The organism is Nocardia callitridis, assembly GCF_039543305.1.
In the GTDB taxonomy this organism is placed as follows: Bacteria; Actinomycetota; Actinomycetes; order Mycobacteriales; family Mycobacteriaceae; genus Nocardia; species Nocardia callitridis.
Window position 1 is genome coordinate 759,698 of sequence record NZ_BAABJM010000002.1, and the last position, 115,343, is coordinate 875,040.

At 66.8% G+C, this 115,343-nt stretch carries 105 protein-coding genes, 1 pseudogene and 1 riboswitch (1 of these 107 cut by a window edge); of the genes and pseudogenes, 46 read left to right on the plus strand and 60 right to left on the minus strand.

Features of this window, described 5'->3' with window-relative positions; all coding sequences use genetic code 11:
- Positions 1 to 164: 164 nt before the first annotated feature.
- Both ABEA50_RS12275 and ABEA50_RS12280 read right to left on the minus strand, forming a co-directional pair.
- Positions 165 to 359, minus strand: a complete 195-nt coding sequence (locus ABEA50_RS12275) for a VOC family protein (RefSeq protein ID WP_345495420.1) — start codon at positions 357 to 359, stop codon at positions 165 to 167.
- Positions 360 to 840: 481 nt separating this feature from the next.
- Complete coding sequence (locus ABEA50_RS12280; RefSeq protein WP_345495421.1) at positions 841 to 1,998, minus strand: thiolase family protein; 1,158 nt, start codon at positions 1,996 to 1,998, stop codon at positions 841 to 843.
- A 206-nt stretch (positions 1,999 to 2,204) separates the two neighbouring features.
- Here ABEA50_RS12280 and ABEA50_RS12285 point away from each other — a divergent pair, with 206 nt between their 5' ends.
- The 3 genes from ABEA50_RS12285 (at position 2,205) to ABEA50_RS12295 (ending at position 5,063) form a co-directional block, all read left to right on the plus strand.
- A complete protein-coding gene (locus ABEA50_RS12285; protein WP_345495422.1) occupies positions 2,205 to 2,966 on the plus strand; it encodes an SDR family NAD(P)-dependent oxidoreductase in 762 nt (253 codons plus the stop codon).
- Positions 2,963 to 3,706 (plus strand): SDR family NAD(P)-dependent oxidoreductase, encoded by a 744-nt coding sequence (locus tag ABEA50_RS12290; RefSeq protein ID WP_345495423.1) that lies wholly within the window; start codon positions 2,963 to 2,965, stop codon positions 3,704 to 3,706. Before ABEA50_RS12285 ends, ABEA50_RS12290 begins: the two co-directional genes overlap by 4 nt.
- A 439-nt stretch (positions 3,707 to 4,145) precedes the next feature.
- The gene (locus tag ABEA50_RS12295) at positions 4,146 to 5,063 is read left to right on the plus strand and encodes an SAM-dependent methyltransferase (RefSeq protein WP_345495424.1); all 918 of its coding nucleotides are present in this window, start codon (positions 4,146 to 4,148) and stop codon (positions 5,061 to 5,063) included.
- Here the strand turns inward: ABEA50_RS12295 and ABEA50_RS12300 are convergent.
- Positions 5,060 to 5,707, minus strand: coding sequence for a TetR/AcrR family transcriptional regulator (locus ABEA50_RS12300; RefSeq protein WP_345495425.1), 648 nt, complete (start codon positions 5,705 to 5,707; stop codon positions 5,060 to 5,062). The genes ABEA50_RS12295 and ABEA50_RS12300 overlap by 4 nt on opposite strands.
- Before the next feature lie 130 nt (positions 5,708 to 5,837).
- Here ABEA50_RS12300 and ABEA50_RS12305 point away from each other — a divergent pair, with 130 nt between their 5' ends.
- The 3 genes from ABEA50_RS12305 to ABEA50_RS12315 all read left to right on the plus strand — a co-directional run bounded on the left by ABEA50_RS12305 (position 5,838) and on the right by ABEA50_RS12315 (position 7,051).
- Positions 5,838 to 6,152, plus strand: a complete 315-nt coding sequence (locus tag ABEA50_RS12305; RefSeq protein WP_345495426.1) for a DUF1330 domain-containing protein — start codon at positions 5,838 to 5,840, stop codon at positions 6,150 to 6,152.
- A gap of 100 nt (positions 6,153 to 6,252) precedes the next feature.
- Entirely contained in the window at positions 6,253 to 6,741 is a 489-nt protein-coding gene (locus ABEA50_RS12310; protein ID WP_345495427.1) for an SRPBCC domain-containing protein, read from the plus strand.
- Entirely contained in the window at positions 6,722 to 7,051 is a 330-nt protein-coding gene (locus tag ABEA50_RS12315; RefSeq protein WP_345495428.1) for an ArsR/SmtB family transcription factor, read from the plus strand. The genes ABEA50_RS12310 and ABEA50_RS12315 overlap by 20 nt, the downstream gene beginning before the upstream one ends.
- A 104-nt stretch (positions 7,052 to 7,155) precedes the next feature.
- Here the strand turns inward: ABEA50_RS12315 and ABEA50_RS12320 are convergent, their stop codons facing one another.
- From ABEA50_RS12320 to ABEA50_RS12335, 4 genes are read right to left on the minus strand one after another with little or no spacing between them, the layout of a single operon-like run.
- Entirely contained in the window at positions 7,156 to 7,920 is a 765-nt protein-coding gene (locus tag ABEA50_RS12320; protein ID WP_345495429.1) for an enoyl-CoA hydratase/isomerase family protein, read from the minus strand.
- Position 7,921: 1 nt separating this feature from the next.
- Complete coding sequence (locus ABEA50_RS12325; protein ID WP_345495430.1) at positions 7,922 to 9,010, minus strand: acyl-CoA dehydrogenase family protein; 1,089 nt, start codon at positions 9,008 to 9,010, stop codon at positions 7,922 to 7,924.
- Complete coding sequence (locus tag ABEA50_RS12330) at positions 8,997 to 9,902, minus strand: acyl-CoA dehydrogenase family protein (protein ID WP_345495432.1); 906 nt, start codon at positions 9,900 to 9,902, stop codon at positions 8,997 to 8,999. Before ABEA50_RS12330 ends, ABEA50_RS12325 begins: the two co-directional genes overlap by 14 nt.
- On the minus strand, positions 9,880 to 11,286 hold the full coding sequence (locus tag ABEA50_RS12335; protein ID WP_345495433.1) for a class I adenylate-forming enzyme family protein: 1,407 nt from the start codon (positions 11,284 to 11,286) through the stop codon (positions 9,880 to 9,882). The genes ABEA50_RS12330 and ABEA50_RS12335 overlap by 23 nt, the downstream gene beginning before the upstream one ends.
- A 133-nt stretch (positions 11,287 to 11,419) precedes the next feature.
- Between ABEA50_RS12335 and ABEA50_RS12340 the strand changes: the two genes are divergently transcribed.
- Positions 11,420 to 11,770 (plus strand): 2Fe-2S iron-sulfur cluster-binding protein, encoded by a 351-nt coding sequence (locus ABEA50_RS12340; protein WP_345495434.1) that lies wholly within the window; start codon positions 11,420 to 11,422, stop codon positions 11,768 to 11,770.
- A gap of 223 nt (positions 11,771 to 11,993) precedes the next feature.
- Complete coding sequence (locus ABEA50_RS12345) at positions 11,994 to 12,134, plus strand: hypothetical protein (protein WP_345495435.1); 141 nt, start codon at positions 11,994 to 11,996, stop codon at positions 12,132 to 12,134.
- Positions 12,135 to 12,382: 248 nt separating this feature from the next.
- Here ABEA50_RS12345 and ABEA50_RS12350 read toward each other — a convergent pair whose 3' ends face one another.
- Positions 12,383 to 13,354, minus strand: a complete 972-nt coding sequence (locus ABEA50_RS12350; RefSeq protein WP_345496537.1) for an LLM class F420-dependent oxidoreductase — start codon at positions 13,352 to 13,354, stop codon at positions 12,383 to 12,385.
- A 161-nt stretch (positions 13,355 to 13,515) separates the two neighbouring features.
- On the opposite strand from ABEA50_RS12350, the gene ABEA50_RS12355 reads away from it, so the two are divergent.
- Both ABEA50_RS12355 and ABEA50_RS12360 read left to right on the plus strand, forming a co-directional pair.
- Positions 13,516 to 14,343, plus strand: coding sequence for an SDR family oxidoreductase (locus ABEA50_RS12355; protein ID WP_345495436.1), 828 nt, complete (start codon positions 13,516 to 13,518; stop codon positions 14,341 to 14,343).
- Positions 14,344 to 14,370: 27 nt separating this feature from the next.
- Positions 14,371 to 14,607 (plus strand): hypothetical protein, encoded by a 237-nt coding sequence (locus ABEA50_RS12360; protein WP_345495437.1) that lies wholly within the window; start codon positions 14,371 to 14,373, stop codon positions 14,605 to 14,607.
- Between the two features lie 193 nt (positions 14,608 to 14,800).
- On the opposite strand, the gene ABEA50_RS12365 is transcribed toward ABEA50_RS12360, so the two are convergent.
- From ABEA50_RS12365 to dpgA, 10 genes are all read right to left on the minus strand, one after another.
- Positions 14,801 to 15,355 (minus strand): helix-turn-helix domain-containing protein, encoded by a 555-nt coding sequence (locus ABEA50_RS12365; protein WP_345495439.1) that lies wholly within the window; start codon positions 15,353 to 15,355, stop codon positions 14,801 to 14,803.
- Between the two features lie 173 nt (positions 15,356 to 15,528).
- Complete coding sequence (locus tag ABEA50_RS12370) at positions 15,529 to 16,107, minus strand: C40 family peptidase (RefSeq protein ID WP_425577592.1); 579 nt, start codon at positions 16,105 to 16,107, stop codon at positions 15,529 to 15,531.
- Between the two features lie 266 nt (positions 16,108 to 16,373).
- The gene (locus ABEA50_RS12375) at positions 16,374 to 16,838 is read right to left on the minus strand and encodes a MarR family winged helix-turn-helix transcriptional regulator (protein ID WP_345495440.1); all 465 of its coding nucleotides are present in this window, start codon (positions 16,836 to 16,838) and stop codon (positions 16,374 to 16,376) included.
- Positions 16,839 to 17,455: 617 nt separating this feature from the next.
- The gene (locus ABEA50_RS12380; protein WP_425577644.1) at positions 17,456 to 18,007 is read right to left on the minus strand and encodes a cytochrome b; all 552 of its coding nucleotides are present in this window, start codon (positions 18,005 to 18,007) and stop codon (positions 17,456 to 17,458) included.
- An 8-nt stretch (positions 18,008 to 18,015) separates the two neighbouring features.
- A complete protein-coding gene (locus tag ABEA50_RS12385) occupies positions 18,016 to 19,092 on the minus strand; it encodes a catalase family peroxidase (RefSeq protein ID WP_345495442.1) in 1,077 nt (358 codons plus the stop codon).
- 93 nt (positions 19,093 to 19,185) lie between these two features.
- Complete coding sequence (locus ABEA50_RS12390; RefSeq protein ID WP_345495443.1) at positions 19,186 to 21,024, minus strand: thiamine pyrophosphate-binding protein; 1,839 nt, start codon at positions 21,022 to 21,024, stop codon at positions 19,186 to 19,188.
- 43 nt (positions 21,025 to 21,067) lie between these two features.
- Positions 21,068 to 21,874: an enoyl-CoA-hydratase DpgD gene (gene dpgD / locus ABEA50_RS12395; RefSeq protein WP_345495444.1), complete on the minus strand. Its 807-nt coding sequence runs from the start codon at positions 21,872 to 21,874 to the stop codon at positions 21,068 to 21,070.
- Positions 21,871 to 23,256, minus strand: a complete 1,386-nt coding sequence (gene dpgC, locus ABEA50_RS12400; RefSeq protein ID WP_345495445.1) for a (3,5-dihydroxyphenyl)acetyl-CoA 1,2-dioxygenase DpgC — start codon at positions 23,254 to 23,256, stop codon at positions 21,871 to 21,873. The genes dpgD and dpgC overlap by 4 nt, the downstream gene beginning before the upstream one ends.
- Positions 23,253 to 23,981: an enoyl-CoA-hydratase DpgB gene (gene dpgB, locus ABEA50_RS12405; RefSeq protein ID WP_345495446.1), complete on the minus strand. Its 729-nt coding sequence runs from the start codon at positions 23,979 to 23,981 to the stop codon at positions 23,253 to 23,255. The genes dpgC and dpgB overlap by 4 nt, the downstream gene beginning before the upstream one ends.
- A 71-nt stretch (positions 23,982 to 24,052) precedes the next feature.
- Complete coding sequence (dpgA, locus tag ABEA50_RS12410; RefSeq protein WP_345495447.1) at positions 24,053 to 25,180, minus strand: 3,5-dihydroxyphenylacetyl-CoA synthase DpgA; 1,128 nt, start codon at positions 25,178 to 25,180, stop codon at positions 24,053 to 24,055.
- A 596-nt stretch (positions 25,181 to 25,776) separates the two neighbouring features.
- Here dpgA and ABEA50_RS12415 point away from each other — a divergent pair.
- The 3 genes from ABEA50_RS12415 (at position 25,777) to ABEA50_RS12425 (ending at position 28,542) form a co-directional block, all read left to right on the plus strand.
- Positions 25,777 to 26,169 carry a hypothetical protein gene (locus tag ABEA50_RS12415; protein ID WP_345495448.1) on the plus strand — a complete coding sequence of 131 codons (393 nt, stop codon included), beginning with the start codon at positions 25,777 to 25,779 and terminating at the stop codon, positions 26,167 to 26,169.
- 117 nt (positions 26,170 to 26,286) lie between these two features.
- Positions 26,287 to 26,400, plus strand: a riboswitch (TPP riboswitch).
- Positions 26,397 to 27,764, plus strand: coding sequence for a purine-cytosine permease family protein (locus tag ABEA50_RS12420; RefSeq protein WP_345495449.1), 1,368 nt, complete (start codon positions 26,397 to 26,399; stop codon positions 27,762 to 27,764). Its footprint overlaps the riboswitch before it by 4 nt.
- A 64-nt stretch (positions 27,765 to 27,828) precedes the next feature.
- Positions 27,829 to 28,542, plus strand: a complete 714-nt coding sequence (locus tag ABEA50_RS12425) for an endonuclease/exonuclease/phosphatase family protein (RefSeq protein WP_345495450.1) — start codon at positions 27,829 to 27,831, stop codon at positions 28,540 to 28,542.
- Positions 28,543 to 28,621: 79 nt separating this feature from the next.
- Here the strand turns inward: ABEA50_RS12425 and ABEA50_RS12430 are convergent, their stop codons facing one another.
- The 9 genes from ABEA50_RS12430 to ABEA50_RS12470 all read right to left on the minus strand — a co-directional run bounded on the left by ABEA50_RS12430 (position 28,622) and on the right by ABEA50_RS12470 (position 38,420).
- A complete protein-coding gene (locus tag ABEA50_RS12430) occupies positions 28,622 to 30,148 on the minus strand; it encodes a UDP-N-acetylmuramoyl-L-alanyl-D-glutamate--2,6-diaminopimelate ligase (protein ID WP_345495452.1) in 1,527 nt (508 codons plus the stop codon).
- Positions 30,149 to 30,253: 105 nt separating this feature from the next.
- Positions 30,254 to 31,438, minus strand: a complete 1,185-nt coding sequence (fahA, locus tag ABEA50_RS12435; RefSeq protein WP_345495453.1) for a fumarylacetoacetase — start codon at positions 31,436 to 31,438, stop codon at positions 30,254 to 30,256.
- A complete protein-coding gene (locus tag ABEA50_RS12440; RefSeq protein WP_345495454.1) occupies positions 31,435 to 32,307 on the minus strand; it encodes a hypothetical protein in 873 nt (290 codons plus the stop codon). The genes fahA and ABEA50_RS12440 overlap by 4 nt, the downstream gene beginning before the upstream one ends.
- Entirely contained in the window at positions 32,304 to 33,500 is a 1,197-nt protein-coding gene (locus ABEA50_RS12445) for a homogentisate 1,2-dioxygenase (protein ID WP_345495455.1), read from the minus strand. Before ABEA50_RS12445 ends, ABEA50_RS12440 begins: the two co-directional genes overlap by 4 nt.
- A 54-nt stretch (positions 33,501 to 33,554) precedes the next feature.
- On the minus strand, positions 33,555 to 34,877 hold the full coding sequence (locus tag ABEA50_RS12450) for an MFS transporter (protein ID WP_345495457.1): 1,323 nt from the start codon (positions 34,875 to 34,877) through the stop codon (positions 33,555 to 33,557).
- A 1-nt stretch (position 34,878) separates the two neighbouring features.
- The gene (locus ABEA50_RS12455; RefSeq protein WP_425577593.1) at positions 34,879 to 36,315 is read right to left on the minus strand and encodes an FAD-dependent oxidoreductase; all 1,437 of its coding nucleotides are present in this window, start codon (positions 36,313 to 36,315) and stop codon (positions 34,879 to 34,881) included.
- A complete protein-coding gene (locus ABEA50_RS12460) occupies positions 36,315 to 37,094 on the minus strand; it encodes an SDR family NAD(P)-dependent oxidoreductase (protein ID WP_345495459.1) in 780 nt (259 codons plus the stop codon). Before ABEA50_RS12460 ends, ABEA50_RS12455 begins: the two co-directional genes overlap by 1 nt.
- Positions 37,087 to 37,923, minus strand: a complete 837-nt coding sequence (locus tag ABEA50_RS12465) for an SDR family NAD(P)-dependent oxidoreductase (RefSeq protein WP_345495460.1) — start codon at positions 37,921 to 37,923, stop codon at positions 37,087 to 37,089. Before ABEA50_RS12465 ends, ABEA50_RS12460 begins: the two co-directional genes overlap by 8 nt.
- A 56-nt stretch (positions 37,924 to 37,979) precedes the next feature.
- Positions 37,980 to 38,420 (minus strand): nuclear transport factor 2 family protein, encoded by a 441-nt coding sequence (locus tag ABEA50_RS12470; RefSeq protein WP_345495461.1) that lies wholly within the window; start codon positions 38,418 to 38,420, stop codon positions 37,980 to 37,982.
- A 130-nt stretch (positions 38,421 to 38,550) separates the two neighbouring features.
- On the opposite strand from ABEA50_RS12470, the gene ABEA50_RS12475 reads away from it, so the two are divergent.
- A complete protein-coding gene (locus tag ABEA50_RS12475; protein ID WP_345495462.1) occupies positions 38,551 to 39,273 on the plus strand; it encodes an IclR family transcriptional regulator in 723 nt (240 codons plus the stop codon).
- A 128-nt stretch (positions 39,274 to 39,401) separates the two neighbouring features.
- Here the strand turns inward: ABEA50_RS12475 and ABEA50_RS12480 are convergent, their stop codons facing one another.
- The 7 genes from ABEA50_RS12480 to ABEA50_RS12510 all read right to left on the minus strand — a co-directional run bounded on the left by ABEA50_RS12480 (position 39,402) and on the right by ABEA50_RS12510 (position 47,218).
- On the minus strand, positions 39,402 to 40,409 hold the full coding sequence (locus tag ABEA50_RS12480) for an aldo/keto reductase (RefSeq protein ID WP_345495463.1): 1,008 nt from the start codon (positions 40,407 to 40,409) through the stop codon (positions 39,402 to 39,404).
- Positions 40,410 to 40,575: 166 nt separating this feature from the next.
- On the minus strand, positions 40,576 to 41,505 hold the full coding sequence (locus ABEA50_RS12485; RefSeq protein ID WP_345495464.1) for a TauD/TfdA dioxygenase family protein: 930 nt from the start codon (positions 41,503 to 41,505) through the stop codon (positions 40,576 to 40,578).
- A 69-nt stretch (positions 41,506 to 41,574) separates the two neighbouring features.
- Entirely contained in the window at positions 41,575 to 43,251 is a 1,677-nt protein-coding gene (locus ABEA50_RS12490; protein ID WP_345495465.1) for an ABC transporter ATP-binding protein, read from the minus strand.
- A gap of 1 nt (position 43,252) precedes the next feature.
- Positions 43,253 to 44,134 (minus strand): ABC transporter permease, encoded by an 882-nt coding sequence (locus ABEA50_RS12495; protein WP_345495466.1) that lies wholly within the window; start codon positions 44,132 to 44,134, stop codon positions 43,253 to 43,255.
- On the minus strand, positions 44,131 to 45,081 hold the full coding sequence (locus tag ABEA50_RS12500; RefSeq protein WP_345495467.1) for an ABC transporter permease: 951 nt from the start codon (positions 45,079 to 45,081) through the stop codon (positions 44,131 to 44,133). Before ABEA50_RS12500 ends, ABEA50_RS12495 begins: the two co-directional genes overlap by 4 nt.
- Before the next feature lie 61 nt (positions 45,082 to 45,142).
- A complete protein-coding gene (locus tag ABEA50_RS12505; RefSeq protein WP_345495468.1) occupies positions 45,143 to 46,786 on the minus strand; it encodes an ABC transporter substrate-binding protein in 1,644 nt (547 codons plus the stop codon).
- A gap of 192 nt (positions 46,787 to 46,978) precedes the next feature.
- Complete coding sequence (locus ABEA50_RS12510) at positions 46,979 to 47,218, minus strand: hypothetical protein (RefSeq protein ID WP_345495469.1); 240 nt, start codon at positions 47,216 to 47,218, stop codon at positions 46,979 to 46,981.
- 363 nt (positions 47,219 to 47,581) lie between these two features.
- Here ABEA50_RS12510 and ABEA50_RS12515 point away from each other — a divergent pair, with 363 nt between their 5' ends.
- From ABEA50_RS12515 to ABEA50_RS30935, 4 genes and pseudogenes are all read left to right on the plus strand, one after another.
- Positions 47,582 to 47,911, plus strand: coding sequence for a hypothetical protein (locus ABEA50_RS12515; RefSeq protein ID WP_345495470.1), 330 nt, complete (start codon positions 47,582 to 47,584; stop codon positions 47,909 to 47,911).
- Between the two features lie 84 nt (positions 47,912 to 47,995).
- Positions 47,996 to 48,937 carry a DUF3048 domain-containing protein gene (locus ABEA50_RS12520; RefSeq protein ID WP_345495471.1) on the plus strand — a complete coding sequence of 314 codons (942 nt, stop codon included), beginning with the start codon at positions 47,996 to 47,998 and terminating at the stop codon, positions 48,935 to 48,937.
- A 270-nt stretch (positions 48,938 to 49,207) separates the two neighbouring features.
- Positions 49,208 to 49,465 (plus strand): hypothetical protein, encoded by a 258-nt coding sequence (locus ABEA50_RS30930; RefSeq protein WP_425577594.1) that lies wholly within the window; start codon positions 49,208 to 49,210, stop codon positions 49,463 to 49,465.
- A gap of 341 nt (positions 49,466 to 49,806) precedes the next feature.
- Positions 49,807 to 50,331: pseudogene (locus tag ABEA50_RS30935) on the plus strand (transposase); the annotation flags it as partial.
- Between the two features lie 79 nt (positions 50,332 to 50,410).
- Here the strand turns inward: ABEA50_RS30935 and ABEA50_RS12530 are convergent.
- Positions 50,411 to 51,895 (minus strand): HNH endonuclease signature motif containing protein, encoded by a 1,485-nt coding sequence (locus ABEA50_RS12530; protein WP_345495472.1) that lies wholly within the window; start codon positions 51,893 to 51,895, stop codon positions 50,411 to 50,413.
- A 466-nt stretch (positions 51,896 to 52,361) separates the two neighbouring features.
- On the opposite strand from ABEA50_RS12530, the gene ABEA50_RS12535 reads away from it, so the two are divergent.
- Positions 52,362 to 52,724, plus strand: coding sequence for a YybH family protein (locus ABEA50_RS12535; protein WP_345495473.1), 363 nt, complete (start codon positions 52,362 to 52,364; stop codon positions 52,722 to 52,724).
- 97 nt (positions 52,725 to 52,821) lie between these two features.
- A complete protein-coding gene (locus tag ABEA50_RS12540) occupies positions 52,822 to 53,619 on the plus strand; it encodes an SDR family NAD(P)-dependent oxidoreductase (RefSeq protein ID WP_345495474.1) in 798 nt (265 codons plus the stop codon).
- On the opposite strand, the gene ABEA50_RS30940 is transcribed toward ABEA50_RS12540, so the two are convergent.
- The gene (locus ABEA50_RS30940; RefSeq protein WP_425577595.1) at positions 53,613 to 54,080 is read right to left on the minus strand and encodes a helix-turn-helix domain-containing protein; all 468 of its coding nucleotides are present in this window, start codon (positions 54,078 to 54,080) and stop codon (positions 53,613 to 53,615) included. The genes ABEA50_RS12540 and ABEA50_RS30940 overlap by 7 nt on opposite strands.
- Between ABEA50_RS30940 and ABEA50_RS12545 the strand changes: the two genes are divergently transcribed.
- Positions 53,977 to 54,474, plus strand: a complete 498-nt coding sequence (locus ABEA50_RS12545) for a DUF5753 domain-containing protein (protein ID WP_425577596.1) — start codon at positions 53,977 to 53,979, stop codon at positions 54,472 to 54,474. The genes ABEA50_RS30940 and ABEA50_RS12545 overlap by 104 nt on opposite strands.
- Before the next feature lie 7 nt (positions 54,475 to 54,481).
- Here the strand turns inward: ABEA50_RS12545 and ABEA50_RS12550 are convergent, their stop codons facing one another.
- Positions 54,482 to 55,114, minus strand: a complete 633-nt coding sequence (locus ABEA50_RS12550; RefSeq protein WP_345495476.1) for a TetR/AcrR family transcriptional regulator — start codon at positions 55,112 to 55,114, stop codon at positions 54,482 to 54,484.
- Between the two features lie 146 nt (positions 55,115 to 55,260).
- Between ABEA50_RS12550 and ABEA50_RS12555 the strand changes: the two genes are divergently transcribed.
- Positions 55,261 to 56,202, plus strand: a complete 942-nt coding sequence (locus ABEA50_RS12555; protein WP_345495477.1) for a metal-dependent hydrolase — start codon at positions 55,261 to 55,263, stop codon at positions 56,200 to 56,202.
- Positions 56,199 to 57,353 (plus strand): DUF7802 domain-containing protein, encoded by a 1,155-nt coding sequence (locus tag ABEA50_RS12560; protein WP_345495478.1) that lies wholly within the window; start codon positions 56,199 to 56,201, stop codon positions 57,351 to 57,353. The genes ABEA50_RS12555 and ABEA50_RS12560 overlap by 4 nt, the downstream gene beginning before the upstream one ends.
- On the opposite strand, the gene ABEA50_RS30945 is transcribed toward ABEA50_RS12560, so the two are convergent.
- Positions 57,280 to 58,008: an SDR family oxidoreductase gene (locus ABEA50_RS30945; protein WP_425577597.1), complete on the minus strand. Its 729-nt coding sequence runs from the start codon at positions 58,006 to 58,008 to the stop codon at positions 57,280 to 57,282. The genes ABEA50_RS12560 and ABEA50_RS30945 overlap by 74 nt on opposite strands.
- 352 nt (positions 58,009 to 58,360) lie before the next feature.
- A complete protein-coding gene (locus ABEA50_RS12565; RefSeq protein WP_345495479.1) occupies positions 58,361 to 58,774 on the minus strand; it encodes a MerR family transcriptional regulator in 414 nt (137 codons plus the stop codon).
- A 77-nt stretch (positions 58,775 to 58,851) separates the two neighbouring features.
- Between ABEA50_RS12565 and ABEA50_RS12570 the strand changes: the two genes are divergently transcribed.
- Complete coding sequence (locus tag ABEA50_RS12570; RefSeq protein WP_345495480.1) at positions 58,852 to 59,832, plus strand: oxidoreductase; 981 nt, start codon at positions 58,852 to 58,854, stop codon at positions 59,830 to 59,832.
- Between the two features lie 137 nt (positions 59,833 to 59,969).
- On the opposite strand, the gene ABEA50_RS12575 is transcribed toward ABEA50_RS12570, so the two are convergent.
- On the minus strand, positions 59,970 to 60,416 hold the full coding sequence (locus tag ABEA50_RS12575; RefSeq protein ID WP_345495481.1) for an SgcJ/EcaC family oxidoreductase: 447 nt from the start codon (positions 60,414 to 60,416) through the stop codon (positions 59,970 to 59,972).
- Positions 60,417 to 60,495: 79 nt separating this feature from the next.
- A complete protein-coding gene (locus tag ABEA50_RS12580; RefSeq protein WP_425577645.1) occupies positions 60,496 to 61,185 on the minus strand; it encodes a GntR family transcriptional regulator in 690 nt (229 codons plus the stop codon).
- A gap of 158 nt (positions 61,186 to 61,343) precedes the next feature.
- On the opposite strand from ABEA50_RS12580, the gene ABEA50_RS12585 reads away from it, so the two are divergent.
- From ABEA50_RS12585 to ABEA50_RS12610, 6 genes are all read left to right on the plus strand, one after another.
- Positions 61,344 to 62,471, plus strand: a complete 1,128-nt coding sequence (locus ABEA50_RS12585; RefSeq protein ID WP_345495483.1) for a TIGR03364 family FAD-dependent oxidoreductase — start codon at positions 61,344 to 61,346, stop codon at positions 62,469 to 62,471.
- Positions 62,472 to 62,479: 8 nt separating this feature from the next.
- Positions 62,480 to 63,169 (plus strand): phosphonatase-like hydrolase, encoded by a 690-nt coding sequence (locus tag ABEA50_RS12590; RefSeq protein WP_425577598.1) that lies wholly within the window; start codon positions 62,480 to 62,482, stop codon positions 63,167 to 63,169.
- A gap of 43 nt (positions 63,170 to 63,212) precedes the next feature.
- On the plus strand, positions 63,213 to 64,277 hold the full coding sequence (locus ABEA50_RS12595; RefSeq protein ID WP_425577599.1) for a 2-aminoethylphosphonate ABC transporter substrate-binding protein: 1,065 nt from the start codon (positions 63,213 to 63,215) through the stop codon (positions 64,275 to 64,277).
- A 35-nt stretch (positions 64,278 to 64,312) separates the two neighbouring features.
- A complete protein-coding gene (locus tag ABEA50_RS12600) occupies positions 64,313 to 65,536 on the plus strand; it encodes an ABC transporter ATP-binding protein (protein WP_345495484.1) in 1,224 nt (407 codons plus the stop codon).
- A 112-nt stretch (positions 65,537 to 65,648) separates the two neighbouring features.
- A complete protein-coding gene (locus ABEA50_RS12605) occupies positions 65,649 to 66,545 on the plus strand; it encodes a 2-aminoethylphosphonate ABC transporter permease subunit (RefSeq protein WP_345495485.1) in 897 nt (298 codons plus the stop codon).
- Positions 66,546 to 66,547: 2 nt separating this feature from the next.
- Positions 66,548 to 67,348 (plus strand): ABC transporter permease, encoded by an 801-nt coding sequence (locus ABEA50_RS12610; protein WP_345495487.1) that lies wholly within the window; start codon positions 66,548 to 66,550, stop codon positions 67,346 to 67,348.
- A gap of 221 nt (positions 67,349 to 67,569) precedes the next feature.
- Here the strand turns inward: ABEA50_RS12610 and ABEA50_RS12615 are convergent, their stop codons facing one another.
- On the minus strand, positions 67,570 to 68,277 hold the full coding sequence (locus tag ABEA50_RS12615) for a GntR family transcriptional regulator (protein ID WP_345495488.1): 708 nt from the start codon (positions 68,275 to 68,277) through the stop codon (positions 67,570 to 67,572).
- 217 nt (positions 68,278 to 68,494) lie between these two features.
- Here ABEA50_RS12615 and ABEA50_RS12620 point away from each other — a divergent pair, with 217 nt between their 5' ends.
- The 6 genes from ABEA50_RS12620 to ABEA50_RS12645 all read left to right on the plus strand — a co-directional run bounded on the left by ABEA50_RS12620 (position 68,495) and on the right by ABEA50_RS12645 (position 74,874).
- Positions 68,495 to 69,895 carry an LLM class flavin-dependent oxidoreductase gene (locus ABEA50_RS12620; RefSeq protein ID WP_345495489.1) on the plus strand — a complete coding sequence of 467 codons (1,401 nt, stop codon included), beginning with the start codon at positions 68,495 to 68,497 and terminating at the stop codon, positions 69,893 to 69,895.
- Between the two features lie 52 nt (positions 69,896 to 69,947).
- Complete coding sequence (locus ABEA50_RS12625) at positions 69,948 to 71,132, plus strand: CaiB/BaiF CoA transferase family protein (protein ID WP_345496541.1); 1,185 nt, start codon at positions 69,948 to 69,950, stop codon at positions 71,130 to 71,132.
- Between the two features lie 297 nt (positions 71,133 to 71,429).
- Entirely contained in the window at positions 71,430 to 72,353 is a 924-nt protein-coding gene (locus tag ABEA50_RS12630; RefSeq protein WP_345495490.1) for an HpcH/HpaI aldolase/citrate lyase family protein, read from the plus strand.
- Between the two features lie 164 nt (positions 72,354 to 72,517).
- The gene (locus tag ABEA50_RS12635) at positions 72,518 to 72,871 is read left to right on the plus strand and encodes a cupin domain-containing protein (protein WP_345495491.1); all 354 of its coding nucleotides are present in this window, start codon (positions 72,518 to 72,520) and stop codon (positions 72,869 to 72,871) included.
- 36 nt (positions 72,872 to 72,907) lie between these two features.
- Complete coding sequence (locus tag ABEA50_RS12640) at positions 72,908 to 73,759, plus strand: NADPH-dependent oxidoreductase (RefSeq protein ID WP_425577600.1); 852 nt, start codon at positions 72,908 to 72,910, stop codon at positions 73,757 to 73,759.
- A gap of 47 nt (positions 73,760 to 73,806) precedes the next feature.
- A complete protein-coding gene (locus ABEA50_RS12645) occupies positions 73,807 to 74,874 on the plus strand; it encodes an LLM class flavin-dependent oxidoreductase (RefSeq protein ID WP_425577646.1) in 1,068 nt (355 codons plus the stop codon).
- A 277-nt stretch (positions 74,875 to 75,151) separates the two neighbouring features.
- Here ABEA50_RS12645 and ABEA50_RS12650 read toward each other — a convergent pair whose 3' ends face one another.
- Positions 75,152 to 75,457 (minus strand): hypothetical protein, encoded by a 306-nt coding sequence (locus tag ABEA50_RS12650; RefSeq protein WP_345495494.1) that lies wholly within the window; start codon positions 75,455 to 75,457, stop codon positions 75,152 to 75,154.
- A gap of 248 nt (positions 75,458 to 75,705) precedes the next feature.
- Here ABEA50_RS12650 and ABEA50_RS12655 point away from each other — a divergent pair, with 248 nt between their 5' ends.
- Together ABEA50_RS12655 and ABEA50_RS12660 are read left to right on the plus strand one after the other, a co-directional pair.
- Complete coding sequence (locus ABEA50_RS12655) at positions 75,706 to 76,692, plus strand: glycosyltransferase family 9 protein (RefSeq protein ID WP_345495495.1); 987 nt, start codon at positions 75,706 to 75,708, stop codon at positions 76,690 to 76,692.
- A 257-nt stretch (positions 76,693 to 76,949) separates the two neighbouring features.
- On the plus strand, positions 76,950 to 78,020 hold the full coding sequence (locus ABEA50_RS12660) for a hypothetical protein (protein WP_345495496.1): 1,071 nt from the start codon (positions 76,950 to 76,952) through the stop codon (positions 78,018 to 78,020).
- Positions 78,021 to 78,081: 61 nt separating this feature from the next.
- Here the strand turns inward: ABEA50_RS12660 and ABEA50_RS12665 are convergent, their stop codons facing one another.
- Entirely contained in the window at positions 78,082 to 78,408 is a 327-nt protein-coding gene (locus tag ABEA50_RS12665) for a hypothetical protein (protein ID WP_345495498.1), read from the minus strand.
- Between the two features lie 314 nt (positions 78,409 to 78,722).
- Between ABEA50_RS12665 and ABEA50_RS12670 the strand changes: the two genes are divergently transcribed.
- Positions 78,723 to 79,061 carry an RNA polymerase-binding protein RbpA gene (locus ABEA50_RS12670; protein ID WP_345495499.1) on the plus strand — a complete coding sequence of 113 codons (339 nt, stop codon included), beginning with the start codon at positions 78,723 to 78,725 and terminating at the stop codon, positions 79,059 to 79,061.
- Positions 79,062 to 79,172: 111 nt separating this feature from the next.
- Here ABEA50_RS12670 and ABEA50_RS12675 read toward each other — a convergent pair whose 3' ends face one another.
- The 8 genes from ABEA50_RS12675 to ABEA50_RS12710 all read right to left on the minus strand — a co-directional run bounded on the left by ABEA50_RS12675 (position 79,173) and on the right by ABEA50_RS12710 (position 101,918).
- Complete coding sequence (locus ABEA50_RS12675; protein ID WP_345496542.1) at positions 79,173 to 79,955, minus strand: ABC transporter permease; 783 nt, start codon at positions 79,953 to 79,955, stop codon at positions 79,173 to 79,175.
- A gap of 89 nt (positions 79,956 to 80,044) precedes the next feature.
- Positions 80,045 to 81,040, minus strand: coding sequence for an ATP-binding cassette domain-containing protein (locus ABEA50_RS12680; RefSeq protein WP_345495501.1), 996 nt, complete (start codon positions 81,038 to 81,040; stop codon positions 80,045 to 80,047).
- The gene (locus ABEA50_RS12685) at positions 81,037 to 94,722 is read right to left on the minus strand and encodes an amino acid adenylation domain-containing protein (protein ID WP_345495502.1); all 13,686 of its coding nucleotides are present in this window, start codon (positions 94,720 to 94,722) and stop codon (positions 81,037 to 81,039) included. The genes ABEA50_RS12680 and ABEA50_RS12685 overlap by 4 nt, the downstream gene beginning before the upstream one ends.
- A gap of 382 nt (positions 94,723 to 95,104) precedes the next feature.
- A complete protein-coding gene (lnt, locus tag ABEA50_RS12690) occupies positions 95,105 to 96,901 on the minus strand; it encodes an apolipoprotein N-acyltransferase (RefSeq protein WP_425577601.1) in 1,797 nt (598 codons plus the stop codon).
- A 501-nt stretch (positions 96,902 to 97,402) separates the two neighbouring features.
- Positions 97,403 to 99,001: an amidohydrolase gene (locus ABEA50_RS12695; RefSeq protein WP_345495503.1), complete on the minus strand. Its 1,599-nt coding sequence runs from the start codon at positions 98,999 to 99,001 to the stop codon at positions 97,403 to 97,405.
- 376 nt (positions 99,002 to 99,377) lie between these two features.
- Positions 99,378 to 99,860, minus strand: coding sequence for an FxsA family protein (locus tag ABEA50_RS12700; protein WP_345495504.1), 483 nt, complete (start codon positions 99,858 to 99,860; stop codon positions 99,378 to 99,380).
- 102 nt (positions 99,861 to 99,962) lie between these two features.
- Positions 99,963 to 100,622, minus strand: coding sequence for a response regulator transcription factor (locus ABEA50_RS12705; protein WP_345495505.1), 660 nt, complete (start codon positions 100,620 to 100,622; stop codon positions 99,963 to 99,965).
- 87 nt (positions 100,623 to 100,709) lie between these two features.
- Positions 100,710 to 101,918 carry a sensor histidine kinase gene (locus ABEA50_RS12710; protein WP_345495506.1) on the minus strand — a complete coding sequence of 403 codons (1,209 nt, stop codon included), beginning with the start codon at positions 101,916 to 101,918 and terminating at the stop codon, positions 100,710 to 100,712.
- A 67-nt stretch (positions 101,919 to 101,985) separates the two neighbouring features.
- On the opposite strand from ABEA50_RS12710, the gene ABEA50_RS12715 reads away from it, so the two are divergent.
- Positions 101,986 to 102,753, plus strand: coding sequence for a TSUP family transporter (locus ABEA50_RS12715; RefSeq protein WP_345495508.1), 768 nt, complete (start codon positions 101,986 to 101,988; stop codon positions 102,751 to 102,753).
- A 342-nt stretch (positions 102,754 to 103,095) separates the two neighbouring features.
- Here ABEA50_RS12715 and ABEA50_RS12720 read toward each other — a convergent pair whose 3' ends face one another.
- Positions 103,096 to 103,743: a TetR/AcrR family transcriptional regulator gene (locus tag ABEA50_RS12720; protein WP_345495509.1), complete on the minus strand. Its 648-nt coding sequence runs from the start codon at positions 103,741 to 103,743 to the stop codon at positions 103,096 to 103,098.
- Positions 103,744 to 104,380: 637 nt separating this feature from the next.
- Positions 104,381 to 104,581, minus strand: coding sequence for a hypothetical protein (locus ABEA50_RS12725; RefSeq protein ID WP_345495510.1), 201 nt, complete (start codon positions 104,579 to 104,581; stop codon positions 104,381 to 104,383).
- 82 nt (positions 104,582 to 104,663) lie between these two features.
- Here ABEA50_RS12725 and ABEA50_RS12730 point away from each other — a divergent pair, with 82 nt between their 5' ends.
- Positions 104,664 to 105,215: a YaeQ family protein gene (locus ABEA50_RS12730; protein ID WP_345495511.1), complete on the plus strand. Its 552-nt coding sequence runs from the start codon at positions 104,664 to 104,666 to the stop codon at positions 105,213 to 105,215.
- Here the strand turns inward: ABEA50_RS12730 and ABEA50_RS12735 are convergent.
- Positions 105,212 to 105,397, minus strand: coding sequence for a YegP family protein (locus ABEA50_RS12735; protein ID WP_345495512.1), 186 nt, complete (start codon positions 105,395 to 105,397; stop codon positions 105,212 to 105,214). The two genes, ABEA50_RS12730 and ABEA50_RS12735, sit on opposite strands and share 4 nt — an antisense overlap.
- A 442-nt stretch (positions 105,398 to 105,839) precedes the next feature.
- Between ABEA50_RS12735 and ABEA50_RS12740 the strand changes: the two genes are divergently transcribed.
- Positions 105,840 to 107,369, plus strand: coding sequence for a TldD/PmbA family protein (locus ABEA50_RS12740; RefSeq protein ID WP_345495513.1), 1,530 nt, complete (start codon positions 105,840 to 105,842; stop codon positions 107,367 to 107,369).
- An 8-nt stretch (positions 107,370 to 107,377) separates the two neighbouring features.
- Positions 107,378 to 108,757: a metallopeptidase TldD-related protein gene (locus tag ABEA50_RS12745; protein WP_345496544.1), complete on the plus strand. Its 1,380-nt coding sequence runs from the start codon at positions 107,378 to 107,380 to the stop codon at positions 108,755 to 108,757.
- A 395-nt stretch (positions 108,758 to 109,152) separates the two neighbouring features.
- On the opposite strand, the gene ABEA50_RS12750 is transcribed toward ABEA50_RS12745, so the two are convergent.
- A complete protein-coding gene (locus ABEA50_RS12750; protein WP_345495514.1) occupies positions 109,153 to 109,539 on the minus strand; it encodes a PPOX class F420-dependent oxidoreductase in 387 nt (128 codons plus the stop codon).
- A 121-nt stretch (positions 109,540 to 109,660) separates the two neighbouring features.
- On the minus strand, positions 109,661 to 110,425 hold the full coding sequence (gene map / locus ABEA50_RS12755) for a type I methionyl aminopeptidase (protein WP_345495515.1): 765 nt from the start codon (positions 110,423 to 110,425) through the stop codon (positions 109,661 to 109,663).
- A 109-nt stretch (positions 110,426 to 110,534) separates the two neighbouring features.
- Between map and ABEA50_RS12760 the strand changes: the two genes are divergently transcribed.
- Positions 110,535 to 110,798, plus strand: a complete 264-nt coding sequence (locus ABEA50_RS12760; protein ID WP_345495516.1) for a helix-turn-helix transcriptional regulator — start codon at positions 110,535 to 110,537, stop codon at positions 110,796 to 110,798.
- A 274-nt stretch (positions 110,799 to 111,072) separates the two neighbouring features.
- Here ABEA50_RS12760 and ABEA50_RS12765 read toward each other — a convergent pair whose 3' ends face one another.
- On the minus strand, positions 111,073 to 111,462 hold the full coding sequence (locus ABEA50_RS12765) for a PPOX class F420-dependent oxidoreductase (protein ID WP_345495517.1): 390 nt from the start codon (positions 111,460 to 111,462) through the stop codon (positions 111,073 to 111,075).
- Positions 111,463 to 111,892: 430 nt separating this feature from the next.
- Here ABEA50_RS12765 and ABEA50_RS12770 point away from each other — a divergent pair, with 430 nt between their 5' ends.
- Together ABEA50_RS12770 and ABEA50_RS12775 are read left to right on the plus strand one after the other, a co-directional pair.
- The gene (locus tag ABEA50_RS12770) at positions 111,893 to 113,347 is read left to right on the plus strand and encodes a catalase (protein WP_345495519.1); all 1,455 of its coding nucleotides are present in this window, start codon (positions 111,893 to 111,895) and stop codon (positions 113,345 to 113,347) included.
- 289 nt (positions 113,348 to 113,636) lie between these two features.
- Entirely contained in the window at positions 113,637 to 113,918 is a 282-nt protein-coding gene (locus ABEA50_RS12775; RefSeq protein ID WP_345495520.1) for a hypothetical protein, read from the plus strand.
- A gap of 224 nt (positions 113,919 to 114,142) precedes the next feature.
- On the opposite strand, the gene ABEA50_RS12780 is transcribed toward ABEA50_RS12775, so the two are convergent.
- Complete coding sequence (locus tag ABEA50_RS12780; protein ID WP_345495522.1) at positions 114,143 to 114,328, minus strand: hypothetical protein; 186 nt, start codon at positions 114,326 to 114,328, stop codon at positions 114,143 to 114,145.
- A 190-nt stretch (positions 114,329 to 114,518) separates the two neighbouring features.
- Positions 114,519 to 115,343 carry the end of a cobaltochelatase subunit CobN gene (gene cobN / locus ABEA50_RS12785; protein WP_345495523.1) on the minus strand. The gene runs 2,754 nt beyond the window's last position, so the window shows 825 of its 3,579 coding nt (coding positions 2,755-3,579); the start codon falls outside the window, past its right edge; the stop codon is at positions 114,519 to 114,521.

The window sequence follows — 115,343 nt, forward strand, 5'->3', positions numbered from 1 at the left end:
CAACCCGTCAGCGAATCAACCCGTCAGCGAATCAACCCGTCAGCGAATCAACCCGTCAGCGAATCAACCCGTCAGCGAATCAACCCGTCAGCGAATCAACCCGTCAGCGAATCAACCCGTCAGCGAATCAACCCGTCAGCGAATCGAGGCCGTTGCGCCGCAAGTCATATGGCCGATGCCCGCACGGTGGCGAGGCAGAAGAGGTGGCCCGCCGGGTCGAGGAGCACGCGGAAACGCTCTCCGCCCGGCTGGAAATCCGGAACGACGGCACCGAAGCCGGCGAGGAGTCGCTGCGTCTCGTCCAGGTCTTCTACGGTGAAGTCGAGAGGGACGCGCCGTGCGGTAGCGGGTACGGCCACGGCGGCGGTTGGTGATCGGCGACCCGCTGGAAGTCAAGACGTACCCCACCCTCCCCGGTGAGCACGACGAGATCTTCATGCGAGGAGAACAGCCTTCCGCCGAGGACGCTCGGTAGAAGTGAGCGAGTTCCACGGGGTCAGGACAATCGATGGTGACCGCGAAAGGCGGCCGAGCACGACCACATCGAGAGTGTACGACAGCCGCGGCGGATCGAGCGCGGCAATGATCCTGCCGAAGTCGCACCGCCGAACGTACCGATACGCAGCCGTTCGAGGTGAGCGCGCCGACGAAAGACCACACAACGGCGAACTCGCGTGCGCGACAAGGGGCGCCGGGACCGGGCCCACCCGGCATGGTCGGCGGCAGCACGATGCCGACCATGGGTACCCGCCTCGCGCCCGGCCCCGACTCGACCACCGAGCGGCCGTCCGCCTCGCGTACCGACAGCGATGCTCGGTGGCAGTCTCTCGGCAGCCGCGCTCAGGGCGCGGGAACCTCGATCACGGTGGCCGAGCCCATGCCGCCGCCCGCGCACATGGCGGCGACGCCGATACCGCCTCCGCGCCTGCGTAATTCATGCACCAGGCTCACCAGCATCCGCGCACCGCTCGCGGCCACCGGGTGGCCGAGCGAGCAGCCGCTGCCGCTCACGTTCACCCGGTCGGCATCGATGCCGAGCAACCGGATGGTGGCCACGCACATCGCGGCGAACGCCTCGTTGATCTCGAACAGATCCACGTCGTTGAGCGACATCCCCGCGCGCGCGAGAGCTTTCGGGATGGCCTCGACGGGAGCCAGACCGGTGTAGGCGGGGTCGACGCCGACCGATGCCCAGGATTTCACGGTCGCCAGGTCGGGTAAACCGAGCCGGTCGGCGGCGAAACGGTCACTGGCGACGGCCAATACGGCCGCGGCGTCGTTGGCGCCGGAGGCATTGCCCGCCGTGATGCTGAACCCCTCGATCTCCGGGTGCAGTGGCGTGAGCTTGGCCAATTTCTCCATGCTCGTGTCGCGGCGCGGGTGCTCGTCCACGGCGAACAGGCCGTGCGGGGTCTCGATCGGGAGGACCTCATCGGCGAACCGTCCCTCATCGATCGCCGCGATCGCGTTGCGGTGCGAGCGCAACGCCCACGCGTCCATCTCTTCGCGACTCACCCCCGCTTTTACCGCCGCGTTCCAGCCGACCGTGATCGACATGTCCATATTCGGCGCCTCGGGGGAATCGGGGTGCGTCGGCGAAACCCACGGGTCGACCCACTCGCCCTCGACGCGGAATCGGCTCTTCGGCGAGGTGGACGCGGAGTTCACGCCGCCCGCGATGACCAACTCGTCCATGCCAGCACGCACGCTCGCCGCCGCGCTCTGTACGGCGGACATTCCGGCGGCGCAATGCCGGTTATTGGCAAGGCCGGGAACCGAGGTGAGGCCCGCGGTGACGGCCGCATGCCGCGCGATCACACCGCCGCCGTACATGCCCTCACCGAGGATCACGTCGTCGATCTGGGCCGAGCCGAGGCCGCGCGCGGCGGCCGAGACCACATGGTCGGCGAGGTCGAAGGCGGTGGTGTCGCGCAGGGTGCCTTTCCTCGCGGTGCCGATCGGCGTGCGTAGGGCGGACACGATGACTGCTTCAGGCATGATTTTGCTCCAATTCGGCGATCGTGGTGCGGCACAGTGGATTAGCGATGCCCGGCGGACGATTCGGTCGGTGCCGCGCACGCGTTACCGCGCGGTCGCGTGCCGCGATCACCGGTCGGCTCCGCGGTCTCGACAGCCACGCTGATACCTCATGAGAATGCTATTCTCTCAGAAAGAGAGTGATCGTCGCAAGAGAGGGCATTGTTATGCAGCTGAGTGGAAGTTCCGCGATTGTCGTCGGCGGGGCGGGTGGCCTCGGCGAGGCGACCGTCCGCAGGCTTCATGGTGCGGGCGCGAAGGTCGTGGTCGCCGATCTAGCCGACGACAAGGGCAAGGAACTCGAGACCGAACTCGGCGTTCGTTACGTCCGCACCGATGCCACCAGCGAGGATTCGGTCAACGCCGCGATCGCGGAGGCGGAATCGCTGGGGCCGCTCCGCGTTTCGGTCGACACGCACGGCGGACCCGCGAGCGGCGGACGGGTCGTCGGCAAAGACGGCTCCCCGCTGGATCTGGCCGGGTTCCGCACCACGATCGACGTCTACCTCACCGGCGTGTTCAACGTACTGCGCCTGACCGCGGCCGCCATGGCGAAGCAGGAGCCGATCGAGGGAGCACGCGGCGTCATCGTCAGCACCGCCTCCATCGCCGCCTACGAAGGTCAGATCGGACAGCTGCCGTACGCGGCGGCCAAGGGTGGCGTGGTGAGCATGACGCTCGTCGCGGCGCGCGACCTCTCGCCGCTGGGTATCCGGGTCGTCACCATCGCGCCCGGCACATTTCTCACCCCCGCCTACGGCAAGGCCGGTGACCAACTGGAGGCGTACTGGGGACCGCAGATCCCGCATCCCAAGCGCATGGGCCGCTCCCCCGAATACGCGGCACTCGTCGAGCACATCGTCGAGAACGACTACCTCAACGGCGAGGTGATCCGCCTCGACGGCGCCTTGCGCTTCCCACCCAAGTGACCGCACCACTCGCGGGCAAGGTCGCCTTCGTCGCCGGTGCCAGTCGTGGCATCGGCGCGGCGATCGCCGTCGCACTCGCCGAGGCGGGCGCGGCGGTCGCGGTGGCCGCGCGCAGCACGAGCGAGGGCAAGGTGCCCGGCACGATCCATTCGGTCGCCGCCGCGATCACCGCCGACGGCGGTATCGCGCGGGCGGTCAATTGTGATGTCACGAGCGAGAATTCGGTCCGTGCGGCGGTGGAGACTACCGTCGCCGAATTCGGCGGTATCGACGTCGCGATCGCCAACGCGGGGGTGCTGTGGCTCGGCCCGGTCGAGACAACACCGCTGAAACGGTGGCAGCTCTGCCTGGATGTGAACCTCACCGGCGTGTTCCTGGTGACCCGCGCGGTGATCCCGCATCTGCGCACCCGTGGCGGCGGCGCACTGATGGCGGTGACCACCAGCGGCGTCGGCATGACCGATCGCGGCGCCAACGCCTACTGGGTCTCCAAGGCTGCCGTCGAGCGCCTCTATCTGGGTCTGGCAGCGGATCTCGCCGACGACCACATCGCCGTCAACTGCCTCGCCCCCAGCGGCGTCGTGCTCACCGAAGGCTGGCAAGTAGCGGGCGATGCCCGCGCCATCCCCGCCGACATGGTCGAAGCCCCGGAAGTGATGGGCCGGGCAGCCGTAGCGCTGGCCACTCACCACTCGATCACCGGCACCGTGCAGCGCTCGCAGTCGCTGCTACTCGCGTAGCCGGTCCAACAGCTACGCAGTGGATCACCTGCGCCGGTTCGCGCGAACGGCACACACTGCCTCGGCCCTCGAATGGTTGTCGGCGACACGACCCCACCAGTCCGGGCCGTGGTCAGCGCCCGCCTCCCCGACGACCTGCCCGACCGACGGCAGCTGGCATGGCCACAGGAGGGCCGACACCGCCTCGAATGCCTCGAAAAGCGCTCGAGATGGGCAGCGCGAACGAGCGTGGCGTCGCGGGTGAGCGTGACCGGACCTGGAAACCCGCACGCGTCGCAGCGGTGGCTACACCCGGTTTCGGAAGCCCGTACCGGACTGAAACCTGTTGTCGCGGCGGGCGCCTTGCGGTCGAGCTCACCCTTCCTCCGAACAGTTCGTCGGGCGTGTCGGGTCTCGCCGAGAACGGTCGGGCGGCTTCGCGGTCGGTACCGTGGTGATCATGCGCACCGACGGAGATTCTTGGGACATCACCACCAGCGTCGGATCGACAGCCATGTTCGTGGCGGCCGCCCGCGCGCTCGGTTCCCGCAGGCCCGATCCGCTCGCGGTCGACCCGCTCGCCGACGTGTTCCTGCGTGCGGCGGGGCCGGAATGGTCGGCGCTCATCGACGCCGACCCCGATCGCACCCGCGAGCACCCGTTGCGCAGCGCCGATTTCGGGGAAGGGTTCATCACCTTCCAGTGCGCGCGCACCCGCTACTTCGACGACTACTTCGCCGAGGCGGCGCGGGCAGGGGTCAGGCAGGTGGTGATCCTGGCCGCGGGCCTGGACTCGCGCGCCTACCGACTGCCGTGGCCCGACGACACCGTCGTCTACGAGCTGGACCGCCCGCAGGTGCTCGAATTCAAGAACGCCGTGCTGTCGGAACACGGTGGCGTTCCGGTCGCCGAACGACGCGCGGTAGCGGCGGATCTGCGGGAGGACTGGTCGACAGCGTTGCGGGACAAGGGGTTCGACCCCACCGCCGCCTCCGCGTGGTTATTGGAGGGGCTGCTGCTGTACTTGCCCGCCTCGGCACAGGACCAGCTGTTCGCCACCATCGACACCCTCGCCGCGCCGGGCAGCCGCATCGCCATCGAACAACTCGCCGCGCTCCCCGAGGAAACCTATGACGCCATCAAGAGCTCGCCGAGCGATGGCGACGAGGACAGCTCCGCCGCCGAGTGGGCGCACATGATCTACAACGAGCCGCACAGCGAAGCCGCACAGTGGTTCGCCGAGCGCGGCTGGCAGTCCACCCGCACCGAATTGCCGGAGTATCTGCGCGCGTGCGGCAGGGCAGTCCCCTCCTCGGCCACCGATGGCGGGTTCACCTTGGATCAGATCAGCCTGGTCACTGCCGTGCGTCCGACCTAGGAACGACCGAAGGCCTGCAGGAAGGTGTGAACCGCCGCGTCGGTCACCTCGTGCAGCTCGGCGTCGGCGACCCGGCGCGTGCCGAGCTGGGATCGGATCTCCAACGGCGCGGTGAACAAGGCGGTGAACTGCTCGGCAGCCCTGGACGGGTCGTCGATGGCCAGGCGGCCCGCGAGTGACAGCCGCGCGAGGCGGTCGGCCAGTGCGTCGTTGACTCGATCCATCGCGCGCCCACGGATCAGGTCGAGCAGGTCGGGAAACCGCGTGATCTCCGCGTACATCAGCCGACGCACCGCCCACGAGCGGTCGTCGCAATAACACTGCCCCAGCCGAAAGGCGACCGCCAGCAGCACCTCCCGCACTTCGCCGGTATCGCGCGCGAGCTGCTCCACCGCCTCGAGGTTCTTGGCCACGGCACGATCCGCGTCACGGGCGAATACCGCACGAAACAGCGTTTCCTTGTCGCCGAAGTGGTTGTAGACCGTCCGCTTCGCCACGCCGGCCTCTATCGCGATGGTGTCGACCACCGCCAGTGCGTACCCCTCGCGCGCGAACACCGTGAACGCCGCGTCCAGGATCGCTTCCCGCTTATCGATCCGACCACGTGCGGTGGAATTCTCCGGGTGGGCTTTCGCTTCGGCCATTCTTGGGAGTCTACCCAGGGCTTTCCTATGCACCCGCGGGTGCAGCTTCTTACCCACAAGAGTGCGCAAATCTCACTGGGTTGTTATTGTGCACTGGTAAGTGCATTTTACTGACCTTGAAGGAGTTCCCATGCCCGCATACCTGATCGTCGACGCCGCGGACATCGTCACCGACACCGGCGAAACCGACCAGCGCGCAGACGAATATCGCGTGCTCGCACAGCAATCGATCCGCCAGTTCGGCGGTCGCTACCTCGTTATGGGCGCGTCACCCGTCGCACTGTCGGGCGAATGGCCCGCCGAACGCGTAGTCACCGTCGTCGAATTCCCAGACCGCGCCACCCTCGACCGCTGGCACGCCTCCCCGGAATACACCGACGCCGCACAGATCAGAAAGACCTCGATCGACGCCCGCATCCTGCTCGCCGACGGCATCGACGACTGAGCCCGAATCGCGAAACCATTGCCGCGCCCAGCCGCACGACACCGCCGCACCCACACATGCCTTACTGGAAATATTTCCCGAATGGCATACAATTGGCGGTATGGCAGATTTCGGCAGCTTCGGCATGACAGAGAACGGACGGTGGGCCGTCCGGTTCGAGCGCGTATTCGCTCACCCTCGAACGAAGGTATGGCGCTCGCTCACCGAAACCGACCAGCTCCGACACTGGTTCGTCGACATACTCGACTACGACCGCACGCGATTCTCGATCGAGCCGGGAGCTCAGCTGGTGTTCGTCGCGAAAACCGGCGGCGACCCCACGTTCGGGGAAGTCCGAGCGGTCGACCCACCGCGGCTGCTGGAGTACAGCTGGGGCGAAGAGATCCTGCGCTGGGAACTCGATGACCTCGGTGCCGAATCCTGTCGACTCACCTTCGTGAACGAGTTCCCCGACCGCGATTCGGCGCCGGGCCTCGGCGCCGGCTGGCACGTGGGCCTGGATCGACTCCACCAGCACCTCACCGGAACAGCGCACCCCCAGTCGACCTGGGACCAGTTGACCGAGCACTATGCCCAAGCCTTCGGATAAACCCGACCTCTTCGCCGTCCTCGCCGAACCGAGCCGTCGCAAGATTCTCGACCTGCTCCGCGAACACGAACGCTCGGTCGGCGAGCTCGTGGGACCACTGGACCTCGAGCAACCCACCATCTCGAAACACCTTCGCCTACTCCGGGAAGCAGGGCTGGTCGAAGTACGCGCCGACGCCCGCCGCCGGATCTACCGCCTGCACGCCGAACCCCTTGCCGACCTGGACAACTGGCTCGCCCCCTACCGGAGCGCCTGGGCCACCCGCTTCGACGCCTTGGAACGGCAGCTGGATTCCACACCCGACCCGTGACCGTGCAGCACGTCCATCCCGCTGCCCCGGAGGCGCGTGGCTCAGCACCGAATGCCTTCTGCCGGAATACCTCTCAGTGCCAGAGCAGCGCACGCACCTGGCCTCTACTTCGGCGCCGTCAACTGCGCGATGTTCTTGCGGAAATCCTCCGTTTGGAACGACTGATCCTCGGCGGTCAAGGCGAAATCCAGCGTCGCGAGGACCGCGTGTTCGAGTTGGAGGTTGAGGACGCGTTTCGTACTTTCCACGGCCTGTTGCGGGAGTTCGAGGATCTTCTTCGCGCAGGCGATCGCCTCGGTCAACGGGTCGGCGACGATGTGGTTGACCAGGCCCATCTCCCTTGCCCTTTCGGCGGTGATGCGTGCGCCGGTCAGGGCGTATTCCTTGGCCAACAACAGGCTGGTGTGCAGCGGCCAGGTGAGTGGGCCTCCGTCGGCGGCGACCAGACCCACTCGGACGTGCGGGTCGGCGAGGTAGGCGTGCTCGGCGATGTAGACGATGTCGCTCAATGCCAGCAGGCTGCAGCCCAGTCCGACGGCGGGGCCGTTGACGGCGGTGACCACCGGCACCCGGCAGCGCGCCAAACCCAACACGATGTCGCGGCCGTGCGCGATGGTCTTGGCGCGCAACGCCGCGTCGTTCGCCAACGTGGCGAGGTACTCGAAATCACCGCCCGCCGAGAAGGCTTTGCCACTGCCGGTGAGTACCGCCGCGCGGGCCGTCGGGTCCGCGCTCAATCGCGGCCACAGGGTGGCCAGGCCGGTGTGCAGTGCGTCGTCGACGGCGTTGAGGGCTTCGGGTCGATTCAGGGTGATAATCCGTAGCGCACCCTCGGCACGAACATCGATTTCCGCTGGCATGTCATACATTTCAGGCTCCCAATCCGAGAATCCGGGCGGCGATGATGTTCTTCTGAATCTGCGAGGTCCCACCCATCACGCTCTGTGCGCGGCTGTAGAGATAGGAACCGAGCGATTCGGGGTCCTTGGCACCGCCGACGGCGAGGGCGGCGTGTCCGACGGCCTGGTCGACCCAGGTCATGAGGAGCTTGTCCACCGAACCTTCCGGGCCGTGTGAGACCCCATCGAGCTGTTCGGACAGCCGACGCCGCACGTGCAGCCGCAGCATCTCGGTCTGCACGGTGGCCATGGCCAGTTCGGCCGGGATTCGATCACCCGCGCGAGCGGTCAAGTCCCGCACCAATTTCCCGTAGCGGGCCGAATAGCCGAGGGTGGACGGCTCACGTTCGTGGCCAATGACCGTCATCGCCAGCGCCCATCCGGTCCCCGCTTCGCCGACCAGCTGGTCGGCGGGTACGGTCGCGCCGTCGAAGTGCACCTGACCGAATTCGGTCGTCACGCCGTTCATCATGCGCAGCGGTTCCTGCCGGATACCCGGCTGATGCATCGAGATGACGAACGCCGAGAGTCCGCGATGCCGCGGCGCGTCGGGGTCGGTGCGCGCGAGCAAAAGGCACCAGTCGGCGACATCGGAGTAGCTCGTCCAGATCTTGTGTCCGTCAATGACATACGAGTCACCGACCCGGGTCGCGGTGGTACGCAACGCGGCAAGATCAGACCCGGCTTCGGGCTCGCTGAAACCCTGGCACCAGCGTTCGGTGCCGTTGATCATGCCGGGCAGAAACCGTTGGCGCAGTGCCTCATCGGCGTGCCTGCCGAGCCCGTGGATCAGATATCCGAGACTGGGGCGCGGCGGCGCACCGGCCAGTGCCAGCTCCTCGTCCAGGATCACGTCGTAGACCGGAGCGAGCGCCTGACCACCGTATTCACGCGGCCACGACAACCCGAAAAACCCGCCCTCGTACAGCGCGCGATGCCACTCGCCTTGCCGCGTCCAATAGTCGTCACCGGATGTGGGGTACGTACTGGCGCGTTCGGTCAGCCACGCGCGCAGACTGGCACGAAATCGCGCCTCCTCCGGCGAATCACGAAAGTCCACTGTCGATCTCCTCCAAGCGCACGGGGAACAATTCGGTCGAGCCGAGCGCGCGCCGCAGATACACGTGCGCCAAGCAGTCCCAGGTATTGCCGATGCCGCCGTGCACCTGCACCCCGGTCTCGCACACGGTGCGCGCGGCGTTCGCGCAATAGATCTTGGCGATGCGCGCGGCGCGCACCGCGGCCTCGGGATCGAGCTCGTCGACCGCCCACCCCGCGTGCCGCAGGACGCTCACCGATCCTTCGATCAGCGCCAGTGCCTCGGCGAGCAGATGCGCGACCGCCTGGTGCGAGCCGATCGTCTTGCCGTACTGCGCACGGACTTTCGCGTAATCGCAGGCGAGTGCGTGTGCGCCGCGCGCGACGCCGACCAGGTCGGCGCACGTGGCGACCAGGGCGAGCGCGTACCAGCGACGCACACGTTCCCTCGGCAATTGGTCGAGCAGTTCCTTGGGTCCGGTGATCTCGGCTTCGGTCCTGGTCAGGTCCACTCCCCCGACGGTGTCGCCGACCATCGCCGACGTCAGCTGCCGTTCGGTGAGGGCCACGGCCCTCGCACATCCGGTGGCATCTATGGCACGACCGTCCACCGCGATCGTCCACCCCGCGGTCTCCGGCGGAAGATGATCGCGCAGATCGTCGGCGAGCACCGGGCCGAGGAACGGCACATCGACCAGCCCGCGCCCGAACTCCTCGGCGACGACGGCGACCTCGACCCCCGACGCGCCGTCGGAGCGCAGTTCCCGCCACCCGGTCGACTCCACCGCACGCATCAACCGACCGATCCGCGCGAGATCCGCGAGGTCGGCCACCGAACCCGGCCCGAGATCGTCGGCCAGCTTCGCGGCGGCGTCGCGCAGTTGTCGTTGTTCATTCGTCAGACGGACGTCCATGACGCTCCTCCAATATTCGACGCAGCGCCTTACCCGAGGGCAGGCGGGGAATCTCCGGCACGAACACCACCCGGCGCGGCCGCTTGTAACCGGCCAATCTGGCGCCGACCAACTCGATGAGTTCTTCGGCGGATACCGGCTTTTCGGCCGCGACGGCCGCGATGATCGCCTCACCGTCGGCGGTATCGGCGACACCGAAGACCGCGCAGTCCGCGACCGAGGGGTGTCCGTGCAGGACGGCCTCGATCTCGGCCGGCGCGACCTGGAAGCCGCGAACCTTGATCATCTCCTTGGATCGGTCGGTGATCCGTATCCACCCGTCGGCATCGATCCTGCCGACGTCACCGGTGCGGAACCAGCCGTCGACGAACGCGTCCTCGGTCGCCTTCTCCGGCAGATAGCCCGCCATCACCGATTCCGCGCGGGCCTGGATCTCGCCGAGTTCTCCCGCCGCGACCGGTGTGCCGTTCTCGAGCGAGACCACCCGGAGCCGTACCCCCTCGACGGCGCGACCGACACTGTCCAGCCGTGCTGTCCCGTCGACGGGATTGCAGGCGATGACAGGCAATTCGCTGGCACCGTAGGCGGGTGCCCAGCCGACGCCGGTGCGCCGCGTGACCTCTTCGGCGACGCTCGGGGTCACCGGCGTCGCACCCCACATGATGTAGCGCAGTGAGGAAAGATCGTAGGACTCCAGCACGGGATGAGCGGCCATGGCGAGCGCGATCGGCGCGACCGCCATCTCGATGGTGATGCGGTCGGTCGCGATGTGACTGAGCATTCGGTCGAGATCGAATCGGCGGTGCAGCCGCGCCCACGCCCCCACTTCGAGCGCGGTGACGATATTGAGTACGCCGAGAATATGCGAGGGCGGCGTGACGATCTGGATGCGGTCACGCTCGGTCATGTCCAGCGCTTCGCGCCAATGCCGTACCGCGGCGGCGAAGGAGCCGTGCGTGTGGCGCACCGCCTTGGGTAAACCGGTGGTGCCGGAGCTGAAGACCAACACGGCGTCGGCCGCCGCGTCGACGGCGACGGGAGGAATCGACGCGTCCGGCACCGGCTCGTCCAGGTGCAGCATCGGACGCAGCGCGGCCAGTACCGGATGATCGCCGATGGCGTGCTGCGGCTCGGTGACCGTGAGCGCGTGCGCGACCTCGTCGTGCTTGTAGGCGGGGCTCAGCAGCACCACCGCGGCGCCGAGGCGCCAGATCGCCAGCAGCGCGAACACGAACTCCGGCCGGTTGGACGACATCAGCGCAACCCGATGCCCCACGCGCACACCGCGTTCGGCCAACGCCGCGGCCAAGCTGTCGGTCTTGGATTCCAGTTCGTGCCTGGTGTAGCGCTGATCCTCGAAGGTCAGTATCACCGGTTCGTTCATATCGTGTCCTCGCCGGTGATCCGTCCCGCCTCCGGGGTTCGTTTTCTGTATGGCAACATTGAGAGTACTCCATCCGGCTGACGAGAATAGTATTCTCGTCTAGACAGAATCATAATCCCAAAGGAGGCACTTCATGGCGAGTTCCCCGTTGTCCCAGCGCGTGACGGACGAGTCGGCGCCCGAGGAGCCCGCCGCACCGAGCGGACAGCTCGAAGGCACGGTGACGGTAATCCTTGGCAACAAGCGCATTTCGGTGCCGAGACACGTGAACGAGACCCTGTTGGAAAGCGCACGCCGCGGTGGATTGGCACCGCCGTTCTCCTGCGAGGCGGGTAACTGCGGCACCTGCATGGCCAAGCTGGTGAAAGGCACCGCGCGCATGCGGGTCAATGACGCGCTCGACGAGGACGACATCGAGGACGGCTACATCCTCACCTGCCAGGGCGTGCCGGACAGCGAGTCGGTGACGGTCCGGTACGAATGAGAACGCACAGGGCGTAGCACGCGCCGGCGCCCCACCCTACGAGGTCCGACAGACGACACGATCAATGACCACACGTCGTCGGTCACCGACAGATTGTCCGATCGAGACAGTAGCCAATCGCTTTCGACGTACCTCCCCGATCGCGCGGCACCCCAACTCTTTCGAGCACCACCGTCACTGCGTCCGCCTCCCGGGGCGATGCGGTGACACAGACGAGCTACCCGTGTGTGACACGGCAGGCGAGCACGCACAGCAACTCGTCGGTCACCACAACGACGCCGCCCACCCTGTCGCCCAGATCACCCCACCGCACGCGGCAAGAGCACGGCCGTGGCGCTGGACACAGGATTCGCCGCCGCGCTGACCAGCCTTCACGTGCCCCCTCCGATCGTCGCCCGAAGACCGGGTCGAGTCCATAGCGAGGCGTCCTCACACACGCGCGCCCTGACCACACACACCAGATCGCCTGCGGCCGAACACCTGAGGAGACGACCGCAAGCCAAGCGCCACCGCGGGCGACCGGCGACAGATGCGCGCGACAGTGTCCCGTCGGAGCGAGCGGCGATCAACCCCGATGACCAACGCGATCAAAACCAACCGGGTACACCGCACTCAGCGAGCAGCGGGTTGCCGTAACTCCGCGGCGATCTCGGCTAGAACAGTCCTGGTTCGGTGCTTGGACGCGATCAACTCTTCCCGGTTGTCGCCGATCGGCAGCAGCCGCACCGAGAGATCGGTGGCACCCGCCTCGGCGAAGCGGCGGAACCTGGCGAGGATGGCGTCCTCGTCCCCGGCCGCGCAGAGATCGCCGATGTCGCGGGCATCGCCGTAGTCCAGCAGACGCTGATAGTTCGGTGACACCTCCGCCTCGCCGAGGATCCGGTTGGCCCGACTCCGTGCCGCATCGACTTCCGAAGGCGCACAGAGGCATACGGGAATTCCCGCGACGATCCTCGGCGACTTACGACCGGCATTCTCGGCCGCTTTCGTAATCCGAGGGACCACATGGTCGGCGACCGCGCGCTCGTCGGCCATCCACAGCACAGTGCCGTCGGCGCGCTCCCCCGCGATCGACAGCATCACCGGCCCCAGGGCGGCCAGCAGCACCGGAATGGTTTGGGGTGCGCCGAGGTCGATCGGATTGTGCACGCTGAACGTGGAGTTCTCGACATCCACGGGGCCGGGACCGGCCAGGGCGACATCGAGAACGTCCAGGTAGTCGCGGGTCAGCCCGGCGGGACGTTCGTAGGGCAACCCCAGCATGTCGCGCACGATCCAGTGGTGCGAAGGACCGAGCCCGAGCGCGAGGCGACCGTCCGCCGCGGCATTCGCCGACAGCGCCTGCCTGGCGAGTGCGACCGGATGTTGCGCCTGCAACGGCACCACCGCGGTGCCCAGTTCGATTCGGCTGGTGTGCATCCCCATCAGCGCGATGGTCACCAAGGCATCGAAATCGGTGGGGATCTGCGGCACCCACGCGGTGTCCAGATCCGCCTCCTCCGCCCACGCGATGTCATCGAGCATCCGGCTCACCTTGCGCGCGGAGTCGCCGCGCTCCGGTCCGATCATCACACCGATCCGCACGATTTCCTCCAGGTCTCGCAGCACTTTCCCCGTCGATGAATACGTTACTTGCGAAAAATGAGAATGCCAATACCATCAGAGTTGGAACATATTCTCATCAGCAGCGGCGCCACACCGGGCACTCGCCAGCGCGGGCGGTCGCAGGGTAAGGAACGACGTCCATGCCAAGTCAGCACGCGCTCACCGGCCGCACCCTCATCGTTTCCGGCGCAAGCAGGGGCATCGGCCTTGCCATCGCACGCGCCGCCGCCACACACGGCGCGAACGTCGTCTTGCTGGCGAAGACCAGCCAGCCACACCCCCGCCTGCCCGGCACCGTGCATACCGCCGCGGCCGAGATCGAGGCCGAAGGCGGCGCCGCCCTGGCTATCGTCGGCGACGTGCGCGCCGAGGCCGACGTGCAACGCGCCGTCGACGCGGCCGTCGACCGGTTCGGCGGCATCGATATCTGCGTGAACAACGCCAGTGCGATCGCCGTCGAACCGACGGAGTCGCTGTCGGCCAAGAAATTCGACCTGATGCACCAGGTCAACGCCCGCGGCACCTTCCTGCTCACCAAGGCGTGCCTGCCGCACCTGCGCGCGGCATCCGACGCACACGTCCTCACCGTGTCGCCACCGGTGAATCTCGATCCGCGCTGGCTGGGCGCCCACCCCGCCTACACGCTGTCGAAATACGCCATGACATTGCTGTCGCTGGGCTGGGCGGCGGAATTCGCCGACGCGGATATCGCGGTGAACTGCCTGTGGCCGCAGACTTACATCGCCACCAGTGCGGTCGCCAACATGGCCGAGGGCACCTCGCTGCTGGAGACCGCGCGCAGCCCCGCCATCATGGCCGACGCCGCCATCGAAATCCTCTCGCGCCCAGCGAAATACGCCACCGGACAAACCTATATCGACGCCGCCGTGCTCACCGAAGCCGGGGTCGACGACCTTGCGCGCTACGGCGGCGGACCACACCCCACCCCAGATCTCTTCCTCGACTGAATCGTCGAACCCCGCCCGGAGAACACCATGAACAGAGCAGTCACCATCACCGTCACCGACATGCTTGACTATTTCGGCAAGTGCCCACGCTGCGGGTACCCCGCCACCGCCTCGAAGACCGTGCGACATCTCGGCAGAATCAACGTGGTGATCGAAGTGGTAGCCACATGCGGCCTGCCCTGTGGCTGGAGCGGCCAAGTCCCCGAAACCACCATGACGGGGCAACCCAGCGTCGGCGGCCACGGTCACACCGCCAGTCCGTGACCGGACCACCCGCGCGACGCATCCGCCGAGGTCACCGCGCAGACTCCGTCGCATTCGTATCACCTGGGACGAGCGAGACGGTGCGGCGTGTTATCGAGATCCGGGACGGCCAGGTGGTCAACCAGCGCACCGTGTCCAGGGGCGCGCGGCGCTCACCCCTACGCGGTGATCTGAGCCAGGGCGGGGGAAGACACTACGCACCCAATCCGTTCCACAACACGCGCCACACGCGTTCAGCCAAGACCGGCCGCACCGCCTCGTCGGTCTTGGCCAGGACGGCCGCGAGCATCGCCACGGCGAGTACCACATCGGTGGGGTCGACCCATGAGCCGAGGGCGCCGCGGCGGTGCGCGTCCTCGAGTTTGCTCGCCAGCAGGCTGGTCAGCCGCTCGCTGACGGCGGTGAGCCTGGCGTCGCCCGTCCTCGGGTCCAGGGTGGCGATGAAGGCGGCCGAGGTGGTGATCTGCGCGACGATCAGCGCGAGTACCGCTTCGAGCGTGGAATCCGCGCGCGCGGCAAGATCTTCGACCTCGACGATATTGTCCTCGAATACCGCGAGCACGATGGACTCGCGGGTCGGGAAGTGTCGGTAGAGACTGCCTTGGCCAACGGCGGCGGCGCGCGCGATCGAACTGAGTGGCGCGTCCAACCCGTTCTCGGCGAACACTTCTCGGGCGGCGGCGATCAGCGCAGCTCGATTACCGGCTGCGGCTTTCGGACCCCGATTAGCTCGCCGCGCCTCCGTCACGGTTTCCAGCCTACGCACTCCCCCAGCGCAGTCCGGATAGCCGACCTCCGAAAACGGTGGGGTCGTCATTCGAGAGCCGACCATCCGCGTCCACAGTCGAATACGGCCCGTCAGCACGGCGTCGACGGCGTGCTGACGGGCCGATTCCGGCTAGGGATCGCGTGGCATGCTGGTCAGTACCGTCGCGCACCGGCGAAGGGCATCGATGAAATCGGCGACACCTCGACACCTTTGCCATAGTCCGACGCGTGGATGACATTTCCGTCGCCCGCGTACAACCCGGAGTGGCTACCGCCGTAGAAGGCGACGACATCACCCGGCTGCAGATCCTCGCGGGAGGTGGGCGTTCCCTCGGACAGTTGCGCCTGGCTCGTGCGTGGCAGCTCTTCCCCGACCTGCCGGTAGGACCACTGCACCAGGCCCGAACAATCGAAGGTATCCGGCCCCGCGGCGCCCATGCTGTAGGCGGAACCGATCTTGCCGCGGGCCACATCGACCGCCCGCTGTCCCAACGTCCCCATCGGCATCACGTAATGCGGTTCCCGTGCGCCGGAGGACCCGGTAGGGAGGGGGATATCATCCCCGATCTCGATCGTCCCGATGCCGGGAAACGACACTTGTTGCGCGCTTGCCGGTCCGGCGACCATTGCGGTCGCACCCATTGCCGCCGCCGCGATGGCGCCGACCGAAATTACTCGTGCGACTGTGCCCTGCTTGCCTCGATCAGGTCGAACGTCGGCGCTGAACGCCATGATTCGGTCCTCCGATCATCGTCGGCAGGCCCGGTACGAGCACCTCTCGTCATAGCGTGACTCCACCAAGCCTCGAATGAAATTCCGAAACACCACGGTGTTGTCGACCAAGCGGATCCAGGTGGCCATAATTCGGCAGATTCACAGCCGGGCGAAATGTGACACACCACGCTACGATAACGAAACAATAACTACCCTATTTCCCCCGATCACAAGGATATTTCCGCTACGCCTCTTCGGCCACTGGCGGGCGGGGACGCGAGAAACTACACCTCTTCCGAACGCAGCGCCGCGACCAACAGGCCGAGACCGCGCAGCGCGGCCTCCGCGTCGTCGGCCGCGCCCAGCCTGCTGAGAAGTCGCTGCTCCACCGCGCGGAGATCGGCCGCGGTCGAACGCATCACCCGGCGACCCGGCGCGGTGATCTCCACCGCGCGGCGCCGTCGATCCACTTTGCCGCCCACCCGTTCGGCGTATCCGGCGGCTTCCAGCTCGTCGACGACCCGAACAATTTTGCTTTTGTCCAAATCGAGTTCGCCCGCGAGTTCCAGCTGGCTATCGGCGGGATGATCCGCCAATCGCACCAACACCTCGTACCCCCAGAGCGACAATCCATTACCCCGCATCACCGGCAGCTCGAGCGCACCGAGCCCCCGGCACAGACGCAGCGCCAACCAATGCAGGTCGGATCGCTGATCGGCCATCGGCACACCCGACCGATTCGTTGACATATAGTTACTTTCTGAGATCATCTCGTACCGACACCGTGAACAAGACCACTTGGTATCGATTATAGATATCTCACGCCGCCGTATCGATTCGGGGAAACCGCCGGATCAACGGCCAAACCGAGGAAAATCAGCCTGCGCCAACATGTCTCACGGATCGCCCGATCCCCCGGGCGCACAATGTAACCGGGTATTCTACTTAAATCATTGCCGCACAATATCTTTCGACAAAGGAAAACGATTATCTTGCCACCGGACTCCCGGGAGACCGCACGTCGACCGACGCGACCACATTCGCATTCGTGACCGAGACAGGCACCCACTGCCGTCCACCCGGCCCGCACCGCACCGGTGTCATGACGCAAGCGCACCGCGTGCGTAAGCGCGTCCGGAACGCCCAAACCATCGGCAGCGCTACCACGCCGAACCGCACGGCACCGACGCGGCAGCCATTGATATCTTCCCGGCGCGCAGGCCCAGACACACCCGTCCAGTAGATAAACATCCAGTAGATGAACTCGCGCGCCACCCACGATGGTGTCGACGTCCGAGTCCGGCCCACGCGCGGCAGGGCCGGACTCGGACGTCGACGCGGATGACGGCCGCCGCCGACCGACGCGCTACCCGCGCGAGCGACCGACAGTCATCCGACGTAGCAGTCCGTCGCGCAACAACAACGCGTGGAACAACACCGCACAGATGTGTGCGAGGAACGCCGCGAGCAGCAGGTAGGCGAGCACGCTGTGCACCGTGCGCAGTGTCGCGTAGAGATCCGCATCGGTCGGCACGATCGCGGGAACGCGGAAACCACCCGCGATGCGGATCGGCACACCCGAGGCCGACACCAGCAGCCACCCGATCACCGGCTGCGCCAGGAACAGGGCGTACATGAGGATCTCGGACCCCGTGGCGACCAACCGCTCCGGTCGGCTCAGCGAATCCAACTGCGGCGGCGGTCGATGCAGCAGCCGATTGCCGATCCTGATCACCGCGAGCACGAGAATCACGAGGCCGAGCGTCTTGTGCACGGTGAGCAACAGGTTGTAATCACCGAGATAGCCCACCATCGCGCCGCCGACGAAGATCATCGCGATAATCGCCACCGCCATCAGCCAGTGCAGTATGCGCGCGGCGACACCGAAGGTGCCTGGATCGATCGTCTGTTCACGCAAGGTCGTCGTCATCGCACATCCTCCACTCGCAGAGCCGCGGGGGCCCGCTGTTCGCCCGCACGTCGACGGTAGGACTCGGTGTAGACCGCCGATCGCGCCTGCAACAGCGGGTCGTCCGAGGGCGCGATCCCCCTGGGCAGCACCAACGGATCGAAATTCACGTCCTGCACATTGCCGACGTCCTCGGTGCGCACCTCATCGATCACCACCGTGCCCACGTGCACGCGTGGACGCTCCTGCGGCCAGCGCTGCGTCGCGTTGTCGGTCGGGTCCGTGCCCGCCACGCCGACCACCAGGATGAGCTTCCAGCGCAGCGGACCCCCTCGGACGTCGCTGATCAGCGCGTCGAAAAGCTTGTTCGGGCCCTCGTCCTTCGGTGGTGTCGGCTGGGGAGCATCCGGTTCCAGCTGCCAGCGCACCGGCACGGTGTCGCCCGCCGCATTGGTGAATTCGAAGGCGTTGAGCCCATAGAACGTCGAATCGCGGAAGCTCGGCGCGTGCGGCCCCTGCTCGATCATGCCGAGCGCGGCGGCGGTCTCGGGATGCGTGGCCAGATGCGCCTTCATGCGCTCGGGATCAGGCTGCCCGGTCGCCGGGTCGGGCGCGAAGGCCAGTGTCCTGGTGTAGAAGTCGTCGGGGGTGGCATCGAGGAACACCGGGGTGTTGATCATCGCGGTGCGCCACTCCTCGCCGCCGGGCAGCAGGAACCGCAGCCCCAGACCGCGCGGGGCGGTGAGGTCGTCGGGCATGTGCGCGTTCCCGCCAGCCAGCGAGAAGCGCCCTTCCACCCGGTAGGTGCCGGTGCCGAACACCGAGGCGCTCGACAGCTCCGCCCCGTGACCCGTGCTCTCGAAATACCCGGCCACCGCGACACCCTTGGCATGGTTGCGACGGCGACCGTGGAAGTCGCCGCCCGCCGCCTCCTGCAATCGGTCGGCCACCCTGCGTGCGGTCAATCGCCAAGGGCCAAGCGCATTCTCGCTGAACAAGAACCCCCCGACGCCGACCGCGCCGACCGCTGCGATCGCCGCCGCACCGAGCAGCGTGCGGCGATCGAACGACAAGCTCGGTTTACTCTCGGTCATCCATTCTTCCCCTTCGTGTTTTCGCGCAGGCGCCGACCGATGCCGGTGCCTCGGCGGCCGGGCACGCAACGAACCCGACCGAAGTCCCCACCGTCACGGTGGCCCCATCGCGGTCAGTCGCTGGATCAGATCCCTGTCGACCCCCGGCTTCTCGGCGAGCAAGACGTCGACCATCGGCGCGGCGGGCGCCGAGGACGGATCGATCTTGATGTCGATGACATACGGCTGGCCGCCCGCGATCACCTCGAACCCACGGGCGATCGCCGTACGCAACTCGCGACCGTCCGCGACCACCTCGCCCTCGATGCCGAAGGTCGCGGCGATGGCCGCGAAATCCTGTGCTGGCTGACCGAGGCGCAGATACCAGGGCTCGTTGGCGGGGTGCCAGTCGTACAGGTCCTCGATCGCCCCCAGTCCCGTCATCAGCGTCTTGTACTCGTGGTTGTTCAACACCAGATACAGCACGGGCAGGTCGTATTTCCTTGTGGTCCACCAGGAATTGGTGTGGAAAAGTGCCGATCCGTCGCCGACGATATTCACCACGAGCCGTTGCGAACCGAGCGCCAACGAGATGCCGATCGAGGCGGGCAGGGAAAAACCGAGCGCACCGCCCGAGGTGCAGAAGTACGCGTCGGGTGCGTCGTAATGGATCGCCTGCTGCACCGCGGCGAGAATCGCGAAGTCCTCGTTGATCACCGTGATCGGCTTGTCCAGCGTGCGCTGCACGTCCGCGATCGCCAACGGCACCTCGTAGTCGGGAATCTTCGTCGGACGCTCGGAAGCGAGGAAGTACTCCGAGGACGCCGTGAACGCCGCCGTCCGCGCCGACGACAGCTGCTGGATCGTGCCGTTGCGCGCACCGGCCGCCGGTCCGTCGAAGTCCGGGTGCCGGGCGATCTCGTCGGTGAGCGCGGGCAGTGTCCTTTTGATGTCGCCTAGTACAGCGACCTGCGCGTAATGGTTCTTGCCGATCTCCCACGGGTCGTTGTGCAAGACCACCTGGGTGAGATGGGCGGGCAGGACCGGTCCGTTCTCCCACCGAAAAACCAGGACCTGTGCCTGCGAATCCACGCCGATGAGGAAGATCGTGTCGAAGTCGCCGAGCTGCATGTGAATCCCCTCCTGGGTCGGCAGCAGCTCGCCCTGCCAGTGCGGCAGGTCGTTCGGGTAATCCATTCGGCTCGCCTGATTGGTCGAGTAGACCGCCGAGCCGAGCAGATCGGCCAATCGTTGGATCTCCGGCCAGGCGTCGACCTCCCCCACGCCGTCACCGAGCAACAACACCGGACGCTCGGCGCGCGCGAGTTCGGCAGCGGCCGCGGCGATTCCGTCGGGATCACCGGTCGAGGCATGGGCGATCCTGGTGATGCGCGCGGGTTCTTGGCGAACCGGCGTCTCCATCAGGAAGTTCCACGGCACCGAGACGAAGACCGGCCGAAACGGCGGAACCAGCAACTCCTTGAGCGCACGCTGCATGACCAGCGGGATCTCGTCGACGCTGCGGATCTCGTGCGACCACTTCGTGTACTGATCGACGGTGCGCACGAGGTCGGAGGCCAAGATCGGCTCCTGGACCAGCAACTCGCTGTGTTGCTGCCCGCACAGCACGATGAGCGGGATATTGGAGCGGTAGGCGTTGAACAGGTTGCCGATGATGTTCGCGGTCCCCGGCGTGATGTGCACGATCGCGGCACCCGGCCGCCCCGACATTCGCGCGTAGCCCATCGCCGCGCCGAGCGCGATGTTCTCGTGCAAGCACGGCACATAGGAAACGCCGTATTCCTCGACGGTCGTCCCGTCGATCAACGGAATCTCGTGGGTGCCTGGCACCCCGAACGCGTACTCGATCCCCGCTTCCCGCAGATAGTCGAGGATGATGTCGCGTCCGAGCTTCTTTTCGTGCTGTCCGTGCATGATCTGCTCTGATCTCAATTCTGTTGTTTCTCTTCTACTTCCATCGCCGCGAGCAATCTCGTCAGCGGCCCTGCCATTGCGGCGGGCGCTTTTCGACGAAGGCGCGGGGACCTTCCTCGGAGTCGGACGAGTCCATCCTGATCGTCTCCCAGTGGTAGCGCGCCCCGAACGCCTCGGCGATCGGCAGTTCGGCCGCGGCCACCTCCTTGATGGCACGCACCGACAGCGGGGCGCAGCGCAGGATGTCCTCGACCCACCCTGCGACGCAGGCGGCGAGCTCCTCGGCCGCGACCACCTCGTTCACCAGACCCAGTTCGGCGGCACGCGCGGCCGACATCCGACGACCGGTCAGCAGATACCCCATTGCCACGCGGTGGGGCGCCTGGCGCGGCAGCCGGAAAACCCCGCCGGCACCGGGGATCAGACCGAGCCTCGCCTCGGTGAGACCGAACTCGGACGCGTCGGAGGCGACGATGATGTCGCACGCCAGCGCGAGCTCGAAACCACCGCCGAGGGCGTAACCGTCGACCTCCGCGATGATCGGCTTCGGAAAATCGAAGCGTTCGGTGAGCCGGGGGTAGCCGGGCTTGCCCGCACTGCCGAACGAGGAGCGTGCCGTCCCCTCGTCGATCCGTCCTGTGAGCTCCTTCAGATCTTGACCGACCGAGAACGCCCGTCCCCCCTTGCCGCTCAGCACGACCACCCAGATGTCGTCATCGGCCGCGATGTCGTCCCAGATCGCGGCCAGTTCGGTGTGCATGCGCAGGTTCATCGCGTTGAGCACCTGCGGCCGGTCCATGCGTACCGTCGCGACACGTCCGCGCTTGCGGTACTCGACCGTGCGCAACGCCGTCACCGACGCGGTCATCGCCCAGCACCCGCGGTGAAGCGACTCACCTTCGTCAGCACGTCGGTGCCGTAGAACCGTCCCGCCTGGTGCAACGCGAACTCCGACAGGTAGCGGCGGAACACGTCCTGTGGTTCCTCCCCGCTCACCAGCATGTGCTTGTTCGCTACGACGGCGGGAGCGGCGAGCCGCTCGGCCGCCCGCGCGATCTCCTCGTCCATCGCATCGGGCTCGACCACCGTGTCGAAAACCAGACGCGCCCCAGGGTCGGTTGCCTGAATCCTGCTGCCCCACAGGATCACTTCGCGCGAGAGCCGATGATCGGTCGCGCGCCCGAGCCGAAGGTTCGCCGCACCCGGCACAATGCCCTCCTGCGCGGCGGGCAGGCTGAAATAGCTGTCGGCCGCGGCGATCACGCGATCGAAGACCAGCAGCAATTGCGCGCCACCGCCGATCGCGAACGCGTCGACGGCCGCGATCCACGGCTTGGTCGTCGGGAGCGCGGTGGCGTCATCGTCGGGAGCGGGCAGGCCGCGCAGGATCTTCGCGATATATCCGGCTTCTCGGCCGAGGATGAAATCGACGAACGAGATCTTGCCCTCGTGCAGGTGCGCCAGATTGATGCCCGCGCTGAACACGCGTCGCCCTCGGTAGTTGCGGTGGTCCATGATTCCGCCGCGCACCACACCGACCCGCGACGCCGGGTCGAGCAGGACCAGGTCCACGGCCGTCTCCATGTCGGCGACGTGCTGGTTGTCCTCGGCATTGAGACAGTGACCGTTGGTGATCGTCAGGGTGGCGGTGTCGCCGGAGCGAGTCAGCGCCACCGCGGGCAGCGTCACCGATCCGGTGGCCTCGTACTGTGCGCGAAATTGCCGCGCACGCGCGGTGGGGGCGCGCATCGAATCCAAGAGATGGTTGCCCGCCACCGCGTCACCGAATACGGCGTGGAAGAAAATCCCCTGATCGATTTCCCACCCTTCCTTCTCCGCTTGCGCGACTCCGGTCTCGGCGGCGAACGCGGCCGGTTCCGGCAGCAGGCCGGGGAACAATGCCGTTGCGGCGGCGGCGAGTTCGCTCAGTCGCGGTCGAGCCGTCAGGTTGTCGGTGGCGGCGCGATACACCTCGTCGACGTGAGCGCGCAGAAATCGGCGGCGCAGCACCCGGATCGCGCGATGCGACTCGGTCGCACGCGCGGACTCGGTGTCGCCGCGTCCGCGCACCGGGCCGAGGGTGCGCAGCAGCTCCGCGTGCTCGGCGGCCGCCGCGCGCAACTCCGCGCGGTCGGCGGCCAGGTCGTTCGCTGGCCCGCGATCGCCCGAGAACCGGTGCTCGTCGGGAGTGCTCTGCTCGTTCGACGAGCGCTGCTTGCGCGAAACGCCCTGTGCGGCAGCCGAGGTCACGACGCCGTCCGCTCGCGACGCAATGCCCGGTCCGAGGCGGCGAGGTGTGCGCCGAGCGCGTCCTCGAATCGAGTGGTGACCGCGTCGAGCAGCAGCCTGCGCCGGATGGCCAGCTCGGATCCGACCGCCGAACCGAACACCGCGATACCTTCCTCGATCGCCGCGGCTTCGGCGCCGTCGGCGATCACCGCGTCGACGAGTCCGCGTTCGCGCGCGGCCGCCGCGGAGATCGCGCGGCCGTGCATGACGAGATCGCGCGCCTTGGCGACACCGATCTGTCCCGCGAGTCGGTGCAAGCCCATCGCGGGCCACACACCCTGTTCGGTGGCGGCGAAGCCGAATGTGGAGTCCGCGCGCAGCACCCGATAGTCGGCGACGAGCAACAGTTCCGCGGCCGGACCGTAGGCATCGCCCTGCACCACGGCGATGATCGGGACCGGGGCCTGTTCGAGCCTGCGCAGGCTGTTCTCCCACTTGCCGACGTCGCCGACCGCGACGTCGCCGGGCCACCGGAAATGCTGGTGGGCGCCGGCGATGTAGAGGACCACACAGTGCGGCGGATCGGCGGGAGCGTCCTCGGCGCGCTGCGCCACCGCGGCGACGGAGGCGATGAGGTCGGGGCCCAGCGGTGTGTCGGCGGCGATCACCGCCGCGATGATATGGCGACCGGAGCCGTTGAATTCGGATTCGGCGTCGTGTGGGTCGATGGATAATCCAGCGGTCATTAGCTCGCCTTCAATGGTTGAGAAAGTCTGTGGTGTGGAATGGAATTCGTGTCGCCAGGAATTAACGGCGCTCACCGAAAGCGCAGCAGCGCGGTCTCTATCTGCGAGCCGGGTCCCATGGTCATGAAGACGGCGTAATCGCCCGGCCGCACGATCCGCTCAGCCAACAAACGGCGATAGGAGAAAAGGAACGAACCACTCGATAGATTTCCGTAATCCCGCATCACGCTGACGGTATGGCGTAAATCGTGCGCGGTGAGACCGAGATTGATCTTCACCGCGTCGATCACCTTCTTGCCACCGGAGTGCACGATCCAGTGCGCGATGTCCTTGCGCCGCAGGCCCTGTTCGATGAGCAACCGGTCGACGACGATCTCCACGTGCGCGCCGACCTCGTAGGGCACTTCCTTGTCCAGATAGAAGCTGAACTTGCCCGCGTCCTCGTCCCAGTCGTAGCGCATCGCGTCCACAGCCTTGGTGATCATGTAACTGCGTTGCGACAGCAGTTCCGGCAGCGGCGCGGCGGCGGCGCCATCGGTCCGCGCATCGTCGGGACCCGGTTCGTCGGCACCGTCTGTGCACACCGCCAGCGCGGCGGCGCCGTCGCCGAACAGGCTGTTCACCACCGCCGTTCGCATGGTGCCGTCGAAAACATATGCCGCCGAACAGGATTCCGAGCAGGCCAGGATCGCCAGTTCGCCGGGATGCGCGGCCGACCAGCTCGCCACGGCATTGAGACCGTTGAGCCCCGCGTTGCACCCCATCCCCACGACGTCCAACCGTGCTGTGTGCGGGGACATTCCGAGTTCGTTGATCAACAAGGCACTGAAGCCCGGTGTGAGGAATCCGGTAGTCGTGACCGCGACGAGGTAACCGATATCGCGCGGCGCGCGACCGAGTTCGGCCAGGCACTTCCTGATCGCTTCGGCGCCGGTTCGTATCCCGTGCTGCCGATGCTTGGCCAGGAGTTCTCCCTGCGACTCGATCCGATAGTCGCCGTTGCCGTCTCGCGGCGGCAAGGTGAGAAAACGTGTTTCGATTCCACCGTTCAGGAATACCCCGCGAATCTTGGGGTCTTCGATTTTCAGCAGGTCGATGACTTCCCGTTGCGAATAGCGTGTTTCCGGATTCGCGGTCGCCACACCCAGCAGTGCAGGGTGCGACGTTGTCGAATCACCCAGAACCGCGGCACTGTTCATTTCCGACCATGGTGCATGGACCGGACGTTCATCGAGCGTGCTCATCGCACAACCCCGTACGCTTCGTGCACCGACACCCCACACAGCACGAAATAGCCGATCGAATCATGGTTCGACATGAGTTCCCCTGAAATCGCTGACATGAATGTTAACGACACTTCATCGATACCGCTAACCGAGCCCCCGAGCAGACTTCCGACTCGCGACCAACGTTAGCAGCACCCCCGAACCCTCGCAAGGGCGAATAACCTACCGGACGCTCGACTCGATACGCATGATACGGCCGAACGTTATTGCACCCCAATTGATTACGGATATCGCTAACCGCCACGACACACCAACGCCCCGACTTCCATGGGCATACGACAGTGTTCACTTCCCCGAAACCTGTTGTCCAAGAGCAGCTACAAGACCACACCAGCGGGCTCATCGACCCGCACCCGCCGCACACAGCAGAAGAGGTCGCGCCGGTCGATCCACGGCCGGGTCGAGGCGTTCGTCGAACCTCCGGAACCCGACTGCCTTACGCTTCTGCCGCACCACCGACGAGTTCTACCGCCCGGCGAGCGGGCGGAGATAGGCGAGAACAACACACGATGCACGACTACCTCAACCACCTCCAGACCGACCAGACCGCACCGGTGCGAGGCAACGGCTTCGCCGCGGCGAACGCCCGCAGCAATGCCGACATGATCATCACCGGCCTGATCTGGTGCATACCCGCCGCGCTGGCCATGATCTCGCTGTTCCTCATGTCGTGGTTCCTGATGGCCGCCAGCGCGTGCACGGCGAAGAACACCACCTGTGCGGCCGACCCGACGATCGGACTGTGGGTGATGACCCTCGGCGGCATCGTCTCGTTCGTGATCGGCACAGCGATGTCGTTCGGCGCGGCACGGCGCGGGCGCCCGATGTTTCCCGGCGCGATCGTCGGCACGGTCCTGGTCCTGGCCACCTGGCTCGCGGGGGCGTTCTTGATGACGACCTGACGACAATCATTCCAGCACAGGCAAACTCGTCTCCACCGTCATCCATTTCCGATAATCGGCCCAGGTCCGGATAGGTGGCGCCTCGGCCGAATCAAGCGTGCGAGTAGCATCCGACGAGAGAAACCTCGCGGGAGTCCGGGCACGGCCGGGCTGAGAGGGCGAAAACACGTTTGGCCGACCGCATGAACCTGTCCGGGTAATTCCGGCGTAGGGAGAGCGGTAGGACGATGACGACGACAGACGATTCCACCTCGAAAGAAGCGCCACTCACCCTCGACCAACCCGCACCACGGGTGCTGTCGTTCTGGGATCAGAGCGCGTTCTGGGCGAATCTGGGCGTCAGCCTGTTCGCCTTCTCCGGTGCCTACACTGTGCTTGCCCCGAACAACGAAGGTGCACCGGGCATCTCGATCGCCGCGGGCATCGTCGCGATGATCGTCGGCACAGCGGTCGGCGGGCTCATGCTCGGCCTCGCCGCGGTACCCGGCGCGCGCACAGGACAACCCGCGATGGTGCTGTTGCGCGGACTGTTCGGCGCGCGACTGAGTTATCTGCCGACGGTCCTCAATATCGCGCAATTGATCGGTTGGGGCACTTTCGAATTGGTGGTCATCGGCGACGCGGCCGAGGAGCTGTTCCACGGCGGCCCGCACTGGCTCTACGTGATCGCGGCCGGGGTGATCACCACGGTCCTCACGATCTGGCCGCTGGGTTCGGTACGCATCCTGCGCCGGTTCGTCACCGTCGGCGTCGTCGCCGCGCTGCTCTGGTTCTACGTCCAATTCTTCCGCGCCGGACTCCCCGATCTCACCACCAACCCCGGGCCCGAGGGCAACGGCCCGTTCGGCGTCGACTGGGGTCTGTTCTGGATCGCGACCGACGCCGCACTCGCCGTCTCCGTGTCGTGGGTCCCTGTCGCCGCCGACTACACCCGCCATTCACGCAGTACCGCAACGGCATTCACCGCCGCGGGCGGCGCATACGGACTCACCCAGGTGATCGGTTATGTCCTCGGCCTGTTCGCACTCGCCCTCGCCACCGGCGGTGGCGGGCAGTACGGACCGTTCCTACATGTCACACTCGGTGCGCTGTTCTTCTTCATCTTCGTGATCCGCGAGGCCGACCAGTCCTTCGCCAACGTGTACTCCACCGCGGTCTCCATCCAGAACCTGGCGCCACGCGTCGACCGACGGCTGCTCTCGATCGGACTCGGGGTGCTCATCACGGTGGTGGCGTTGGGCCTGAACATGGAGAACTACTTCGGGTTCCTCGGGTTGATCGGCTCGGTGTTCGTCCCGCTGCTCGGCGTGCTTGTCGCGGACTTCTTCCTGCGCGCGAAGGGCCGATGGAACACCGGCGCCGACGCACCGTCGCGGTGGGGCATGGTCGGCGCCTGGTTGATCGGCCTGGTGGTGTATCAGCTGATCAATCCCGGCGATGCGGGCGTGTGGACCGATTTCTGGGTGCGCGCGCAGGGCTGGGCACACTTCACGGTGCAACCGTGGATGAGCGCGTCACTCCTGTCGTTCCTCGCCGCCGCGGTGGTCGCCGCCACCATCGGCCGCCTCGTCCCGACCCGGGACACACAGAGATGAGACCGACCTCGCATTCCGGACGGCGCCCGACGGCGCCACGGCGTCGTCGCCTACCATCGCGTTCGTGATCACGGTGGCGACCTGGAATGTCTTGCACCGCACCCATGCCGATAACTGGTATGAGGATGTGGCGCAACGCTGGCCGGACGAGCAGGCGCGCACCGCCGCGATCACCGAGCGGATCGCACAGCGCACCGAGCGGGTGATCGCCCTGCAGGAAGTCAGCGGAGACCAGCTCGTGAGCCTGCGACGCGCACCGCTGGGCCGCAGGATGCACACGCTGCGCTACCCCAGGGTGCCGACGCCGCGCCGAGTCGCCAGCTCGTTGCGCGAACCCGACGAATACCTCGTGCTCCTGGTGGACGGACTGAGCAGGGAAATCGCCGCCGAACCCTTCGCACACGATCCAGGCAAGGGCGCGCTCGCCGTGGTCACCGGCGAATTGGTCGTCATCGCCACCCACCTCACCGGCGACCGAAGGCGCGCACGACAATTCACCCGCCTCGCCGAACTGGCCGCGATCGAACCCGACATGCCGACCGTGCTGCTGGGCGACTTCAACATCGACCGCCCCACCGTCGCCGCCAACCTCGGTGACCGCTTCACGGTCGCGGAGCTACCGCACGACGCCGTGCAGACCCGCCCCCGCGATTCGGGTTCCAAATCGCGCTACATCGACCACGTGGTGGCGCGCGGCGCCAAAGTGAGCGACGCCGAAGTCGACGACATGGGCGGCATCTCCGACCACAACCTGGTCCACGCCACGATCACCCTGTAAGCCCCGCGCCGGCCGTGCGGTGCGCGCCGCGCAGGTCATGTTTCACCGATCGATCGGTCGCGGCGCCGTCGGTGCGCGGTCACCGGTCGCCCAGCAGGATCGAATGTTCCAGTGCGTTCCGCAATTCGACGCGGTCGTCGAACGCACGGGTGACGGCGCCGAAGGTTTGTATCGGGTCGTGGCCGCGCCCGGCGACCACCAGCACGTCGCCGGGGCCGGTGAGTGCGACGGCCGTGGCGAACGCCGCGGCACGGTCGGGCTCGACGACGATGGCCGCGTGGTCGGCGGAGCGTGCTCCCAGGACGATGTCGCCGCGAAGTTCGTCGGCGTCGTCGGAGAACGGGCTCTCATCGGTGACGACGACGATGTCGGCCAAGGTGCCCGCCGTGGCGCCCAGTGGCTGACGCTTGCTCGGGTCGCGTTCGCCGGTAGCGCCGAGGACGACGACGATCTTGCCGTCGGTCAACGACCGCAGGTAGCGAAACTGGCGGTGCTGACCGGCCGTGTTGTGCATGTAGTCGACGAAGGCCAGGAAGGGCTGTCCCGCGTCGATCCGTTGCATCCGGCCGGGCACGGAGGTCAACTCGCTCATTCCGGCGACCGCCGAGTCGAGGTCGACACCCGCCAGCGCGAGCGCGGCGATGGCACCGAGTGCATTGTCGACCTGGTGTGCGCCCAACAGCCGCAACCGCACGGTCGCGCCCCGCTCGTCGCCGTGGTGGAGGACGAACGAGGTGCCGTGTTCGTCGGCCGTGATGTGCTCGGCGTAGAAGTCAGCGGCGGTGGAGGTGGTCGAGAAGGTGCGGTGCGGAATATCCAGTTCGGCGCCGAGGCGCTTGCCGTGGTCGTCATCGATATTCAGCACGGCGGCGGCGCTGCGTTCGGCCGCGAACAGCCGCGCCTTCGCCGCGTAGTAATTCTCGAGGTCACTGTGGAAGTCCAAATGATCGGGGCCGAGGTTGGTGAAAACGCTGACGCGGAACCGGATTCCGTCCACCCGATGCAGGGCAAGCGCATGACTCGACACTTCGAGCGCCGCCGCCGAGGCCCCCTGCGCGCGCAGGCTCGCGAGGGTGCGTTGCAGGTCGCTGGCCTCCGGTGTCGTCCGCACAGCCGGGTGCTCGCCCTGCGGCCCACCGACGCTGACCCCGCTGATCAGCCCGTGTTCGGTGCCCGCGCCGCGCAGTCCCGCGCTCAGCAGATAGGCGGTGCTCGTTTTGCCGTTGGTCCCCGTGACGCCGAAGACATCGAGGTGGCGAGAAGGTTCGCCGTAGATCCACGCGGCCAGCGGGCCGAGTATTCGGCGCGGGCCGTCGACGACGAACGTCGGTAGCGGAGGACACGGCCGGTCACTGACCGCGGCGACGGCGCCGCGAGCGGCCGCCTCATCGGCGAACGCCGCGCCGTGCTGATTCGCACCGGGCAGCGCCGCGTAGATCTCTCCCGCGGCGACCCGACGCGAATCCTGACTGATCCCCGTGATGACCGTCTTCGACTCGTTCGCGTCGGCGGGTACGCACTGCACCCCCAGCCGCACGGCCACGTCGTTCAGGGCGAACCCGCTACCGGAATGCGCGCGATCGACTCCCGTGCACTGCGAGGTCATCGGCACAGTCAAACACCGAGGGCGGGTTCACCCTGGGCGAAATGGGCTCGTCGAGACCCATCCGGCACCGAGGCCACGCCCCGGTAACGATCCTGCGTCCGCTGTTCACCGATCCGAGGGGTGAGCGGGCACGATACGCCCGCGCACTGCGCCGAAACCGATCCGCGCGCCGTTCGGGCCGACCGCGCTCGCGGTGATGGCGACCTCGTCACCGTCCTCGAGGAACGTGCTCGACCGGCCCGCGACCTGCACGGGTTCCTTACCGCCCCAGGTCAATTCGATGAACGCACCGCGCTCGTCCCGGCCCGCGCCGGAGACGGTCCCTGAGGCGAACAGGTCACCGGTGCTCGCCGCCGCACCGTTGACGGTGGTATGAGCCAGCATCTGCGCGGGCGACCAATACATCTGCGCGTACGGCGGACGGGAAACGACCTGGCCGTTCCATTCGACGGTGAGGTCGATATCCAGGCCCCATTTCTCGGTGCCGCGCAGGTAGAGCAGCGGTTGCGGGTCCTGCGCCGGGGTGTCGATCCGCGCGGCCGCCAGTGCGGCGAGTGGCACCACCCAGGGTGAGATCGAGGTGGCGAAACTCTTGCCGAGGAACGGACCGAGCGGCACGTACTCCCAGGCCTGGATGTCACGGGCGGACCAGTCGTTGACCACGACGACCCCGAAGACATGCTCGGCGAATTCGTCCGGGGTGATGCTGTCACCGATCGTCGAGGGCACGCCGACGAGGAAACCCATCTCGGCCTCGATGTCGAGGCGTTGCGAAGGGCCGAACGTCGGCGTGGCTTCGTCGGGTGCTTTGCGCTGTCCTCGGGGCCGCACGATGTCGGTGCCGGAGACGATCACGGTGCTCGAGCGCCCGTGGTAGCCGACGGGCAGGTGTTTCCAGTTCGGCATGAGCGGCGCCGAATCCGGGCGGAACAACCTGCCGAGGTTGGTCGCGTGGTGTTCGGAGGCGTAGAAGTCGACGTAATCGGCGATCTCCACCGGCAGGTGCATGGTCGCGTTCGCGAGATCCACCACGGCGTTCTCGGGTACCTCGCCGCGCACCAGTTCGCTGATCCGTGACCTGGTCGCCGCCCACACCTCGGGACCACGGGCCATGAACGCGTTGAGCGAAGGCTGTGCGAATACCTCGTCGTCGAGCAGGATCGTCAGGTCGACTACGTGATCGGCCACGCGGACCCCGACCCGTGGCGCGGTGCCCTCGGTGGAGAACACTCCGTAGGGCAGGTTGTCCAGCCCGAACAGGGAATCGACGGGGATATCGAGCACGGTCATGCGGGGGATCCTTCGGATGTCGTTGCGGGGCGCAGCGCCGCGGGGAGCAGGTTCAGGTCGACAAGGTCGGTGCGTGGGTCGTCGATGCTGCACGTGCCGAAGGAACGGAACGCCGCTCGCAGCGTTTCGGCGGCACTTTCGGTGAGGTCGGCGAGAGCGGCGGCGACCGATGACCCGGCACGGTCGGCGAGTGCGGCCTCGATCGCGGTGAGGTCGGCCTGTTCGGCCGCGAGCCGGGTCGCGAGCAGCAGATTGAGAAACCCGTGCTGTTCGAATCCGGTGTGTGGGTCGGTATTGCGGACGGCGTGATGCAGACCCGCGGTGGCTTTGAACGCAATCCCCTTGTCCACCACGGCTTTCACCGATTCGGCGAGTTCCAGAACACCGGGGTACGCGGCCTCGACGACACCGCCGGTGCGGAATTTCGCGGCATACGGAGAGTCGGCGAGCCGGTCGAGGAACGCCGTGCGTCGTTCGTCACGTGGCACTTCGACATAGGTGTCCAGCTCGGCACGGATCGGCAGTGCTGCCATCGATGCGAAGAACTCGTCCGCGGAATCCGATGCGGTGGGTGCGATTTCGAGTCCTACGACCTGCGCGCCGACAATCGTCTCGGCGCGCTCCAGCGCTTGCGCGACCGTGCTCGGGCCGCCGGGAGCGGTCAGGACCACCGCTACCCCACCGGGCGCGCTCGCCGCGAGTTCGTCGAGACGCGGGATCGGGAAGATGAGCGGGCCCACCAGGTCGGCGAAATCGCTTGCCCGGTATCGGGCGTGGGAGATCAATGCCTCGGGTAGCGGCGCGTTCCCCGGCGGGAAGAGTGCCGCGTCGTCGCAAAGCCCGCGCAACAGAGCAGGAATCGAGCTCATCGTGGCGCGCTCCTCGCCCACGACCACGCGTAGTCAGCATCCTCGCAGGCGAGCGCGCCTTCGCCGAGTTCGAGCGGCACGAAGGTGTCGACCATGACGGCGGTCTCCTCGACCTGCTCGATGCCGATCGAGCGTTCCATCCCACCCGGCTGCGGTCCGTGCGCGTGCCCGCCGGGGTGCACCGACACCGATCCGAGGTCGATCCCCGAACCCTTGCGTGCCGCGTAGTCCCCACCGCAGTAGAACATCACCTCGTCGGAGTCGACGTTCGAGTGGTAGTAGGGCACCGGAATGGCGAGCGGGTGGTAATCGACCTTGCGCGGCAGGAAATTGCACACGACGAACCCGTTGCCTTCGAAGGTCTGATGCACCGGCGGCGGCTGGTGCACACGACCGGTGATCGGTTCGTAGTCGGCGATGTTGAAGGTGTAGGGGTAGAGGCAGCCGTCCCAGCCGACGACGTCGAACGGATGCTGCGGATACACCATGCGTGTGCCGACGATGCCGTGCGAGGTGCGGTGCTTGACCAGCACCTCCACATCGGTGCCCTCGGCGAGCAATACCTCGTCGGGACCGTGCAGATCGCGCTCGCAGTACGGCGCGTTCTCCAGGAACTGACCGAATTTCGAGAGATAACGCTTGGGTGGGGCGATATGGCTGCCGGACTCGATCGAGTACGCGCGCAACGGTTGCTCGCCCTGCGGAACCCACCGATGTGTCGTGGAGGTGGGGATCAGGACGTAGTCGCCTTGCCGCGCCTCCAGTACACCGAACACCGTCTCCACCCGCGCGGCTCCGGACTCGACGTACACGACCTCATCGCCGATCGCATTGCGATACAGCGGCGACGTCGCACCCGCGACCACGTAGGAGATGCGCACATCGGCGTTGGCGAGCAGCAGGCGTCGCCCGGTGACAACGTCGGTGTCGGCCCAGGTCTGTTCGGGAAACAGCGTGTGCAGCTTCAGGTGCCGAGGTCGTAGCGGGTGGTTCGGCGTCGTGGACTGATCGGGGACCGCCCAGACCGTCGCGTCCGAGATCGCCGAGGGGATTCCCCGGTGATACAGCAGCGACGAGTCCGAGGAGAACCCCTCCTCCCCCATCAGCTCCTCGTAGTAGAGCTGACCGGCGTCGTCGCGATGTTGGGTGTGGCGCTTCGGCGGAACATCGCCGAGTCGGCGGTAGTACGCCATGGACTGCCTCCTCGCTGAGAGTGGTGAGCGGAGTTCGGTGTGGCGGTGTTCGACTCAATCCGCGCGCAGCGCAATGCCTTTGGTCTCACCGATGAAGAACACCGTGACCAGCGTGACCAGCGCGCAGAACACGAAGTATCCGGCAGGAGCCAACGAATTGCCGCTGATATCGATGAGATAGGTCGCGATGAACGGTGCGGTGCCGCCGAGCAGCATATTGGTGATGTTGTTGCCCAACGCCAGCCCGCTGTAGCGCACCGACGCCTTGAGCATTTCCACGTAGGTCACATACGACGCGCCGTTGACCACCGAGACGCAGATGAACAGCACCGACTGTCCGACGATCGCCTGCCACGCGCCGGACCCGGACATCAGCATGAACATCGGCACCCCGAGCACCGTGGCGGCGGCGCTGCCCGCGAACAGTACCGGCTTGCGCCCGTACTTGTCGGCGAGATACCCCGCGGCGGGCAAGGTGAGCACGCCGAGTACCAGCGCCAACGACGTGGACAGGAACGCCATGGTCGAGGAATGCCCGCCCGCGGTCTGCAAGTAGGACGCGGCATACACCGAGGCGATGTAGTAGCCGCCGGTGATCAACGCGCCGAGGAAGACGATCTTGGCGACGGCACCGCCGGAGGTGCTCAGCAGTTCCATCAGCGGCAGCTTCTTCGTCTCCCCCTTCTCCGCGAGTTCCTCGAATTGCGGGGTGTCCTCCATGTGATTGCGGATCCAGATCCCCACGACGCCGATCACCACGCTGAGCAGGAACGGGATCCGCCATGCCCAGGAAAGGATGGTGTCCTCGGAGAAGACCGAGGTCAACGCGAGCGCGATGAGCGAGGCCAGCAGCGACCCGAGATAGGTGCCGGAGTTGACCATCGACGTGTGTGTCGCGCGCCAACGCGCGGGTGCCGACTCCGAGACGAACGCGTTGGCGCCACCGAGCTCACCGCCTGCCGCGAAACCCTGTAGGCAGCGCGCGAGCACCAGGGCCGCCGTGGCCCAGACGCCGAGCGTCACATAGGTGGGCATCAGGCCCATGAGCACCGTGGCGATCACCATCAGCAGGATGGTCCACGACAGTGCGCTCTTGCGGCCGTACCGGTCACCGATGTGACCGAAGAAGATGCCGCCGGGCACCCGGAGGAAGAACGCCACCGCGAAGGCGGCGAAGGTACCCAAGAGCGCGGCGGTTTCGTTCTCCGAGACGAAGAACAGGGTGGCGATGACGGTCGCCATGTAGCCGTAGATACCGAAGTCGTAGTACTCGACGACGGTGCCGACCACCGCCGCGCGGACGACTTTCAGCGTCGACCGGTTGTCGGCCGGTGCGCTGTGCTGCTCGTCCGGTGGCATCAGCTCGTTTCCCAACATGTCAGTTTCCTCGTGCCTTCGTGGCGGCATGCGCTGCCGCGGCGTTGTTGCCCGCGAGGCGTCCCATCGTCAGCGCGTTGGCGATGGCGTTGCCGCCACCCACATAGCGCAATCCGAGGACGCCACCTCCCGCTTCACCCGCCGCGAAGAGGCCGGGGATCGGCGTACCGGTGGAATCGAGAACCGCTGCGCGCGCATCGATTTCGAGCCCCGTGTGGGTGCAGACGAGTTCGGCGGGCAGGATCTTGGCGGCGTAGAACGGTCCCGAGGCGATCGGATCCAGTCGCGTCGGGCTGCCCTTCGCCGCGAGCGAGACGTGGCGAAGGAAGTCGGGGTCCCGACCCGAGGGCAGGTGTTGGTTCCATCGTTCGATGCTCGCGCGCAGGGCGGCGTGCGGGACGTCGATCGCCTCGGCGAGTTCTTCCCAGCTGTCGGCGCGCACCGTGCGTCCGGCAGCGACCTCCTCGGCGACTCGTTCGGTTGCCCAGTCGGTGTATCCGGGGGCCAAGCCGAGGCGTGCCCGCTCGTCGAAGATCATCCAGCCGTAGCCGCCGTGCTGGTCGATGATGCCGGTGGAAACCGCGTAGGGCGCGTCCTCGTCCATGAAGCGTCGTCCCGCCTGGTCGACCAGGATGCGGGAGGCGGGCGGAAATCCGGACTGCCAGTGGTGCGCGCGCTGAAAGTACACCGTCGGCATGAGCAGTCCCCAGCCGTGCCCGGTGAGGGCCGCGTCCACGTCGGCGCCGAAGCGCAGGTGATCGCCACGACTGCCCGGTGCGGCGACGACGAACAGTGCCTCGCCCGCCGCTCGCGCGGCGGGGAAGTATCGCTCGACGAAGTCGGGGTCGTTGGCGAAGCCGCCGGTCGCGATGACCACCGCGCTGCCCCGCACCTCGATGTCGTCGGCGACGACACCCGCGACGTGGCCGTCTTCGACCAGGAGTCGTTGCACACGGGTGCCGAGCACGACTTCCACACCATGCGCGCGGCAGGACCGATCGAGCACCTGAACGAGCCCGTAACCCTGGTCTTTCGGCACATGCCCGCGCCACACGTCCTCGACACCGGCGCGGGTGAGGCCGGGTTGATGCGCGTTGCCCGACACGGCGGCGGGAATCCGCACACCGAGTTCGAGGAGCCATTCCAGCGTGGGTCCGGCATTCGTGCAGAAGGCGTGGATCAGACCGGGCCGCAGCATCCACTGGTTGAGGTCCATGTAGTGCTGGTAGAACTTCTCCGCCGAGTCCTCGATCCCGAGTGCGCGCTGCACGCTGGTTCCCGCCGCGGTGAACAGTCCCGCCGACAGTTGCGTGGACCCGCCGACCGCGCGCTCGGACTCGAACAGGATGACCGAGGCGCCGTCCTGCGCCGCGGCCAGCGCCGCGGCGAGGCCCGCGCCGCCACCACCGATCACGATGACATCGAATTGCTCGTCCATCACAGGTGTCCTTCGGTTTCCGCGACGATGCGGTGATACAGCCCGTTGGAAACCAGACCGCCGTCGACGGTTACCTCGCTGCCGGTCATGTAGCTGGACCGGTCCGACAACAGATGCAGCACGGCGTCGGTGATTTCCTCGACCGCGCCCATCCGCGCCATCGGGATCGAGCGCAGCGACGACTCGATGAAGCCGCCCGAGCCGTTGACCAGAGCGGTCCCCACCAGGCCTGGATGAACCGAGTTGACGCGAATTCCCCACTGCGCCAGGCCACCCGCGGCCGACTTCGACAGTCCGGTCAGCCCCCATTTACTCGCCGAATACGCGGGTGAGAAGTAGCCGATCTGCCCGGAGATCGAGGAGATGTTCACGATCGAGCCACCGCCGGAATCCCGCATCAGTGGCGCGGCGGCCTGCATACCGTGGAAGGGCCCGAACAGGTTGATCCGCAGGGTCAGCTCCCAGATGTCCTCGGGTGTGTCCATGAACTCGAGTCGTCGCGAGATACCCGCGTTGTTCACCAAACCACCGAGTTCGCCACGATCGGAACGGATTTCGTCGATGACTCGGTCCCATGCGGCACGATCGGCGACGTCGAGGACGTGTGCGCTCGCGGACCCGCCGTCGGCGACGATCTGTGCGGCGAGCGCGCCGGTGTCGGCGATGTCCGCGAGACAGACGTGACTACCGAGTGCGGCCAACGCGCGTGCGTGCGCCGCACCCATGCCCGTGGCGGCGCCGGTCACCAGGACGACGCCGGGGTAGTTCGGCTCAGACATGGCGCGACCCACCGTCGACGGCGATGCTGTGGCCGGTGACGTAGCGCGCACTGTCGGACAGCAGGAAAAGCAGCGGCCCGAATACCTCCTCGGGTGAACCGAGTCGGTGCAACGGCACCACGTCGAGCGCGTGCGCGAGCGCGGCCGGGTCTTCCTGAACCCAGCGGGTCATCTCGGTGTCGATATAGCCGGGCGCGATCGAATTCACCCGAATTCCCTTGTCGCCGAACTCGACCGCGAGCGATTCGGTGAGGTGGGCGACCGCGGCCTTGGACGTGCAGTAGGCCCCGCGCCCCTTCCTGACGCGCGTCGCCGAGACCGACGACATATTCACGATCGCGCCACCCGGGTTCATGTGCCGGGCCGCAGCCTGCGCGCCGTAGAGGACGCCTTCGACGTTCACCCGCAGCGTCGCCCCGATCTGATCGGGGGCGATGTCCTGTGCCAACGCGTACGGGAAGATCCCGGCGTTGTTGATCCAGAAGTCCAGGCGCCCGAATTCGCGCACCGCCCGCTCGGCGAGTTCCTCGTGGTCGGCGGCGATCGTGACATCGGCGCGCACGCCGATCACCTGTCCCGGCTTGTCCTCGGTCGACGCCTCGGCGAGTTCGGTATTGAGCCGGTCGGCGGTCTCGACGACGTGCTCGGCGTTGATATCCGCGGCGAGCACCGACACACCGCGGGTAGCGAGGCCCGCCGCGAAGACCGCGCCCATCCCCTGTGCCGCGCCGGTAACGACGGCGACCTTGCCTGCCATTTCGGGGTAGTGCGCGGCCGTGGGCGTCGGGTCGGTGCGGCCGGGGTTGGTCAGGCCGGTGGTGCTGCTCATCTGTGGGTCCTCCGAGAGAATGTGCTGCTGAGCGAAAATGGTTGTGGGCCTATGGCCTACGGCTGTGGTGCGTCGTCTCGTGCGACGCGGCGGCGAGCGATCAGCCAGGCCCCGTCGATGTGTGCCAGCTGGTCGTCGAGGGTGGTCATCCTGACCAGGCGAGACGGGCCACCGAGTGGTGTCGCCAAGATTTGCAGGTAGGCGGACACCTCGAGTGATGTCGAATCGCTTTGCCGCACAGCGATATTGGTCACCACATGGCGATGCACCTCATTCGCCGCGCGTGCTGCGGTGTAAAAGCCGCGTGCGAAGTCGATCAGGGCAGCACGTCCGGCGACCGGGTCGGGGTAACTCGGGGAATGAAACTCCCCGTCGACAGTGAAGGTGGCCGCCCACTCGACAGCGTGACCGTTGTCGATGCACTGACTCTGCGCGCCGTACAGCTGGTGGACGGCGGCGACTGTCACCGGATCCGGCAGCGGCGCAATGGTATTCATCGAAGCTCTCCTCGGCGTCGTTGCCTTCCGCTCGACTTGCCCCTCATCGGCAAGCGTGCGATAATCGCACTCACCGTGCGATATGAATGAAGAGTAAGTGTCCCCGCTCACAGAAGTCAAGAAGGTAGCTATGAACTCCAGCGCGGAATCGGCCCTCGAGCGCGCGATCGCCGTCGAGCTCGATTCAGGAATGTCGAAGACGCTGCACCACGGACTGGAAATCCTGCAGGCGCTGTCACATCATCCGCACGGGTTGACCATCACCGATCTCGCCGAGGTGGTCGGCGTGCACCGAACGGTCGCGCACCGGCTCATCCGCACGCTGGAAGCGCACCGACTATGCCGACGCGACGAGAACAAGCGCATCACCCTCGGGACCGGTCTGGTCACCCTCGCCGAGCCGGTGGAACAGGACCTGCGCACGGTGGCACGTCCGGTGATGGAGGAGCTGGCCGAGCGCACGCACGCCACCGCCCACCTGGTGATCCGCGAGAGTGACACCGAGGTGCGCGCGCTCATGGTCGTCGAGCCGCGCAGCGCACGGGTGCACGTCGCCTTCCGGCCGGGGCAGGTACACCCGATCGACCGCGGGTCGGCCGGACTCGCCATGCTCGCCGCACTCCCACCCACCCCCGACGAACATCCGGAGGTCCAGGCCGCACGCGGGCGCGGCTACGCACTCACCCGCGGCGAGGTGATCGCTACCGTTTACGGCATCTCCGCCCTCGTCCCTCGCCGCCGTGGCGCCGCGATGACCACCCTCGGCATCTCCCCCTTCGAAGTCGACAACGAGCCCGAACTCGGTTCCGCCGTCATCGAATTCGCACAGCGTTTGGGTGCGCTGCTGCACTGACGCCGAGCAGGTCGCGCCGGTCACCGGTCTGGGTAAGTCGTGTTCCCGCGCTGGTGTCGGTAGCGGTGGTGGCCACAACAGCGCGCGACCGCGCAGCGGCCGGAGCCACTGCGCGGTCGGACAGTGGTCTATTCGCTGGGAGCCTGTGTCGGCGCCTCGGTGCCGATGTTCTCCGGGCGCAGCGAGCGGTGGCCAGCGACCTGGTCGGCGAGCTTCGCCAGACGGTTGGCCTGATCCTCGGACAGCTCGACCGTGCGCGCACCAGCGTTCTCGCACACGTAGTCGGGGTGGCGGGTGCCGGGGATCGGCACGACGTCCGTACCGCGCGCGAGTACCCAGGCCAAAGCCACCTGGGCGGGACGCGCATTCAGTTCGGTGGCGACCGCGGCGACCTCGTCGGCGAGTGCGCGATTGCGCGCGAAGTTCTCCTGCGCGAAACGCGGATGTGCCGCGAGTTGCTGCTTCACGTCGGCGCGTGAACGGACCGTGCCGGTGAGCCAGGCTCGACCGAGCGGCGAATACGGCACCAGTGCGATGCCGAGTTCGCGCGCCACCGGGACGGTCGAAGTCTCGATATCGCGGCTGAACAGCGACCACTCACTCTGGATCGCGGCGATCGGGTGCACGGCGTTCGCCCTGCGGATGGTGTTCGGACCGGCCTCCGACAGACCGATGTGCCGCACTTTTCCCGCCTCGACAAGCTCTTTCAGTGCGCCGACGGTCTCTTCGATCGCAACCGTCGGGTCCACCCGGTGCAGGTAGTAGAGGTCGACGTGATCGACATCGAGGCGGCGCAGCGAGGCCTCGATCGCGGAGCGCACGTATTCGGGCCGACCATTGATCTGTGGGTCCGGGTTGGTCGCTCGGTCCAGCGGGTTCCCGAACTTGGTCGCGATGGTCGCGTTGTTTCTGCGGCCTTTCAGCGCCCGGCCGAGCAGAATCTCACTGTGTTCGGGACCGTAGACATCGGCGGTATCGAAGAACGAGACCCCCGCATCCAGCGCGGCGTCGACGACGGCGCGGGCGGCGGTCTCGTCCTCGGCCGACGCGCCGGTACGGAAGCTCATGAATCCCACACCGATCGGCGACACCCACGGTCCGTCGGTACCCAGTCGGCGCTTGGCGATTTCGGTCATCTGTTGTCTCCTCGAGTTGCGTGGATCACGGGATCAGCCGTCGTGTTGGCTGAAGTTGTCGCGCAGAGTGGTGCCCGTGTATTCACGGCGATGGACGCCGCGCTCCTGCGGCAGCGGCGCGATATGCTCGGCGAACCGCGGCAGCGACTCGACGAAGACCGTGCGCTCATGCGCCGTAGAACGGTTCCCCGGAGACCGACTCTGATTCCCGTCCGTCGACACCCCTCGGCACATCACCCTCGAGCGTCACGCGGTAGAGGACCCGATCGTGACCGAGGTGCCCGGCGTCCGCGATCGCCAGGTGCGAGGTGGCACGGTTGTCCCAGAATGCGACGCTGCCCGGCTTCCACTGGAAGCGGACCGTGTACTCGGTCTTGCTCACCTCGGCCCACAGCAGCTTCAGCAGTCGCTCACTCTGGTCCGGGCTGAACCCGCGAATCTCGCGCGCACCACGGGTGAATCCCGGGCTGACGAACAGGGCTCGTTCACCGGTCCGGGGGTGCACCCGCACGGCGGGGTGATAGGAAACCAGGTTAGCCTCCTTGACTTTTCGGTCACGCTGGCTGCCTTCGGTCGCCCGCGCCTGGAACTGGTGCTTGATGTCGAGGGTGTCGACGAAGTCACGCAATTGCTCGGGCAGATTCTCGTACGCGGCAACGAGGTTGGTCCACGCCGTGTCGCCACCGTAGGGCGGCAGGATGTCGGCACGCAGGATCGAGGCGGCGGGCGGATTCACCAGCGCCGTGACGTCGGTGTGCCAACTGTGGTCATAGGAGGTGCGTTTGCGGCCGATATTCTTCTCGTAGCGACGGCTGTCGATCGGCAGGATCTCCGGGAATCCCTCCGGCGGGTTCTCCTCGTGCGGGTGTGCCGGGGTGACCTTGCCGAACTTGCGGGCGAACGCGACCTGTTCCGCGTGCCCGATCTGCTGGTCGCGGAAGAACACGACCTTGTATTCGTCGAGCGCCCGCTGGATCTCGGCGACGGTCGCGTCGTCGAGGTCTGCGCGCAGGTCGACACCGGCGATCTGCGCACCGATATAACCGGCGACCGGAACGACGTCCAGTCCCAATGCGGAGTCGGGTAGAGCGGTCATGATTCGTCTCCTTCTGACGATGCCCGGCGCGGCCGGATGGTCACGCGCGATCTCCTCCGCTGCACGTGGTCAGCGGAAAGCTCTCCGGTCCAATACTTTCGGGGTCCGCGGAATCGACTCGACCAGTCGCGCGGTGTACTCGTCGGCCGGATTCGAGAACACCTCCTCGGTGTCGCCGTAGCCCTGCACCTCGCCGCGCCGCAGCACCGTCACGGTGTCGGCGAGCTGGCGCACCACGCTCAGGTCGTGCGAGATGAACAGGTAGCTGACCCCCAACTTCACCTGGAGGTCGACCAGCACCGTCAAGATCTGCGCCTGCACGGTGACATCAAGTGCCGAGGTCGGCTCGTCGAGCACGAGCACCTTGGGGCTCAGGCTCAGTGCGCGCGCGATCGCCACGCGCTGACGTTGACCGCCGGAGAGTTGCCGAATGCCGCGCGGCAGGAACGAGTCGTCCAGGCCGACGAGATCGAGCACCTCGCGGACGCGTTCGCGGCGTTGCGACCGCGCGCCCACCCGGTAGCGCACGAGCGGCTCGGCGACGAGCTGGCCAACGGAGTAGGTGGGATCGAGCGAGTGGAAAGGGTTCTGGTACACCAGTTGCAGATGGCGGCGCGCGGCGCGCAGCTGCCGCCGGTCCAGATGCGAGATGTCCTGTCCGGCAACGATTACCTGCCCGGAGTCCGCCTCCAACAACCGCAGCACGATCCTGGCGAGGGTGGACTTGCCCGACCCCGACTCCCCCACCAACGCGTGGGTCCGGCCGGCCGGAATATCGAAGGTCACGCCCCGCAACGCCGCCGTCCGATGCTGACCCACTCGAAACGTCTTGTGCACGTCGACAATCGACAACGCTGCCGCCTCCTCCGGCACGGCGCGCGCGGCCTTGGCTTCCGCGAAGCGATCGGGGTCGATGCTCGGAATGTCGCCGACCAACGTGCGCGCGTAGGCGGACTTCGGCTCTCGAAGTACCTGCGCCGAACTACCGGATTCCTCGACGCGGCCGGAATTGAGGACCACGACCCGCTGCGCGCGTTCGGCGGCCAGCGAGAGGTCGTGGGTGATCAGCAGCACCGACAACCCCCGCTCGGTCTTCAGTCGGTCGATCAGGTCGAGAATGGTCTTCTGGATCGTGACATCCAGGGCCGAGGTCGGCTCGTCGGCGACGATCACCGCGGGACGTTGCGCGATCGCGATGCCGATCAGCACGCGCTGCAATTGGCCGCCGGAGAGCTGATGCGGATACGAGTGCAAGGCGCGCGCGGGGTTGGCGATCCCCACCGAGTCCAGCAGTTCGATGGCCTGATCGTGGAAACGCGCGGACCGCGCGTACTCGGGCAGACCGGAGGTGCGGAAGGTCTCGAAGATCTGGCGGTCGATGCGGCGAACCGGGTTGAGCGACGACGTCGGATCCTGTGGCACGAAGCCGATGTGGCGACCACGGATGCGCCGAAAGTAGCGCTCGCGCAACCGGAGTACGTCGCGACCACGAAACTCGGCGGTGCCGTCGACGGCGACCCGCTGGTCGAGCAGTTTGAGGATCGCGTTCACCACCGTCGACTTGCCCGACCCGGATTCGCCGACGATCGCCACGGTGTCGCCCTCGTGCAGGTCGAACGACACCCCCGAAACCGTTGGCGCCGCGAGGTTTCCGCCGTAGGCGACGGTGAGGTCGCGCACCGAGAGCAGCGAGGTGGACGTGGGCGCACGATCGGTGTCGGGCCTCAGGTCGGTTGTCGTTGTCATGTCACCTGTCCCTGCGAATGGACTTGCTGAGTTGACCGAGTGCCAGCACCGAAGCGACCATGACGAGGCCGGGTGCGTAGACGAACCACGGGTAGCGATAGAAGAAGTCCTTGCCCTCGGCGACGAGCAGACCCCAATCCGGGCTGGGCGGTGGATTGCCGTAGCCGAGGAACGCCAGCGCGGAAACGTTGATGATGGCGAGACCGAACTGCAAGACCGCCAACGCCAACACCGAGCGATACACGTTCGGCAGCACATGCCGCAACAACACGATCACCTTGCCGCCGCCGATGAGCCGCGAGGACTCGATGAACGCGCGGTTGCTCACCCAGAGCGTCTCGGATCTGATCAATCGCGCGAACACCGCCACCGACGAAATACCCACCGCGATAGCAGCGTTCACACTCGCGAAGCCCAGCGAGACCACCACGATGACCGCGAGCAGAAATCCGGGAATCGCCAGCAGCGTGTCGATCACCCGACCGAGGATCGCGTCGACCACTCGGCCGAAGAATCCCGCGAACAACCCGACGACACTGCCCGCGATCAAGCCGATACCCACCGCCAACAGCGCGGTCAGCACGGCCGATCGGGTGCCGAAGATGACTCGCGCCAAGATGTCGCGACCGAATTGATCGGTGCCGAACAGGTGCGCCAGGGACGGTGACTGAAAGTTGTCGGCGGTCACACCGTCGAAGGGGTCCTGGTCGGTGAACAGGCCGGGAGCGATCGTCCACGCCGCGATCACCACGACCACCAGCACGGCGAGCACCGTGTAGGCATTGCGCAGGCCCGCCGCGCGCGGTCTCGTGGTCGGCGTCGGGTAGGCCGCCGCCACATCGTCGGTCCGATCCTCGACGCCAGGGGGGATCACGGTCGTCATCGGGCGGCCTCCGTCGCACGCAGTCTCGGATCGAGCACGGGGTAGATCAGGTCGACCGCCAGGTTGACGGCGAGAAACAGGGCCGCGGCCAGCACCACCGCGGCCTGCAAGACCGGAACGTCCTGTTCGCTCACGGCTTTCTGAACAACAGTGCCGACACCGGTGCGACCGAAAACGGCTTCGGTGATGATCGATCCGCCGAGCAAGTCGCCGACGATGACCGCGGTGATCGTCAGGGTCGGCAGCGCGGCATTGGGTACCAGGTGGCGCGCGAGCAACTCGAATCGCCCGATCCCCTTGGCGATCGCCACGGTCGCGTACTGCTCCGAACGCGCGGCATCGATGGCGCTCAGGAATATCTGCGCGATCGGCGCCGAAGCCGGAATCGCCAGTGTGACAGCGGGATAGATCAGCGCATCCGCACTCCGGAAGTCGCTCAGCGTGAACAGTCCGAGCTGAAAGGAGAACACATTGATGACCACCAGGCCGATGAGAAAGTTGGGGACAGAGGCAAACAGCGAGGGGAACGCGCGCAGCAGGCCGCCACCGAACTTGTTCGGCAGGTAGAAGGCGCCGACCGCGATCACGAAGGCGAACAGGACCGCGATGGCGAACGCGGTGCCAGCCAGTTGCAGCGTGGCGGGAACACCCGACCACAGCAGCCGCGACACCGGCAGATTCGACGCGTACGACAAGCCGAGGTCCCCGTGCGCCAATCGTCCCAGCGCACTGAGTAACTGGGTCGATGCGGGCTGATCCAACTTGAAGTAGACCAGCATCTCCCCGATCTCCTCCTTGGAGTACCCGTACTCGGGGTTACTCAGCCGACTGGCGACCGGATCGCCCGGCAACAGGGTCACGATGACGAAAACGACGATGTAGACCAGCACGAGCGTCACCACGGCCTGGGCGATCCGAGATAGCACGTATCTCGTGGAGTGCGACACTGTCCGATTCCCTACTTTCTTCGAGATCGACCCGAATACGCCTGGGTCCACAGCGGTTTCGCTAGGCATCGAGCCACGCATCGTAGAAGCTGATCAAGCCCAACCCGTCGACACCGAGGTCGCGCAGACGAGTAGCCGCACCCCACGTCTGCCGGAATTCGTGCACGGGAATGTAGAAGGCGTTGTCGATGACATACTCCTGCACCACTTTCGACGCCTCGATCCGGTCGTGCTCGGACTTCGCCTGGACCAGGTCTTCCAGCAGCCCGTCGAGTTCTTCGCCGGGGGCCATGAACTGGTTGGCCTGCGAGCTGTGCCACCACCGCCACATCTCGGTCTGGCTGCCCGCCAGCCAATGGTTTTCGTACAGCGGCACATCCGGCTGTGCGGTGACGGTGTTGTAGTTGGAGAAGTCGGTGGCCTTGATCTCCAGTCGCACCCCGATCCGCTTCCACTGCTGGGCGATCAGTTGCAGATCCGCCTCGGAGGTCGTGATGAACACCGACGGGTAGATCAGGAAGCTCAGGCGCTCACCGTCTTTGGTGCGGTAGCCGGCGCCGTCGCGACTGGTCCACCCGGCCTCGTCCAACAGGCTGTTGGCCAGATCCGGGTTGTAGGCGAACCTTTCGCGAAGGTCGAGGGTTCCCGGCACGATCTCGTTGAACGTCGACTTCGCTTCGGCCCACGCGCCACTGGGATAATTGGTGGTCAGGATGTCGCTTCGGTCGATTCCGTGGGTGAGCGCCTTGCGGACGCGAATGTCATCGAGATGCGGTGCGGTCAGGCGTAGTTGCAGGCCCCAGACACTGCCGAAGAAGGTGGGTGCGATGAGGTCGAACCCTTCGGCGACGAACGGTTCCTCCACCGGTTGCACATAGTGCACGAGATCGACCTGCCCCGATTCCAGTGAGCCCGCGCGCAACGACGGCTCGATGACCTGTTGCACCGTCACCCGTTCCAGACGTGCCGGACCGTCGTGCTTGGCGTCGGCACGTGGCCACGCGTAGTCCGCCCGGCGGCGCAGTACCACTTCCTTGCTCGGCAGCCAGGATTCGACCACGAACGGGCCGGTGCCGTAGATCTTGTCGAGGTCGGACTGTTGGTCGAGGCTGGCGTTGATCGTCGCGGGCGCCAGGATGCCGACCGCCGACCACGCGCCGAGCTTCTGGATGAAATCGCCGAACGGCGCGTCGAGTCGGACCCGAACCTCGTACTCGTCGACCGCTTCGGCCGCGCCGTAGCAGGTCGGAAAGTACGACGCGCGCGGAATGCCCCGCCCCTTGTCGCCCTTGCCGAGCAAGTTCAGATTCGCGGCCACCGACGCGGCGTCGAGCCGTTCACCATTGGAAAATGTCACGCCTCGGCGAATCGTCAATCCGAAGACGGTGCGGTCCTCGTTCTCGGTGAAACCGGTCGCCAAGTGCGGCACGAAATTTCCCTCGGCGTCGTAATAGAACAGGCGCTCGACGATCTGATTCCACACCTGCGCCACATGCCACGATCCGGTGTTCTGCTGCTGGTAACCGTCGACCAACTTCTCGTTCAGATAGATGATCTCGCCGCCCGGCACGGGCGTCGCGCTTCGTGCCGCCGTGTCACCGGAAACCCTTGCGGCCGTGGAACTGCCACATGCCGCAAGGGCTCCGACACCGACGAGCGCGGCGCCGACACTCAAGAAGCGGCGTCGTGCCGGTTCGTGTGACATGGGAAACCTCTCGGCCTGCTGCGCTGGGGAAAATGTGATCGGTGAATTACTCGACACATTGCCCGGCCGGAGAGCTGGAACCGATATTTTTCTGCTACACGATAGATAAACCAGAACTACACGGTTACGGCACTTCTCGACGCCGCGAGCGACGGCCAGGGCGAATCGTCGGCCACGCTTGGGCGGACCGGCCTACCGGAGATGGGCGTCAACCCACACGCACACTGTCGGTCTCGGCTGGTCGTAGTTCAGGTTCGCGTCCTGCGGTGTGAAATCCGGTGTCGTGCCGTCGAATGCGCCTGCCATCGACGGGTAGTCGGGACCGAACACCGTGGCGACGAGGGTGTGCATATCCACTGCGTGGTAGAGCCCCTGTCGAACCCGCGCGTCGGCGAGCGAGGGTTCCGACATCAACTCGGCGACTCGCGTCAAGCACCGAAACGGTGCTCGATTCCCCAGCCGATTCGACCCCCGACCGCAGCGTCCCGCACGACTGCTGGTCCGCAGTCGGCGCGATGGCAGGGCTGCGCTGACCATTGTGATCGGCGCCGGGAGCGGCACAGCACGCACGCACGCACGCACCGCCGCGCGCGGCGATTTCCGACCGACCAGGAAAAACTGTTACGCAACCGCCCCCGGCCGACGATAAATCTTGTACACCGGCGCCACCTGGAACCACTCGTGATCGAGGCGCCTTCCCGTACGGGTCGCTCCTCGCACCCGTGCAAGCGATCCGCGGCCGATCACCAACACGGCCGCCTCAAATACATCTGATCCGAGTCCCCAGGGAAACCCATGAATCTCACACGGATACTCCCCGTCATCTTCACCGCCGGCGCGATCACCGCCGCCACCGTCGCGTCCGCGGGCGCCGAAGCCGCCGCCCCCTCCAGCAGCCTCTATGAAGGCCAGCAGGTCGTCGGCACGAATGTCCTGGCGGGGACCTATTACACCGCAGGTCCCACCGAAGACGACTACGGCTCCTGCTCCATCACATGGCTGCCCTACAAGGGCGCCAAGTCCTCGGAGGCCACCGCTTCGGATTTCTATTCGGGCCCGTCCTACGTCCGCCTGTCCGCCGGTGACGTCATCACAGTCCGAGGGTGCGATTGGACACTCGAATAGCGCGACCGGGCGACGTCGCCGACCAGCGCCACGCAGGTGCGAGCACTGATATTTGCCACCACAAGCGCGTCAGAGGTTTGCCTTATGCCACAGCGACGATGGATGTGGATTGCCGCGTTCTTGACCGCACTGACGATGTGCGCGGTCACCGCGTGCGTCAGCGGGCGACCGGAGCGCGTTCCCCACAGCCCGGATACGTCTCCCCCGGTGAGCGCGCCCGTGCTGGTCGCGAAGATAGACAACAGTCCGCAGGGACGGCCACCGGTAGGGCTCGCACCCGCCGATTTGGTCTACGTCGAGCCGGTCGAGGGCGGTTTGAGCCGCTTGGCCGCCGTGTTCTCGACCCACAAACCCCCGGTGATCGGACCCGTTCGCAGCGCGCGGGAAACGGATCTGACGCTGTTGGACCAGTTCGGCAACCCGACGTTGGCATCCTCCGGTGCCGCACCCGAGCTGACTCCCGCCGTCGACGGCGCCCCGCTCCACAACGCTTCGGCCGAGCGCCGCCCTGCGGCGTACTACCGCGACCACGGTCGCGACGCGCCGCACAACATGTTGGTCCGCCCCGATGAGTTGCCCGTGGGTGGCACATGGCCACCGGCTTCGCAACCGCACTTCGGTCCCGCCCCTGCCGGTGGCCAGCCCACACAACACGAGCAAGCGCGGTATCAGGACGCGGTGATCGGTTTCGATTGGTCACCCAGCCGCCACGGGTGGCTGGTTTCCATGGATGGTGCCCCCTACACCGAAGCAGATACCGGACAGCTCATGGCAAGTACGGTCGTGCTACAGCGTGTGCAGGTAGCGGACTCGGCCGTCAGCGACGTGGCTGGCAGCGTCTCACCACTCGTCCAGACGACTGGTAGCGGTCGAGCACTCGTACTTCGCGACGGTCACGCGTTCCCAGCCGAGTGGTCCCGGCCCTCCCCGGTGGCAGGCACAACCTATACAGCGCCCACCGGTACAGCCATCCCCTTCGCACCCGGGCAGGTCTGGACCGTGTTGGTTCCAGCGCAGCTCTGGTAGCCGAGGCCGCGCGTTCACGGGCCGCCGCACAGCTAGGTGACATCAGACCAGCGGCGGTTCGGATCGTCCGCACACAAGCCACCCGCTGAATCGCCTCGAACGGCTCGCCTTCCACCGCCACCGATGCGCGACCGTCCTGCCCCTTCGGCAGGTCCCTGCGTGTCAGGGTGAGTTGAGACCGCTGGTTCACAGCAAATCGGCCTGACGCGGGGCGAGATCGGATCTATCTACCGATGACCACGGCAACGGCGGTGCGCGAGACTGGGCGCAATGGCTTCAACACCTCGGGGCGATGGCCCCCGGCGTCGGCGCGCGTTCACCGCAGCCGAGAAATTGGCGCACGTGACCGCCTACGAGCAAGCAGTCGAGGCGGGTCAGGGCGGGGCGTATCTGCGGCGCGAGGGCCTGTACTCGTCGCTGATGAGTGAGTGGCGCAAGTTGCGCAATGCGGGTGTGCTCGAGACGAACAAGCCTGCTGCGAAGAAGGTCGGCAAGCTGACTGCTGAGCAGGCCGAATTGCCCGGTTGAAGCGGGAATTGGAGAAGACCAACAAGCGACTGACCACGACCGAGGCAGCGCTGGACATTATGGGAAAAGCACACGCTCTCTTGGAATCTCTTTCCGAGAGAGCGGATTCCGACGACAAGCACAACAAGCGTTGATGCAAGCCTATACCGGTCTGTGCGCCGTCGGGGTGGCCACTCGTCGAGCGGCGACCTTGACCGGGTTATCGCGGGCAACACAACATCGGCTGAGTAAACCTACTGCCGGGCCATCGGTTCGGCACGACAGACCGGTGCCGGCGAACAAGCTCACCGACACTGAGCGGGAGCGAGTGCTGGCGGTGCTCAACTGCGAGGAGTTCGTCGATTGCGCCCCGCTACATCGTCGGCTGCCACGTGCATTCGCGCGAATCGGGGATGTTGGCGACGGAATTGATGACCCGGATCTTCGGCACCTACGGCATCCCGCACGTTGTCCACGCCGATCGTGGCACCGCCATGACGTCCAAATCGGTCACCGCGTTGCTGGCCGATCTGGAGGTCACTCGCTCACATTCGAGGCCGCGGGTGTCCAACGACAACCCGTATTCCGAGGCCTGGTTCAAGACTCTGAAATACGCTCCCGAGTTCCCCACCCGTTTCGGATCACTCTGGCATGCAAGGGATTTCATGGACCACTTCGTGCACTGGTACAACCATGAGCATCACCACACCGGAATCGGGCTCCACACCCCCGCCGAGGTGTTCTACGGCTTAGCCACCGCCCGCGACGCCGAACGCCGCCAAGTACTGGCCGACGCCCGCGCCCGCCACCCCCACCGCTTCGGTGTCACCACCACTGCCCCGAAGATCATCGACCTACCCGAAACAGCGTGGATCAACCAACCCGAACAGGAGACCAACAACCGTCCCGAGCGGCATAAAACACCCACCGGTCTCATTCACCTTGAAAAATTCCGCGGAGGCGGTCTCATGCCGCGGGTGGTGGGTGGTGTTGCTGGAGCCATTGATTATGTTGTTGTCGCTGTTGCTCGCGGTGGTGGTGAATCCGGGTCAAGGCAGCCGCCAGTAACTCCGAAGCACGGTGACGGTGATTGATTCTCGGGGTTCGGGTGGGATCGATGTGGACAGGTGGAATCCACCCGGTACGTCCCGGGTATTCGGAATGTTTGTCCATGATAATGGTTTTCCACCCACCAGGACCGTCATGAATCAACGCGTGGCAGGCATCGCACGCCAAAGTCTCGTTGCTGATATCCGTCGGTCCACCCTTCGCGGCATCGCGAACATGGTGCACAGCACACAAACTCGCCGGTGCATCACACCCCGGCCGTGAGCAACCCCGCACAGCAGCGATCAAAGCCATGCGTTGTTCGCGAGTCGCGAGGCGTTTCGTGGCCCCGAAATGAAGCGGCACACCGGCGTGGTCGAACACCACCAGGAACGGTTGCGATTTCTGTGCCAACTCCAGTGCTTCACACATGGGGACGGTGCCACCGGTCGCCGTCGTCGCGACACCCGCGGCTTTCTCCACCTCGGTCACGTCCATGGTGAGGATCGTCGACACCGGAACGCCTCTGTGGGTTCCCCAACCACCTGTGTTGTCGGGGTGCAGGATCGCCAGCAGAGCGTCGTGGGTACGTTGCGCCGCGCTGCGTCGATCACGGTCGGCCGCAGCCACCAACACGTCACGATCAACCGGCGCAGTATCGATGTGGAGGCTGGGGCTGTTGGGGTCTTCCGGGTTACACATGCCCGGTCGTGCGTATTTCGCGACCAGCGGATCGAGAAGCGCTCGCAATGTCGGGGTGATCTCGCCACTGATAGGTGACATCCCATCTGCACGCTGAGCACCGATGATGATGCCGCGCATGCGTTGGCGATCAACCTCATCGGTGAGTGTGCCATCCGGGTCCAAGTGCGCCAGAATCTTCTCCCCGACCTGCTGAATGTCATCCGGCGACCCATGACGAGCGAAGTCGGCGAGAATCTCCTCGGCCGCCTGTACATCCGTGCTCGGAGTCAGCGCCGGAACACGGTTCATCACCTTGACGATGCGACGCGCATGGTCGGTAGAGATCTCCCCTTGCCGCAACGCCTGCGCGGTGTGCGGCAACTCGGGTTCGCGCACGCTCCCGTCGAAGTTATGCCAGGACCCGAGGCTCATGGCCGCGTGGACCCGCGCACCAGCCTCGGCATGCGACAACCGCAACACCTGCATCACAAACTTCTTCAACGCGCGAACCCCCGCCCGTACAGGCATCCCCCGATCCGATACCTCGACCAACGTCGCAACACTCACAGACGCAAGCATCCGTGTCACGGTTTCGATCTCACGCAACTGATCCAACACCTGCTCATCCGACAGCCCGGTGCAATCACGATCAGATAACTCGGTGACAGCATCCAACAACCCAAGACCAGCTCGGTGTGGCGCACTGAATTGTTCCCCCATGCCTATATATTACCCTCGGCTATGCCAGAAGACCGGGGGAATACGCTGTGAATTCGCAGTTTTCAGAAGCGTATTCCATTTCACTAGGCCCCATCCCGGGTTGACCCACACGCACTAATCGATTGTGCCCGAGAGTAATGGCGACACGTTCTGTGGATCCTGGTGAGCTCATGCGGCTTCTGTGTGACCGCACCGATGAAGATGTCGTCAATCCGAGCGAGTCGACCCAGCGAACTGGTGAGGACCGTGGATCGAACGACGCATCCGACCCGCCTGCAATTCGGTTCACCTCGACCAACCGGCCTCCACGCGTCGGCGACCGACAGGGGCGTATCGAACCGAACCTCAGGACATCCATAACCAACAGTTATTACCCTGAGAAGAACGAGCTGTTGGACTTATGGGTCGCAGGCCGACGAGAGTGGACTTGTCAGGACAAAATCCACCGAAAGGAGAGGTAGCGGATATGACTACCCACGAAAAGGCTTTGCGCCCTGAGGATCTGACCCGACTGTTCGTCGAGCGGTCCAATGCGGGCGATGCCGAGGGCGTCGCGTTGCTGTATGCGGAGGACGCTGTGATGGCCTACCCACCGGGCAGCCTGACCGTCGGCCGGACGGCGATTCAGGAACTCTGGACGAAGGTGCTGGCGAACCGGCCGCATTTCGAACCCGAGCAGCCGCTGCCGACGTTGGTCAACGACGACATCGCGCTCACCTCGACACCCCCCAAGGATGGCACCGGCGCCCGTGCGCAGGTAGTGCGGCGACAGGCCGACGGTAGCTGGCTGCGGATACTCGATCAGCCCGAGTTCACCAAGCCTGCCTGAGCCCGCCGCCGCTCAAACGTCGTGCGCGACGGATCGGTTCGACTCACCTCGAGCAGGAGCACTGACCGCCAGCACGGTCACTACTACCGTGTCCGGGGTGGATCTGAAACTGAGTGGTAAGCGGGCGATCGTGACCGGCGCGAGCAAAGGGATCGGGTTCGCGATCGCGCGCGGGCTCGCGGCCGAAGGGGTCGACGTGGTGCTCGCCGCACGGTCGGCCGAGCCGCTCGAGGCCGCGGCGCGACAGTTGGCCGAACAGACCGGTCGGCGAATCATCGCGGTGCCCACCGACACCGGCGACGACGAGCAGGTTCGCGCGCTCGTCGAACGTACGGTCGCCGGTCTGGGCGGGGTCGACATCCTGGTCAACTCCGCCGCGACACCGTGGAGCGCGGGCGCGGTTTCCGGACTGGCCGACACGACCGATGACGTCGTGCGTCACGAGGTCGAGATCAAGGTGCTGGGTTATCTGCGCACCGCACGCGCGGTCGCCCCGCACTTCGTGGAACAGGGCTGGGGTCGGATCATCAACATCAGCGGACTCGGTGCGCGCCAGGCGAATTCGATCGCACAGACGATCCGCAATGTCGGTGTTTCCGCGTTGACGAAAAACCTCGCCGACGAACTCGGCCCGAAGGGCGTGAACGTCACTGTCGTGCACCCCGGACTCACCAGAACCGAACGCCTCACCCAACGATTGACCGACAAAGCAGCCGAATCCGGCGCCACGATCGAAGCACTCGAAGCCGAGATCACGAAGAATTCGGTGAACCGAATCATCGACGCCGAGGAGGTCGCCGACGTGGTGACCTTCCTCGCCTCGCCCCGCAGCATCGCACTCACCGGCGATGCCATAGCAGCGGGCGGTGGCGTTCCGGGGCCGGTCTACTACTGACTTCTGTAGAACCTGCCGAGCAAGCGCACGAAGGCAGTCGGAGACGAGGCGACCCTGTTGGCGACCGAAACGCTTCGCGCATGGGGTATTCCTGGTTGACGGGAAAGGCCTGTCCGGGCGATACACCTTGATCGTTTCCGCCGTGGCCTCGAGATCCACGTACACATCGAAACCCTTGGTGAGCAGATCGCTGTACTCGTGCCACCATGCGGGCGCATTCGCCTGTTGCGCAAGTCCGTTGAGGCCCTCGAGCATGGATTCCGCGGCGTACAGGTCGCAGAGATTCGCGATATCCGCGAGGTCGATCTTTCCGCCGTCGCCGGTCTCCAGTCGCTGAGCGTGCCCACCCCGCGTCCGATGCGCTTCGCCGCATCGGCCAAGGTGAGATTCGACTGCTGGCGTAGTTCGCGCAGGTATCGGCCCAGTCGTCGCCTCGGAATATTCCCCCGCGCTTTCGCCATCACCTACACCCTCGATGTCGTTGTCCACGAGGCGATCCTGCACACCGTGATCGGCGGCCGACGAGTCATGTCAGCGCAATTACGCCACCTCGCCGACCTCAGTACGAGGCCGAATATCACGCTGCGCGTCTTGCCGTTCGGCGCGGGAATACCTGGCGGAAATCCCACCGGCCCCTTCGCCGTTCTCGATCCCCGCCAGGAGAACAAGAACGGCAAACGAGAGCCGCGAGTGGTGTACGCACCCGGTTACACCGGCGACATGTATCTGGAGAAAGAACACCTCGTGCGCCGATACGAACGGGCCTACGAAGCGATCCGCCAAGCCTCCGACGATGCCGTCAACAGCAGAAACCGAATCCGCTACGCCGCGAGCGCATACGAAAGTCAGCGCTGAGCTTCGCTCAAACGCCTGGCCGCGCACGCCCTGCGAGTTCGCGCTGCGCGGTGATCGCGGTACCCAACCAGCGCCGCAGGTAGGCACGCAACTCGTTCTCGCCGCGTGGTGGATCGCCGGGGGAGACGAAGAACGACTGCATCGTTCGTAGGGTGTATTCGACCAGTTCGCGCAGGGCTGACTCGTCGTAGCCGTGGCGTTCCCATTCCACGTCGAAGCGTCGAATCATGCGCATGCCGAAGGCTTTCGACTGTTCGGAGGTCAGACTGTCGGGGTCGGCGTTGGAGTAGGAGCTCGACAGCAGAATTCCGAGGTGGGGAGTGCGGCGCACGTCGGTGAGGGTGAAGACCACGGCCTCGATCATCGCCTCGGCCGGGTCGTCTAGACCGGCGACCTGCGCGGTCAACCGGTCGAGGAATCCGTCGACCGAGGCGATCGCCGCCGCTGTCATCAACGCCTCGGCACTCGGGAAGTAGCGATACACCGTCTGCCGGATGACCCCGAGGGCTTCGGCGACATCGGCGATGCTGATCGCGGCGTCGGTCTTGCCGATCAATTCGACCGCCGTGGCGATGATGCGCTCGCGCGCTTGCTCATCACCTTCCGGCGGATTCCCGCCCCACCCGCGTCTGCGCGCCACCGGCCGGACGATACCACCGCCCCGCATCGGACTCCGCGCGATCGATCCCGCCAAGTAACCATACAAGTGGACACTTGTATGTATGGTGACGGTGCATGTGCTTCTGCCAGCACATGACCGACCACCCCCGACGCGAGGTACGCACCATGACCGACCTGCACCCCCGAAAGATGGATTTCGGCTTCGACGACGCGGATGTCCCGTTCGTGTGGAACCCGCAGAACCCGGCATGGTCGAGCATGTCCAATGCGGTCTCGTTCCTGGCCGTCGGCTTCGAGAAGATGATCGTGAAGCTGATCATGCAGCTCAAACCGGTGTTCACCGATCCGGAAGTGGCGCAGGAGGCCACCGCGTTCATGCGCCAGGAGGGCCACCACTCCACCGCGCATCGCCAGCACGTCAAGGCGCTCATCAAGCATTATCCCGGCCTCCAGAACACCCTCGACGCCGTGATCGGCGAGTTCGATCTGCTCACCGAGGCGACCTCACGGGAGTATCGGCTGGCCTACACCGCAGACCTGGAAGCCACCTTCACCCCGGTGTTCAAGCTGATGCTCGACAACGAGGACACCCTCTTCCGTCCCGGCGACGACCGGGTGGCGTCGCTGTTCATTTGGCACTTCGTCGAGGAGGTCGAGCACCGCAGCTCGGCGCTCATCCTCTTCAGTTCCGTTGTGGGAGATGAGCTTTACCGGATGCGGATGGCGCCGTCGATCTTCGCGCACGTCATGAAGGTGATCAGGATCGCGTGCGCGGGGTTCAACCAGCACGTGCCGCTCGCGGACCGACAGGTCGACGCGCTGTCGATGTTCGCCCGCCATCGCACCAAGCAGAAGGTGCTCACCTACTTCGCACCGTATCTCACCAAGGGACCGATGCCGCGCGCGTTCGACGGCCTCTCGCGCCGCGAACAATTCACCGCGCTCGGTGGCGTCTTTCGCAGTCAGATGCCCAAACACGATCCCTCGCACGAGAAGCTGCCCGAACTCGCGGGCAGGTGGTTCGAGCGCTACGACGCGGGCTATGACTGCACCCGCTGGTACACCGCCGAACAGCAGCACGACGAGCCCCAGGCGGCGCATCGATGAGCGATCTGTGTGCGCCCACGTTCGCCGAACTCGCGCAGCGACTGGGCTTCTCGTGTGCCGAGGCAGGTGGTCTCATCGAGTTCCGCGACCCCGCCGGACTGGAGAACTGGACGCTCCCGGTACTCGAGCTGACCATCATCCTCGGCTCGATACTCGCGTTGATCTACGCGGTTGTGCGCCTGCGCCGACATGGCGACCCGACCAACCTGGTGCTCTGGCTCGGTGCTACCGCCTACCTCTTCGTGATCGAACCGCCGCTCTATTTCCCCGCCACCTTCGGCATCGACGGCTACGTCGACACGATGTTCGCGCACAACGTGTTCACCGTGGATTTCCTGTGGGGCAGGCTGCCGCTCTATATCGTCGCGATCTATCCGCTGATGGCCACGCTCGCTTACGAACTCGTCCGCATGCTCGGCGTTTTCCGGCACCACGGGGTGGTGGTCGGCGCGGTCTGCGTGGGGTTCGTGCACCACGCGTTCTACGAGATCTTCGACCACATCGGCCCGCAGCTGCGCTGGTGGGAGTGGTCGGTGGACAATCCGGTCAATCAGCCGCTGTTCGATGCGGTGCCGCTGCCGAGTGTGGTGGTCTTCGCCGCGCTGTGGCCGATGTCGTTGGCACTGTGCGTGCGGTATTTCGTTGGCCGCCATGTGGACGCTGGCACGCACTTCACCGGCTGGCAACTCGTGTGGCGGACCGTGGTGATCGGCCTGCTGGCCTCGGTCGGCACGTTCGTGCTGCCCCTGCCCGCGACGGTCTTCGGTGCGTGGAGCGACACCGTGCGCGGAGTGCTCTACGCGGCAGAACTTGTCGCACTCTCGGTGGTGGCCGTGGTGGTCCTGTATCGACGGTGGTCGGACCTGCGTTCGGGCAACGACGAAGCACCGCACCGCAATCGGCTCGTGCAGTGGTACGCGCTGGTATACCTGGCCGTGTTCGCTGTCCTCTGGGTTACCGCGCTACCCGCCTTCTTCGGCGCCACGGACGGGACCACCGACAACGGCGACCCGATCGGCAACCTCTGGTACACCCTCGCCTGTTTCCTGATCGCCATCGCGGCAGTGGTCGCCACTTTCACAGTGTCGCAGCGGGATTCACGGAACAATGAACTCGGCACACCGAAACGTCCGGAGTCGGTAGGGTCCTAACAGCGCGGACCGCGCAATTGGTGTCCGGACGCCCCCTGGATACACAGCGGTCACCACGATGTTCGTCCCGGCGAGCTCGGCGCGCAGGCTCTCGTGAACCCTCGGACTGCGAACTTGCTTGCGCTGTAGGCAGCATGCTCAGACATCCCGACAAGGCCCCAGCTGAGGAGACGGTAACGATGCGGGCTGGTCGTCCGGTGACACGCAGGTGCGGCAGAAATGCCTTGACGCTGTTGACAACTCCGCCGAAGTTCACGGCCAGCACGGAATCGAATTCGCTGTATTCGGTGGATTCCACGGCCCCGATGTGCAGCACACCGGCATTGGCGATCAGAACATCGCAGCGACCGAACCGATCGACGGTGCCTGCGGCGAAGGCGGCAACCGCGTCGCGATCACGGGCGTCGACCTGGAAGACCTCGACATCGTCGGACGTCGAACACAACCCTTGCGTCTCACGAACTTTAGCCATATCGACGTCTGCCAGGGCCAAGAACGAACCACGGCGGCTCGACTCCCGCGCCAGCTCCCGGCCGATCCCCGAGCCTGCCCCGGTCACGGCCACCGCGCACGCCTCGTAGAAGCCAGTGCGAGTGTGAATTTCTGCCCGCTCGAAAAGTGTTCTGGCCGAGGCGATCCAACGGGGTTCCCACACCTCAGCGTCCTGCGACCAACCTCGAACAATCGGGCGGTGCGTCGATCACGATCTCGTGGCGCTCGGACGCAATACGCCCCCGGCGGCGAAACCATAGACGTTCGTGTACGCGGGAGACCATCGCAACCACGGGAACGCTCACCGATTCCGGATGTACCGAGTGCAAGACCGCGGCCGCCAACTACCTCGATCACCTCCGGACTCGCCACGGTCCTGATCGGCGCGATCGTCACCACCGGACTGCTGCCCGGGTCGCCGACACCTCCTCAGGTGATTTCGCGGTGCCGCGACCCACTGCCTCGGGGGACCTATCGGGCGTATCTCGACACGTGGCGGTAAAGGGGGCGACGGTTCAGATCGTCGGATCCCAGACGCCACGCGTGGTGTCGTTCGAGATGTGCTCCTGATACACCCCCACCTTGTACCGCACGATCTCCAAGCAGTGCTGGAGCGCGGAAAGCTGTGCGCGAATGTGGTTCTCGTGTTCCTGCAACAACGCCAGTCGCTGCCGCTCGTTGCCGGGCCCATCGCGGACCAGAGCGGCGAACTGGCGGAGCTGGGCCAAGGGCATGCCGGATTCGCGCAGCCGGATGCAGATCCGCAACCACTCCACGTCCATGAGCGTGTAGCGCCGCCGACCGCCCGCGGTGCGCACGACCCCGCCGATCAGAAGCTCTTCGCGTTCATAGAATCTCAGCGCGTGCACGCTGAGCCCGGTCTGCGCAGCGACCTCACCGATCGACAAGGTCGCGGAGGATGCTGTCACGGTTTCAAATGTCGGCATGTCCCAATCCAACTATTCGGCGTTGATCTAGAGTGCAGTCTAGATTCTATGGTGGATTCATGGACAGGAACCCGACACCGCAGCGTCCCCTCCCCTCGGGCTACAGCCGCGATACGACCAGCGCAGAAATCACGGCCGGTATGGACCTGACCGGCAAGGTAGCCGTCGTCACCGGTGGTTATTCCGGCCTCGGACTGGAGACCACCCGACATCTCACCGCAGCCGGCGCGCGCGTGATCATTCCGGCACGTCGGCCAGATGACGCCCGCGCGGCGGTCGCGGAGTTCGGCGACCGAGCGGACGTCCTCGAAGCCGATCTCGCCGACCTCGAGTCGGTGAACCGTTGCACCGCAGAGCTTTCCGACCGGCTGGAGCGCATCGACTACCTGTTCGCGACCGCCGGGGTGATGGCCGCCCCACTACGCAGGGTCGGGCCAGGCTGGGAAAGCCAGTTCGCCATCAACCATCTCGGCCACTTCGCCCTCACGGCGGGCGTGTGGCCGCTGTTGGCCGAGGGCGAGGCCCGCGTCGTTATCTATTCCTCAGCGGGCCACCATCATTCGCCGATCCGCTGGAACGATATGCAGTTCGAGCGGGGATACGACAAGTGGGAAGCCTACGGGCAGGCGAAGACGGCGAACGTGTTGTTCGCCGTCCAACTCGACCGCCTCGGGGCCGCGTCCGGTGTGCGGGCATTCGCCCTGCACCCCGGCGCCATCCTGACACCGTTACAGCGCCATCTGGAAATCAGCGAGATGGTCGAATTCGGCTGGATCGACGAGTTCGGACATGCGATCGATCCGATCTTCAAGGACGCCAGCCAGGGTGCCGCCACGGGTCTGTGGGCCGCGACGTCCACGCAACTAGACGACATAGGCGGGATGTACCTCGAGGATTGCGACATCGCGCCCGTCACGGGCGACGGCGTCCCTGCGCACAACGGCGTCGGGGTGATGCCCTATGCGATCGACCCCGACCAAGCCGACCGACTGTGGACCATCAGCGAAGAGCTGACTGGGGTCGCCACGCCGCGTACGTGACGGCAGCAGGCCGGGGCGGTGGCTCCGGTCCCGCCGCCACGGCGCTAGCCCGCCTTGACCCTAGTGCTTGTCCTCCACCGGCCGAGCTCGGCAGTGTCATCGCACCGGCCCTGAGCGCGGCCGGTGGCGGGACGCGCTCAAGCCTTCGGTACCGGGGTGTTGTGGCGGGCGGCGATCCACCAGCGGCCGCCCTCCTCGACCAGCACATAGAGGGCGACCATCGCGGGGTCCTGATCGATCGGCTCCCCCTCGGCGGTGCTCGCACGGGCGAGCTTGTGGGCCACCGCCACATCCGGACGCAGGAAGTTGATGTCGCTCACTTCGTAACGCACGTACTCGTCTTTCAGGAATCCCCCGAGGCCGCGTTCGGCGGCGTCGAGCAACGCACCATATCCTGTGACCACCGCGCCCACCGCGTTGCCCGCCGACGCGTTCGCGGTGAAGCCGCTGACCATCAGTTCGGCATCGTTGGTGTTGTAGCCGGTCTCGACGTCGGCGATCAACTGTTCGATTGCGGCGATATCGGCAGTGTGGTCGGTCGTGGTGTCTTCGAGCGCCGGTCGTCCGGATGTTGTTTCGGTCATGATCACCAGGCTGCTACCTGAACCATGCTCGAGGTCAAGTACTGGATCGAGACACGCGGCCGTAACCCCGTCCCGCGATCTACGTGCGCAACCGCGCCTCGAAGGCGATCCGGTCGCCGCGATACAGCGAGCGAACCACTTCGACCGGTGCGCCTTGCCGGTCGATACTGCACCGATGCAGCCGCAAAAGCGGTAGGGCCGTGGTGCATTCGAGCAGCGCCGCCTCGCGCGGGGAGGCCAGTACCGTTTCGATGCGCTCGGTCGCCTGGTCCAGTGTCACGCCCAGCGTGCGCAGGGCGGCGTAGAGCGAGGTGGTCGGGTCGTAGGTGTCGTAGAGCACGCGAAATCGGGCGAGCGGAAGAAAGCTGCTTTCCAGGCCGATGCGCTCGCCGTCGGCCAGCAGCACACGTTCGAGGTGCATCACCGGCTCGCCGCCGTTCAGGCCGAGTTCTTGTGCGGTGCCCGCGTCGGCGGGCACGTCATCCCATCCGACGAGCAGTCGACCGGGTACGCGACCGTGGCTGATCGCACCCTCGGTGTAGGACTGTAATTGCAACGGCTGCACCATCTTCGGTCGCGATACCACCGTGCCGCGCCCTTGCCGCCGAATTCGGCCTTCCACCACCAGGTCTCGCAGCGCTTGGCGCACCGTCTCGCGGGCGACCTCGAAACGCAGCGCGAGATCCCGTTCGGACGGCACCGGGTCGCCCTCGCCCAGATCACTCAGGATCGCGTCCAGCTCCGTGCGCACACGGTAGGACTTCGGCATCCTGGGTTGCCTCGCGCCGGCCGGGCACCGGTCGACCCCCACCGCATCCGCTGCCTCCATGTCACACAGCATACCCACAATTGGTCTATACCAATCGTTAACCCAGCGTTCGCATAGCAATCACCCGTTGGTCTAGACCATTGTGGAGCATGGGTCCCATGCGATTGGTCATCATCGGCGGCGGAATCCTCGGCACGGCACACGCCTTCGCCGCGATCGGCCGCGGCCACGAGGTCGTGCAGCTGGAGCGTGAGCCCGAAGCACGCGGCGCCACCGTGCGCAACTTCGGGCTCGTCTGGGTATCCGGCCGTGCGCCTGGGGAATTGGCGCTCACCCTGCGCTCCCGGCAATTGTGGGAGGAGATCGGCGGCAGGGTTCCCGGTATCGGTTTCCGGCCCGCCGGATCGATGACACTGGTGCGTACTCCGGCCGAACTCGCCGTCGCCGAGGCCACGGTTTCCGGCCCGAGCGCCAGCACGCGCGGATTCGAGTTGTTGGCACCGGACGAGGTGCGCACGATCAATCCGGCACTGCGCGGCACATTCCTTGCCGGACTGCATTGTTCGACCGACGCCGTGGTCGAATCCCGACAGGCGTTGCCCGCCTTGCGCGGATATATGACCGCGTCGGGCCGCTACACCTTCCACGCGAGCACCGAGGCAAGGACGGTCACCGACACCGGTTCGGGCGCCACGGTGCTCGACGAGCACGGACGCCACTTCGACGCCGATCTGGTGGTGGTCTGCCCCGGCGCCGCCCACGGCGGCTTGACCAGGGAGTTGGCCGGGGCACTCCCGGTGCGCCGCGTTCGATTGCAGATGATGCAGACCGCCCCGCTGGGCGAAACACTCAGCACCGCCATCGCCGACGGCGACACCTTCCGCTACTACCCCGGCTACGCGGGACCCGAGCTGGACCGACTCGACGCCGACCAGTCCCAGAGCGCCACCGCGGCCAGGCACCGGATGCAACTGCTGTGCGTACAGCGACTCGGCGGCGGACTCACCCTCGGCGACACGCACGAATACGAGGAGCCGTTCGCTTTCGATGTCGACGAGTCGCCCTATGAACACCTCGTCGGCGTCACCGAAGAATTGTTGGGACATCGACTGCCACAGGTGATCCGACGGTGGGCGGGAGTATACAGCCAGAGCGTCGATCCGACCGCGATCAGCACCCGTGTCCAGGCCGACGATCACGTGTGGGTGGTCACCGGCCCCGGCGGTCGCGGGATGACGCTGGGCCCCATCCTCGGCGAGGAAACCGCCGACCTACTGAATCTGTGAGGAAACCCGTGGCGGACAACAACATCACCCTCGCCGTGCTAGATATGGCAGGCACCACCGTCGCCGACGGCGGGTTGGTGCTTCGTGCCTTCGACGCCGCGGCGACCAGCGCCGGATTGGCCACCGAAGGGCCAGAACGCGACAGCGCGCGCCGGTACGTCATCGACACGATGGGGCAATCGAAAATCGTCGTGTTCCGCGCGTTACTCGGCGACGAGCGACGGGCGCAGGCAGCCAATCTGGCCTTCGAGTCGGCCTACGCCGCGTTGCTCGACGAGGTCGATATCGCACCGATACCCGGTGCGGCTGAGGCCATTTCGACGCTGCGTACGGCGGGGGTCAAGGTCGCGCTCAGCACGGGGTTCAGCGCGACCACCCGAGACCGACTACTCGAAGCACTCGGCTGGACCGACATCGCCGACCTCGTCCTGGCACCCCAGGACGCCGGGCGCGGACGCCCTTACCCCGACATGGTGCTCACCGCACTGTTGCGCCTCGGCATCGACGCCGTCGATCAGGTTGCGGTACTGGGCGATACGAGCAGCGATATCGCCAGCGGTCTCGCGGCGGGCGCCCGCATCGTCGCGGGAACACGCACCGGCGCGCACGACGAACAGCGACTGCGCGCGGCCGGAGCCACCCACGTGGTCGCTTCCGTCACCGAGTTCACCCACCTGATCCTCACCGACCGACACTGACACCCCTCCCCTCCCCTCCGCAGTAACGAAAGTTGCAGTCATCGTGCGTATTTCGAACGGGCCGGGCCGCAGATCCCGCGCACTCGCCAGCACCGCTCTGCTCGTCGCCTCGCTCACCACCGTCGCGTTCACCGCGGCGTGCGGCGGGACCGGCGGCGCGGGTGGAAACAGCATTACCGTCTACTCCGCCGACGGCCTCAGCAGCTGGTACAGCCAACAGTTCGACGCGTTCGAAGCCGAGACCGGCATCGCGGTCGATCTCGTCGAAGCCGGGTCGGGTGAGGTCGTCAATCGAATCGACAAGGAGCGCGCCAACCCGCAGGCGGATGTGCTCATCACGCTGCCGCCCTTCATCCAGCAGGCCGACAGCCTGGGGTTGCTCCAGGACAGCGGCATCGATACCGGTGCGGTGCCGGCGGCCGACAAGGACGCGGGTGGCAAGTACGTCACACTCGCCGAGAACTACCTGTCCTTCATCGCCAACCCCTCGGTCGACACCAGCCACCTCACCTGGGACGATCTGCTGAAGCCGGAGTTCAAGGGGAAATTGCAGTACTCGACGCCGGGCCAGGCCGGTGACGGCACCGCGGTTCTCGTCCTACTGCAGCAGTTGCTCGGCAAGCAGGGCGCACTGGACTACCTGACCAAGTTGCAGGCCAATAATGTCGGGCCGTCCTCGTCCACCGGCAAGTTGCAGGCCAAGGTGGACAAGGGTGAGCTGCTGATCGCCAACGGCGACGTCCAAATGAATCTGAACAACCGCAAGGACGAGAACACCCGGTTCGCACTGTTCTTTCCGGCCGCAGCCGACGGCAAGCGCTCCACGGTCGCCGTTCCGTATGTGATGGGTCTTGCCAAGGACGCACCGCGCTCGAGCGAGGCGAAGCAGCTCATGGACTTTCTCCTGTCCGCCGAAACACAGCGCAGTCTCCCGGACGTTTTCGCGATGCCGGCGCGACAAGAACTGCGCGACGCACCCGCGACGGTCGCGGGCCCGACAGCCAGCGAGGTCCTGCGCGGAGTCGAGGTCGTCGACATCGACTGGAACACCGTCCGCACCGAATTGGACAGCGACGTAGCCGCTTACCAGAAGGCCACCGGCAGCTGATCCTGCCGACTCCACCTCTCCCAGGAGCCGCACCCATGTCCGACGGCGACCCACAACCGAGACCATCCCTCGTCGACACCCCCGCCGCCGCCCTGTCGCGGGGCACGGCCCCCGCGCCTGCGATCGTCTTCGACCGAGTCGGCGTCACCTACGGCCGCGGACGGCATGCCACGGTGGCGTTGGCCGAATTCACCTTGCGCGTCGCCGTTGGCGAGACGGTCGCGCTACTTGGTCCGAGCGGTTCGGGCAAGTCGACCGCGCTCAAGGCGTTGGCCGGATTCGTTCGACCCCGCTCTGGGAGGGTGTGGTTGGCCGGACGCGATGTCACCGACCTCTCCCCCGCCAAACGCGGAATCGGCGTTGTCGTGCAGTCTTACGCACTGTTTCCGCATATGAAGGTGCGCGATAATGTCGCCTTCGGGCTGAAGGCGCACCGCGCGCCACGCACCGAAATCGCGGCAAGAACGGCCGAGGCGCTGGCGATGGTCGACATGGCGGCCTACGCGGGGCGGCTGCCGCGTGAACTGTCGGGTGGCCAGCAGCAACGGGTCGCGATCGCCCGTGCGCTGGCCATCCGGCCCGAGGTTCTGCTGCTCGATGAACCCATGGCCGCGCTCGACGCGCAGTTGCGCCAATCCATGCTGGTGCAGCTGCGCGAATTGCGGAACACGCTGCCGGATATGGCCGTGCTGTATGTCACCCATGATCAAACCGAGGCACTCGCCCTGGCGGATCGGATCGCGGTCATGCGCGACGCGCGGCTGGTGGATGTCGATACCGCCCAGAACCTGTGGCAACATCCGCCGAGCGCATTCACGGCCGGGTTCCTGGGCGGCGCGAACCTGTTGTCGTGCACCGTGAATCGCGTGTCCGGCGGTGCGGCGCTGGTGACTGTCGGCGCGGCCACCCTGCGGGTGGAAGCTCCTGATCGCGACCACCGTGCGCGGGAGGCGAATTCTCCCGGTCTGCTGTGTATTCGCCCGCATACGGTGCGGATCGGCGCGGCCGCCGAACGAAATGCCCTGCGGGCCACTGTCACCTCGCTTGTCTGGCGAGGGGCGTCGACCAGGGTGCGGTTGGCCGTGGACGAACTCGGCGTTGAGGTCACCGCCGACCTGCCTGGCCAGGTCACGAGGACGGTGGGAGACGTTGTCGGTGTTCTGTTCCCCGACCCCGCTGGCGTACTCGTGCCACCACCGATCAGCGCCGAAACAGACGCTGTGGCTTCTGGTTCCGCGAAACTAGGCGGGCGAGCATGAGACGTTGCCGGCATCCGAGCTCCCCGGGCCCGAATCCTGACAGGTCGGTGCGTGTTCGTGGCACCCAATGCCGGTCGCGACCAGACTTCGAGGTCGACCACGAGGTCCGGCGATGACCGCACTCTTGAACAAGCCCGACGAGGCCGACCCCGACCACGTCCGTGCGCCACGCCACGGCCGACGGCCGGTGCTCTGGACGCTGCCACCCCTGCTCGTTGTGCTGGTCATCGCCGTCTACCCGCTCGCGCGTGTGCTCGGCGAGTCGACCGTCACCGAGAGCGGACGTGGCACCGCCGCGTGGTCGGAAACGTTGTCCTCCAGTGTGTTTCATGATGCTTTGCTGCGCACGGTGTCCATCGCCGTTTTCTCGACCGTGGGGTGTCTGATTCTCGGCACCTTCCTGGCGGTCGTGCTCGCGTTCGTCCCTTTTCCCGGATCGGCGCTGGTCGGTCGGCTGATCGACACCATCCTCACCATGCCGTCGTTCCTGATCACCCTGGCCTTCACGTTTCTCTACGGCAGCGCGGGTGCGGTGAATGCGCTGATCACCGAGATCACCGGCCGGACAACGCCGCTGCTGACTTTCCTGACCACTCCGCTCGGGGTGATTTCGGCCGAGATCACCTTCTTCACCCCGTTCGTCGTGCGCCCGCTGCTCGCCGGCTTCGCGCAACTGCCGCGTGACCAACTGGATGTGGCCGCCAGTCTCGGCGCGTCACCGTGGCGGGCGCTGCGACAGGTCGTCCTGCCCGAGGCATGGCCCGCGCTGGCGTCCGGTGGCAGCTTGGTGTTGTTGTTGACGCTCAACGAATTCGGCATCGTGTTGTTCACCGGCGCGAAGGGCGTCACCACCTTGCCCGCGTTGATCTACATCCAGGGCATCGTCACCTTCGACCTACCCGGTGCGGCCGTGCTCGCCACGGTTCAGGTCGGGTTGTCGCTGACCGCATATCTGTTCTACCGATTGGTCTTTCGCCGATTCACCGGCCGCGCCGGCAAGGAGAGCTGAGCATGCTGATCTGGACCGGGCGCGGGCGAACCGTGATTCTCACCGTGTTCACCCTGGTCGTCCTCGTCGTGTTCGTCGCTCCGATCGCGACCGTGCTCGCGGCATCGCTGGCCGGAAGCTGGACCGGACCGTTGCCCTCGGATCTCGGCTTCACGAACTTCGAGCACACCTTGTCAGGACGGGAAGTGGCCAGCCTTTCGGTGAGCCTGCAAACCGCTTTACTCGCAGGAGGATTCGCGCTGGTGCTCGGCACCTGGGCCGCACTGGCCGCGCGCGAATCCCCCGCCTGGTGGCGCAAGATCGTCGACGCTGTCTTCCATCTGCCGGTGGCGGTCCCCTCGGTCGCCATCGGGCTCGGCGTTCTGATCACCTTCAACGAGCGCCCACTCCTCTTGGGCGGCACCAAATGGATTGTCATCCTGGCACATTCGGTGTTGGTCCTCGCCTACGCCTTCAGCGCCGTCTGTTCCGCACTCGACCGCATCGACCCCGCCTACCGCCAGGCCGCCGAATCCCTCGGCGCAGGCCCGATCCGGGTGCTGTTCCGAATCACCCTCCCACTCCTGCTACCCGCACTCGGCGCCGCCGCGGGCTTGGCCGTCGCCCTGTCCATGGGCGAACTCGGCGCGACCATCATGGTCTACCCGGCGAGCTGGAAAACCCTCCCCGTCACCATCTTCGGCCGCACCGACCGCGGCGAAGTATTCAACGCCGCCGCGAACACCTGCCTGCTCCTGGTGGTGACCCTGGTGGCGCTGATCGTCCTCGGCCGCCTGCGGGGCCGCGCCGCGATCCGCTGGTAAACCCGCACCGATGATCGTTACTGGACTGTTCATACCGACGAGCGTGCAGCCCGACAATTGCACCGACGTTGCGCCCACCTTGCGCGCGCCATGTGCGGCGGTCGGACACCTCCACGACACCCTGCGTCGTTGTGGCCCATGCGGATTCGACGACAGGACGCGCGGCACGCATGGTCGCGTGCCGACATCGGCACGCACCGCCGTTCCCGGACAACGATCGGTTACGCTGGCGCCGACCCGGCTTCCTGCTCGGCCAGGCGGGTACTGAGCAACTCGGCGGCGGTTCGGAAGTGCCCCTCGGTAATGCCGCGAGCGGCGGACGAATCACCCTTCGCGAGTGCGTCGATGAGCAGCTCGTGCTCGTCGACCGAACACGGCACCTGCTCGGGGAAGAGTTCGAAGAAGCGGCGCGGCACCATGCGTCCGGCGTCGGCCAACATGCGCTGTAACCGCGGCGAACCGCACGCCTTGTTGATCTCGCGATGGAACATCCAGTTCAATGTGGCGACATCGTCACCGACCTGCGCGGCGACCCGGATCTCGCGATGCAGTTCGCGCACCCGCAACAGCTCACGCTCGGTGATCTTCTGCGCGGCCCATTGTGCGGCGACCCCGGACAACGCCGCCATCAGGGTGAAATTCTCCAGGGTCGCCGCCGCGGAGACCCCGATGACGGTGACGCCGCTGCGCTGCGCGACCCGCACCAGGCCCTCTTGCGCGAGAACCAGACACGCCTCGCGCACGGGCGTGCGGCTGGTGCCGAATTCCTTCGCGGTGGCGTCGAGATCGATGCGGTGCTCGCGGCCGAGTTCGCCCGCGAGGATGCGCTCACGGAGCGCGTCCGCGAGGCGCTCACGTTCGGTGCGACGGCGGCCCGTTCGTTCTTCGACCTCACCGACCCGCCACGGCCCCTGTTCTGCCTCGGTCACCGACTGTCCCCGACTCGATCCCGCATCACGATGTCGCACACCGTGATACGCACGTTCCCACGAAACATCACCGCATCACCCTCACTCTCCGGTCGGGCCAACACCCTACAAGCAGCCGGTTGTACCACCTTCTCGACGAAGCGCTTGACAACCCCGGCCATGCGTTTAAATATATCAGTTACATACTAATATATCTTCTGAGATGAGGGCGCCTCCGATGTCCGCACCACGAACCGAGTCCACACCACGAACCGACCGCATGACGCTGGTCGCCTTCATGCAAGCCTCGAACGTCTCGGTGTACTCCGGTTCGTGGCGCTATCCGAGCTCCGCGCCGGATTACCTGAATCTGCGCTACTACCAGCGCATCGCGCGCACCCTCGAAGACGGGTGCTTCGACCTGATGTTCTTCGACGACCGGCTCGCGATGCCCTCGATCTACGGCAACTCGGTAGCCGACGCCGTCACCTACGGCGCGCGACCGATCAAGCTGGATCTCACCGCCGTCCTCGGCGCGGCCGCCGCGGCCACCGAACACCTCGGTCTCGGCGCCACCTACTCGACGACCTACTACGAGCCGTTCCACGTCGCACGGACTTTCGCCACGCTCGATCACCTCAGCGGCGGCCGCGCGGCATGGAACGTGGTGACCTCGGTCAACGACGCCGAGGCGCAGAATTTCAGCGTCGACGCGCATTCCGAGCACGACCGGCGCTACGACCGGGCCGAGGAATTCATCGACGTCGTCACCAAACTGTGGGACTCCTGGGAAGACGACGCGATCACCGGGGACAAGGCGACCGGCGTGTTCGCCGACGCGACGAAAGTGCACGAACTGCACCACCACGGCGAATTCTTCGATGTGCGTGGACCATTGACCGTCCCGCGCACCCCGCAGGGACGTCCGGTGATCATCCAGGCGGGGCAGTCGGGACGAGGACGCAGCTTCGCCGCCAAATGGGCCGACCTCATCTTCACCGGCGATCCCAGCCGCGCCGTCGCCGTCGAGCACTACAACCAGCAGAAAGAACTCGTCGCGCAGGCCGGTCGCGACATCGACACGGTGCGCATCCTGCCGATGGTCTATGTGATCGTCGGCGAGACCGAGCAGATGGCCAAGGACAAGGAGGCTATCTTCCTCAACGAATTGGTGCACCCCATGGCGTCGCTGACCTTGCTTTCGGAGGTGACCAATCACGACTTCGCCGGCCACTCGCTCGACGACATCGTCACCGACGAACTCATCGACTCGGTTTCCGGAATCCGTGGCCTCGTGCAAGGGGTCAAGCGCCACCTCGGCGACCAGCCGCTGACCCTGCGGACGCTGGCCAACCACCGCGCCACCCTGCTGCAAGGCCCACGCTTCGTCGGCACAGGACCCCAGATCGCCGAGCAGATGGGCGAATGGTTCCAATCGCGGTCCTGCGACGGATTCGTGATCGCCGCCACGCATTTCCCCGGCGCATTCGAGGATTTCGTGCGCCTCGTGGTTCCCGAACTCCAGCAGCGCGGACTCGTGCAGCACGAATACAGCGGCTCCACCCTGCGCGAGAACCTCGGGCTCGAGCGACCCGACAGCGTGTTCGCTCCCGTGCGGGAAGTCTCGGCCGGTGCCTAGCGCGATGCCCGATGCGGGCAGGCCCGATGCGACGGCGCCCGCGCGCAGTCGGATGCTCGACGGTATCCGCGTCCTGGACATGGCCACCCTCGCCGCGGCGCCGCTGGCGGCCACCTACCTCGGTGAGTTCGGCGCCGAAGTCATCAAGATCGAGCAACCGCAGGGCGGCGATCCGATTCGCGGATGGGGCGCACAGAAGGACGGCGTCGGGTTGATGTGGAAGAGCATCGGCCGCAACAAGCGCTCGGTCACCGTCGACCTGCGTACTCCCGAAGGCCGAGACCTCGTCCGCGACCTGGCTCGGACCTGCGATGTGGTTGTGGCCAACACCCGGCCACACACCCTGACGCGCTGGGGGCTCGACTACGCCACGTTGCGCGGACTCCACGAGCGCATCGTCATGCTGCACATCACCGGCTACGGTCTCACCGGCCCGAAGTCGACCAGGCCCGGCTTCGGCACCCTCGGCGAGGCGATGAGCGGATTCGCCCACACCACAGGCGAATCCGACGGACCACCGACCCTGCCTTCGTTCATGCTCGCCGACGGAGTGGCCTCGTTGAACGCCGCCTACGCGGTGCTGATGGCCCTGTACCACCGCGATGTGCACGGTGCCGCGGGCCAGTTGATCGACATCAACCTCATCGATCCGCTGTCGCGATTGCTCGAACAGTCGCTGGTCACCTACGACCAGACCGGAACCGTCCCGTACCGGGCAGGCAACAAGTGGGACATCTCCGCCCCACGCAATACCTACCGCACCAAAGACGGCAAGTGGCTGGCGATGTCGGGCAGCGCGCCCACCATCGCGTTGCGGGTGTTCCGTGCGATCGGCAGGGCCGACCTCGCCGAGGATCCCGATTTCGCCGACCCACAGCGACGGCTCGCGCGATCGACGGAAGTGGATCGTGTTGTCGCGGAATGGATTTCGCAGCGCACACTCGCGGACACGATGGCGGTATTCGATGACGCCGAGATCGCCGCGGCCCCCGTCTACGATGTCGCGGGGCTGATCGAGGACGAGCAGATGCGCCATCGCGAAGTCTTCGTGCGCATCGAGGACGCCCAACTCGACAGCATGCTGGTGCAGGCGCCGGTGCCGCGCTTCTCCGACAACACCGGCATCGTCGACGGACTCGGTCCGCGCCTGGGTGAACACACCACCTCGGTGTTGCGCGAGCTGCTCGGCAAGTCCGACGACGAGATCGATGCCTTGCGCCGACGCGGCATCATCTGACCGGGTTCTCCCTGTGCGAAAAACAGTCCGCCCACCGCCGACCCCGACCACGCAGCGCCAAGAGCCTGTCATCGACCACCCGGTCACCACCGACCGCGCGTTCACCCGAAGCCACCCCACCAACGCTCCCCGACACCGCGGCACAATCTCACCGCGTCCACCATGCCGACAGGCCGAAACCGCCACGTCCGCAACGGAACCCCGCACGTTGACCGAAACCACCTTCGCCGACACCGATATCACCACACCGCGACGACGCCACAACACCTGGCCACACCATCCTGCCGAGAGGCCGCTATGACATCCTCGCCCGCGCTCCCCCCGCGCCGCCGGTCCGAACTAGCCACACCCGCAACCAACGACCGCATGTTCGCCAAGGCCGCCGCCTCCGACGCCGACCTGGTGTTCCTCGATCTCGAAGACGCCGTCGCCCCCGCGCTGCGCGAGCAGGCACGCGCCAAGGCGGTGACGGCGCTCAACGACCACGACTGGGGTTCGACCGCACGAGCAGTGCGCATCAACGGCATCGACACCCGGTGGGCCTACGGCGACATCATCGAGATCGTCACGGGCGCAGGCGAAAACCTCGATACGATCATCGTGCCGAAGGTCACCGCCGCCCGTGACGTCTGGTGGGTCGAGGTGTTACTGACCCAGATCGAAACGACCCTCGGGTTGACAACCCCGATCCGCCTCGAGGTACTCATCGAGGACGTGGCCGGTGTCGCCAACGCCCAGGCCATCGCCGTGGCCAGCCCTCGACTGGACGCGCTGATCTTCGGTGCGGGTGATCTCTCGGTGTCCCAACGCGCGCGGGTGGATACCAACTTCCAGCCGAGGGTCGCCTATCCCGGCGACTTCTGGCATTACGCCCGCATGCAGGTACTCACCGCCGCACGCGTCGGGGGACTTGTGGCCATCGACGCCCCCTACCCCGACTTCAAGGACGAGAAGGGATACGCCGAAACCGCGGAGCACGCCGCCGCACTGGGATTCGACGGCAAGTGGGCGATCCACCCGGCACAGATCGCGATCGCCAACGAGGTCTTCTCCCCCACCGACGCCGAAATTCAACGCGCGCGACGCAATCTGGACGCCTACCGGGCGGCAGAGGCACAGGGGCTCGGGGCGACCAGCGTCGACGGACAACTCGTCGACGCCGCGCACGTCAAGCTCGCCGAGGCGGTGCTCGCGCAGGCGAACAGTGCGTCCGACGCCTGAGCTACGCAATCACGGCGACACCGGGCAGGCGCCCGTCATGATGTTGCCGGTGTCCATCGAGGACCACCGCGGTCGCTGCCGCACGAGCTGTGCGCCAGTAAGTCTCGCTGGGCATTCGAGCGTCCGACGGTCGCTCGCTGCTCGGTGCTCGTCAGCCCTACATCGTGCGGCACTTTCATCGACTACACACCGAGAACTTCTTCTGCCTGTCCGGCCGAATCCTGCTCTACGCCAACGGAGTGGAAACACTGCTGACAGCGGGCGACTACGTGCACGCACCGGCGGGAACGATCCACAGTTTCGCCATGGACGCGCACAACACTCGGATGCTCGGCATGCTCACCACCGATGTCTTCGAACCGTTCTTCGATCGGCTGGGCGAGACCACCGACGATTCGGTGTACACCGACGGCCTCGTCGACCCCGGGACGTTCCTGACGAAACTCGGTGGTCTCGCGGACCTGGACGTCGAATTCGTCGGCCCTCCGCCGACCAGGCTGCGGGCGAGCGACCTCTGAGCGCAGGGTCGCGATCCAACCACGCTGATCCCAATCATGGCCGCCACCGGGTGCTCCGAGGACACTGGGCCGGTGACGACTACGAGCCAGCACCCCGTCGGCAGCCGCTACCGTGACCCCGAGCTGACCACGCTGCCGCGCAGCACGCCGACCATCGAGCAGCAGTTGGCCCACCGCTCGGTCCGCGCGTTTCTCGATACCCCGGTCGGCGACGACGAGCTGACCGCGCTCATCGCCGCGGCACAGTCCGCGTCGACCTCGTCGAATCTGCAAGCGTGGAGCGTGGTCGCCGTGCGTGACCCCGAACGCAAGGACCGGCTCGCGACACTGGCCGGTGACCAGGAGTTCATTCGCCGCGCGCCGCTGTTGCTGGTCTGGCTTGCCGACCTGGGCCGCGCCGGACGCTTGGCCGCGAGTCGGCGGGCCGCGCTCGAGGCGACCGAATATCTGGAGTCGACGGTCCTCGGATTCGTCGATGCATCCCTCGCCGCGCAGAACGCGGTCGTCGCCGCCGAATCACTCGGTCTCGGCGCGGTTTTCGTCGGAGCCATCCGCAACAACCCCGACGGTGTCGCCGCCGAACTGCACCTGCCCGACCGAGTCTTCGCCACTTTCGGACTCGCCGTCGGCGTGCCGGACCTCACCGAATCCGCCGGGGTCAAGCCGCGACTTCCGCAGCAGGCCGTGCTGCATCACGAGGTCTACAGCGAAGCCGGTGACGCGACGATCGAGGGCTACGACACCCGCCTGGCCGAATACAACGCCGAGCACGGTCGATCCGCGGGGTGGACCGACGCGGTGCTGAACCGGCTTCGCGACCGCGACAGCCTCAAAGGCCGACACCTCCTGCGCGAACACCTGGGGCGACAGGGGTTTCCGTCGAAGTAGACGATGCCAGGCCCCGTGTCCGAAACACCGACCTGACAGGAGAGGCGATCCCGTTGAGTGCCGAATTCCTCTGGTACATCCCCAATCAGGTCACGCCCGGCCACCGAGGCGAACCCGTCACCGCCGACCACAACAGCCTGGAAACCCTTGCCAGCCAGGCGAAGGCGCTCGAAGACCACGGCTGGAAGGGTGCGTTGGTCGGCACCGGGTGGGGTCGCCCCGACACGCTCACCGTGGCCACGGCGCTCGCGGCGCGCACCACGAGTTTCGAACCACTGGTCGCGGTCCGTCCCGGCTACTGGGCACCCGCTCACTTCGCCTCGGCGGCAGCGACGCTCGACCACCTGTCCGGCGGCAGGGTCCGGGTCAATATCGTCTCGGGCAAAGACGACCTCGCCGCCTACGGCGCGGCGGAAGAGGACCAGGCCGAACGGTACGGTCGCACCAAGGAGTTCCTTCGCCTGGTTCGTCGACTGTGGACCGAGGAGAACGTCACTCACCATGGCGACCACTATCGGGTGACCGATTCCACCGTCACACCGCGAATCACGCCGCGCCCCGGCCGAACTCACCCGACCCTCTACTTCGGCGGCGCGTCCGAGGCCGCCGAACGGGTCGCGGCGACCGAAGCCGACGTCCAGTTGTTCTGGGGTGAGCCGCTCGCCGACGTCGGTGCACGCATCGCGCGTCTGCGCGCGCTGAGCGACGAGCTCGACCGCGACCTTCCTCCGCTCGAATTCGGCCTCAGGGTCACCACCCTCGTCCGTGACACCACCGAACAAGCATGGCGGGACGCGCAAGCCAAGGTCGCGGCCATGGCGGCGAACACCACCGCCGCACCGGACCAGCACCGGGGCACCGCCGTCGGTCAACAACGCCTGCTCGACCTGGCCGCACGCGGCGAAATCCTCGACGACAACCTCTACACGGCGCCGGGCGAATACGGTGGCGACGGCGCTGGCACGACCTGGCTCGTCGGCTCCGCCCAGGACGTCGCCACATCATTGCGCAAATACCAAGACCTGGGCATCACCCACTTCGTCCTCTCCGACACCCCGTATCTCCGGGAGATCGTGCGACAAGGCGACCAACTGCTTCCACTCTTGCGCGACTGAAAGCCCTTGCGCGCAGCCGGTATTCACTACCAAGTAAGCCACCCGCAGGCGCAGGCGCGAGGTTGCGCATGCTCGCGCGAAGCGGCTTTGGCCGACATACCCTCGACCCCGAAACGGTGAACCCCCACCCAGGTGGCCGATACCGTGACGCTTGCCGTCACCCGAATACGCGACGCGGCGCCGCAGGCCGGTGCGACGACGGAGGATTCCCCCGGCACACAGGTTCCCGCGGCGCCGCGTCGGCGTAGAGCGGCCCGACTCAGCCCGTGAAGACGACTCAGCCCGTGAAGACGCTGCCACCCTTGGGGACATAGCCCAGGCGGCCCGGCTCGAGCTGGCCGATCGGGTCGCCGGAGCAATCACCGCTGGCGAACAGCGGCAACGGGGTGTCGGTTTCGTTGCTGACGGTGATCTGGAAGGTCGTCAGCAGAGTGTTGTCGGCGAGCAGGCAGCCCGTCGGGTCCTGGTGTGCCTCACCGTTCAGACCGACGATGCCGGTCACCGCGTTCGCGGTGCCCGGCGCCAACATCGCGACGGCACCCGCCACCGCGAGCGCGCCGACAAACCCAGCAGTCCGAATCATTCGTGTCTCCAGTCCTTTTCGATACCGGCCAACCCCGAAGCCGATATACGGCGTTGCATTGCGCCTGCGATTGTGTCAGATACGCCACTCGGGAGGGAACTCCTCGCGGCCGAGGGACTTGCGCCACGTCGACGTTTACCGCCACCACCACCGGGTAGTCATCGGGAGAAGTGACTCTCGTCGTGTGCACCAACGGGGTGGTACGGGTGGGTCGGGTTCGTGGAGTCTCGGGTGGCTAGGAGAAGAGGGTGGCGGTTGTACTCGTGCTGCAAGCACGTGGGCTGGGTGATCTGCTCACCTCCATCCCTGCCCTGCGCGCACTGCGCCGGGCCAAGCCACACGATCGCATAGTCCTCGCCGCACCGCATCGCCTCAAGCCGATCGTCGATCTCATCGCCTCCGTCGACGCCATGGCACCCACCCCGGAACCAGGCGCACTCCGATGGGACGGCCCCGGCCCCGACCTCGCGGTCAATCTGCACGGACCGAGTACCGAAAGCATCATCGGTCTCGTCAAGACCGAACCCCGGCGCATCCTCAGCTACCGGAACGCGGCCTTCCCCGACGTGACGGGCCCGCAGTGGCAACCCGAGATGCACGACGTCGACCGCTGGTGTCATCTCCTCGAATCCGACGGGATCAGCGCCGACCGCCGCAACCTCGGACTCATGCCGCCGGTTTCGGCCACCAACCGCAGCGATTGCGTCGTCGTCCACGTCGGCGCGGGCGCACCCGCGCGCCGCTGGCCCGCCGATCGCTTCGCCACCGTGGTGCGCCACCTCCGCGTGCTCGGCCGTCAGGTCGTGCTCACCGGAGACGACAACGAACGCGCCCTCGCACTGAACATCGCGACCAGCGCCGGCCTGCCGACCGACCGCGTGCTCGCGGGGGAACAGAACCTCATCGAACTCGCTGCCACCATCGCCGAGGCACCGCTGGTGATCTCGGGCGATACCGGGGTCGCGCACCTGGCCACCGCCTTCGGCACCCGCACCGTGCTGCTGTTCGGGCCCACCCCGCCGCGCTGGGGCGGGCCACCGCCGCACCTACTCAATCGGCACGCTGTGCTTTGGGCAGGCGATACCGGTGACCCGTTCGCCCAGACACCCGACCCCGGCCTGCTGCGCATCGGGGTCACCGAAGTGATCAACGCCGTCGACAAGCAGCTCAACCACCGCGGCGGGCACAGCATCGGGACCGACGAGCGCCGCGCGCCCTACCGTCGGGTCGGCTGACAAGCCTTCCTGGCGAGACCTTCGCACGCGCGGATCAGCGCACGTCTCGGGCCGACAGGGGCCGATCCCCCGCAACATCATCGTGGCCTCCCTCGGAGCTACCCGATGAACTCACCTTTCGGCGAAGTCGTCCACTGAACCCTCGCGAGGTTCCCCGCACAGAGCCAGGCGCCCGCGCGCGGCCATACCCCGGTATGAGCTACGGATCGCGCTGCGGCGGGACGCCTTTGGGCGCCTGCGATTTCTAGCGTCGAGGCATGGTCACCTCGGAACCCACCGCACGCCCGCAGCACGAGCTGCCGGCCACGCGACAGCCTGGCCGCGGTCGGGCCCTGCTCGACGCCACCGTCACACTGCACCGCCCCCTGCTCGGTATGGTCGCGCTCATGGCGGGGCTGGCTGTGGTCTGCCTCGGTGGACTACTGGTCGACGACCGTATGTTGCTCGGCGAGTCGGTGTGGGTGAAACCCCTCAAATTCGCCCTCGCCTTCGGCGTCTACGGCCTCACCCTGGCGTGGCTGCTGTCGTTGCCGCACAAGGGAAGCCGCGCCACCTGGTGGCTCGGTGTCGTCTTCGCGATCACCGGCGTGCTCGACGTCGGTGTGATCGCCTTGCAGGCCGCGCGTGGCAGCTTCAGCCACTTCAACAACCTCGACACCGACCCGGTGAACCAGTTCGCGCAGCGGGTGTTCATGTCCGGCGTACCCGGCCTTTTCCTGGCCAGCGTGCTCATCATGCTGATCCTGTCCTGGCAGCGCCTGCTCGATAGGCCGACCGCACGCGCCATCCACGCCGGCCTCGCGCTGGCCGTCGCTGCCATGGCCATCGGCTACCTGATGGGGTTCACCGGCAAACAGCTGGTGCACGACAGCAGCGGGCAACTCGTCGAACTGATCGCCGGCCACACCGTGCTACCCGACGGCTCCGAACTGGTCGCCAGGGACGGACTGCCCGGCATGCCACTGACCCACTGGAGCACGGTCGGCGGCGACCTGCGCATTCCCCACTTCGTCGGGTTGCACGCCATCCAGGCGCTGCTGCTCGCCGTGGTGGTGCTGGCCAAGCTGGCACCGCGCTACCCGTGGTTGCGCGACGAGCGCGCACGGGCACGGGTGATCGGCGTGCTGGCACTCGGGTGCGCCGCCACCCTGTGGTTGGTGCTCTGGCAGGCGTTGCGCGCCCAGCCACTGGTGCATCCCGACGGCCTGACACTCGCCTTGTTCGGCGGACTCGTCCTCGCCGTGGCCGGGCTACTGCGCGTTGCCTACCTACGCAGTCGCGAGGACGGCGAGGGTGCGCACGAACGCCGAACCGCGACGACGAGCTGATCTCTTACAGCACAAGAACTTACACAGTCCGACAGCGAAGAGGACGGGTCGGCGGCGACCATCACCGCAGCCGCTCGGCCTCTTTCGCCAATTCGAGCAAGGTCTTGCCCAGCATGGTCAGCTCCTCCGGCGTAGCGCCCTCCTCGATCGCCGTGGTGATGTCCTCGGCGGCACATCTCGCGGCGAACCAGCGGTCGGCGATATCGGCCGCCTCCTGCGCGCTGAGCACCACCGAGTCATCGGGAATCCCCGTGCCCTTCAAACTATTTCGGCGTTCATATGCCCGTTGACGGCAGGACTGACGACAGTACCGGCGACGACGACCGGCCTCGGATTCGGTGATCTCCCGCCCACACCACAGGCAGGACAGCAGCAGGCGGCGCGACATGACGCAAAAGACTAGTAGTTCAGACGCCCGATCGCGAAGTCGCGGTAGGAAACCCCACTCCCGCAGGGCAGCGCGCGCGGCCCGCGATCGCGCGGCAAATCGCCGCGAGACGGGCGCGAGCGGAGCCGAAGACGGCTACCACTACAATGGAACGGTTCACTGCGGCCACGTCGGGAACTATCGGCGCAGGCCCGTGCGTTACACCAGAGGTCAAGCGGACGCACCGTGCTCATCGCCGACCGGTCAGCAACACGACCGGCGCGGAACTGGGCGGCACACGCAACAAGACTCGAGCACACAGGGAGAGGCACACCATGGCAGATCGCGTACTCCGGGGCAGTCGGCTCGGAGCGGTGAGCTACGAGACCGATCGCGACCACGACCTGGCCCCACGGCGGATCGCACGCTATCGGACCGAGAGCGGCGAGGAATTCGACGTCCCGTTCGCCGACGATGCCGAAATCCCGCCCACCTGGCTCTGCCGTAACGGCCAGGAAGGCGAGCTGATGGAGGGCACCACCCAGGAGGCCAAGAAGGTCAAGCCGCCGCGCACCCACTGGGACATGCTGCTGGAACGGCGCAGCAAGGACGAGCTGGAAGAGCTGCTCAAGGAGCGTCTCGACCTGCTCAAGACCCGCCGCCGCGGTGCCTGAGCGCCCAGCGCGTAGCAAGCACGAACGAAAGCCGCCCCCGTCCTAGCGACGGGGGCGGCTTTCGTCGAATCCCATTCGTTGAGTCCGTAGTGTCCGTGGACTCCGGAGGTGTCAGTGGCTGGCGACCTTGCGGTAACGCATCAACGCCAACGGGACGACGACCACCAGGATGACCACCGAGCAGATCACCGCGTACTCCACGCAGTGCTCCGCGGGCCACCCCGTCGACGGGACGAACGACGGTGGGGAGTCGTTCTCGAACAACTTGCGACCCGCCCCGGCCACGGCCGTGATCGGGTTCCATTCGGCGATCACGCGCAGCGGACCGGGCAGCGTCTCGGCGGAGATGAACGCCGAGGAGATGAACGTCAACGGGAACATCCAGATCAATCCCGCGCTCTGCGCCACCTCGACGGTCGGCGCGTACAGGCCGGTGAGCGCGCCGATCCACGACATGGCGAACGCGAACAACAGGATCACCGCGAAGGCGAGCACCGCGTCCCACACACCGCCGTGGATGCGCCAGCCGACGAGATACCCGCAGGCGACCATCACCGCCAGACTCAGGATGCTCACCACGAGATCGGACAGGGTACGACCCATCAACACCGCAAGCCGCGACATGGGCAGCGTGCGCATCCGGTCGATGATGCCCTTCTGCAAGTCGTTGGCGAGGCCGACCGTGGTGAACGCAGCGTTGAAAGCCACTGTCTGCGTGAAGATTCCGGCCAACAAGAACTCACGGTACTGTCCGCCGCCCAGCGAAGCGCCGAAGACATAGGCGAACAGGAACACGAACATCAGCGGCTGGACGGTCGCGGTGACCAGCAGCGTCGGCACCCGCAGGATGGTGAGCAGGTTCCGGTAGGCGACGATCGCGCTGTCGCGGAACACCCGCAGCCGGGGGCCGCGGTCCGGCTCCACCGAGTGCGATGTGGGCCAGGTGTCGAGCTTCGGGGAATCGTCCCCGACCACAGCCGTGCTCACGACAGGATCTCCTCTTGAACGTCGTCGGTTTCCGGTTCGCTGTCCGCGGTCTCGCGCGCGGGAGTGCCGGTGAGAGAAAGGAATACGTCATCCAGGCTGGGGCGGTGTACCTTCGCGTCGAGCACCCAGACCCCGGCGTCGTCGAGCCTGCGCAACGCCTCCACCATCGTGCGTGAAGCATCACCCACCACGATCGACACCTCGTCGGTGCCCGGTTCGTGGCTCGGCTCCCCGACGCCGACCTGAGCGAGCACCGACAAGGCCGGTGCAACCTGTTGCCCTGGCGTCAACGTGACGGTGAGCCGGTCGCCACCGATCGAGGTCTTCAGCTCGTCGGCCGAGCCGCGCGCGATCACGTGGCCGTGGTCGATCACGGTGATCCGGTCGGCCAGCTGATCGGCCTCCTCGAGGTACTGCGTGGTGAGCAGCACGGTCGTGCCGTCGCTGACCAGGTCGCCGATGACCCGCCACACGTCCAACCGGCCACGCGGGTCGAGGCCGGTGGTCGGCTCGTCGAGTACCACCACCGCGGGCTTGGCGACCAGGGCACCCGCGAGATCGAGCCGCCGCGCCATGCCACCGGAATAGGTGCCCGCCCTGCGGTCGGCCGCGTGCTCCAACTGGAATTCGCCGAGCAGTTCCCGTGCGCGTGCGGACGCCTTCTGCTGCGACATCCCGTACAGCCGCGAGATCATCCGCAGGTTCTCGTATCCGGTCAGGTTCGCGTCCACCGCGGCGTACTGACCGGACAAGCCGATCCTGCGCCGCACCGCCGCGGGGTCGCGCAAGACATCGACCCCCGCGACGCGCACCGAACCCGCGTCGGGTTTCAACAACGACGTCACGATCCGCACGGTCGTCGTCTTGCCGGCCCCGTTCGGTCCGAGCAGGCCCATCACCGTGCCCTCTGGTATCTCCAGATCGATCTCGTCGAGTACCCGGGTCCGGCCGTAGTTCTTGACCAGGCCGTGCACTTGCACCGCCACACTCACGCGCGATTCTCCTTCGTCTCCGACATGATGTTCGTGCTCTGTTCCAGCGCCGCCCGCACGATCGGCCCGATGACGTCGAGTGAATCCGGCGCCGTCATGGCCGAGTGCGTGCAGCGCACGTCGTGATCGTCGATAGCGCCGGTGACGAACGGTCGCCACGCACCCGCCCTGCGACGCGGGTCGTTGATGTTGATGTCGTCCTCGACCGCGGTGAAGAACAGCAGGTCGCCGTCGAAGGAACGCGGCTGGAAGCCTTGCGCGAGCTCCGCGCCGTTGGCGTATCCCGCGTACAACCGCTCCAGTTGCTCGAGGGTGAGCGCCGCGAAGGCGCCCGGCTGGTCGACCACGAGTTGTGCGGCCTCGCCCAGTGTCATCGAGGAGTCGATCGCCGCACCGTCGAAGTCGCCGCCGCCGAATTCGCCGATGATCTCCGACATGCTCGGCATCGCGGAATCCATCAGGTCTTCGGTCAGCCGGTGGCTGTCGAGCATCGACAACAGCGCGACCTCGTCGCCCGATTCGCGTAACTGCACCGCCATCTCGTGGGCGATCAGGCCGCCCAACGACCAGCCGAGCAGGTGGTAGGGACCCTGCGGCTGGATCGACTTGATCTGTGCCACATAGTGTTGCGCGGCCTCGGCGAGCGAGGAGTAACCCCGCTCCCCCGCCACATGCGGCGACTGCACGCCGTACACCGGCTGATCCGACGCCAGGTGTGGCAACAGCCCGGTGTAGCACCAGGACAGACCGACACCGGGGTGCACGCAGAACAGCGGCGCCTTGTCCGTCGCCGCGGTGACAGGGCGGATCGGCAACACCGGTGCCAGTGCGGAAGCGAGGGCCGTTTCCGGCGCGCCCTCAGTGTCGTCGAGGCGCGCGGCGATCGCCGCCGGGCTCGCCGCACCGAACATCACCTGCACCGGAAGATCGATGCCTTCCTCGCGCAGTTGCGCGACGACCTTCGTTGCCAGCAGCGAGTTGCCGCCGAGCTCGAAGAATCCGTCGTCCGCGCCGACCTTCTCGATACCGAGGGCCGTGGCGAAGGCGGCACACACGAGTTCCTCGTTCGGTGTGCTCGGCGCGCGGTAGCCCTCGCCCGCGGTGAACACGGGCTCGGGCAGCGCCTTGCGGTCCAGCTTGCCCACCGGGCTCAGCGGCACCCGGTCCAACAGCATGATCGACTGCGGCACCATGTAATTCGGCACCAGACCCGACACGTGCGTGGTCAACTCGGCCACGCTCGGTGCGCTGCCGTCGCGCGGCTTCACATACGAGACCAGCGCGGTGACGCCCGCGGTGGTCCGATGTCCGATCGTCGTGCTGAACTCCACGTCGCCGTGGCGAGCCAACGCGGCGTCGATCTCGCCGAGTTCGATACGGAAGCCGCGGATCTTGACCTGGTGATCGGTGCGGCCGACGTACTCGATGTCGCAGGGCGCGACCGACTCTTCGACGCTCTCGGCCTGCTGCGCCCACCAGCGCACCAGGTCACCGGTGCGATACATGCGCTCGCCCGGCTTGCCGTACGGGTTGGCGACGAAGCGCTGAGCGGTCAGACCGGGCCGGTTGAGGTAGCCGCGAGCCAGCACCGAACCGGCCAGATGCAGCTCACCGGTGACACCCACCGGAGCCGGGTGCAGGCGCGAGTCGAGCACGGCCGCACCGACACCACGGATCGGGCCGCCGATGGTGATCGGGCCGCCCGCCACCATCGGCCGCGAGATCACCGTGACGATGGTCGTCTCGGTCGGGCCGTAGACGTTGTACAGGTTCCGGTTCGGCGCCCAGCGGGTGACCAGGTCCGGCGGCAGCGCCTCACCACCGACGAGCACGTGCTGCAAGTCGGTGACTCCGGCCGGGTCGACCGTGCCCAGCGCCGAGGTGGTGATGAAGGCGTGCGTGATGCCCTCGTCGATGAACACCCGACCCAGCTCCGCACCGCCGACCACCCCGTCGGGGGTGATCACCAGAGTCGCCGCGCCGCCGAGTGCGAGCAGCAGATCGAGCATCGCAGCGTCGAAACTCGGCGTCGCGAAGTGCAGCACCCGTGAATCCGGTCCGACGTCGAAGCGTTGCGCGGTCTCGGCGGCGAAGTTGGACAGCCCGCCGTGGGTGACCACCACGCCCTTGGGCGTTCCGGTGGACCCCGAGGTGTAGACGACGTAGGCGGGGTTGTCCACACGCAGCGCCACCGTGCGTTCGTCGTCGGCGATCGGGGCGTCCGAGGCCGCGAGCACGAGATCCCGGTTCGCGGGTTCGTCCAGCACAATCCACTTCCCGCCACCGGGCAGCCGGTCACGGTGTGCGGTGAGGGTGATGCCCAGTGCCGCACCGGAATCCGACAGCATGTGCTCGATGCGGTGCTGCGGGTAGTTCGGGTCGACCGGCACGAAAGCCGCACCGGCCTTGGTGACCGCGAGCACCGTGGCGACCGACTCGAACGAGCGCGGAATACCCAGTGCCACCAGTGATTCCGGACCGATCCCCGCGTCGATGAGCACCCGTGCGAGCCGGTTCGACCAACGATCGAGCGCGGCGTAGGTGACGCGTTCGCCGTCGGCGACCAGCGCCACCGCAGCCGGGTCGGCACGCGCCGCTCGCGCGAACACCTCGGGGAAGGTGACGGGTCGATCGGCCTGCGCACCCTGCACCTGGGCCAGGCTCGACCATTCCGCGTCATCGAGCAGTTCCAGATCGCCGACGGCCGTGGCAGGGCTGGCGGCGATCGCGCCGAGCAGCCGCACCAACCGCTTGCCGAGCCGCAGCGCGGTCGACTCCTCGAACAGATCGGCGGCGTAGTTCACCGACAGCCGGATGCCCGCAGGCTCCCGATCGGCGTTCCTGGTTTCGGTGAGCGTGAACTGCAGGTCGAACTTCGCGATACCGGTGTCGATGTCCTCGGCCTCGATCCGCAAGCCGGGCAGTTCCAGCAGACCCGTGGAGTCGCTGCCGACCGAGAGCATCACCTGGAACAGCGGGTGATGCGCCTGCGACCGACCGGGATTGAGCACCTCGACCAGACGCTCGAACGGCAGGTCCGCATTGGCGAACGCATCGAGATCGCCGTCGCGCACCTCGTGCAGCAACTCGGTGAATCCCGCGTCGGCATCGATCCCCGTGCGCAGCACCAGCGTGTTGACGAACATGCCGACCATGCGGTCGAGCGCGGGATCGCCGCGCCCCGCGATCGGAGTACCGACGGTGATGTCGTCGGTCGCGGTCATCCGGTGCAGCAGCACCGCGAGCGCGGCGTGCAGCACCATGAACATGCTGACGTTGTTGTTCGCGGCGATGGCGCTCAGTTCGCGGTGCGTACCCGGTTCGACCGTGCACTCCACGATGCCACCACGGTAGGACGGCGTCGGCGGACGCGGCCGGTCGGCGGGCACGCTGAGCAGTTCGGGGCTGGCCGCGAGCGTGCCGCGCCAGTAGTCGAGCTGCTTGGCGATCGCGGACTCGGGGTCGTCCTCGGCGCCGAGCGAATCCTGTTGCCACAGGGTGAAGTCCGCGTATTGCACGGGCAGCTCGGCCCAGTCCGGCTGCTGCTGCGCGCAGGCCGCGCGGTAGGCGGTCGCGATATCGACCGCGAGCGGCTCCAGCGACCACCCGTCCATCGCGATGTGATGGACGACCAACACGAGGATGTGCTCGTCGGACTGCTCCGCGGTGTCCGTGCCGGTCACCGTGATCAGCTCGGCTCGCAACGGAACCTCGTCGGCCAGATCGAAACCGGGTGTGGCCGAACGACGTACACGTTCGGCGACTTCGTCCGGCGCGGCAACGCTGGTACGCAGTGCGATCGCCGCGGCGTCCTGATCGAGCACGACCTGCGTCGGCTCGCCCTCGGACTCCGGGAACACTGTGCGCAGGGTCTCGTGCCTGGTCTGCACCGCGTGCAGCGCCGAAGCCAGGGCCTCGGTGTTCAGGTCGCCGGTCATCCGCAGCACCATCGGCACGTTGTAGGCGCCGCCGGATTCGCCGACGCCGCCGATGTCATTGAACCGGTTGAGGAACCACAGCCTGCGCTGCGCCGCCGACAACGGAATCCGGTCCGGCCGCTCCTGACGAACCAGCGGGGGCCGCGCCGACTCCTCGGCCGTCCCCGTTTCGAGCAGTTCGGCGAGCCCGGCCACGGTCGGTGCCGCGAACACCGCACGCACCTCGAGCCGGATATTGGTCGCGGCCGCGATCCTCGACACGAGTTGGGTGGCGAGCAACGAGTTGCCGCCGATGTCGAAGAAGCTGTCGTCGGCACGCACCGTCGACACGCCGAGCAGTTCACCGATCACCTCGGCGACCAGTGTCTCCGACGCGGTCTGCGGCGCACGGCCCTCGATCTCCGCGACGAAACGCGGTTCGGGCAGTGCCGCGGTGTCCAGCTTGCCGACCGGTGTCAACGGAATGCGGTCGAGCACGGTGATACTCGCGGGCACCATGTAACCGGGCAACACGTGCGCGACGTGGGCGCGAACCGCATCCACGTCGACGGTGTCGCCCGCCGCCTGCACATACGACACGACGCGATCGACTCCCGCGACCCGACGCACCTCGGTGTGCGCGAACCGTACCTCGGGGTGGGCGCTCACCGCTGCGGTGATCTCGCCGAGTTCGATGCGGAAGCCACGCACCTTCACCTGGTGGTCGCTGCGGCCGAGGTAGACCAGCTCGCCTTCGGCGTTCCAGCGCACCACGTCACCGGTGCGGTACAGACGTTCACCTTCGGGGCCGTACGGGTCGGCGACAAAGCGCGTCGAGGTGAGTGCGACACGATCGAGGTAGCCGCGCGCCACACCGTAACCACCGAGGTACAACTCGCCGGGAACTCCCACCGGCACCGGACGCAACCGCTCGTCCAACACCAGGGCACGGGCATCGCGCACGAGCGAGCCGATGGTGACCGGGCGATCGGGCGTCAGCTCACTGATCGTAATGACGATCGTCGTCTCCGTGGGGCCGTAGCCGTTGAACATCCGACGTCCCGGCGCCCACCTGGCCACCAGGTCGGGTGCGCACGCCTCGCCGCCGACCATCACCGCGCGCAGATCCGGCAGCGCCCAGCGGTCCCGGTCGACGGTCGCCAACGCCGCGGGCGTCATGAAGGTGTGCGTGATCCGCTCGCGCTCCATCAGCGCGCCGAGCTCGTCACCGCCGTACACATCCGGCGGGCACAGCACCATCGTCGCGCCCGACCCGATCGCCAGCAACAGATCGAGCACGGCGGCATCGAAGCTCGGTGACGCGAAATGCAAAGTGCGCGAATCGGTGTCGACGGCCATCCGGTCGCGCAGCTCGTCGGCGAAGTTCGAAACGCCACCATTGGTGACGGCCACGCCCTTCGGGGTTCCGGTCGAGCCCGAGGTGTAGATCACGTACGCGAGGTCGGCGATTCCGGTGCTGCGCCGCCGCTCGGCGTCGGTCACCGTGGTGTCGTCCCGAATGTCCAACTCGGTGCGCACATCGAGGTCGTCGAGGAGCAACCACTCCGTGTGTGTCCCGCCGTTCCCGTTCGCCGACACCGTCGCACCGCGCAGCGTCGACGCCTCGGCCGACACCGTGACACCCACCGTGCATTCTGCGTCGGTGAGCATGTGCCTGATCCGATCGGCAGGGTAGCGCGGGTCGACCGGCACGAACGCCGCGCCGGCCTTCGCGACGGCGAGCGCTGTCGTCACCGAGTCCAGCGAGCGGGTCAGCCCGAGGGCGACCCGGTCGTCCACTCCGATGCCTCGGGCGATCAGCACCCTGGCCAGCCGGTTGGCGCGGCGGTCCAGCTCGGCGTAGGTCACCTCGCCGCCGTCGGATCGCACGGCGACACGATCGCCGTGCGCGGCGACGGTGGCGTCGAACAGACCCGACAGCGTGCGCCGATCGGCACCGCGCGGTCCGTGCGCCGGGCTCAACAGCCTGCGCTCGCGCTCGGTACGAGTGTCGATGTCGCGCACCAGGACTCGCGCCTCGGTGGTGACGGCACCCAACACCCGCAGGAAGCGGTCGGTCATCGTCTCGATGGTCGAGGCATCGAACAGCTCGGCCGCGTAGACGAATTCGAAGCCACGCTCGGAATCGCCTGCGGTCGCGCCGTTCTCGGTGACTCGCAGTTCCAGATCGAACTTCGCCAACGCGATGTCGAGCTCCTCGGCGCGCAGCGCGAGGCCCGGCAGTTCCAGAACCGGTACCGGGCCGTCCTGCACGCTCAACGCCACCTGGAACAGCGGAGGACGACCGGTCGAACGCGCGTCCCGACCCAGCTCGTCCACGATGCGCTCGAACGGCACGTCGGCATTCGCCAACGCCGCGAGTTCGGTATCGCGATCGGCACGCAGTAACGCGGCGAACGTGGAATCGGGGTCCACGTCCGAACGCAGTACCAGCGTGTTGACGAACATGCCGACCAACTCGTCCAACTTGGTGTCGGTGCGACCGGCGACCGGCGTGCCGATCACGATGTCGCGACCACCGGTGACCGAACGCAACAGCACCGCGAGCGCCGTGCGCAGCACCATGAACATGCTGACGCCTTGCGCCTTGGCCAGTCCGTCGAGTCCACGCAGCACCTCGTCGGGCACCGTGAAGCGCACGGTACCCGCCTGATTCGACGGCTCAGCGGGACGCGCGCGGTCATACGGCAAAGGCAGTTCGTCCGGCACGTTCGCCAGTGCCTCGCGCCAGTAGGCGAGCTGGGTGCCCGCCACACTCTCGGGATCGGTTTCGTCGCCGAGGCATTCGCGTTGCCAGAGCCCGAAGTCGGCGTACTGCACGGGAAGTGGCGTCCACTCGGGTGCCGCGCCCCCGGAGCGCGCCGCGTAGGCGAGGGCGAGATCCCTGGTGAGGGGCCCGAGCGACCAGCCGTCGGCCGCGATGTGGTGCAACGCGATGCCGAGCAGGTAGCGCCGAGGTGCGGTGCGCAGCAGCGTCACTCGCAGCGGCACCTGGGTGGTGAGGTCGAATCCGGTGCGCGCGAGGGTGTCCAAAGCGGAGCGCGCGCCCACGTCGTCGGTGTCTATCGGCGTCGTCGTCGGCAGCGCCCGCGCGGTGGGCAACACCTGTTGGTGCGCGCCGAGGTGGTCTTCGGGGAAGATCGTGCGCAGTACCTCGTGCCGCTCCACCAGGTCGGTGAGCGCGGCACCGAGCGCGTCCACGTCGAGTTCGCCCGCGACTCGAAGGACGAACGCGATGTTGTAAGCACTCGATTCCGGCGCGTACCGGTTGAGGAACCACAGCCGCTGCTGCGGCAGCGACAGCGGAACCCGGTCGGGTCGAGGATCGTGCACCCGCAGCGGCGGACGCAGGGTGTCCGGCGCGGCGAGCAGCTGTTCGGCGATCGCCGCTACCGTCGGTGCCTCGAAGATCATCCGCACCGGCAGGTCCACCCCGAAGTGGGTGTGCAACGCCGCCGCGAGCCGCGTGGCCAGCAGCGAGTTGCCGCCGATGTCGAAGAAGCTGTCCTCGGCGCCCTCGACCCGATTGCCGAGCACCTCACCGAAGACGGCGGCCACCTGGATCTCGAGATCGGTGTTCGGCGCGCGGGACGCGCCGACTGCGACGAAGACCGGCTCCGGCAATGCCTTGCGGTTCACCTTGCCGGTCGGTGCCAGCGGCAGCTCGTCGAGCACGGTGAGCGAAGCGGGAACCATGTATCCGGGCAGGCGGCCACGGGCGGTATCGAGCACCGATTCCGGGGTGAGGGCCTCGGTGGCGGTCACATACGAGGCGAGACGCGGTTGGCCTTGTTCGTCGGTGTGCACCACAGTGAGCGCGAACTCGATACCGGGATGCTCGCGCAGCGCGTGATCGATCTCGCGCAGTTCGATGCGGAAACCGCGAATCTTGATCTGGTCGTCGATCCGGCCGAGGAAGCGCAGGTCACCGTTGGCGTTCACGACCACGAGGTCGCCGGTACGGTACATCCGCTCGCCGCGGCGCCCGAGCGGGTTCGCCGGGAAACGGGAAGCGGTGAGCCCGTTCCTGCCGTGGTAACCACGCGCGAGGCCAGGTCCGGACAGATACAGCTCACCCGGCGTGCCCGGCGGTACGGGGTGCAGCCTGGTGTCGAGCACGAACAGCCGCATGCCGCGCACCGGATTACCCAGTGGCACCGGCTCTCCCGCCACCATCGGCGCACTCGCGGTCGCCGCGACGGTCGCCTCCGACGGGCCGTACATATTGTGCATGCGCCGTCCGCGCGACCAGGTCGAGACCAGCTCCTCCGAGGACGCCTCGCCACCGACGATCACAGTCTCCAGCGTCTCGAGTCCTGCGGTCGGCACCGTCGCCAACGCCGCCGGGGTGACGAACGCGTGGCTGATCCGTTCCTCGCGCAGCAAGGTGGCCAGTTCCGCGCCGCCGTACATGCCCGAGGGAGCCACCACGATCGTGGCCCCCGCGGCGAAACCGAGCAGCAGCTCCAGCACCGACGCGTCGAAGCTCGGCGACGAGAAGTGCAGCGTCCGTGCGGAATCCGTGACCCGGAACCGATGACGTTGCTCGTGCGCGAGCGAGGAGATCCCGGCGTGGGTGACCACGACGGCCTTCGGCTTGCCGGTCGAGCCCGAGGTGTAGATGAGGTAGGCCGGATGACTCACCCGCAGCGGGTGGCGCCGGTCGACATCGGTGATCGCGCGGGTGGTGTGATCGGCGCAGGCCACGGCCAGTTCCGGTGAACCGAGCACCAACCAGTCGACGCCGGTCCTGCGGTGTTTGCCGCCCGCCGCCTGCCACTCCGGCATCGCGACCAGGCTGGTGGCGTCGGTGAGTCCGAGCGTCGCGCCGGAATCACCGAGCATGTGCGCGATGCGCTCGCTCGGGTAGCTCGGATCGACCGGCACATACGCGGCGCCGGTCTTGGCGACCGCCCAGATCGCCGCGATGGAATTGAGCCCACGCGGCAGGCCGATGGCGACCACCACTTCCGGTCCCGCACCGCGCGCGATCATGGCGCGCGCCAACCGATTCGACATCTCGTCGAGCTCGCGGTAGGTGGTGTCGATGCCGAGGTAGCGCACCGCAACCCCGTCGGGCATGCGCTGGGCGACCTCGGTCAGCAGACGCGGCAGGGTGCAGAACGGCTCGGCGGGCGCGGCCGGAATGGGCGCCAGCTTGTCGGCTTCCCTGCGGTCGAGGATCGCCAGGTCACCGACCGGCAGGTCGGGGGTCGCCACTACGGCGCCGAGCACCGCGACGAACCTGCGCGCGAACGATTCGACCGTCTGCGTGTCGAAGATGTCGGTGGCATAACCGAATTCGGCCGACAACGGGCCGTCACCGGCGTCGTCGCGCACCACCAGTTGCAGGTCGAACTTCGCCACATCGGAGTCGATCGCGAGCACCTCGGCGCGCACATCGGGCAGGTCGATCCGCAGATCGGGTGCGCGGTCATAGGAAAGCATCACCTGGAACAACGGGTGGCGCGCCGCCGAACGCTCCGGGTTCACCACCTCCACCAGTCGCTCGAACGGCACGTCGGCGTTGGCGAAGGCGTTGAGGTCGGTTTCGCGGACCACGTCGAGCATCCGCCCGAATCCCGCGTCCGGCTCGACCTGAGTGCGCAGGACCAGCGTGTTCACGAACATGCCGACCAGCTCGTCGAGCGCGGGGTCGGAGCGGCCAGCGATCGGAGTGCCGATGCTGATGTCGGTACTCGAGCAGATCCGCGACAGCAGCGTAGCCAAGGCCGCGTGCAGCACCATGAACATGCTGACGCCACGCGCCGCGGCGAGTTCGCCTGCGGCGCGCCGGATCTCGGGATCAATGGTGAATTCGACCCGGCCACCGGTCGTCGAGCGCTGACGCGCGCGCGGCCGGTCCAGCGGCAGGTCCAACTGATCGGGCAGGCCCTCCAGCGCCGAACGCCAGTAGGTGAGCTGACGACTCAACGCACTGGACGGATCGGATTCCGCGCCGAGTAGTTCACGCTGCCACAGCGAGAAGTCCGCGTACTGCACCGGGAGTGGTGTCCACCGCGGTGCCACACCCTCCGCACGCGCGGCGACCGCCACCATCAGGTCACGGGCCATGGGCGCGATCGACCAGCCGTCACCCGCGATGTGGTGCAACACCACCAGCAGCAGATGCCGGTCGGGTGCCGTGCGGTAGAGCGCGACCCTGATCGGCGACTGCGTACGCAGGTCGAAGCCGGCACCGGTGAATTCCGCTGCCGCGGCGGCCAACTCGTCCTCGGTCGCATCGATCGGATCGAGTGTGAGTTCGATCTCCTCGACCGGCTGGATGCGCTGGTAGGGCCCCTCGGTGGATTCGGGGAAACTGGTGCGCAGGCTCTCGTGCCGGACCACCACATCGTGCAACCCCGCACGCAGGGCCCCGACGTCGAGCGGACCGTCCACCCGCAGGGCCAGCGGCATGTTGTAGGCGGCCGAGTGCTCGGCGAAACGGTTGAGAATCCACAACCGCTGCTGCGCCAGCGACAGCGGCACCCGCTCCGGGCGCTGCCCCGCGACCAGCTTCGGCGAGGCGACGTCGCTGGTCTGGGCGGCGAAACGCTGCGTGAGCGTCTCGATGGTCGCCGCCTCGAACAGGTCGCGGATAGTCACCCCGGTGCCGAACGCGGCATTGATCCGCGCGACCGCGCGCGCGGCGATCAGCGAGTTGCCGCCGAGCTCGAAGAAGTTGTCCTGTACGCCGATCCGGTCGATCTCGAGCAGCTCGACGAAAATTCCGGCGAGCACCCTTTCCACCTCGGTGCGCGGTTCGGCACTGGGCCGGATGGTCCGTGCGGCCGCGTGGGGGGCGGGCAGCGCCTTGCGGTCGATCTTGCCGTTGCCGCTCAATGGCAGTTCGTCGAGTTCGATCAACGTCGTGGGCACCATGTAGGCGGGCAGGGTGCTGTGCAGGCCGGTGAGCACCGACACCGTGTCGATCGGGTCGTCACCCGTATCCGAACGGGCGACCACGTAGCCGACAAGCTCGTCACCCGTGCGGCCCGCGTGCGCGACACACACCGCACGCGCGATCCGCTTTTCGGCGAGCAGCGCGGCCTCGACCTCGCCGAGTTCGATCCGCAGGCCGCGGATCTTCACCTGGAAGTCGCTGCGGCCCATGTACTCCAGGACGCCGCTGTCCGCTACGGCGTGCGCGCCCACCGGCGTGCGATCGAGCTGCCAGCGCGCCAGGTCACCGGTGCGGTACATCCGGGCTCCACCCGCGAACGGGTTGGCCACGAACCGATCCGAGGTGAGCCCGGACTGTCCGAGATATCCGCGCGCCAGCTGAGCACCCGCCAGATACAGCTCACCGACCACCCCCGGCGGAACCGGTTGCAGTCGGGAATCCAGCACATAGGTTTGCGTATTCCACACCGGTGCGCCGATCGGCACACTCACCGGATCCGGCTCGCACGGCCAGTAGGTGACGTCGACGGCGGCCTCGGTGGGACCGTACAGATTGTGCAGCTCGGTCTCGGGCAGCACGCGATAGAAGTCGCGGACCGTCGCGGCCGGTAGTGCTTCACCACTGCAGAACACCCTGCGCAGCACCGAAGAACCGCTGACATCCGCCTCGGTGACGAACACCGAAAGCATCGACGGCACGAAGTGCGCTGTGGTGACGCCCTTCTCGGCGATGACCCGGGCGAGATAGGCCGGATCCCGGTGGCCCTCCGGCGCGGCGAGTACGAGCCGTGCGCCGATCTGCAAGGGCCAGAAGAACTCCCACACCGATACGTCGAAGGTAGCCGGGGTCTTCTGCAGCACGACGTCGGTGTGATCGAGCGCGTATTCGTGCTGCATCCACCGCAATCGGTTGACGATCGCGGAGTGCGCGACGCCGACACCCTTCGGTCGACCGGTCGACCCCGAGGTGAACAGCACGTAGGCCAGGTGCTCCGGGCGCAGCGGTGCGAGCCGGTCCGCGTCGGTGATCGGCGAGGAATCGAAATCGCTGAAATCGAGGGTGTCGATCGCGAGACTCGGTGCTGGCAGGTCGATCTCGTCCTCGGAGGAGCCCAGAACGCACACCGCGCCCGCCCTGCGCACGACCTGTGCCGAGCGGTCCTGCGGATGATCGGGATCCAACGGCAGGTAGGCGGCGCCCGTCTTGACGATCGCGTACATACCGACCACGAGTTCGATGCCGCGCGGCAAGCGCAGCCCGACCACGGTGTCCGGGCCAGCGCCCTGGGCGATGAGCAGTCGAGCGAGTCGGTTGGTCAGCTGGTCGAACTCGCGGTAGGTCAGCGACGCGGAATCCTGCTCGACCGCCGTCGCGTCCTGGCATCGCGCGACGCGCTCGGCGAAGGCGCTGGCCAGCGTGTCCTGCCGCACGGGAGCGTCGGTGTCGTTCCACTGCCGCACCACCCGCTCGCGCTCGGAGTCGGTGATCGCGGGCAGTGCCTGCGCGGGCGTCTCGGGGTCCAGGGCCATGAACCGGCCGAGGAAGTCGAAGAAGCGGTCGTGGTGCGCGGCGATCTCGACGTCGCTGTAAAGCTCGGGGTTGGCCTCGAAATCGATGTGCACACTGCCGCCGACCCCGTTGTACAGGTTGACCGACAGATCCTCGACCGGACCGGTGGCCAGGATTTTCAGCGAGCCGACAAGCTTGCCGAAATGCAGCTCGTTGTTGAACATCATGATGTTCACCATCGGGCCGAAGAAGCCGCGCGACTCCCGCGCGTAACCACTGTCACGGCGGATGTCGTCGCTGCGGTAGCGCTGGTGGCGCAGTGCGCCGGTGATCTGGAGATCGGCGGCCTTGGCGACCGCACCGATGGTGGAGTGCTCATCGAACCGCAGCCGGATGGGCACCACATTGGAGACCACACCCGCGGAACGACGCAACGACACCGTGGTGCGCGCGGACACCGGCAGGCTCAAGACCACGTCCGAGCTGCCCGTTACCGATCGCACGTAGGCACCGAGCGCGGTGACGAAGACACCGGCGTTGCCGGTACCGAACCTGGCGATGGCCGCCATGACGGCCGCGCGGTCGTCGTCGTCGAGTTCGCCGGTGGCCCTGCGCCTGCCGACGGCCGTCGAGGACTCACCGACCGCGCTGCCGCTGAGGCTGATCGGCTCGCCCGCCCCGTCCAATTGTTCGCGCCAGTACTCGCGGTCGCTGGTGAACCGGTCGGAATCGCGGTAGTGCACCTCGTCGGCGTAGAGCTCCTGCAGGGGGGTCGCGCGGGAGGCGACCGGCTCGGTCTCGTTCTCCAGCGCGGTGTAGATCTCCGCCGAGCGGGTGAGTGCGTTCATCGCGCCGTAGCCGTCGATCACGATGTGATGGGCGCGGGAGTACCAGAGGTATTCGGCGTCACCGACCCGCAACACCACGTTGGCGACCAGCGGTTCGTTCTCCAGGTCGATCGGCGAGTTCGCGTTCTCGTTCATCCACCGCAGGGCGGCCGCGTGCGGGTCCGGCTCGAGGCGCAGGTCGACCCTGCCCCAGCCTGGACGCATGCTCGGGTCGACCAGCTGGTAGGGCACCCCGTCGATCTCGACGAGCCGCACCTGACCGACCTGAGTCTCCGCACCGAACCGCTCGATCGCGTACAACAGACGACCCACGTCGAGATCACCATGGATCTCGACATACTGCGCGATGGTCAGCGGCACGTCGGGACGAATCCGCTGCGCGTACCAGAGGGCCGTCTGCGCGGGCGACAGAGCGAACGGTTCTGCCGAGACTTCTCCAGATGAACATTGGTCGACGCGATCCGTGGCCAATGAACTCATCAATCACTCCGTTCTGCCGCTGTTGGCGCACACTCCCCAGGGCGTCTCCACGAAAGGCGCACGTGCGCCAGCCGTAGGACGTGATCCACGCAGAATGATTCGGAGCATCGGATCGGCCGGATGGCCAGCGTGTTGGATTTGTTTCACATCCCTCGTCGTATATAGCGACCCGGAGTGAACAGCTACCTTTTCGCTAACTCAAGAGTGGCTGCGTAAAAATCAGGGTGACAACGCTATTCAGCGGTGATAGGACACCAACATTACCGCATGGCAATGCAATAGCGAACCATTAGAGGGAACTGCGGAAACCCCACATCTAGGGGGCGGCAGGGCAAGAACATACCGAGCGTTCGGCCGCTGGGGCCTGATCGGGCAACGGGTTTCAGTTCCGGCGCCGCCGCAACGCCGCCAGCGCACCCGCCACGACAGTCACCGCCACCAAGGCGTATTCCGGGGCGGGGCCGACCCGCGTCGCCAGTGTTTCCTGCGTGCGCAACGGCAACGAAGCGACCAGCGCCGCCGGCACGAATTGCGCGGACTGCTGCGCCAACGCACCGTCGGCGGTCACGATCGCGCTCACGCCGGTGGTCGCGGCGACCACCAGCGCCCGCCCGTGCTCCACCGCACGCACCCGCGACATCGCCAACTGCTGGTAGGTCATCTCACTGTCGCCGAAGGTGGCGTTGTTCGTCGGGACCGTCAGCAATTGGGCGCCCGCGCGCATCGAGTCCTCGAAGGCACGATCGAAGGCGACCTCGTAACAGGTGGCCACCCCGATGTCGACGCCACCGGCGTGCACGGTACCGTCACCATGTCCAGGGACGAAATATCCTGCGCGGTCGGCGTACTCGGAAAAGTGCCGGAACAGCTCGCGCATCGGCAGGTACTCGCCGAACGGCTGGATGATCTTCTTGTCATGCCGGTCCCCCGGTCCGGCCGCGCCGTTCCATACCAGCACCGAATTCGTGGTGGTGCGATCGCTGTTGACCAGCACCGCACCTACCAGGATCGGTGCGCCGATCCGCTCGGAGGCGTCGCTGATGAGCGCCGCCGCGTCCCGGTTGCGTACCGGGTCGATGTCGGAGGCGTTCTCCGGCCAGATCACCACGTCCGGCTTCGCCGCCTGCCCTGCGGCCACCGCGTCCGCCAGCTCATTGGTGCGGCGCACATGGTTGTCCAGCACGGCCCGACGCTGGGCGTTGAAATCGAGGCCGAGCCGGGGGACGCTGCCCTGGATCGCGGCCACGGTGACCGTACTGACGCCGTCGTCGGGGGCGGGCAAGGTCGCGCGCAGCGCCAGTCCCACCAGGGGGGTGAGCACCAATGTGGCAGCGGCCAGGAGGATTCCGATACGGGCGGCTCGTGCCGGTGGTGGTGCGGCGGCATCGGATCGGCGCCAGGAAGACAGCGTGGCTCCCTCCTCCGACCGGGCGCGAACGTCTGTGGCTTCCGAGGTCACTGTCGCGGTAGCCGGCGGTGCCGACGAATCGTCGGTGACGTCTCCGTCTACCGGCTGTTCGTTCGCCGCCGGTGCGGGGCCCGGCACAGCGTCCGCCGTCGCGGTGGGTGTCGTCGCGGTGGGTGTCGCTTCGGTGGCGAACACCGCGCGCAGCCCGCCGAGCAGCGCCACCGCCGCCGTCGCGGTGAGCGCCACCGCGAATCCGATCAGCGGCGCGCCCCCCACCGAAGCCAACGGCAGATACCAGCCGTCGGCCTGACCGAAAGCCACACGCCCCCAGGGAAATCCGCCGAACGGGAAACTGGATCGGACCCACTCGGCGGCAACCCACGCCGCCGCGGTCCACAACGGCCACCCAGGCAGCGCGCCGACCAGCCTGGCCACCGCCCCGAACGCCCCGAAATACAGCGCACATACCGTCGACAACGCCAGCCACGGCACCGGCCCCACGTAGATGCCGGTCCACGGCAGCAATGGCACGAAGAAGCCGAGCCCGGCCAGGAACCCGAAGCCGAACCCGCCACGCAACCGACCGTTGCCGTGCACGACCGCCACGAGCAGGGCCAGACCCAGCGGCGCGAGAAACCACAGCGGCCGCGGCGGGAAGCTACCGAACAGCAGCAGGCCGGACAACACCGCCATGACCGCACGCACCAACGTCGGATAACGACGGCACACCGCGACCACCGGACCGATCATTGCCGAACCCGCACGCGTCATTACTCGAACACCCTCCGGCACAGTGACTTCCGACCTATTCAACCGTTGACGACCTGCCTCGAGGCATGCCGAGGCACCCCTCGAGCGCGCACGCGACAACCCGGACACTCAGCTCGCGCACGCCGTCGAAATTCAGGCGACCCAGGATGCGAGGACAAAGCCCCTGCGGTAGACGATGCACCGCCAGACCCACCCCGCCCCCGAACCTCAGCGCACTCGGGTCGCCAGGACGAAGCCCCGGCGGCACACCGCACACGAACAGACACGCCCTGACCCCACGGCTGCCCCCACACACGCCACCGAACCCCGACCGACCCGAGGCACGAGGGCACAACCCCAGCAACACACAGCACACAAACAAACAGACTCTCGTTCAGCGGACGTTCCCCCGCACGCCACCGAACCTTGGTCGACTCAGGTCGCGAGCACGATGCTCCAGAGCTCGTCGGTGCGCAGCCAGACAACCACCTGCCCCACGGCCGCACCCGCGCTCGCGTCGAGTCAGGCCGCATGAATAGTGACTCCGCGGTGCACGGTGCGCAGGCAACGCGGCAATGCCGCGCCCGGCGTCAGCGGCGGCAGGCCGGGCACCCGCGAGCGCGGGTCGGTGGACCAGCGTTGCACCGAGTCGGCGGCGGCCGCGACCACCAGTTCGTCCGCGTCCCACACGGCGTACGAGGCGGGTGCACCGGGGACCAAAGTACCCGCGAGACCGTCGCGTACCCCGCCCGCGCGCCAGGCGCCCCTTGTGGCCGCGGCGAACGCCGCACGCGGTGACAATCCGTGCCCGGCGGTCTGGTGCTCGACCGCCGCGCGCACCGCGGCCCACGGGTCGAGGGCGGTGACCGGGGCGTCGGAACCGATCGCCAACGAGATTCCGGCCGAGGCCATCGCGGCGAACGGATTCAGCGTCGCGGCACGTTCGCGGCCAAGGCGCGCGGCGTACATGCCGTCGGTTCCGCCCCACGCCGCGTCGAACCCCGGCTGCACGCTGGCGATCACGCCCCACGCGGCGAGGTCGGCGATCTGCGCGGTGTCGACCAGTTCCGCGTGCTCCACGCGGTGGCCACGCGCGGCCACCTTGGGCCCGCCGAGCTCCGCGACGACCCTGCCGATCCCGGTGACCACCGCGTCCATCGCGGCGTCACCGATCACATGGAATCCCGCCTGGATACCGGCCTCGGTGCAGGCGCGGACATGCGCCGTCACCGCGTCGGCATCGAGATAGCCGCGACCGCGCCCGGCGTCGTCGTGGTAGGGATCACGCAGCCACGCCGTATGTGAACCGAACGAGCCGTCGGCGAAGAGGTCGCCGCCGAGAGCGTGCACACCGAGTTCATCGACGAGCGCGCGAGCGGAATCGGCGTCGGCGACCAGCTCACCCCAGTACGCGCGTACCTGCACGCCGTGCTCGAATTCGAGCAGTTCGCGCACGTCGTCACGGCCGGAGATGTCGGGTCCCGCGCACTCGTGCACCGCGACGATGCCGCGCGCCGCCGCATGATCCAGTGCGGCCCGGCGCGCCCGATCACGTTGTGCCCGTGACAATCCCGCCAACGCCGCCGCACGAACCAGGTGGTGGGCTCGCGCACAGAGCGGAGCACCCGGGGTGTAGCCGTCGGCAGCGCTCGCCTGTGGCACCGAATCCAGCAGCGCCGAGGACACGACCGCCGAGTGCACATCCACCCGCGACAGGTAGACCTGCCGTCCTGGGCCGACGGCGCGGTCGATCTCCTCGATCGTCGGGGGGCGTTGTTCGGGCCATTCGGTGTCGTCCCAGCCGTCGCCGAGCAGTGTGCCGTCCGGGTGCGCGGCCGCGAAGTCGGCCAACCGGCTCAGACACTGCGCGAGCGACCGCGCGGACGAGAGGTCCAATCCGGTGAGCGTGCGGCCGAGCGCGCTGACGTGCACGTGTGGGTCGACGAACGCGGGTGCGACGAACGCGCCGTCCAGGTCGATGATCTCCGCGTCAGGATGCAGTGCCCGTCCCGGTCGTTCGGCGCCCAACCACACCACCGTGCCGTCACTCACCGCCATGGTGGTCGCATCGGGGGAACTCGAACTGTAGATACGACCGCCGACCAGTAACTGGGTACTCACGACCTGACAGTCTGCCGTAGGCCGGGGAATCGATTCCGGTCAGCCATTGCACCGTACCTTTGCCGAGCCCGAAAGCGTTATGTGCCAACCGGTTTCATCGTGCCGACTCGACAGCACAGTAGTGTCACTGTTCTCGCCGAGACGGCGGACGCTCGCCGAGGGTTCGAGCACGCTCGCGGTCGACCGGTGAACTCCAGCAGGGAGATCGTCTCCTCGACGGCCAACCGAGGCTCGCAGCGATGCTAACGACATCACTCCGCAGCGGTCCCAGGTCGAATACTTCGCCGTTCCCGGACCGCGCCGGTACCTGAGGTCATCGAAGCCCCTCGACGGATCCCCGAGAAGTCGCGCGCCACGGCGGGGGCGACTTCGTTGATTACGCGCCGGGAATGGCGCGATATCCGCTGCCGTGACCGTCGTCGTAATACTGGTGCACGACCGTGCCGTCGACCACGTCGTCGCCATCGATCACCACGCCGCGATACGGCATGCGGGCCGCGAGGGCGCCGAGGCGGCGGGTGGCGAACGCAGCGGCCACCGGGCGGATCAGCCATCGCGTCGGAGGCAGCAGGAACAGGAGGCCGAACACCGAGGTCACCAAGCCGGGGACGAACATGAGGAATCCGCCGGTCGCGACGAGGGCGCCGTCGGCGAGCGCGGTTCCCGGCTCGACCTCGCCGCGCCCCGCGCGACGGAACTGCTCGAGCACGCGCCGCCCCTGCGAGCCGATCAGCAACATGCCCGCCGCCGACCCCGCGATCAACAACAGCACGGTCGCTACGACACCGAGCCACTGCGCCACCGCGAACAACGCGGCGATCTCGACGACGACGTACAGGACGAACAGCAGTGCGGGCATGGCGATCCTTTCGGACGATCTAACCGTTCCAACGCGCGGCGCCTCGATTTTTCTCCCGAAACAGCCTGATAGCTCGCTGAGACCCGGATGCGGTGACCGCACTCACCCGCCGGGCCGCACGAGACCGGTCTCGTAAGCCAACACCACGGCCTGGACGCGGTCACGCAGGCCGAGTTTGGTGAGCACCCGCCCGACGTGGGTCTTCACCGTCGCCTCGGACAAAAACAACTGCCCCGCGATCTCGGCATTGGATCGACCGGCCGCGATCTGTTCGAGCACCTCACGCTCGCGGGCGGTGAGCACGTCGAGGATGCCTGGGTCGCGCATGCTGGTCGGGTCTTCGGCGATCAGCCGCCCCAACAACCGCTTGGTGACCTTCGGCGACACCACGGCGTCACCCGCGGCCACGCTGCGGATCGCCGAGACCAGATCCTCGGGCGGGGTGTCCTTGAGCAGGAAGCCGCTCGCGCCGGAACGCAACGCGCCAAGCGCGTGTTCGTCCAGGTCGAAGGTCGTCATCACCAGCACCCGACACCCGTCACCGGCTTCGACGATGCTGCTGGTCGCGGCGACACCGTCGACCACAGGCATCCGCACATCCATCAGCACCACGTCGGGTCGCAGCTCCGCGGCCTGGGTGATCGCGACAGCACCGTTGGCGGCCTCGCCGATCACCTCGATGTCCGGGTGCGCGCCGAGCACCATCTTCAACCCCATGCGCATGAGTTCCTGGTCGTCGACGATGAGAACGGTGATCGGCACCGGCCCAATCTAACGCGTGGCGCGCATTCCGCTCGATCCGGCTGCGACGACGGCGAATCCGCTCCGCGACAACGTTTCCTGAGGTTGTCAGGACTCGCCGTCGGATTCGTCCGGCACCGAGACGGACTCGTCGTCCGGCTGGGTGACCACCGGGATGCGCGCACGCACGCGCCACCCGCCGTCGCGGGCGCGCCCCGTCTCCAACGTGCCGCCCAGCACCGCGGTGCGCTCACGCATGCCGACCAGGCCGAGTCCGCTGCCGGTGATCCGCTGGGGTGCACGCACCGGTACCCCGCCGCTGTCGGTGATCTCGACGGTCACCGCACCGGGCTCCCGACGCACCCGCACCCACGCCTTCGGGTGCGGGCCCGCGTGGCGCAGGGTGTTGGTGAGCGATTCCTGCACGATGCGGTGCACACCGAGGCTCACCTCGGGCGCGATCGCATCGAGTTCGCCGGTCAATTCCAGTTCCACGGCCAAACCGGTGCCACGCATCATCTCGACCATGTTGGCGATGCCCGCGGTGCCGTGCTGGGGCAACTGGCCGGGTGCGTGCTCGGTCCGCAGCAACGCGACGGTCCTGCGCAATTCGCGTAGCGCCTCACGACCGGTACCCGCGATGGTGTTCAGTGCCTGCTCGGCGACGTCGGGGTCGTTGCGCAGCGCGTACCTCGCGCCGTCGGCCTGCACGATGATCACGCTCACCGAGTGCGCCACCACGTCGTGCAATTCGCGGGCGATACGGGTGCGTTCGGCCGCGACGGCCTCGTGTGCGCTGCGTGCGATGTCGTAGTCGGCGACCGCGAGACGCGCGGCGACCTCGGCGTCGTAGGCGCGGCGCGCGCCGACGAATTCCGCGATCGCCCAGCACAATGCGTAGACCATGACGGTAACCAGCACGTCGCGGCCCTGCGGTTTGTCGATGGCCACGTGCGATAGCACCGTGTCGATGACGAGGCCGAGCGCGAACAGCAGCCCTTCTCGCCGACCGACGTAGGCGACCACGGTGTAGAGCATGATCCCGAGGCCGATCAGCGCAAGGTGGTCGGCGTCGTCGTGGGTGAGATACCCCACCACCGACGTCACGAACGACAACCCGAGCAGGACGAAGGCCATGGCGGTCGGGTACACCCGCCGCAACACCAACGGCAGCGGGAGCAGCACCCCGATTTGCAGGTAGACCACCGTGTTCGCGGCCTGATTGGCGCCGATGATCTCCAACGCGAACATCAGCGCCGCGAGCACGGAGTCGGCGACGATCGGCTTGTCGCGTAACCACAAACTGAACCGGCGCACCGACTCAGCCTAGAACCAACGCCACCGCACGCGCCCGCGGCGGCGGGCGTTCTGCTTGGCTTATCCGGTGCAGATCGGTGATTGGTTGGTGCTGTTGACCGCGGCTACGGCGGCGGGCTGGGTCGATGCGGTGGTCGGTGGGGGTGGGTTGATCATTCTGCCGACCCTGCTGCTGGTTTCACCGGGTATCGCGCCGCAGACCGCCATCGGCACCAACAAGTGCGCCGCGATCGCCGGCACTGCCGCCTCGGTGATCACCTTCGCGCGCAAGGTGCCGATTCGCTGGCGAGTGATGGTGCCGTGTGCGGTGATCGCCGCGGTCACCGCGGGATTCGGCGCGGCGGCGGTGTCGTTGATCGATCGGGACCTGTTCATTCCGATCGTGATGGTGGTGTTGGTCGGGGTCGCGGTGTTTGTCACGCTGCGCCCGTCAATCGGGGTCACGCTGATCACGCACGAACCGTCGCGGCGGCGGTTTCTGCTGACGGTGGCGCTGTCCGCGGGCCTGATCGGTTGCTACGACGGCATTCTCGGGCCTGGCACCGGCACCTTCCTCATCATCACCTTCGCCACACTGCTCGGCACCGAGTTCGTCAGAGCCGCCGCGATGGCGAAGGTGATCAACTGTGGGTCGAATGTGGGCGCGCTGGTCTTCTTCGGCGCGACCGGCCACATTCTCTGGGCGCTCGGCGCGGCGATGGCGGTGGCGAACATATTCGGCGCGGTGATCGGCTCGCGGATGGCCTTGCGCAGAGGCTCCGGATTCGTGCGCGGTGTGCTGCTGGTGACGGTGGTGGTGATGGTGATCCGGTTGGGCTGGCAACAGTTCGGCTGATCAGCCCGCCACCACCGCGACGGCACGCGCGACCAGCAGCGTCAACGCCACAGCACCCACACATGCCACAGCGCCCAACACATCCCGACCCACACTCATCCGCACAACCATTGCGACCGGTCGCGGCGAACACGCCACACACCACCACCAGCGTCAACACCGCAACAACCGCACCCCACGAACCACACCCACCGCACAACCACCGTTGCGAACACGCCATGCATCACCACCAGCGTCAACACCGCAACAACCGCACCTCACGAAACATGCTCGTCCGCACCGCCGTAGCCACCGATCGCGGCGAACATGCCACGCGCCGTGGGCGTCTGGCCGAGCCGCTGGTCAGCTCGCCGATTGGTGGCGGGCCGCGGCCAACCACGGGCGCAGTACGTTCGCGGTGGTCTCGTGGATGCGCCGTTGCAGTCGTTCCCCGTCTTCGACACCGGCGGTCTGCTGTTGGAACACGACGGTCAGCGCGCCGGACACCGCGCCGACGACGGCACCGACGAGCGCGGCGGCGGCGACCTCGTCCAGTTCGGCGGGGAACGCGGCGTGCAACTGCTTGGCGATCTCGCGCTGGGTGACCAATTGCGCGTGTGCCGCACGGCCGCTCACCGCGGGCACGGTGCGCGAAACCTCCGCGCGCAGTGCGGCGATGCGGTCGTTGAGGTCGTCGATCAGGTGCTCGCCGGGGTTGTCACCGGCGGCGCGTAGGCCGCGCAGCAGCACCTCGACCGGACGCTCACCGTGGCGCCTGCTGGCGATCGCGGCGACCGCGGCACGGACCCGTTCGTCGGTCTCCGGGAACAGCAACTCTTCTTTGGTGGCGAAGTAATTGAAGAAGGTGCGAGTGCCGACCTCGGCGGCGGCGGCGATGTCGACAACCGTCGTCTGCTCGTAGCCTCGCGTCTCGAAGAGCTCGACTGCTGCCTCCAGCAGCGCCCTGCGGGTTCGTTCACGTTTGCGGTCACGGAGGACAGATGGCGGCACGCGGGCACAGTACGACACAGAAGGCGAATTACCCGGCAGGCTCGGGGTTTCGCGCGCGCCGAACCCGTGCCGATACCGCACGGTTCGGTGGTGGCGCCGTTGACTCGCGCGCGGTGCACGAAAGCAGTGACCGCGGTTATTCCGTACGTGCCACAACGCATTTCGTGCCTCGGGCGGTGCGCGGACAACAGTACCCCACCGGAGCCCGACGCCTCGTCGGTGCCGCTGGAACGGGTGAGCGGGTACGCGCCGGTAGTTTTCGCTGGCGTGGACGTCGACGAGATGCGGGACCAGAGCGCGGATGCGGGGCGAGAGCGTCGAACTCGCGCATCCCGGTGCGCGCGAACCTCGGCGTCGATTCATCGCGAACCCAACGGGCGTCCGGCCGCGCGAAATCTTCCCATGATCCGGTCGTGAACGCCGAGCTCGGCGAGAAGGATCAGCAAACAGCGGTCGAAATGGTGCGGGTGCGACGCAATCGGCTCGGCCGCGCGACAGCCGACCTCGGTCCTTGCCCATGAGACCTTCGGGAATCCGTGACCGGAGTCCCGGGCCCTCGATGCGGGTGATGGCGCTGCGCCCACACCCCCACCGACTATCCGTTCTACGCCCAACTCGCCCATCGTGTTTCGGCGTGTCACGGTGGCTCGGCGATCGCGGGCCCGACGGTGGGTGGATCGTCGACCCGGTCGCCGAGCGGGAACGATTGGTCGTCGCCGATATCGCCCTCGTCTATCGCCCCGTCGTCGTACGCGCAGAACGACAGAATCTCGATCCCACCGGTCGCTACGGCCGCGCAGTGTTCGGCCGCCACGTGGACCGCCGCCGCAACGCGCACGTCGAGTTCCGCGACGAGTGCTCGCCGGACTCGGCGGCGCTGCCGGGTGCCGCCCGGCCGCGGCCACCTAGTCTGCTGACCTATGGCACTCAGCGCGACACTGCACACCTTCGACGCCCAGCTGGCCGACGTCGACCGGGGCGTCTACGAAGACCTGGAGTTGCGGTTGGCGCGCCATCCCTCCGAGACGGCGGAGTTCATGGTCACTCGGCTGCTGGCCTACCTGCTCGAATACGAGGAGGGCATCACCTTCAGCGACGGCGGTGTGTCCTCGACCGACGAACCCGCGGTGCTGGTGCGCGACCTCACCGGACGCCTCACCACCTGGATAGAGGTGGGCGCCCCCGACGCCGAACGCCTGCACCGCGCCAGCAAACTCGCCGACCGCGTCGCGATCTATACCCACCGCGACCCCGCCAAGGTCCTCGGACCGTTGGCGGGCAAACGCATTCACCGCGCCGAGGCGATCCCGCTCTACAGTTTCGACCGAGCGTTCATCGACACCGCCGTCCGCGCGGTCGCGCGCCGCAATACCGTCACCTTGTCGGTGACCGAACGTTCGGCCTACCTGGAGATCAACGGGACCACCCTGAGCACGGCGGTGGAAGAACACGCGCTCGGGACGCGGCCCTAGCTTCCGGTCTGATCATCGATGGCGGCGTCGGCGGCATTCGCCTTGACCGACTCGATGCCCTTCTTGGCGGTGTCCGTGGTCGCGTAGGCCTGGCTCTGGGCGATGATCTCGCCGTTTCCCGCCTTCAACCGCCAACGGAACTTGTCGTTCGCGTCCTTGAACAGCTCGAACTTTCCTGCCATGAGGTGCCTCGTTTCTCTCGAATAGCTCGAACCGAAACGTCTGACAGTGGAAACGATACGACCCGGTGTTCTCGGCGGCTCATGAACCGACAGAAAGGGGCCTCGAGCCCGCCGCCTGCGATTCGGTATCGAGAATCGCGCATCATTCGGAGGCATTTCGGCTGTTCAGCGCGGGATGCGCACCGGAGGCCACGCACGCTGCCGGTGTGCGCCGTCGCGCGTTGTCGAAGTCGGTTCCCCTTCGGCCGACGCCGGAGCGAATCGTCCAGTCAGGTATGCGGCAACGAAGCCGCACACCATCCCCGGAAAAACAGCTGCGAGGAACTGTTCGCGGTCGTCGGCCGGCGCCGTACCGGCAGCGGGCACGCGGCCATCCTGAATCGTCGACAGCGACACCGGCGTCCCGCGACACAGGTCCGCGCCACCGGCTAGCGTAAAGCGGGTGAGCACCGGGACTTCCAGAGATGTGGACGCCGACTTCCTCGGACTTCCGTTGGCCGCGCTCGCCGATGCGGCGCTGTCGGCGGCGACGGCGGCGGGCGCGCAGCATGCCGACCTCCGGGTGCAGCGGCTGGTGACGCAGTCGATTCGATTGCGTGACGGCCGCGTCGAATCCGTCACCGACGACACCGAGATCGGCTTGGCCGTGCGCGTTGTCGTCGACGGCACGTGGGGTTTCGCCTCGCACGCCGCCCTCACCACCGAGGCGGCGGCGGAGGTGGCGCGGCGCGCGGTCACCGTCGCGACGACCTTGCGCGCGCTCAACCGTGAGCGCGTCGAGCTCGCCGACGAGCCACGGTACGACAACGCGCGGTGGGTCTCGGATTATGCGATCGACCCTTTCACGGTGCCGACCGCCGAGAAAGTCGCACTGCTTCAGGACTATTCGGGTCGGCTCTCGAACGCGGCGGGGGTCGACCATGTCGCCGCGGAAGTGTTGCAGGTGAAGGAGCAGAGCTTCTACGCCGACACGGCGGGCTCTTCGATCACCCAGCAGCGAGTGCGCCTGTTCCCCCATCTCACGGCCACCACCGTGGATTCCACGTCCGGGGTGTTCGAGACGATGCGCACGCTCGCCGCACCGGCGGGCCGCGGCTGGGAGTACGTCACCGGCGCGGACGACATCTGGGACTGGAACACCGAACTCGCTCGTATCCCGGAATGGTTGGCCGAGAAGGTTGTCGCGCCGTCCGTGCGGCCCGGTCCCACCGATCTGGTCATCGACCCGACCAATCTGTGGTTGACCATCCACGAGTCGATCGGGCATGCCACCGAGTACGACCGCGCGATCGGTTACGAGTCCGCCTACGCTGGAACGTCGTTCGCCACCCCCGACCAGCTCGGCACCCTGCGCTACGGCACGCCGATCATGCGTGTCACCGGCGACCGCACCCAGCAGCACGGACTGGCCAGCATCGGCTACGACGACGAAGGTGTCGCCGGTCAGAGCTGGGACCTCATCCGCGACGGCGTGCTCGTCGGCTACCAGCTCGACCGGGTATTCGCGCCGCGTCTGGGCCTGGCTCGATCCAACGGCTGCTCCTACGCCGACTCGCCGCACCACGTGCCGATCCAACGGATGGCGAACGTCTCGCTGCAACCCGATCCCGAGAACGACACCAGCACAGCGGAACTCATCTCCCGTGTGCAGGACGGTATCTACGTCGTCGGCGATCGGTCGTGGTCGATCGACATGCAGCGCTACAATTTCCAATTCACGGGGCAGCGCTTCTTCCGTATTCGCAACGGCGAACTCGACGGCCAATTACGTGACGTCGCCTATCAGGCTACGACCACCGATTTCTGGGGCTCCATGGAAGCGGTGGGCGGGCCGTCCACCTGGCAACTCGGTGGCGCGTTCAATTGCGGTAAGGCGCAGCCGGGGCAGGTCGCCTCGGTCAGCCACGGCTGTCCGTCGGTGCTGGTGCGCGGGGTCAATATTCTCAACACGCGGACGGAGGCCGGGCAGTGAGCGCGCAGATCATCGCGGCGGACGAGGTGGTGCGCCGCGCGCTGGCCGCCTCCCGCGCGGACGAGACGATCGTGCTGGTCACCGACGCGCACGAGGCGTCGCTGCGGTGGGCGGGTAATTCGATGACCACCAACGGTTCCTCGGTGGCCAGGTCGTGGTCGGTGGTGTCGATCTTCCGCGACACCGACGGGTCGGCCCGCGTCGCCACCATCGGCTCGACCAGTGTCGACCCGGACGACATCGACGGGGTGGTGCGCGCCAGCGAGGACGCCGCACGCGTCGCCGAACCGGCCACCGACGCGATGCCGTTGATCGAGGACACCTCCGCGAATGAACCGGACTGGGATGCCCCGGCGGGCAGCACCGGCATCGAGGTCTTCACCGAGCTGGCCGACGGCCTCGCCCCCGGATTCGATGCCGCCGACCGGCTCTACGGTTTCGCCCACCACCAGGTGCACACGACGTGGCTGGCCACCTCCACCGGAGTTCGGCGCCGCTTCGTGCAGCCCACCGGCTCGGTGGAGATCAACGGAAAGCGTGGCGACGGCGCGGATTTGGCGAGCGCGTGGGTGGGTGTCGGCACCCGCGACTTCGTCGGCGTCGATGTCTCCGGTCTGCTCGCCGAGCTGTCGCGGCGATTGGATTGGGCACGGCGCAGGGTGGCGCTGCCCGCGGGGCATTACGAGACCTTGATGCCGCCCTCTACGGTCGCCGACATGCTGATCTATCTGGCGTGGTCGATGGAGGGGCGTGGCGCACAGGAGGGACACAACGCCTTCGCACGGCCGGGCGGCACCCGAATCGGTGAGCGGCTCAACGACATTCCGCTCACCCTGTCGTCGGATCCGAGGGCGGTGGGCCTGGAGTACCGACCGTTCGTCGCGACACCCACCTCGTCGGAGGCGACGTCATTGTTCGACAACGGGCTGTGCACGCCCAAGGTCGACTGGTTGCGCGACGGTGTCGTCGAATCACTCATCTATCCCCGCGCCACCGCGGCCGAATTCGACACCACCGCCACGGTTCCCGGGCAAAACCTCCTGCTCACCGGCGGCACCGACGCCACGCTCGATGACATGATCGCGCGCACCGAGCGCGGACTCCTGCTGACCACGCTCTGGTATATCCGCGAGGTCGATCCCGCCAGCCTGCTGCTCACCGGCCTCACCCGCGACGGCGTCTATCTGGTCGAGAACGGCGAGGTGACGGCGGCGGTGAACAATTTCCGGTTCAACGAAAGCCCGATCGATCTGCTGCGCAGGACCACCGAGGTCGGCGCCACCGAGATCACCCTGCCACGGGAGTGGAAGGACTGGTTCAGCCGAACCGCCATGCCGCCCTTGCGCATTCCCGATTTCCACATGTCGTCGGTCAGCCAGGCGACCTGACCGGAGGGGCGCTGCCGACCGCGAAGCCCGAACAACGCACACACGCGGACGGACTACAGGACCACACGGACTCCCACCCACCGGACATTCGTCCCGCTTCGACGCGACCGTCCCGAGGTGCAGCACGACATTTTCCGCCGAAGACACACTCTCAGCGGAGCGTCAGATCCTGGAACTCGGACAACGGCCGAACACAGCGAGTTTCTTTCGGTGGGATCATCTTGCTGGTCGGATGGCGGCCGTCTGGCGAATCTCCGGCGGGCTTCGCCGAATTCGTCGTAGGCAGCACACACGAACTCACGCCGAACTCGATGTCGCAGCAGTGCGGATCGGAACACGCCAGCGCGAAGGTCGCGGGAAGAATTGTCGGAATCCAGGCCGGGGTGTGCCGCGAATCAGTGTGTCCCCGCGGTGATCTCGATGCCGATCGTGCCCGCCTTACCGCGACGCAGGTAGCTGCCGAAGATGATCGGCGGCCCGGCGAACCAGTACTTGCGCAGCAGCAGTTTGCGCACCTTGCGCGTCTCTTCGAGGTCGAGGAGGCGACCGGTGCCCGAGATCTGTTCACCTTTCGGCGTTCCCGAGGCGCTGCACGGTTGCAGTGTCACCGCGGGATTGCGGCGCAGCCGCTTCACCTTCCAGCTGTCGGTGACCGTCCACACGTAGAGTTTGTCGTTGTCGGACACCGCCCACACGGCGGTGCCGACCGGGGTGTCGTCTTTGCGAAACGTAGTCAGCAGCACGTATTCGGCGGTCGCGACGGCGCCGAGCGAGTTGGTCATGGCGGCCAGCGTAGTCAGTCGTCGGCCATCCGGTACTGCCCCGACCTCCCGCCGACGCACGAGCTGGGACATCATCGGTCGGCCCCTCGACCGCTGCCGTCACCGCGGTCCGGACGGAAGGTCAGACCCGTGTCAGCACCTGCGGCTCACCGTCGGTGATGGCGATGGTGTGTTCGGAGTGCGCGGTGCGTGAGCCGTCGGCCGAGCGGAGGGTCCAGCCGTCGGGGTCGGTGTAGATGCGGTCGGTGGTCGCGGCGAACCATGGCTCGATGGCCAACGCCAAGCCGGGGCGCAGACGGTATCCCCGGCCAGGACGACCGCGGTTGGCGACGTGCGGGTCCTCGTGCATGGTGCGGCCGAGACCGTGACCGCCGAATTCGGTGTTCACCGGGTAGCCGTAGTCGTCGGCGACCGCGGCGATGGCGGCCGAGAGGTCACCGAGGTGATTACCGGGATGCGCGACCGCGATCGCCGCGGCCAGGGCCTCCTCGGTGGCCCGCACCAGGCGCAGATCCGCCTCGGCCGCGGTGCCGACCACCACGCTGATCGCCGAGTCGGCGACCCAGCCGTCGACCTCCACCGCGAGGTCGATGGTCAGCAGGTCGCCATCGAGCAACCGGTAGTCGAAGGGCAGTCCGTGCAATACGGCGTCGTTCACCGACAAGCACACGGTGTTGCGGAATGGTCCTCGCCCGAACGACGGCGAGTAATCCCAGTAACACGACACCGCGCCGCGCTCTCGAATACGTTCGCGCACATGCGCTTCCAGATCCAGCAGGTTCACCCCTGGCTGCGCGCGCTCGCGTAGTTCCGCCAGCACCTGTCCCACGAAAATCCCCGCGACCCGCATCCGCGAGATCTCCTCGGGTGTCTTCAACTCGACCATCACCACTCCTCTTGGTATTTAAATACCGAGGCTAACAGGCGTGGGTATTTAAATACCAATCCGCCCGCGTAGCTTGCGGTATATAAATACCGATCGTAATCTGAACGTCATGGTTCGCCTCCCCCTGACGCCCGCACAGATCGAATCGGGCCGCCGCCTCGGCATTGCCCTGCGCACCGCCCGCGCCGAACGCGAGCTCACCGAAGTCGCCCGCGCGGCGAGCATGTCACCGGAGACCCTGCGCAAGATCGAGACCGGCCGGTTGCCCTCACCCTCGTTCGGCACCGTCGTCACGCTCTGCGGCGTCCTCGGCGTACCGTTGCAGGAATTGGCCGAGACCTGGCGCGGCGTCGGATTCGCCGAATCGGCCTGAGCCCGGCCGAGCAGATCACCTCGGCGGACCGCCAGTTCGGCCGCGACGACAATTGGGCTCGCGTCTATGCGTCGGCAAGGTCTCCGGTACGCGGCGCATACGGCCCTACTCGCGATGGTCACGACGGCACCCGACCAACCTCGCAGCGGGACCGCGCATGCGCTTTTGGCACAGAGGCTGCTGTGGCACAACCGAATTCATGGATGCCTCCCGGCACGGAGACGCCAGAGGTGATCTCGCCGAACAATCAGCCAGGCCGCCGCCGGCACCAGCGCTACTCGACACCTACCTTCGGCGCGACCGCGATCCCCACCGACCCCTTCGCACCACGCAGCAGCTTGTGCCCGAAGATGCCGATCTTGCCGACGAGCCCGTACTTGCGCGCCACGATCCCCCGCGTGCGCTCGGTGCCCTCGGCGTCGAGTACCTCGGCGGTCCCGGTCAGCACCGCACCGCCATCGGTACGCCCCCGGTTGTCGCACACCTGCACGGTGACCTCCGGGTTGCGGCGGATGCGCTTTACCTTCCAAGAATTCGGGTTGGTCCAGATCAGCATGCGGTCGCCGTCCGGCGCGACCCACACCGGCGTGCCCACCGACGAACCGTCCTTCTTGAAGGTGGTCAGCCGCACGTACTTCGCGTTGCTCAGCTCATTCCGCGTCATAGGGCAACGGTAGGCGGCCGGTAGCGCGCGGTCATCCGCCTCCCGACGCATTCTCCGCCTCCCCCCAGCGACGTAGCGATCCGTAGCTTCGCGGTAACTACTGGTCGCTCGCGCGACATCTGATCAGGTAACGGCTGCGGCATTTCCCCACGATTCGACCCCGCTGCGGCTAGCTTGGTGAGCGACACCTGCGAAGTCGACCGGTTCCACCGAGACGGAAGGGTTTCCTCACCAGTGATTGCCGAAGGTTCACCACCACCGCGCTGACCGCAGCGACGGCCAGCGACGCCGGGCGATCACGCCGCCCGCGTCACGCTCGACGTTTTCGCAGCCCTGCCTACAGCGTCGAGCGTCATCCGTAACGCAAGTCGGCACGCCCGAATGCGGCCGTTCACCGACCCCTCGGGCGACGAGTAAGGAGAGGAGCGCAATGTCTGGTCCGAACTACACCACCGACGACGCCGGTATTCCGGTGCCGAGCGACGAGCACTCGCTGACCGTCGGTCCCGATGGCCCGATCCTGCTACACGACGCCTACCTCATCGAGAAGATGGCGGCGTTCAATCGGGAGCGGGTACCCGAGCGCCAGCCGCACGCGAAGGGTGGCGGCGCGTTCGGCACCTTCGAGGTCACCGGTGACGTCAGCGGCTACACCAGGGCGGATCTGTTCCAGCCCGGGAAGAAGACCGAGGTGCTCGCCCGGTTCTCCACCGTCGCCGGGGAGCGTGGCAGCCCGGACACCTGGCGTGACCCACGTGGTTTCGCGTTGAAGTTCTACACCGAGCAGGGCAATTTCGACATGGTCGGCAACAACACGCCCGTGTTCTTCATGCGCGATCCGATGAAGTTCCAGGACTTCATTCGTTCGCAGAAGCGTCGCGCCGACAACAACCTGCGCGACCACGACATGCAGTGGGATTTCTGGACCCTGTCCCCCGAATCCGCGCACCAGGTCACCTGGTTGATGGGCGATCGTGGCATCCCACGCACCTGGCGTCACATGAACGGCTACTCCAGCCACACCTACCTCTGGTACAACCTCGCCGGCGAACGCTTCTGGGTGAAGTACCACTTCAAGACCGACCAGGGCGTCGAGTTCCTCACCCAGGAGGAGGGCGACCAGACCGCAGCCAGCGACACCGACTTCCACACCGGCGACCTGTGGCACGCGATCGAGCGCGGCGAGTTCCCCAGCTGGACGCTGCACATGCAGATCATGCCGTTCGAGGACGCGAAGACCTACCGGTTCAACCCTTTCGACCTCACCAAGGTGTGGCCGCACAGCGACTACCCGTTGATCGAGGTCGGCAAGATGACGTTGAACCGCAATCCCGCCGACTACCACACCGAGATCGAGCAGGCCGCGTTCGAACCGAGCAACTCGGTGCCAGGCACCGGCCCCAGCCCGGACAAGATGCTGCTCGGCCGTTGGTTCTCCTACCCCGACGCGCACCGGCACCGGATCGGCGCGAATTACAAAGAGCTGCCGGTGAATTCGCCGCACGCCAGCGAGGTCCGGTCCTACAGCAAGGACGGCCAGCTGCGCCACCACAACCCCGGCGATCCGGTGTACGTGCCGAACTCCAAGGGCGGCCCGCACGCCGACATGTCGGTTTCCGGTCCGCCGGTCGGCTGGCACACCGACGGTGAGATGGTGCGCCAGGCCTATACGCTGCGCGCACAGGACGACGACTGGGGTCAGGCGGGCACGATGGTGCGCGAGGTGCTCGATGACGCCGCACGCGATCGGCTGGTGCACAACATCGTCGGCCACCTCCTGCACGGTGTCTCCGAACCGGTGCTGACGCGTGCGTTCGAATACTGGCGCAACGTCGACGCGGATCTGGGCGGGCGCGTACAGGCGGGAGTGCGCGAGCAGCAGTAGCGCGAGCAGCAGTAGCTGGGCTCGCCCCCGCCCACGCGCCATGGCCGTCCGGTACGACGACACGCCCGCAGCGCGCGCCGCGGTGTCGATGGCCGAGTTAGGCTCGGCCGATCACGCACGCGGGCAGCGCACCGCAGGGACGCACCGTCCGCCGCGGTAGCGGACAAGCACGGACAACCGCGGACAATCACGCCGGATCGGCAGCGTCATCCGCCGATCGCGCCCTACCGTTGGCCGATCGGGCAACCCCCTGGACAACTGTTACACCGACCACGAAGCGAGTGTATCGATGATCCTTATGGCAGTTCACGAGGCTTTCGTCGCCCAGATCGGCAACCCGACCCCGGAGCCACCGCCCGGATCGGACAAGATCTTGCAGCTGGTCCGCTACCTCACCTGGTTCGTGCTGCTGTCCGGTATCTGTGGAATCACCTTCGCCGGTGGAACATTCGCCTGGGAGAAATGGAGCGGCGGCACATTGCATTCGCCGAAGATGATCGCGGGCGGCATGCTCGGCGGCGTGATAGCGACGAGCGCGGGAACGATCATGAATGCGGTGATCGGCGGCTGAGTGAAATACGAATTCGCCAAAATACGCTATTGATACCGGCTGACCTGATTCGGTCAGCCGGTATCAATATCTATCGATAAATAAAACGAGACCGCTCGAGCCGGGCCGTCGCGCTTACTGATTGGCGCCGATGATCCCGCCGATGACACCACCGACCAGGCAACCGGGGATGAACCCGATCACGAGGAACACCACACCGATCAACGCGCCGATCGCGCACCCGATCAACGCGCCCGCGGTGGTGGTGCCCGCGTCACCGAGGCATTCGACCGATCCGGGGCCACCGCGGCGGTGTAGGCGACCCCGCTGTCGACGCCACTGATCGAAGGACCCGCCACCTGCGCTTGGCCCGAGGCCGTGCCAGCGGCCACGCCGACCGCGGCGATCGTGAGCGCGGCGGTCGCTACCATTTTTTTGATCTTCATAGGATTACCCGATCTCCAGACATTTCGACTCGGCCTTTCCCCCGGAAATGGCCTTGGGGACATCAACAATGATGCACCCGCGTAGCGACAATTGTCGATACCTATTTCATGATCGAATTGTGTTGCAAGATCGAGTAATTCGAATTCCCCCCATAATTGGGGGGTTGTATTCGATCTACTCCAATTCCCCTTCGGTCTCCAGATAGACCTGCCGCAGCCGATCCAACGTCGCCTGTTCCGGTTGCTCCCACAGATTGCGCTCGGCCGCCTCCAGCAGCCGCTCGGTCATGCCGTGCAGCGCCCAGGGGTTGGACTGCTCCATGAACTTACGGTTCACCTCGTCGAATACGTAGCTCTCGGCAAGCTTCTCGTACATCCAGTCGGCGACCACATTGGTGGTCGCGTCATAGCCGAAGAGGTAGTCGACGGTCGCCGCCATCTCGAAGGCACCCTTGTAGCCGTGCCTGCGCATGGCCTCCAGCCAACGCGGATTCACCACGCGGGCACGGAAGACCCGCGCCGTCTCCTCCGACAGCGTGCGGGTGCGCACGGCGTCCGGGCGGGTGCTGTCGCCGATGTAGGCCTCCGGGTTCTTCCCGGTGAGCGCGCGCACCGTGGCGACCATGCCGCCGTGATACTGGAAGTAGTCGTCGGAATCGGCGATGTCGTGTTCGCGGGTGTCGGTGTTCTTGGCCGCCACCGCGATCCGGCGATAGGCGCCGCGCATATCGTCGGCGGCCGGGATACCGTCCAGGTCGCGGCCATAGGCGAAGCCGCCCCACGCGGTATACACCTCGGCCAGATCGTCATCGGTGCGCCAACTCTTGGCATCGATCAGCTGCAACAGCCCCGCGCCGTAGCTACCCGGCTTGGAACCGAAGATGCGGGTGGTGGCGCGGCGGGAGTCGCCGTGCTCGGCCAGATCGGCCCGCGCGTGCGCGCGCACATAATTCGCCTCGTCGGGCTCGTCGAGTTCGGCGACCAACACCACGGCGTCATC

What these genes read in the sequence shown, in the direction of transcription:
- ABEA50_RS12280 (WP_345495421.1), bottom strand. Translation starts at nt 1,998, where the DNA reads ATGCCTGAAGCAGTCATCGTGTCCGCCCTACGCACGCCGATCGGCACC.
- ABEA50_RS12285 (WP_345495422.1), top strand. Translation starts at nt 2,205, where the DNA reads ATGCAGCTGAGTGGAAGTTCCGCGATTGTCGTCGGCGGGGCGGGTGGC.
- ABEA50_RS12295 (WP_345495424.1), top strand. Translation starts at nt 4,146, where the DNA reads ATGCGCACCGACGGAGATTCTTGGGACATCACCACCAGCGTCGGATCG.
- ABEA50_RS12300 (WP_345495425.1), bottom strand. Translation starts at nt 5,707, where the DNA reads ATGGCCGAAGCGAAAGCCCACCCGGAGAATTCCACCGCACGTGGTCGG.
- ABEA50_RS12305 (WP_345495426.1), top strand. Translation starts at nt 5,838, where the DNA reads ATGCCCGCATACCTGATCGTCGACGCCGCGGACATCGTCACCGACACC.
- ABEA50_RS12310 (WP_345495427.1), top strand. Translation starts at nt 6,253, where the DNA reads ATGGCAGATTTCGGCAGCTTCGGCATGACAGAGAACGGACGGTGGGCC.
- ABEA50_RS12315 (WP_345495428.1), top strand. Translation starts at nt 6,722, where the DNA reads ATGCCCAAGCCTTCGGATAAACCCGACCTCTTCGCCGTCCTCGCCGAA.
- ABEA50_RS12320 (WP_345495429.1), bottom strand. Translation starts at nt 7,920, where the DNA reads ATGTATGACATGCCAGCGGAAATCGATGTTCGTGCCGAGGGTGCGCTA.
- ABEA50_RS12330 (WP_345495432.1), bottom strand. Translation starts at nt 9,902, where the DNA reads ATGGACGTCCGTCTGACGAATGAACAACGACAACTGCGCGACGCCGCC.
- ABEA50_RS12335 (WP_345495433.1), bottom strand. Translation starts at nt 11,286, where the DNA reads ATGAACGAACCGGTGATACTGACCTTCGAGGATCAGCGCTACACCAGG.
- ABEA50_RS12340 (WP_345495434.1), top strand. Translation starts at nt 11,420, where the DNA reads ATGGCGAGTTCCCCGTTGTCCCAGCGCGTGACGGACGAGTCGGCGCCC.
- ABEA50_RS12355 (WP_345495436.1), top strand. Translation starts at nt 13,516, where the DNA reads ATGCCAAGTCAGCACGCGCTCACCGGCCGCACCCTCATCGTTTCCGGC.
- ABEA50_RS12360 (WP_345495437.1), top strand. Translation starts at nt 14,371, where the DNA reads ATGAACAGAGCAGTCACCATCACCGTCACCGACATGCTTGACTATTTC.
- ABEA50_RS12370 (WP_425577592.1), bottom strand. Translation starts at nt 16,107, where the DNA reads ATGGCGTTCAGCGCCGACGTTCGACCTGATCGAGGCAAGCAGGGCACA.
- ABEA50_RS12375 (WP_345495440.1), bottom strand. Translation starts at nt 16,838, where the DNA reads ATGTCAACGAATCGGTCGGGTGTGCCGATGGCCGATCAGCGATCCGAC.
- ABEA50_RS12385 (WP_345495442.1), bottom strand. Translation starts at nt 19,092, where the DNA reads ATGACCGAGAGTAAACCGAGCTTGTCGTTCGATCGCCGCACGCTGCTC.
- dpgD (WP_345495444.1), bottom strand. Translation starts at nt 21,874, where the DNA reads ATGACCGCGTCGGTGACGGCGTTGCGCACGGTCGAGTACCGCAAGCGC.
- dpgB (WP_345495446.1), bottom strand. Translation starts at nt 23,981, where the DNA reads ATGACCGCTGGATTATCCATCGACCCACACGACGCCGAATCCGAATTC.
- dpgA (WP_345495447.1), bottom strand. Translation starts at nt 25,180, where the DNA reads ATGAACAGTGCCGCGGTTCTGGGTGATTCGACAACGTCGCACCCTGCA.
- ABEA50_RS12415 (WP_345495448.1), top strand. Translation starts at nt 25,777, where the DNA reads ATGCACGACTACCTCAACCACCTCCAGACCGACCAGACCGCACCGGTG.
- ABEA50_RS12420 (WP_345495449.1), top strand. Translation starts at nt 26,397, where the DNA reads ATGACGACGACAGACGATTCCACCTCGAAAGAAGCGCCACTCACCCTC.
- ABEA50_RS12430 (WP_345495452.1), bottom strand. Translation starts at nt 30,148, where the DNA reads ATGACCTCGCAGTGCACGGGAGTCGATCGCGCGCATTCCGGTAGCGGG.
- fahA (WP_345495453.1), bottom strand. Translation starts at nt 31,438, where the DNA reads ATGACCGTGCTCGATATCCCCGTCGATTCCCTGTTCGGGCTGGACAAC.
- ABEA50_RS12440 (WP_345495454.1), bottom strand. Translation starts at nt 32,307, where the DNA reads ATGAGCTCGATTCCTGCTCTGTTGCGCGGGCTTTGCGACGACGCGGCA.
- ABEA50_RS12445 (WP_345495455.1), bottom strand. Translation starts at nt 33,500, where the DNA reads ATGGCGTACTACCGCCGACTCGGCGATGTTCCGCCGAAGCGCCACACC.
- ABEA50_RS12450 (WP_345495457.1), bottom strand. Translation starts at nt 34,877, where the DNA reads ATGTTGGGAAACGAGCTGATGCCACCGGACGAGCAGCACAGCGCACCG.
- ABEA50_RS12455 (WP_425577593.1), bottom strand. Translation starts at nt 36,315, where the DNA reads ATGGACGAGCAATTCGATGTCATCGTGATCGGTGGTGGCGGCGCGGGC.
- ABEA50_RS12460 (WP_345495459.1), bottom strand. Translation starts at nt 37,094, where the DNA reads ATGTCTGAGCCGAACTACCCCGGCGTCGTCCTGGTGACCGGCGCCGCC.
- ABEA50_RS12465 (WP_345495460.1), bottom strand. Translation starts at nt 37,923, where the DNA reads ATGAGCAGCACCACCGGCCTGACCAACCCCGGCCGCACCGACCCGACG.
- ABEA50_RS12470 (WP_345495461.1), bottom strand. Translation starts at nt 38,420, where the DNA reads ATGAATACCATTGCGCCGCTGCCGGATCCGGTGACAGTCGCCGCCGTC.
- ABEA50_RS12475 (WP_345495462.1), top strand. Translation starts at nt 38,551, where the DNA reads ATGAACTCCAGCGCGGAATCGGCCCTCGAGCGCGCGATCGCCGTCGAG.
- ABEA50_RS12480 (WP_345495463.1), bottom strand. Translation starts at nt 40,409, where the DNA reads ATGACCGAAATCGCCAAGCGCCGACTGGGTACCGACGGACCGTGGGTG.
- ABEA50_RS12485 (WP_345495464.1), bottom strand. Translation starts at nt 41,505, where the DNA reads ATGACCGCTCTACCCGACTCCGCATTGGGACTGGACGTCGTTCCGGTC.
- ABEA50_RS12490 (WP_345495465.1), bottom strand. Translation starts at nt 43,251, where the DNA reads ATGACAACGACAACCGACCTGAGGCCCGACACCGATCGTGCGCCCACG.
- ABEA50_RS12495 (WP_345495466.1), bottom strand. Translation starts at nt 44,134, where the DNA reads ATGACGACCGTGATCCCCCCTGGCGTCGAGGATCGGACCGACGATGTG.
- ABEA50_RS12505 (WP_345495468.1), bottom strand. Translation starts at nt 46,786, where the DNA reads ATGTCACACGAACCGGCACGACGCCGCTTCTTGAGTGTCGGCGCCGCG.
- ABEA50_RS12515 (WP_345495470.1), top strand. Translation starts at nt 47,582, where the DNA reads ATGAATCTCACACGGATACTCCCCGTCATCTTCACCGCCGGCGCGATC.
- ABEA50_RS12520 (WP_345495471.1), top strand. Translation starts at nt 47,996, where the DNA reads ATGCCACAGCGACGATGGATGTGGATTGCCGCGTTCTTGACCGCACTG.
- ABEA50_RS30930 (WP_425577594.1), top strand. Translation starts at nt 49,208, where the DNA reads ATGGCTTCAACACCTCGGGGCGATGGCCCCCGGCGTCGGCGCGCGTTC.
- ABEA50_RS12530 (WP_345495472.1), bottom strand. Translation starts at nt 51,895, where the DNA reads ATGGGGGAACAATTCAGTGCGCCACACCGAGCTGGTCTTGGGTTGTTG.
- ABEA50_RS12535 (WP_345495473.1), top strand. Translation starts at nt 52,362, where the DNA reads ATGACTACCCACGAAAAGGCTTTGCGCCCTGAGGATCTGACCCGACTG.
- ABEA50_RS12545 (WP_425577596.1), top strand. Translation starts at nt 53,977, where the DNA reads ATGCGCTTCGCCGCATCGGCCAAGGTGAGATTCGACTGCTGGCGTAGT.
- ABEA50_RS30940 (WP_425577595.1), bottom strand. Translation starts at nt 54,080, where the DNA reads ATGGCGAAAGCGCGGGGGAATATTCCGAGGCGACGACTGGGCCGATAC.
- ABEA50_RS12555 (WP_345495477.1), top strand. Translation starts at nt 55,261, where the DNA reads ATGACCGACCTGCACCCCCGAAAGATGGATTTCGGCTTCGACGACGCG.
- ABEA50_RS12560 (WP_345495478.1), top strand. Translation starts at nt 56,199, where the DNA reads ATGAGCGATCTGTGTGCGCCCACGTTCGCCGAACTCGCGCAGCGACTG.
- ABEA50_RS12570 (WP_345495480.1), top strand. Translation starts at nt 58,852, where the DNA reads ATGGACAGGAACCCGACACCGCAGCGTCCCCTCCCCTCGGGCTACAGC.
- ABEA50_RS12575 (WP_345495481.1), bottom strand. Translation starts at nt 60,416, where the DNA reads ATGACCGAAACAACATCCGGACGACCGGCGCTCGAAGACACCACGACC.
- ABEA50_RS12580 (WP_425577645.1), bottom strand. Translation starts at nt 61,185, where the DNA reads ATGCCGAAGTCCTACCGTGTGCGCACGGAGCTGGACGCGATCCTGAGT.
- ABEA50_RS12585 (WP_345495483.1), top strand. Translation starts at nt 61,344, where the DNA reads ATGCGATTGGTCATCATCGGCGGCGGAATCCTCGGCACGGCACACGCC.
- ABEA50_RS12600 (WP_345495484.1), top strand. Translation starts at nt 64,313, where the DNA reads ATGTCCGACGGCGACCCACAACCGAGACCATCCCTCGTCGACACCCCC.
- ABEA50_RS12605 (WP_345495485.1), top strand. Translation starts at nt 65,649, where the DNA reads ATGACCGCACTCTTGAACAAGCCCGACGAGGCCGACCCCGACCACGTC.
- ABEA50_RS12610 (WP_345495487.1), top strand. Translation starts at nt 66,548, where the DNA reads ATGCTGATCTGGACCGGGCGCGGGCGAACCGTGATTCTCACCGTGTTC.
- ABEA50_RS12620 (WP_345495489.1), top strand. Translation starts at nt 68,495, where the DNA reads ATGTCCGCACCACGAACCGAGTCCACACCACGAACCGACCGCATGACG.
- ABEA50_RS12625 (WP_345496541.1), top strand. Translation starts at nt 69,948, where the DNA reads ATGCTCGACGGTATCCGCGTCCTGGACATGGCCACCCTCGCCGCGGCG.
- ABEA50_RS12630 (WP_345495490.1), top strand. Translation starts at nt 71,430, where the DNA reads ATGACATCCTCGCCCGCGCTCCCCCCGCGCCGCCGGTCCGAACTAGCC.
- ABEA50_RS12640 (WP_425577600.1), top strand. Translation starts at nt 72,908, where the DNA reads ATGGCCGCCACCGGGTGCTCCGAGGACACTGGGCCGGTGACGACTACG.
- ABEA50_RS12650 (WP_345495494.1), bottom strand. Translation starts at nt 75,457, where the DNA reads ATGATTCGGACTGCTGGGTTTGTCGGCGCGCTCGCGGTGGCGGGTGCC.
- ABEA50_RS12660 (WP_345495496.1), top strand. Translation starts at nt 76,950, where the DNA reads ATGGTCACCTCGGAACCCACCGCACGCCCGCAGCACGAGCTGCCGGCC.
- ABEA50_RS12665 (WP_345495498.1), bottom strand. Translation starts at nt 78,408, where the DNA reads ATGTCGCGCCGCCTGCTGCTGTCCTGCCTGTGGTGTGGGCGGGAGATC.
- ABEA50_RS12670 (WP_345495499.1), top strand. Translation starts at nt 78,723, where the DNA reads ATGGCAGATCGCGTACTCCGGGGCAGTCGGCTCGGAGCGGTGAGCTAC.
- ABEA50_RS12685 (WP_345495502.1), bottom strand. Translation starts at nt 94,722, where the DNA reads ATGAGTTCATTGGCCACGGATCGCGTCGACCAATGTTCATCTGGAGAA.
- lnt (WP_425577601.1), bottom strand. Translation starts at nt 96,901, where the DNA reads ATGACGCGTGCGGGTTCGGCAATGATCGGTCCGGTGGTCGCGGTGTGC.
- ABEA50_RS12700 (WP_345495504.1), bottom strand. Translation starts at nt 99,860, where the DNA reads ATGCCCGCACTGCTGTTCGTCCTGTACGTCGTCGTCGAGATCGCCGCG.
- ABEA50_RS12730 (WP_345495511.1), top strand. Translation starts at nt 104,664, where the DNA reads ATGGCACTCAGCGCGACACTGCACACCTTCGACGCCCAGCTGGCCGAC.
- ABEA50_RS12735 (WP_345495512.1), bottom strand. Translation starts at nt 105,397, where the DNA reads ATGGCAGGAAAGTTCGAGCTGTTCAAGGACGCGAACGACAAGTTCCGT.
- ABEA50_RS12750 (WP_345495514.1), bottom strand. Translation starts at nt 109,539, where the DNA reads ATGACCAACTCGCTCGGCGCCGTCGCGACCGCCGAATACGTGCTGCTG.
- map (WP_345495515.1), bottom strand. Translation starts at nt 110,425, where the DNA reads ATGGTCGAGTTGAAGACACCCGAGGAGATCTCGCGGATGCGGGTCGCG.
- ABEA50_RS12760 (WP_345495516.1), top strand. Translation starts at nt 110,535, where the DNA reads ATGGTTCGCCTCCCCCTGACGCCCGCACAGATCGAATCGGGCCGCCGC.
- ABEA50_RS12765 (WP_345495517.1), bottom strand. Translation starts at nt 111,462, where the DNA reads ATGACGCGGAATGAGCTGAGCAACGCGAAGTACGTGCGGCTGACCACC.
- ABEA50_RS12770 (WP_345495519.1), top strand. Translation starts at nt 111,893, where the DNA reads ATGTCTGGTCCGAACTACACCACCGACGACGCCGGTATTCCGGTGCCG.
- ABEA50_RS12775 (WP_345495520.1), top strand. Translation starts at nt 113,637, where the DNA reads ATGATCCTTATGGCAGTTCACGAGGCTTTCGTCGCCCAGATCGGCAAC.
- ABEA50_RS12780 (WP_345495522.1), bottom strand. Translation starts at nt 114,328, where the DNA reads ATGGTAGCGACCGCCGCGCTCACGATCGCCGCGGTCGGCGTGGCCGCT.